The 114,709-nt window shown below is 60.2% G+C and carries 105 protein-coding genes, 4 tRNA genes and 1 riboswitch (1 of these 110 running past the window's edge); of the genes, 56 read left to right on the top strand and 53 right to left on the bottom strand.

The annotated features are described in order from the left end of the window. Positions 1-66: 66 nt before the first annotated feature. Both BLU24_RS20515 and BLU24_RS20510 read right to left on the bottom strand, forming a co-directional pair. The gene (locus tag BLU24_RS20515; protein WP_093103314.1) at positions 67-1,380 is read right to left on the bottom strand and encodes a PQQ-dependent sugar dehydrogenase; all 1,314 of its coding nucleotides are present in this window, start codon (positions 1,378-1,380) and stop codon (positions 67-69) included. Between the two features lie 66 nt (positions 1,381-1,446). Beyond that, on the bottom strand, positions 1,447-2,031 hold the full coding sequence (locus BLU24_RS20510) for a hypothetical protein (protein ID WP_093103312.1): 585 nt from the start codon (positions 2,029-2,031) through the stop codon (positions 1,447-1,449). A gap of 163 nt (positions 2,032-2,194) precedes the next feature. Next, positions 2,195-2,418: riboswitch (cobalamin riboswitch) on the top strand. 81 nt (positions 2,419-2,499) lie between these two features. Here BLU24_RS20510 and cobO point away from each other — a divergent pair. From cobO to BLU24_RS20445, 14 genes are all read left to right on the top strand, one after another. Then, positions 2,500-3,111, top strand: a complete 612-nt coding sequence (gene cobO, locus BLU24_RS20505) for a cob(I)yrinic acid a,c-diamide adenosyltransferase (protein ID WP_016773703.1) — start codon at positions 2,500-2,502, stop codon at positions 3,109-3,111. Continuing rightward, on the top strand, positions 3,108-4,508 hold the full coding sequence (locus BLU24_RS20500) for a cobyrinate a,c-diamide synthase (protein WP_093103310.1): 1,401 nt from the start codon (positions 3,108-3,110) through the stop codon (positions 4,506-4,508). The genes cobO and BLU24_RS20500 overlap by 4 nt, the downstream gene beginning before the upstream one ends. Then, a complete protein-coding gene (bluB, locus tag BLU24_RS20495) occupies positions 4,505-5,155 on the top strand; it encodes a 5,6-dimethylbenzimidazole synthase (RefSeq protein WP_093103308.1) in 651 nt (216 codons plus the stop codon). Before BLU24_RS20500 ends, bluB begins: the two co-directional genes overlap by 4 nt. Then, on the top strand, positions 5,152-6,060 hold the full coding sequence (cbiB, locus tag BLU24_RS20490; RefSeq protein WP_093103306.1) for an adenosylcobinamide-phosphate synthase CbiB: 909 nt from the start codon (positions 5,152-5,154) through the stop codon (positions 6,058-6,060). The genes bluB and cbiB overlap by 4 nt, the downstream gene beginning before the upstream one ends. Beyond that, positions 6,053-7,045: a threonine-phosphate decarboxylase CobD gene (cobD, locus tag BLU24_RS20485; RefSeq protein WP_093103304.1), complete on the top strand. Its 993-nt coding sequence runs from the start codon at positions 6,053-6,055 to the stop codon at positions 7,043-7,045. The genes cbiB and cobD overlap by 8 nt, the downstream gene beginning before the upstream one ends. Next, entirely contained in the window at positions 7,042-8,493 is a 1,452-nt protein-coding gene (locus tag BLU24_RS20480; protein WP_093103302.1) for a cobyric acid synthase, read from the top strand. Before cobD ends, BLU24_RS20480 begins: the two co-directional genes overlap by 4 nt. Positions 8,494-8,644: 151 nt before the next feature. After that, the gene (gene cobU, locus BLU24_RS20475) at positions 8,645-9,166 is read left to right on the top strand and encodes a bifunctional adenosylcobinamide kinase/adenosylcobinamide-phosphate guanylyltransferase (RefSeq protein ID WP_090282442.1); all 522 of its coding nucleotides are present in this window, start codon (positions 8,645-8,647) and stop codon (positions 9,164-9,166) included. Beyond that, positions 9,163-10,218, top strand: coding sequence for a nicotinate-nucleotide--dimethylbenzimidazole phosphoribosyltransferase (gene cobT / locus BLU24_RS20470; RefSeq protein WP_093103300.1), 1,056 nt, complete (start codon positions 9,163-9,165; stop codon positions 10,216-10,218). The genes cobU and cobT overlap by 4 nt, the downstream gene beginning before the upstream one ends. Continuing rightward, positions 10,215-10,790 (top strand): alpha-ribazole phosphatase family protein, encoded by a 576-nt coding sequence (gene cobC, locus BLU24_RS20465; protein WP_093103297.1) that lies wholly within the window; start codon positions 10,215-10,217, stop codon positions 10,788-10,790. The genes cobT and cobC overlap by 4 nt, the downstream gene beginning before the upstream one ends. Before the next feature lies 1 nt (position 10,791). After that, the gene (locus BLU24_RS20460) at positions 10,792-11,514 is read left to right on the top strand and encodes an adenosylcobinamide-GDP ribazoletransferase (RefSeq protein WP_093103295.1); all 723 of its coding nucleotides are present in this window, start codon (positions 10,792-10,794) and stop codon (positions 11,512-11,514) included. Between the two features lie 176 nt (positions 11,515-11,690). Next, positions 11,691-12,095, top strand: a complete 405-nt coding sequence (locus BLU24_RS20455; RefSeq protein WP_090282446.1) for a MarR family winged helix-turn-helix transcriptional regulator — start codon at positions 11,691-11,693, stop codon at positions 12,093-12,095. A gap of 53 nt (positions 12,096-12,148) precedes the next feature. After that, positions 12,149-13,357 carry an MFS transporter gene (locus BLU24_RS20450; RefSeq protein WP_093103293.1) on the top strand — a complete coding sequence of 403 codons (1,209 nt, stop codon included), beginning with the start codon at positions 12,149-12,151 and terminating at the stop codon, positions 13,355-13,357. Beyond that, entirely contained in the window at positions 13,354-13,476 is a 123-nt protein-coding gene (locus BLU24_RS28105; RefSeq protein WP_269458358.1) for a hypothetical protein, read from the top strand. The genes BLU24_RS20450 and BLU24_RS28105 overlap by 4 nt, the downstream gene beginning before the upstream one ends. Positions 13,477-13,530: 54 nt before the next feature. Beyond that, positions 13,531-14,091, top strand: a complete 561-nt coding sequence (locus tag BLU24_RS20445) for a glutathione peroxidase (RefSeq protein WP_093103290.1) — start codon at positions 13,531-13,533, stop codon at positions 14,089-14,091. A 100-nt stretch (positions 14,092-14,191) separates the two neighbouring features. Here BLU24_RS20445 and BLU24_RS20440 read toward each other — a convergent pair whose 3' ends face one another. The 3 genes from BLU24_RS20440 to BLU24_RS20430 all read right to left on the bottom strand — a co-directional run bounded on the left by BLU24_RS20440 (position 14,192) and on the right by BLU24_RS20430 (position 16,591). After that, a complete protein-coding gene (locus tag BLU24_RS20440; RefSeq protein ID WP_093103288.1) occupies positions 14,192-15,463 on the bottom strand; it encodes an OmpP1/FadL family transporter in 1,272 nt (423 codons plus the stop codon). A 146-nt stretch (positions 15,464-15,609) separates the two neighbouring features. Further along, entirely contained in the window at positions 15,610-16,092 is a 483-nt protein-coding gene (locus BLU24_RS20435; protein ID WP_090282450.1) for a hypothetical protein, read from the bottom strand. A gap of 274 nt (positions 16,093-16,366) precedes the next feature. Continuing rightward, positions 16,367-16,591 (bottom strand): hypothetical protein, encoded by a 225-nt coding sequence (locus BLU24_RS20430; RefSeq protein ID WP_093103287.1) that lies wholly within the window; start codon positions 16,589-16,591, stop codon positions 16,367-16,369. 963 nt (positions 16,592-17,554) lie between these two features. Between BLU24_RS20430 and BLU24_RS20420 the strand changes: the two genes are divergently transcribed. Continuing rightward, positions 17,555-17,878 carry a hypothetical protein gene (locus BLU24_RS20420; protein WP_090282452.1) on the top strand — a complete coding sequence of 108 codons (324 nt, stop codon included), beginning with the start codon at positions 17,555-17,557 and terminating at the stop codon, positions 17,876-17,878. A 175-nt stretch (positions 17,879-18,053) separates the two neighbouring features. After that, on the top strand, positions 18,054-19,418 hold the full coding sequence (gene rmuC / locus BLU24_RS20415) for a DNA recombination protein RmuC (RefSeq protein WP_172833344.1): 1,365 nt from the start codon (positions 18,054-18,056) through the stop codon (positions 19,416-19,418). A gap of 649 nt (positions 19,419-20,067) precedes the next feature. Here rmuC and BLU24_RS20410 read toward each other — a convergent pair. Together BLU24_RS20410 and BLU24_RS20405 are read right to left on the bottom strand one after the other, a co-directional pair. Further along, complete coding sequence (locus BLU24_RS20410; RefSeq protein ID WP_093103282.1) at positions 20,068-21,210, bottom strand: IS481 family transposase; 1,143 nt, start codon at positions 21,208-21,210, stop codon at positions 20,068-20,070. Positions 21,211-21,350: 140 nt separating this feature from the next. Further along, positions 21,351-24,821 (bottom strand): hybrid sensor histidine kinase/response regulator, encoded by a 3,471-nt coding sequence (locus tag BLU24_RS20405; protein ID WP_093103279.1) that lies wholly within the window; start codon positions 24,819-24,821, stop codon positions 21,351-21,353. Positions 24,822-25,029: 208 nt separating this feature from the next. Between BLU24_RS20405 and BLU24_RS20400 the strand changes: the two genes are divergently transcribed. From BLU24_RS20400 to BLU24_RS20390, 3 genes are all read left to right on the top strand, one after another. After that, a complete protein-coding gene (locus BLU24_RS20400; RefSeq protein ID WP_093103276.1) occupies positions 25,030-25,341 on the top strand; it encodes a cupin domain-containing protein in 312 nt (103 codons plus the stop codon). A 104-nt stretch (positions 25,342-25,445) separates the two neighbouring features. Continuing rightward, positions 25,446-26,597, top strand: a complete 1,152-nt coding sequence (locus BLU24_RS20395) for a TDT family transporter (protein ID WP_093103273.1) — start codon at positions 25,446-25,448, stop codon at positions 26,595-26,597. A gap of 99 nt (positions 26,598-26,696) precedes the next feature. Then, on the top strand, positions 26,697-28,568 hold the full coding sequence (locus BLU24_RS20390) for an MFS transporter (protein ID WP_093103270.1): 1,872 nt from the start codon (positions 26,697-26,699) through the stop codon (positions 28,566-28,568). Between the two features lie 103 nt (positions 28,569-28,671). On the opposite strand, the gene sugE is transcribed toward BLU24_RS20390, so the two are convergent. From sugE to rdgC, 3 genes are all read right to left on the bottom strand, one after another. After that, positions 28,672-28,986 carry a quaternary ammonium compound efflux SMR transporter SugE gene (gene sugE, locus BLU24_RS20385; protein WP_093103267.1) on the bottom strand — a complete coding sequence of 105 codons (315 nt, stop codon included), beginning with the start codon at positions 28,984-28,986 and terminating at the stop codon, positions 28,672-28,674. Between the two features lie 120 nt (positions 28,987-29,106). Continuing rightward, the gene (locus tag BLU24_RS20380; RefSeq protein WP_093103264.1) at positions 29,107-30,072 is read right to left on the bottom strand and encodes a bile acid:sodium symporter family protein; all 966 of its coding nucleotides are present in this window, start codon (positions 30,070-30,072) and stop codon (positions 29,107-29,109) included. Between the two features lie 161 nt (positions 30,073-30,233). Next, positions 30,234-31,154, bottom strand: coding sequence for a recombination-associated protein RdgC (gene rdgC / locus BLU24_RS20375; RefSeq protein ID WP_090282462.1), 921 nt, complete (start codon positions 31,152-31,154; stop codon positions 30,234-30,236). 159 nt (positions 31,155-31,313) lie between these two features. On the opposite strand from rdgC, the gene BLU24_RS20370 reads away from it, so the two are divergent. From BLU24_RS20370 to BLU24_RS20355, 4 genes are all read left to right on the top strand, one after another. After that, positions 31,314-31,389, top strand: a tRNA-Val gene (locus BLU24_RS20370). 19 nt (positions 31,390-31,408) lie between these two features. Continuing rightward, positions 31,409-31,485: transfer RNA gene (locus tag BLU24_RS20365), tRNA-Asp, on the top strand. A gap of 191 nt (positions 31,486-31,676) precedes the next feature. Beyond that, positions 31,677-31,752 (top strand) — tRNA-Val (locus BLU24_RS20360). A 19-nt stretch (positions 31,753-31,771) separates the two neighbouring features. Next, positions 31,772-31,848, top strand: a tRNA-Asp gene (locus tag BLU24_RS20355). Positions 31,849-31,950: 102 nt separating this feature from the next. Here the strand turns inward: BLU24_RS20355 and BLU24_RS20350 are convergent. Further along, positions 31,951-33,084, bottom strand: a complete 1,134-nt coding sequence (locus BLU24_RS20350) for a catalase (protein ID WP_172833343.1) — start codon at positions 33,082-33,084, stop codon at positions 31,951-31,953. A gap of 26 nt (positions 33,085-33,110) precedes the next feature. Further along, positions 33,111-34,919 (bottom strand): di-heme-cytochrome C peroxidase, encoded by a 1,809-nt coding sequence (locus BLU24_RS20345; protein WP_093103258.1) that lies wholly within the window; start codon positions 34,917-34,919, stop codon positions 33,111-33,113. A 270-nt stretch (positions 34,920-35,189) separates the two neighbouring features. Between BLU24_RS20345 and BLU24_RS20340 the strand changes: the two genes are divergently transcribed. The 7 genes from BLU24_RS20340 to BLU24_RS20310 all read left to right on the top strand — a co-directional run bounded on the left by BLU24_RS20340 (position 35,190) and on the right by BLU24_RS20310 (position 43,312). After that, entirely contained in the window at positions 35,190-35,906 is a 717-nt protein-coding gene (locus BLU24_RS20340) for an FKBP-type peptidyl-prolyl cis-trans isomerase (protein ID WP_007919751.1), read from the top strand. 294 nt (positions 35,907-36,200) lie between these two features. Further along, a complete protein-coding gene (locus BLU24_RS20335; protein ID WP_093103255.1) occupies positions 36,201-36,656 on the top strand; it encodes a YkvA family protein in 456 nt (151 codons plus the stop codon). A 114-nt stretch (positions 36,657-36,770) separates the two neighbouring features. Then, positions 36,771-37,112 (top strand): helix-turn-helix domain-containing protein, encoded by a 342-nt coding sequence (locus BLU24_RS20330; protein ID WP_090282466.1) that lies wholly within the window; start codon positions 36,771-36,773, stop codon positions 37,110-37,112. Next, positions 37,109-37,480: a hypothetical protein gene (locus tag BLU24_RS20325; protein ID WP_007898892.1), complete on the top strand. Its 372-nt coding sequence runs from the start codon at positions 37,109-37,111 to the stop codon at positions 37,478-37,480. The genes BLU24_RS20330 and BLU24_RS20325 overlap by 4 nt, the downstream gene beginning before the upstream one ends. Continuing rightward, a complete protein-coding gene (locus BLU24_RS20320) occupies positions 37,481-37,888 on the top strand; it encodes a sel1 repeat family protein (RefSeq protein WP_093103252.1) in 408 nt (135 codons plus the stop codon). A gap of 238 nt (positions 37,889-38,126) precedes the next feature. Then, a complete protein-coding gene (locus BLU24_RS20315; RefSeq protein ID WP_093103249.1) occupies positions 38,127-42,887 on the top strand; it encodes an RHS repeat-associated core domain-containing protein in 4,761 nt (1,586 codons plus the stop codon). Between the two features lie 14 nt (positions 42,888-42,901). Next, positions 42,902-43,312: a hypothetical protein gene (locus tag BLU24_RS20310; protein ID WP_331717142.1), complete on the top strand. Its 411-nt coding sequence runs from the start codon at positions 42,902-42,904 to the stop codon at positions 43,310-43,312. Between the two features lie 37 nt (positions 43,313-43,349). Here BLU24_RS20310 and BLU24_RS20305 read toward each other — a convergent pair whose 3' ends face one another. Together BLU24_RS20305 and BLU24_RS20300 are read right to left on the bottom strand one after the other, a co-directional pair. Beyond that, complete coding sequence (locus tag BLU24_RS20305; protein ID WP_093103243.1) at positions 43,350-45,137, bottom strand: bifunctional diguanylate cyclase/phosphodiesterase; 1,788 nt, start codon at positions 45,135-45,137, stop codon at positions 43,350-43,352. 130 nt (positions 45,138-45,267) lie between these two features. Further along, complete coding sequence (locus BLU24_RS20300; RefSeq protein ID WP_167359888.1) at positions 45,268-47,352, bottom strand: carboxy terminal-processing peptidase; 2,085 nt, start codon at positions 47,350-47,352, stop codon at positions 45,268-45,270. 138 nt (positions 47,353-47,490) lie between these two features. On the opposite strand from BLU24_RS20300, the gene BLU24_RS20295 reads away from it, so the two are divergent. Then, positions 47,491-48,453, top strand: a complete 963-nt coding sequence (locus BLU24_RS20295; protein WP_093103240.1) for a zinc-binding dehydrogenase — start codon at positions 47,491-47,493, stop codon at positions 48,451-48,453. 113 nt (positions 48,454-48,566) lie between these two features. Here the strand turns inward: BLU24_RS20295 and BLU24_RS20290 are convergent, their stop codons facing one another. The 6 genes from BLU24_RS20290 to BLU24_RS20265 all read right to left on the bottom strand — a co-directional run bounded on the left by BLU24_RS20290 (position 48,567) and on the right by BLU24_RS20265 (position 54,001). Then, complete coding sequence (locus BLU24_RS20290; RefSeq protein ID WP_093103237.1) at positions 48,567-49,220, bottom strand: HAD family hydrolase; 654 nt, start codon at positions 49,218-49,220, stop codon at positions 48,567-48,569. 111 nt (positions 49,221-49,331) lie between these two features. Beyond that, positions 49,332-50,321, bottom strand: a complete 990-nt coding sequence (locus BLU24_RS20285) for an ABC transporter ATP-binding protein (RefSeq protein ID WP_093103234.1) — start codon at positions 50,319-50,321, stop codon at positions 49,332-49,334. Further along, complete coding sequence (locus BLU24_RS20280; protein WP_090282475.1) at positions 50,318-51,118, bottom strand: ABC transporter permease; 801 nt, start codon at positions 51,116-51,118, stop codon at positions 50,318-50,320. The genes BLU24_RS20285 and BLU24_RS20280 overlap by 4 nt, the downstream gene beginning before the upstream one ends. Then, on the bottom strand, positions 51,105-51,941 hold the full coding sequence (locus BLU24_RS20275) for an ABC transporter permease (RefSeq protein WP_167359925.1): 837 nt from the start codon (positions 51,939-51,941) through the stop codon (positions 51,105-51,107). Before BLU24_RS20275 ends, BLU24_RS20280 begins: the two co-directional genes overlap by 14 nt. 5 nt (positions 51,942-51,946) lie before the next feature. Further along, positions 51,947-52,753, bottom strand: coding sequence for an alkaline phosphatase family protein (locus tag BLU24_RS20270; protein ID WP_093103231.1), 807 nt, complete (start codon positions 52,751-52,753; stop codon positions 51,947-51,949). Between the two features lie 180 nt (positions 52,754-52,933). Next, positions 52,934-54,001 (bottom strand): ABC transporter substrate-binding protein, encoded by a 1,068-nt coding sequence (locus tag BLU24_RS20265; protein ID WP_090282478.1) that lies wholly within the window; start codon positions 53,999-54,001, stop codon positions 52,934-52,936. A gap of 351 nt (positions 54,002-54,352) precedes the next feature. On the opposite strand from BLU24_RS20265, the gene BLU24_RS20260 reads away from it, so the two are divergent. Continuing rightward, positions 54,353-55,066 (top strand): UTRA domain-containing protein, encoded by a 714-nt coding sequence (locus BLU24_RS20260; protein WP_093103228.1) that lies wholly within the window; start codon positions 54,353-54,355, stop codon positions 55,064-55,066. A gap of 597 nt (positions 55,067-55,663) precedes the next feature. On the opposite strand, the gene BLU24_RS20255 is transcribed toward BLU24_RS20260, so the two are convergent. The 8 genes from BLU24_RS20255 to minC form a co-directional block, all read right to left on the bottom strand. After that, entirely contained in the window at positions 55,664-56,998 is a 1,335-nt protein-coding gene (locus tag BLU24_RS20255; RefSeq protein WP_093103225.1) for an amidohydrolase, read from the bottom strand. Positions 56,999-57,062: 64 nt separating this feature from the next. Further along, positions 57,063-59,216, bottom strand: coding sequence for a mechanosensitive ion channel family protein (locus tag BLU24_RS20250; protein ID WP_093103222.1), 2,154 nt, complete (start codon positions 59,214-59,216; stop codon positions 57,063-57,065). 75 nt (positions 59,217-59,291) lie between these two features. Further along, entirely contained in the window at positions 59,292-59,468 is a 177-nt protein-coding gene (locus BLU24_RS27835; protein ID WP_167359889.1) for a hypothetical protein, read from the bottom strand. Positions 59,469-59,650: 182 nt separating this feature from the next. After that, positions 59,651-60,940: a M18 family aminopeptidase gene (locus BLU24_RS20245; RefSeq protein WP_090282483.1), complete on the bottom strand. Its 1,290-nt coding sequence runs from the start codon at positions 60,938-60,940 to the stop codon at positions 59,651-59,653. Positions 60,941-61,118: 178 nt separating this feature from the next. Continuing rightward, a complete protein-coding gene (locus BLU24_RS20240; protein WP_090282484.1) occupies positions 61,119-61,754 on the bottom strand; it encodes an RluA family pseudouridine synthase in 636 nt (211 codons plus the stop codon). Between the two features lie 90 nt (positions 61,755-61,844). Next, complete coding sequence (gene minE / locus BLU24_RS20235) at positions 61,845-62,099, bottom strand: cell division topological specificity factor MinE (RefSeq protein WP_003223146.1); 255 nt, start codon at positions 62,097-62,099, stop codon at positions 61,845-61,847. Then, complete coding sequence (minD, locus tag BLU24_RS20230; protein WP_007913953.1) at positions 62,099-62,911, bottom strand: septum site-determining protein MinD; 813 nt, start codon at positions 62,909-62,911, stop codon at positions 62,099-62,101. Before minD ends, minE begins: the two co-directional genes overlap by 1 nt. Positions 62,912-63,081: 170 nt before the next feature. Next, positions 63,082-63,819 carry a septum site-determining protein MinC gene (gene minC, locus BLU24_RS20225; RefSeq protein ID WP_090282485.1) on the bottom strand — a complete coding sequence of 246 codons (738 nt, stop codon included), beginning with the start codon at positions 63,817-63,819 and terminating at the stop codon, positions 63,082-63,084. A gap of 117 nt (positions 63,820-63,936) precedes the next feature. On the opposite strand from minC, the gene BLU24_RS20220 reads away from it, so the two are divergent. Together BLU24_RS20220 and BLU24_RS20215 are read left to right on the top strand one after the other, a co-directional pair. Further along, positions 63,937-64,869 carry a lipid A biosynthesis lauroyl acyltransferase gene (locus BLU24_RS20220; RefSeq protein ID WP_093103219.1) on the top strand — a complete coding sequence of 311 codons (933 nt, stop codon included), beginning with the start codon at positions 63,937-63,939 and terminating at the stop codon, positions 64,867-64,869. 35 nt (positions 64,870-64,904) lie between these two features. Then, on the top strand, positions 64,905-66,077 hold the full coding sequence (locus tag BLU24_RS20215) for a patatin-like phospholipase family protein (protein ID WP_093103216.1): 1,173 nt from the start codon (positions 64,905-64,907) through the stop codon (positions 66,075-66,077). Positions 66,078-66,191: 114 nt separating this feature from the next. Here the strand turns inward: BLU24_RS20215 and BLU24_RS20210 are convergent, their stop codons facing one another. The 8 genes from BLU24_RS20210 to puuE form a co-directional block, all read right to left on the bottom strand. Beyond that, positions 66,192-66,977, bottom strand: a complete 786-nt coding sequence (locus BLU24_RS20210) for an outer membrane protein OmpK (protein ID WP_090282488.1) — start codon at positions 66,975-66,977, stop codon at positions 66,192-66,194. 374 nt (positions 66,978-67,351) lie between these two features. Continuing rightward, positions 67,352-68,137: an outer membrane protein OmpK gene (locus tag BLU24_RS20205; protein WP_093103213.1), complete on the bottom strand. Its 786-nt coding sequence runs from the start codon at positions 68,135-68,137 to the stop codon at positions 67,352-67,354. Between the two features lie 159 nt (positions 68,138-68,296). Further along, positions 68,297-69,649 (bottom strand): nucleobase:cation symporter-2 family protein, encoded by a 1,353-nt coding sequence (locus BLU24_RS20200; protein WP_042608508.1) that lies wholly within the window; start codon positions 69,647-69,649, stop codon positions 68,297-68,299. Positions 69,650-69,817: 168 nt separating this feature from the next. Beyond that, complete coding sequence (locus BLU24_RS20195) at positions 69,818-71,122, bottom strand: urate hydroxylase PuuD (RefSeq protein ID WP_093103210.1); 1,305 nt, start codon at positions 71,120-71,122, stop codon at positions 69,818-69,820. A gap of 51 nt (positions 71,123-71,173) precedes the next feature. Then, on the bottom strand, positions 71,174-71,677 hold the full coding sequence (locus tag BLU24_RS20190; RefSeq protein ID WP_093103207.1) for an ureidoglycolate lyase: 504 nt from the start codon (positions 71,675-71,677) through the stop codon (positions 71,174-71,176). A gap of 120 nt (positions 71,678-71,797) precedes the next feature. After that, on the bottom strand, positions 71,798-72,799 hold the full coding sequence (gene alc, locus BLU24_RS20185; RefSeq protein WP_090282491.1) for an allantoicase: 1,002 nt from the start codon (positions 72,797-72,799) through the stop codon (positions 71,798-71,800). A gap of 87 nt (positions 72,800-72,886) precedes the next feature. Further along, positions 72,887-73,402, bottom strand: coding sequence for a 2-oxo-4-hydroxy-4-carboxy-5-ureidoimidazoline decarboxylase (uraD, locus tag BLU24_RS20180; protein WP_090282492.1), 516 nt, complete (start codon positions 73,400-73,402; stop codon positions 72,887-72,889). Further along, positions 73,399-74,325, bottom strand: coding sequence for an allantoinase PuuE (puuE, locus tag BLU24_RS20175; RefSeq protein ID WP_093103204.1), 927 nt, complete (start codon positions 74,323-74,325; stop codon positions 73,399-73,401). The genes uraD and puuE overlap by 4 nt, the downstream gene beginning before the upstream one ends. A gap of 430 nt (positions 74,326-74,755) precedes the next feature. Here puuE and uraH point away from each other — a divergent pair, with 430 nt between their 5' ends. Further along, positions 74,756-75,109, top strand: a complete 354-nt coding sequence (gene uraH, locus BLU24_RS20170; protein WP_008080901.1) for a hydroxyisourate hydrolase — start codon at positions 74,756-74,758, stop codon at positions 75,107-75,109. Positions 75,110-75,209: 100 nt separating this feature from the next. Here the strand turns inward: uraH and BLU24_RS20165 are convergent, their stop codons facing one another. The 6 genes from BLU24_RS20165 to BLU24_RS20140 form a co-directional block, all read right to left on the bottom strand. Continuing rightward, on the bottom strand, positions 75,210-76,703 hold the full coding sequence (locus BLU24_RS20165) for a hypothetical protein (RefSeq protein WP_157720866.1): 1,494 nt from the start codon (positions 76,701-76,703) through the stop codon (positions 75,210-75,212). A gap of 236 nt (positions 76,704-76,939) precedes the next feature. After that, positions 76,940-78,604, bottom strand: coding sequence for a hypothetical protein (locus BLU24_RS20160; RefSeq protein WP_157720865.1), 1,665 nt, complete (start codon positions 78,602-78,604; stop codon positions 76,940-76,942). A 341-nt stretch (positions 78,605-78,945) separates the two neighbouring features. Further along, a complete protein-coding gene (locus BLU24_RS27900) occupies positions 78,946-82,536 on the bottom strand; it encodes a calcium-binding protein (protein WP_177344123.1) in 3,591 nt (1,196 codons plus the stop codon). Between the two features lie 141 nt (positions 82,537-82,677). Then, positions 82,678-83,307, bottom strand: coding sequence for a LysE family translocator (locus BLU24_RS20150; RefSeq protein ID WP_093103196.1), 630 nt, complete (start codon positions 83,305-83,307; stop codon positions 82,678-82,680). 89 nt (positions 83,308-83,396) lie between these two features. Then, positions 83,397-84,746 carry an NCS2 family permease gene (locus BLU24_RS20145; RefSeq protein WP_090282498.1) on the bottom strand — a complete coding sequence of 450 codons (1,350 nt, stop codon included), beginning with the start codon at positions 84,744-84,746 and terminating at the stop codon, positions 83,397-83,399. 311 nt (positions 84,747-85,057) lie between these two features. Beyond that, entirely contained in the window at positions 85,058-85,504 is a 447-nt protein-coding gene (locus BLU24_RS20140) for a MarR family winged helix-turn-helix transcriptional regulator (protein ID WP_093106870.1), read from the bottom strand. An 82-nt stretch (positions 85,505-85,586) separates the two neighbouring features. Here BLU24_RS20140 and BLU24_RS20135 point away from each other — a divergent pair, with 82 nt between their 5' ends. Next, positions 85,587-86,753, top strand: a complete 1,167-nt coding sequence (locus BLU24_RS20135; RefSeq protein ID WP_093103193.1) for an aminotransferase-like domain-containing protein — start codon at positions 85,587-85,589, stop codon at positions 86,751-86,753. Between the two features lie 167 nt (positions 86,754-86,920). Here the strand turns inward: BLU24_RS20135 and BLU24_RS20130 are convergent, their stop codons facing one another. The 5 genes from BLU24_RS20130 to BLU24_RS20110 form a co-directional block, all read right to left on the bottom strand. After that, entirely contained in the window at positions 86,921-87,292 is a 372-nt protein-coding gene (locus BLU24_RS20130; protein WP_093103190.1) for a glutathione S-transferase N-terminal domain-containing protein, read from the bottom strand. Between the two features lie 105 nt (positions 87,293-87,397). Beyond that, entirely contained in the window at positions 87,398-87,943 is a 546-nt protein-coding gene (folE, locus tag BLU24_RS20125) for a GTP cyclohydrolase I FolE (protein ID WP_003236739.1), read from the bottom strand. A gap of 79 nt (positions 87,944-88,022) precedes the next feature. Further along, positions 88,023-88,580 carry a Smr/MutS family protein gene (locus tag BLU24_RS20120; RefSeq protein WP_090282501.1) on the bottom strand — a complete coding sequence of 186 codons (558 nt, stop codon included), beginning with the start codon at positions 88,578-88,580 and terminating at the stop codon, positions 88,023-88,025. A 73-nt stretch (positions 88,581-88,653) separates the two neighbouring features. Beyond that, positions 88,654-88,974, bottom strand: a complete 321-nt coding sequence (locus BLU24_RS20115) for a hypothetical protein (RefSeq protein WP_007914024.1) — start codon at positions 88,972-88,974, stop codon at positions 88,654-88,656. A 130-nt stretch (positions 88,975-89,104) separates the two neighbouring features. Further along, on the bottom strand, positions 89,105-89,695 hold the full coding sequence (locus BLU24_RS20110; RefSeq protein WP_093103187.1) for a cysteine hydrolase family protein: 591 nt from the start codon (positions 89,693-89,695) through the stop codon (positions 89,105-89,107). Positions 89,696-89,933: 238 nt separating this feature from the next. Between BLU24_RS20110 and prmB the strand changes: the two genes are divergently transcribed. After that, positions 89,934-90,842 (top strand): 50S ribosomal protein L3 N(5)-glutamine methyltransferase, encoded by a 909-nt coding sequence (prmB, locus tag BLU24_RS20105; protein ID WP_090282503.1) that lies wholly within the window; start codon positions 89,934-89,936, stop codon positions 90,840-90,842. A 124-nt stretch (positions 90,843-90,966) separates the two neighbouring features. On the opposite strand, the gene BLU24_RS20100 is transcribed toward prmB, so the two are convergent. Together BLU24_RS20100 and BLU24_RS20095 are read right to left on the bottom strand one after the other, a co-directional pair. Next, a complete protein-coding gene (locus tag BLU24_RS20100; protein WP_093103184.1) occupies positions 90,967-91,758 on the bottom strand; it encodes a hypothetical protein in 792 nt (263 codons plus the stop codon). A 99-nt stretch (positions 91,759-91,857) separates the two neighbouring features. Further along, on the bottom strand, positions 91,858-92,811 hold the full coding sequence (locus BLU24_RS20095) for an alpha/beta hydrolase (RefSeq protein ID WP_093103181.1): 954 nt from the start codon (positions 92,809-92,811) through the stop codon (positions 91,858-91,860). Between the two features lie 130 nt (positions 92,812-92,941). Here BLU24_RS20095 and aroC point away from each other — a divergent pair, with 130 nt between their 5' ends. The 5 genes from aroC to mtnC all read left to right on the top strand — a co-directional run bounded on the left by aroC (position 92,942) and on the right by mtnC (position 97,159). Continuing rightward, positions 92,942-94,033, top strand: coding sequence for a chorismate synthase (gene aroC / locus BLU24_RS20090; protein WP_093103178.1), 1,092 nt, complete (start codon positions 92,942-92,944; stop codon positions 94,031-94,033). Between the two features lie 31 nt (positions 94,034-94,064). Beyond that, entirely contained in the window at positions 94,065-95,210 is a 1,146-nt protein-coding gene (locus tag BLU24_RS20085; RefSeq protein ID WP_093103175.1) for an MFS transporter, read from the top strand. After that, complete coding sequence (locus BLU24_RS20080) at positions 95,207-95,833, top strand: methylthioribulose 1-phosphate dehydratase (protein WP_093103172.1); 627 nt, start codon at positions 95,207-95,209, stop codon at positions 95,831-95,833. Before BLU24_RS20085 ends, BLU24_RS20080 begins: the two co-directional genes overlap by 4 nt. A 92-nt stretch (positions 95,834-95,925) precedes the next feature. Further along, positions 95,926-96,471: a 1,2-dihydroxy-3-keto-5-methylthiopentene dioxygenase gene (locus BLU24_RS20075; RefSeq protein WP_093106868.1), complete on the top strand. Its 546-nt coding sequence runs from the start codon at positions 95,926-95,928 to the stop codon at positions 96,469-96,471. Between the two features lie 4 nt (positions 96,472-96,475). Beyond that, positions 96,476-97,159 (top strand): acireductone synthase, encoded by a 684-nt coding sequence (gene mtnC, locus BLU24_RS20070; RefSeq protein WP_093103169.1) that lies wholly within the window; start codon positions 96,476-96,478, stop codon positions 97,157-97,159. 216 nt (positions 97,160-97,375) lie between these two features. Here mtnC and BLU24_RS20065 read toward each other — a convergent pair whose 3' ends face one another. Next, positions 97,376-97,654, bottom strand: a complete 279-nt coding sequence (locus BLU24_RS20065; RefSeq protein WP_016773780.1) for a DUF3509 domain-containing protein — start codon at positions 97,652-97,654, stop codon at positions 97,376-97,378. Between the two features lie 384 nt (positions 97,655-98,038). Here BLU24_RS20065 and BLU24_RS20060 point away from each other — a divergent pair, with 384 nt between their 5' ends. From BLU24_RS20060 to BLU24_RS20015, 10 genes are all read left to right on the top strand, one after another. Continuing rightward, complete coding sequence (locus tag BLU24_RS20060; protein WP_093103166.1) at positions 98,039-99,877, top strand: long-chain-acyl-CoA synthetase; 1,839 nt, start codon at positions 98,039-98,041, stop codon at positions 99,875-99,877. Between the two features lie 96 nt (positions 99,878-99,973). After that, positions 99,974-100,492 carry an ankyrin repeat domain-containing protein gene (locus BLU24_RS20055; protein ID WP_093103163.1) on the top strand — a complete coding sequence of 173 codons (519 nt, stop codon included), beginning with the start codon at positions 99,974-99,976 and terminating at the stop codon, positions 100,490-100,492. A gap of 86 nt (positions 100,493-100,578) precedes the next feature. Beyond that, a complete protein-coding gene (locus BLU24_RS20050; protein WP_093103160.1) occupies positions 100,579-101,109 on the top strand; it encodes a hypothetical protein in 531 nt (176 codons plus the stop codon). Positions 101,110-101,181: 72 nt separating this feature from the next. Next, positions 101,182-101,373, top strand: a complete 192-nt coding sequence (locus BLU24_RS20045) for a PLDc N-terminal domain-containing protein (protein ID WP_090282512.1) — start codon at positions 101,182-101,184, stop codon at positions 101,371-101,373. Between the two features lie 242 nt (positions 101,374-101,615). Next, positions 101,616-102,491 (top strand): polyamine aminopropyltransferase, encoded by an 876-nt coding sequence (gene speE, locus BLU24_RS20040; protein ID WP_090282513.1) that lies wholly within the window; start codon positions 101,616-101,618, stop codon positions 102,489-102,491. 205 nt (positions 102,492-102,696) lie between these two features. Then, positions 102,697-102,930: a hypothetical protein gene (locus BLU24_RS20035; RefSeq protein WP_093103157.1), complete on the top strand. Its 234-nt coding sequence runs from the start codon at positions 102,697-102,699 to the stop codon at positions 102,928-102,930. Between the two features lie 212 nt (positions 102,931-103,142). Next, positions 103,143-103,490 carry a ribonuclease E inhibitor RraB gene (locus tag BLU24_RS20030; RefSeq protein ID WP_093103154.1) on the top strand — a complete coding sequence of 116 codons (348 nt, stop codon included), beginning with the start codon at positions 103,143-103,145 and terminating at the stop codon, positions 103,488-103,490. Positions 103,491-103,975: 485 nt separating this feature from the next. Further along, entirely contained in the window at positions 103,976-105,385 is a 1,410-nt protein-coding gene (locus BLU24_RS20025) for a circularly permuted type 2 ATP-grasp protein (RefSeq protein WP_090282516.1), read from the top strand. Between the two features lie 12 nt (positions 105,386-105,397). Continuing rightward, positions 105,398-106,348, top strand: a complete 951-nt coding sequence (locus BLU24_RS20020) for an alpha-E domain-containing protein (RefSeq protein ID WP_007914063.1) — start codon at positions 105,398-105,400, stop codon at positions 106,346-106,348. Next, positions 106,345-107,148: a transglutaminase family protein gene (locus BLU24_RS20015; RefSeq protein ID WP_093103152.1), complete on the top strand. Its 804-nt coding sequence runs from the start codon at positions 106,345-106,347 to the stop codon at positions 107,146-107,148. Before BLU24_RS20020 ends, BLU24_RS20015 begins: the two co-directional genes overlap by 4 nt. Before the next feature lie 116 nt (positions 107,149-107,264). Here the strand turns inward: BLU24_RS20015 and BLU24_RS20010 are convergent, their stop codons facing one another. Continuing rightward, positions 107,265-108,071: a c-type cytochrome gene (locus BLU24_RS20010; RefSeq protein WP_093103149.1), complete on the bottom strand. Its 807-nt coding sequence runs from the start codon at positions 108,069-108,071 to the stop codon at positions 107,265-107,267. Between BLU24_RS20010 and BLU24_RS27830 the strand changes: the two genes are divergently transcribed. The 4 genes from BLU24_RS27830 (at position 108,072) to BLU24_RS19995 (ending at position 112,862) form a co-directional block, all read left to right on the top strand. Next, positions 108,072-108,254, top strand: coding sequence for a hypothetical protein (locus BLU24_RS27830; RefSeq protein ID WP_172833227.1), 183 nt, complete (start codon positions 108,072-108,074; stop codon positions 108,252-108,254). A 417-nt stretch (positions 108,255-108,671) separates the two neighbouring features. After that, positions 108,672-109,877, top strand: coding sequence for an acetyl-CoA C-acetyltransferase (locus BLU24_RS20005; protein WP_093103147.1), 1,206 nt, complete (start codon positions 108,672-108,674; stop codon positions 109,875-109,877). 26 nt (positions 109,878-109,903) lie between these two features. Then, the gene (locus BLU24_RS20000) at positions 109,904-112,048 is read left to right on the top strand and encodes a 3-hydroxyacyl-CoA dehydrogenase NAD-binding domain-containing protein (protein ID WP_093103144.1); all 2,145 of its coding nucleotides are present in this window, start codon (positions 109,904-109,906) and stop codon (positions 112,046-112,048) included. A gap of 91 nt (positions 112,049-112,139) precedes the next feature. After that, positions 112,140-112,862, top strand: coding sequence for an amidotransferase (locus tag BLU24_RS19995; RefSeq protein WP_093103142.1), 723 nt, complete (start codon positions 112,140-112,142; stop codon positions 112,860-112,862). Between the two features lie 111 nt (positions 112,863-112,973). Here BLU24_RS19995 and BLU24_RS19990 read toward each other — a convergent pair whose 3' ends face one another. Both BLU24_RS19990 and BLU24_RS19985 read right to left on the bottom strand, forming a co-directional pair. Further along, complete coding sequence (locus BLU24_RS19990; RefSeq protein WP_090282521.1) at positions 112,974-113,945, bottom strand: magnesium and cobalt transport protein CorA; 972 nt, start codon at positions 113,943-113,945, stop codon at positions 112,974-112,976. Positions 113,946-114,077: 132 nt separating this feature from the next. Next, positions 114,078-114,709: the 3' portion of a lysophospholipid acyltransferase family protein gene (locus tag BLU24_RS19985; protein ID WP_093106864.1), read on the bottom strand. 91 nt of this gene lie beyond the right edge of the window; only the last 632 of its 723 coding nucleotides appear in the window; the start codon falls outside the window, past its right edge — the gene reads right to left on this strand; it ends in the stop codon at positions 114,078-114,080.

Raw genomic sequence — 114,709 nt, 5'->3', positions numbered from 1 at the left:
GATGTCGACTGACAAGGCGCTATCGCGAGCAGGCTCACTCCTACAGTTGTTTGTGTCAGGTGAAAGTTATTTGGCAGAAGACACGCGCCACACTTTGTTGCCGACATCATCCGCCACCAGCAACCCGCCTTGCGGGTCGATCACCACGCCCACCGGGCGGCCCAGTGCGTTCTCGTCCTTGTCGAGGAAGCCGGTCAGTACATCCACCGGTTGTCCAGTCGGTTTACCGCCACTGAACGGTACGAAAATCACTTTATAGCCACTGTGCGGTTTGCGGTTCCACGAGCCGTGCTGGCCGATGAAGGCACCTTCCTTGAATTGCGCCGGTAGCGTGTTGCCCTCGGCGAAGGTCAGGCCCAGCGAGGCGGTGTGCGGGCCGACCGCGTAATCCGGGACGATGGCCTTGGCCACCAGATCGAGGTTCTGCGGCTTGACTCGCACGTCGACGTGCTGGCCGTAATAGCTGAACGGCCAGCCATAAAAGCCGCCGTCCTTGACCGAGGTGATGTAGTCCGGCACCAGATCGCTGCCGATCTCGTCACGCTCGTTGACCGCCGTCCACAGCGCGCCACTGCTGGGCTCCCACGCCAGGCCATTGGGATTACGGATGCCAGAGGCGAAGATCCGGTGATTACCGGTCGCCCGATCGACTTCCCAGATCGCCGCGCGACCCTCTTCCTGATCCAGGCCGTTTTCGCCGACGTTGCTGTTCGAACCGACGGTGACGTAGAGCTTGCTGCCGTCCTTGCTGGCAATGACGTTCTTGGTCCAGTGATGGTTCAGCGTGCCGCCCGGCAGATCGACGACCTTGATCGGCTGGGTCTTGATTTCGGTGGCGCCGGGCTCGTAGTTAAAGCGCAGCAGGCGATCGGTATCGGCCACGTACAGATCGTTGCCGACCAGGGTCATGCCGAACGGCGAGTTGAGGTTTTGCAGAAATACCGTGCGGGTCTCGGCCACACCGTCCTTGTCGGCATCGCGCAGCAAGGTGATGCGATTCGGGCTCGGTACGCCGGCGCCGGCCTTGCCCATGACCTTTTTCATCACCCAGCCACGAATGCCTTTACTGTCATCCGGTTTCGGTGGCGCATTGGTTTCGGCCACCAGCACGTCACCGTTGGGCAGCACGTACAGCCAGCGCGGATGATCGAGGCCTTCGGCGAACGCGGCGACCTGAGTACCGGCTGCCGCCGTCGGTTTTGCCCCCTCGGGCCAGCCGATCGCGGGGGCGATGTTCACCGTCGGGATCAGGGTCTTGTTCGGTTCCGGCAGTTTTGGCGACGGGCCAGTGCCGTCGGAGACTTGCAGGCTGGAGGTTTCGCCGCAGGCGCTGAGCCCGCCGGCGAGGGCGATGACGAAAACGAGGTGGGGCTTGCGCATTGCTGATCTTCCCTATGAATGCATTCCTAACCATAGAGGAGGGCGCAAGCCCGATGGTTCAACTGCTCAACCGCGGGCTTCCTTGAACAGCACGGCGATGCCCGGGTGATAGTTGCCCGCGTCGCTGTGCAATTTGCGGTAGGCGTAGGGGAAATACCAGGCCACGGCGCAGGTGTGTTCCTTTTGCAGGTCGTCGACCATGTCCTGCAATTCTTCGGGGCTGGCGCTGTGCTGGGCCTTTTGCGGGGCGACGAACAGGCAGCCGAGCTTGAGATCGCTGGCGTAACTGATGCGTTTGGCGTCAGAGGTTATATCGGCCAGGGGTTGGGTCAGGTTGAGGTTGTTCGCCCTTGGCCAGCGTTGTGTGGCCTGAATGAAGGCGCGGTCTTCGCTGCCGGCGATAAACAGATCGGCGCGGGCATTGCGCTCGCCGTCTTCGTTCTGTTTACGGGTGACGGTGTCGTTCAAGGTCACCAGTTCGGCCATCCAGGCGGCGGCCGAGAGCAGGCCGAGGTTGGCTTTCTCATCATGCCAGTACGGCGTATCGCCGTCGCCGCGCACGGTGTTGTAGCGGTCGATACAGTCAAACCAGCGTTCAAGCACCGGGCGCAGGAATTCCAGGCGCGGGTTGCTGATGATCATGCCTTGCATCGTCATCGTCCTTATTGTTGTGGTGTACTTTTTCGATAAAAGCATGGCTCTTTGATATCACTTGTCACAGTCTGGCACAAGATTGCCAGCAGATAATTGATTGATGGCAGTTTCTCGCCCGTTGGCCGCCTCTTTAATTGACGCTCCACCCCCAACCCTCTAACCTTCGCCGCTTGTTTCAGGTGCTCTGTGACCTGCGTCGACAGAGTGAAACAGGGAAGCCGGTGAGGGTGGTCTTCACGCGAAGCCACGACGATCCCGGCGCTGCCCCCGCAACGGTAAATGAGTGAACACTGCGTTCAATGCCACTGCTCAACAGCGGGAAGGCGCGCAGTCTGGCCAACGCCGCTCATGAGCCCGGAGACCGGCCTGATCCATCCAGCGGCATCACGGTGGGCGATGCCAGGCTTTTTGCCGTCTATTCTTGTGCCTGCCCGCCGTTTACCCGTCTCAACGGAGAGCTCCCCCATGACCGATTCCCCCGAGCGCGACGAACGCCATCTGGCGCGCATGCAGCGCAAAAAAGCCGTGATCGACGAACGCATCGCCAATTCGCCCGACGAGTGCGGCCTGGTGCTGGTGCTGACCGGCAACGGCAAAGGCAAAAGCAGCTCGGCCTTCGGCATGCTAGCCCGCGCCATGGGCCACGGCATGCAGTGCGGCGTGGTGCAGTTCATCAAGGGCCGCAACAGCACGGGCGAGGAGCTGTTCTTCCGCCGCTTCCCCGAGCAGGTGCGCTTCCATGTGATGGGCGAAGGTTTCACCTGGGAGACCCAGGACCGTCAGCGCGATATCGCCGCCGCCACGGCGGCGTGGGAAGTTTCTCGCGAACTGCTGCGCGATCCGTCGATAGGGCTGGTGGTGCTCGACGAATTGAACATCGCCCTCAAGCACGGTTATCTGGATCTCGATCAGGTGCTCAGCGATTTGCAGGCGCGGCCGCCGATGCAACATGTGGTGGTGACCGGGCGCGGCGCCAAGCCGGAAATGATCGAGATGGGCGATACGGTCACGGAAATGGGCATGCTCAAGCATGCGTTCCAGGCCGGGATCAAAGCGCAGAAAGGCGTCGAACTTTGAATCAGCCCCGTCACTGCCCGGCCGTCCTGATTGCCGCGCCGGCTTCCGGCCAGGGCAAGACCACGGTCACCGCCGCGCTCGCCCGTTTGCATCGCAATCAGGGGCGCAAGGTCCGCGTGTTCAAATGCGGCCCGGACTTTCTCGACCCGATGATCCTCGAGCGCGCCAGCGGTGCGCCGGTCTATCAACTGGACATGTGGATGGTCGGCGAGCAGGAAAGCCGTCGCCTGTTGTGGGAAGCCGCCGGCGACGCGGACCTGATTCTGATCGAAGGCGTGATGGGCCTGTTTGACGGCACGCCGTCGAGCGCCGACCTGGCGCGGCATTTTGGCGTGCCGGTGCTCGGAGTGATCGACGGCACCGCCATGGCGCAGACCTTCGGCGCACTGGCGCTGGGCCTGGCGAAATATCAGCCGGACCTGCCGTTCGCCGGGGTGCTGGCCAACCGCGTCGGCACTTTGCGTCATGCGCAATTGCTCGAAGGCAGCCTCACTGAAGGCCTGCGCTGGTACGGCGCGTTGTCGCGCGAGACCGGCATCGAGCTGCCGAGCCGCCATCTCGGCCTGGTGCAGGCCAGCGAACTGAATGATCTGGACCTGCGCCTCGACGCTGCCGCCGACGCACTGGCCAGCAGTTGCGAAGTCGCCTTGCCGCCCGTCGTCGAATTCGCAGCGCCGGACGTGACTGCTGCTGAGCCGTTGTTGCACGGCGTGCGGATCGCCGTGGCCCGTGATGAAGCATTCGCCTTCACCTATGGCGCAAGCCTCGATCTGTTGCGGGCGATGGGCGCCGAGTTGAGCTTCTTCTCGCCGATCCGCGACACGCAATTGCCCGAGGCGGACAGTCTGTACCTGCCGGGCGGTTACCCCGAGCTGCACCATGTTGCACTGGCACAGAACACTGCAATGATCGAGGCGATCCGCGCGCACCATGCGGCAGGCAAGCCGTTGCTGGCCGAGTGCGGTGGCATGCTGTATCTGCTCGATTCGCTGACCGATGTCGAAGGCACCCGCGCTGAACTGGTCGGGTTGTTGCAGGGCGAGGCGGTGATGCAAAAGCGTCTGGCGGCGTTGGCGTTGCAGGCGGTCGATCTGCCGGAAGGCTCGTTGCGCGGGCACACGTATCACCATTCGCTGACGACCACCGAACTGACGCCGATTGCCCGTGGGCTGAGCCCGAATGGTGGGCGAGGGGCCGAGGCGGTCTACCGTGAAGGGCGGATGACGGCTTCTTATGTGCACTTTTATTTTCCGTCGAATCCTGCGGCTGTCGCTGCGCTGTTTGCGCCCGGTCTTGAGACCGCCATCGCTGGCAAGCCAGCTCCCACAGGGGATTACGTTTCGTCAGGTATTGCACCGTCCACTGTGGGAGCTGGCTTGCCAGCGATGGGGCCATGACCGACAACGCATTCTCTGAAGCCGAGCGCCAGGCGGTTTACAAAGCCATCGCCGAACGCCGCGACATGCGTCACTTCAGCGGCGGCACTGTTGAACCGCAACTGTTGCGGCGTTTGCTCGAAGCCGCCCATCAAGCGCCAAGTGTCGGCCTGATGCAGCCCTGGCGTTTCATCCGCATCAGCGACCGCGCCCTGCGCGGGCAGATTCAGCATCTGGTGGAAGCAGAACGCGTGCGCACCGCCGAGGCCCTTGGCGAGCGCAGCGACGAGTTCATGAAACTCAAGGTCGAAGGCATCAACGACTGCGCCGAAGTACTGGTGGCGGCGCTGATGGACGATCGCGAAAAACACATTTTTGGCCGGCGCACGCTGCCGGAGATGGACATGGCTTCGCTGTCCTGCGCGATCCAGAATCTGTGGCTGGCGTCCCGTGCCGAAGGATTGGGCATGGGCTGGGTGTCGCTGTTCGAGCCGCAGGCGCTGGCCGATCTGCTGCACTTGCCGCCGGGTGCCAAGCCGCTGGCCGTGCTGTGTCTGGGCCCGGTCAAAGAGTTCTACCCGGCGCCGATGCTGGTCCTCGAAGGCTGGGCGCAGGCGCGACCGCTGAACGAATTGCTGTACGAAAATTACTGGGGAGTGAGTCAATGAGTGTGGCGTTGTTGAGTGTCGCCGCGGTGGCGCTGGATGCGCTGCTCGGTGAACCGAAACGCTGGCATCCGCTGGTGGCGTTCGGCAATTTTGCCGGGCGCATCGAGCAACGTTTCAACGCCGGTGGCCGCGGCTGGCGCAGCCATGGTGTGACCGCGTGGGTGATCGCGGTGCTGCCGCTGACGCTGCTCGCCACGGCGTTTTCCTGGGCGCCGTACGTGGGCTGGGTCGTTGAGATTCTTGCGCTGTACTGCGCCCTCGGCATGCGCAGCCTCGGCGAACATGTCGCGCCGGTGGCTGCGGCATTGCGCGCGGATGATCTGGCCGAAGCGCGTACTCGCGTCGGCTATCTGGTCAGCCGCCAGACCGACGAGCTCGACAGCAACGCCGTGGCCCGCGCCGCCACCGAATCGGTGCTGGAAAATGGCAGCGATGCGGTCTTTGCTGCGCTGTTCTGGTTTGTCGTCGCCGGTGCGCCGGGCGTGGTGCTCTATCGCTTGAGCAACACGCTGGACGCGATGTGGGGCTATCGCAACGAACGCTTCGAACGATTCGGCTGGGCGGCGGCGAAAATTGACGACGTGTTGAACTACATTCCTGCACGGCTGGTGGCGCTGACCTACGCGCTGCTCGGCAAAACCCGCCTCGCGCTCAAGTGCTGGCGCACCCAGGCGCCACAATGGGACAGCCCCAACGCCGGCCCGGTGATGGCGGCTGGCGCTGGCGCACTCGGCGTCGAGCTGGGTGGGCCGGCGATTTACCACGGTGAATTGCACGAGCGCCCGCAGCTTGGTGAAGGCGCCCCCGCCGATGCCGATTCCATCGAGCGCGGCTGGCAATTGGTCCAGCGCGGGGTATGGTTATGGCTGCTGATTCTTTGCGTGGGGGCTGAATTCTATGCTTGAGCACGGTGGCCGACTGCGCAAGGCTGCACACGATTACGGCATTGCCGAAGCCGACTGGCTGGATCTGTCCAGCGGCCTGGCGCCGTGGCCTTTTCCGATCCCGGAAATCCCCTTGCGCGCCTGGGCTCGCCTGCCGGAAACCGACGATGGCCTGGAGCAGGCGGCGTGCGATTGCTACGGCGCCGCGCAAGTGCTGCCGGTGGCCGGTTCGCAGATGGCCATCCAGTTGCTGCCACGCTTGCGCCGTGCCGGCAAGGTCGGCGTGTTGTCACCGTGCTATGCCGAACATGCCGAGGCGTGGCGGCGCAGTGGCTACATCGTTCGCGAAGTGCTGGAGCAGGAAGTCGAGTTCTTTCTCGACAGCCTCGACGTACTGGTGGTGGTCAACCCGAATAATCCGACCGGCCTCAGCCTGACCCCGGCGCGCCTGCTCGACTGGCACGCGCGGCTGGCCCAGCGCGGCGGCTGGCTGGTGGTCGACGAAGCGTTCATGGACAACACGCCGCATTTGAGCCTGGCCGCCCATAGCCACCAGATCGGCCTGATCGTGTTGCGCTCGTTCGGCAAGTTTTTCGGTCTGGCCGGGGTGCGTCTGGGCTTCGTGCTGGCTGAGCGCAAGTTGCTCAAACTGCTCGCCGAACAGGTCGGACCGTGGGCGGTCAGCGGGCCGACGCGGGTGCTCGGCCAGGCGTGTCTGCAAGACACCGAAAATCACACGCGCCAGCGGATTCGCAGCGATGAAGCCAGCGAACGGCTGGCGGCGTTGCTCGAGCGCTACGGCTTCAAACCGCAGGGTGGCTGCGCGCTGTTTCAGTGGCTGGTTACCGAGCACGCCGAAACGCTGCACGACTTCATGGCCCGGCGCGGCATTCTTCTGCGCCTGTTCACCCACAACAGCAGCCTGCGTTTCGGCCTGCCCGGCAATGCCGCCGATGAGCTGCGACTCGCACACGCCCTCGACGCCTACCGTAAGGAACACCCATGACCACGCTGATGGTGCAGGGCACCACGTCGGATGCCGGTAAAAGTACGCTGGTGACGGCGCTCTGTCGTTGGGCGACCCGTCAGGGCGTCGCGGTGGTGCCGTTCAAACCGCAGAACATGGCGCTCAACAGCGCGGTGACGGCGGACGGCGGCGAGATCGGCCGGGCGCAAGCGGTGCAGGCGCAGGCTGCTCATCTCGAACCGCACACCGACATGAACCCGGTGCTGCTCAAGCCCAACAGCGACACCGGCGCGCAAGTGATCATTCACGGCCGCGCGGTGACGACGATGAACGCCGTCGCCTATCACGACTACAAAGCCATCGCCATGCAAGCGGTGCTGGCCTCGCACGAACGCCTCAGCGCCGCCTATCCACTGGTGATGGTCGAGGGCGCCGGCTCACCGGCCGAGATCAATCTGCGTGCCGGCGACATCGCCAACATGGGCTTTGCCGAAGCGGTGGATTGCCCGGTGCTGCTGATCGCCGACATCAATCGTGGCGGGGTCTTCGCTCATCTGGTCGGTACTTTGGAGTTGCTGTCGCCGAGCGAACAGGCGCGGGTCAAAGGCTTCATCATCAACCGCTTTCGCGGTGACATCGCCTTGCTGCAACCGGGCCTCGACTGGCTGGAACAGCGCACCGGCAAACCGGTGGTTGGCGTATTGCCGTATGTGCTGGATCTGCACCTTGAGGCTGAAGACGGCATCGACCAGCGCCAGACCGACAAGGCTGAGCAAGTACTGAAAGTCGTGGTGCCGGTGCTGCCGCGCATCAGCAACCACACCGATTTCGATCCGCTGCGTTTGCATCCGCAGGTCGATCTGCAATTTATCGGGCCGGGACAGGTGATTCCGCCTGCGGACCTGATCATCCTGCCCGGCTCGAAAAGCGTTCGCAGTGACCTCGCGTATTTGCGCGCCAACGACTGGGACGTGGCGATCCACCGGCATTTGCGCTACGGCGGCAAAGTGCTGGGCATTTGCGGTGGTCTGCAGATGCTTGGCGAGCAGGTCCACGACCCGCTGGGTCTGGAAGGCGCAGCAGGTTCCAGCGCCGGGCTGGGGTTGCTCGCGTTTGAAACGACGCTCGAAGCCGAGAAGCAATTGCGCAACGTGCGCGGGCGGCTGGCGCTGGAAAACGCGGCGGTCAGTGGTTATGAAATCCATGCTGGCGTCACCCGCGGGCCGGCGCTGGAGAACGCAGCAGTGTTTCTCGATGACGGTCGTTGCGACGGCGCGCAGAGTGATGACGGCCAGGTGTTCGGCACCTATCTGCATGGCTTGTTCGAATCGCCAGAGGCGAGTGTGGCGATGCTGCGCTGGGCCGGGTTGAGCGATGTGCAGACGGTGGATTACCACGGCCTGCGCGAGCGCGATATCGAACGCCTGGCGGATCTGGTGGAGCAGCATCTGGATACCGGGTTGTTGCGTGAGCTCTGTGGGATCTGAGGTGGGTTCAATGGCCTCATCGCGAGCAGGCTCACTCCTGCAGGGTTATGTGTTTTACACAAAATTCATGGCTACTCAAGATCCCTTGTAGGAGTGAGCCTGCTCGCGATAGCGCCAGTCGCCTCAACCCACAATTTTCAGGATGTTCCCCATGCTCCAACTGATCCTCGGCGGCGCCCGCTCCGGCAAAAGCCGGCTGGCAGAAAAACTCGCCAGCGATAGCCATCTGGCGGTGACCTACATCGCCACCAGCCAACCGCTCGATGGCGAAATGAACGCGCGCGTCGCTCACCATCGTGCCCGCCGTCCGGCTGAATGGGCGCTCATCGAAGAACCCCTCGAACTGGCCCGGGTTCTGCGCGAGTCCGCCAGCGCCGAGCGGTGCCTGCTGGTCGATTGCCTGACGTTGTGGCTGACCAATCTGCTGATGCTCGACGACGCCGAACGCCTCGTCGCCGAGCGTGAGGCGCTGCTCGATGGCCTGGCCTCGTTGCCGGGTGAAATCATTTTTGTCAGCAACGAGACCGGTATGGGTGTCGTGCCGCTGGGCGAATTGACTCGCCGCTATGTCGATGAAGCCGGTTGGCTGCATCAAGCTCTGGCCGAGCGTTGTCAGCGTGTTGTCCTGACCGTTGCCGGCCTGCCCCTGACTCTGAAAGGACCTGCGTTATGACTCAAGCCTGGTGGCTCAACCCGTGCCAATCGGTCGACAACAACGCCGTTGAACAAGCGGCGGCGCGGCAACAGCAACTGACCAAACCGGCCGGTTCGCTCGGTCGGCTGGAAACGGTCGCGGTGCAACTGGCCGGCCTGCAAGGGCAGGTCAAACCGACGCTGGAGCAGATCTGGATCGCGATTTTTGCCGGCGATCACGGCGTGGTAGCGGAGGGCGTTTCGGCGTTCCCGCAGGAAGTCACCGGGCAGATGCTGCTCAACTTCGTCAGCGGCGGCGCGGCGATCAGCGTGTTGGCGCGACAGCTCGGCGCTCAGCTGGAAGTGGTCGATCTGGGCACCGTGAATCCGGCGCTGAATCTGCCGGGCGTGCGGCATGTAAACATCGGCGCGGGCACGGCGAACTTCGCCCACGGCGCAGCAATGTCCCAGGCCCAGGGCGAGTCAGCCTTGCAGGCCGGTCGTGACAGCCTGTTGCGGGCAAAAGCGGCAGGCACGCAGTTGTTTATCGGCGGCGAAATGGGCATCGGCAACACCACGGCGGCCAGCGCCCTGGCCTGCGCCTTGCTCGATTGCCCGGTCGCGCACCTGACCGGCCCCGGCACCGGGCTGAATGCCGCAGGCGTCAGCCATAAGGCGCAGGTGATCGAGCGCGCCCTGGCCTTGCACGCGGCACAGCGCGGCGATGCGTTGCAGACGCTGTTCAACCTCGGTGGTTTTGAAATCGCCGCGCTGGTCGGCGCTTATCTGGCTGCGGCGCAGGAGGGTGTTGCGGTGCTGGTCGACGGCTTTATCTGCACAGTCGCTGCGCTGGTCGCGGTGCGCCTGAACCCGTCCTGCCGCGAGTGGCTGCTGTTCGGCCATCGCGGTGCCGAGCCGGGCCATCGGCATGTTCTCGAAACGCTGCAGGCCGAGCCGTTGCTGGAACTCGGTCTGCGCCTGGGTGAGGGCAGCGGCGCGGCGCTGGCGGTGCCGCTGTTGCGCCTGGCCTGCGACCTGCACGGACAAATGGCAACGTTCGCTGAAGCGGCGGTGGCGGATCGTCCGGCATGACCTTGCATCTTCATCTGCTGCGTCATGGCGAAACCGAACTGGGCGGCGGCCTGCGCGGCAGCCTCGATGATGCGCTGACCGAGTTGGGCTGGGCGCAAATGCGCGCAGCGGTGATCGCGGGTGGGCCGTGGGAGCGAATCGTCAGCTCGCCGTTGCAGCGTTGCGCGCGGTTCGCCGCCGAACTCGGCGAACAACTGAACCTCAGCGTGCATCTGGACAAGGATTTGCAGGAACTGCATTTCGGCGCCTGGGAAGGACAAAGTGCGGCGGCGCTGATGGAGACTGACGCCGAGGCGTTGGGGCTGTTCTGGGCCGATCCGTATGCCTTTACGCCACCGGATGGAGAAGCGGTCAGCGACTTTTCCGCGCGAGTATTGGCGGCCATTGAACGGCTGTACGCAACGTACGCAGGCGAGCGGGTTCTGCTGGTCAGCCATGGCGGCGTGATGCGTCTGCTGCTGGCGCGGGCGCGCGGTTTGCCTCGCGAGCAACTGCTGAATGTCGAGGTGGGTCATGGCGCACTATTTGCGCTGACGGTCGCGGCCGACGGCTCGCTCAAGGAAGGTCACTGAGATGTTGCCGCTGTGGATCGCCTTGCAGTTTCTCAGCAGTCTGCCGATTCGGCTGCCGGGCATGCCCGAGCCAGAACAGCTCGGTCGCTCATTGCTGTTCTATCCGCTGGTGGGTTTGCTGTTTGGCCTGATCCTTTGGGCTATGAATATGCTGTTGGCCGGTGCGCCTTTGCTGCTGCACGCGGTACTGTTGCTGACGGTCTGGGTGCTGCTCAGCGGGGCGCTACATCTCGATGGTCTGGCCGACAGCGCCGATGCCTGGCTCGGCGGTTTCGGTGATCGCGAGCGCACGCTGACGATCATGAAAGACCCGCGCAGCGGGCCGATTGCCGTGGTGACGCTGGTGCTGGTGATGCTGCTCAAGTTCGCCGCGTTGCTGGCGCTGATCGAGCAAGGGCAGGGGCTGGTGTTGCTCATCGTGCCGGTGCTGGGCCGGGCGGCGTTGCTGGGGTTGTTTCTGACCACGCCGTATGTACGTGCCGGTGGATTGGGGCAGGCGTTGGCTGATCACCTGCCGCGCAGGGCGGGCTGGTGGGTGCTGGGTGTGAGTGCGCTTGCTTGCGCGTTGATGGCCGGGATCGTTGCGGTGGTGATTTGCGTCGTCATGTTTGTCTGGCTGCGTCAGGTGATGATTCGGCGGTTGGGCGGGACGACCGGGGATACGGCGGGGGCGTTGCTGGAATTGCTCGAGATGGGGGTGTTGGTTGGGCTGGCGTTGGTCTGAGCTTTACGCGTCGGTTATGCCGGCATGTTCGCGAGTAGGCTCACTCCTGCAATTTGAATGCGTTCCCCGGTAGGAGTGAGCCTGCTCGCGATAGCGATATTCCAGCCACCACAAATGTTCCGGTCAAAATCCATCTGTAACTTGATTTAACACAGTCGCGGGTATATACACGCACCATGCTTCCTTCTCAGTGTTTGTGCATCAACCTGCGTCGCGCCGCGCGTGGCGTCAGCAGGCATTACGACGGCGCCCTCGACGGCTTCGGGATCAACGTTGCCCAGTATTCTCTGCTGTGCAACCTGCAGCGTCTGGATCAGCCGAGCATTTCCGAACTGGCCGAAGCCATGGGCCTGGACCGCAGCACCCTCGGGCGCAATTTGCGGGTGCTGGAAGGCGAGGGGTTGGTGGCGCTGGCTGAAGGCGAGGACATGCGCAACCGCATCGTTCGTCTGACCGAAACCGGTGCGCAGCGCCTGGAAGCGGCGCTGCCGGCCTGGGAAGCGGCGCAGGAGCGGTTGATCGACCGGCTCGGCGCAGAAAAACGCGAGACCTTGCTCAAATTGCTGGATGAACTGGCCTGAGGCCGGTTTTTTCCGAACTCAAGCGGGTATATACCCGCGACCGGAGAATAATAATGACATCGATGTGGCGTACGTGCGGTTGGGTGTTGCTGGGGAGTGCGCTGATCCTGGCGTTGTCATTGGGCGTGCGCCACGGTTTCGGTCTGTTTCTGTCGCCGATGAGCGCGCAGTTCGGCTGGGGGCGCGAGGTGTTCGCCTTCGCCATCGCCTTGCAGAACCTGATCTGGGGCCTGGCGCAGCCGTTCACCGGTGCATTGGCCGACCGCTTTGGCGCGGCGAAAGTGGTGCTGATCGGCGGTGTGCTGTATGCGCTCGGGCTGGTCTGCATGGGCTTGTCCGATTCGCCGATGACGCTGTCGCTCAGTGCCGGGCTGCTGATCGGTATCGGCTTGTCCGGTACCTCATTCTCGGTGATTCTCGGTGTGGTCGGGCGCGCCGTGCCGGCGGATAAACGCAGCATGGGCATGGGCATTGCCAGCGCTGCCGGGTCGTTCGGCCAGTTCGCGATGTTGCCGGGCACCCTCGGTTTGATCGGCTGGCTTGGCTGGTCGGCGGCGCTGCTGGTGCTGGGCCTGCTGGTGGCGATGATCGTGCCGCTGGTGAGCATGCTCAAGGACAAACCACTGCCGGTGCTCGGCCATGAGCAAACCCTGTCCGAAGCCCTGCGCGAAGCCTGCTCGCATTCCGGCTTCTGGCTGTTGGCGTTCGGCTTTTTCGTCTGCGGTTTCCAAGTGGTGTTCATCGGTGTGCACCTGCCGGCCTATCTGGTCGACCAGCACCTGCCGGCCACAGTCGGCACCACGGTGCTGGCGCTGATCGGCTTGTTCAATATCTTCGGCACCTACACCGCCGGCTGGCTCGGCGGGCGCATGTCCAAGCCGCGCTTGTTGACCGGACTGTATCTATTGCGGGCGGTGGTGATCGTGTTGTTTCTGTGGCTGCCGGTCACCACCACATCGGCGTACCTGTTCGGCATGGCGATGGGCTTTTTGTGGCTGTCGACGGTGCCGCTGACCAACGGTACGGTGGCGACCTTGTTCGGCGTGCGCAACCTGTCCATGCTCGGTGGCATCGTGTTCCTGTTCCATCAGCTTGGCTCGTTCCTCGGCGGCTGGCTGGGCGGGGTGGTGTACGACCGCACCGGGAGTTATGACTTGATCTGGCAAGTGGCGATTCTTCTCAGCCTGTTGGCCGCGGCGTTGAACTGGCCGGTACGCGAGCGCCCGGTCGCACGCCTGCAAGCCAGTGCGAGCGCCGCGTGAATCGCCTCTGGCCGCGACTGGCCATCAGCGCACTCGGCGCCGCGCTGCTGGCGCTGGCGTGGTGGGGCTGGCAGCAGGGCGGTCTGGCCCTGATGCAGTTGGGCATGAGCATTTGCTAGAACCGGGCATGGCGAGTAACGTCGAGGCCTGACAACTGCTCAAGGATGTTCAACATGTTGATGCGTTGGTGTGCTGCTCCCGCATTGCTGCTGGCGATCACTGGCCTCGTCCAGGCCGCGGATTGCCCGGAGCTGCTTCAAGGTTCGCTGCCCAAGTTGCGGGCCAAGGAATCCATCGATCTGTGCAAACAGTACGCGGACAAACCGCTGGTGGTGGTCAACACGGCCAGCTTCTGCGGTTTCGCGCCGCAGTTCGAAGGCCTTGAAGCGGTCAATCAGCGCTTCAAGCCGCAGGGCCTGGAAATGCTCGGCGTGCCGTCCAACGACTTCAAGCAGGAATCCAAGGACAGCGCGGAAACCGCCAAGGTCTGTTACGCCAATTACGGCGTTACCTTCAACATGACCGAACCGCAAAAGGTCCGTGGCGACGATGCCACGCACCTGTTTCAAGTGCTGGCCGCGCAGAGCAATGCGCCGAAATGGAATTTCTATAAATACGTCGTCGATCGTCAGGGCAAGGTCGTCGCCAGTTTCTCCAGCCTGACCAAGCCGGATGATCCGGAGTTCATTGCGGCGATCGAGAAGGCGATTGCCTCGAAGCCGTTGGCCAACTGACTCATCCTGTTCCCACATTTGGATCTGCATGAAAAAGCCCCGCCTCTGACAAGAGAGTGGGGCTTTTTCGTGGGCGAGGGGTCAACCTCGCCAGCGTGCATCAGAAGCGGTACGTCGCGCCGACACCGAAACCGTTCGCCGAGTTTTCATACTTGGAGTCGTAGCTCTGGCCACGTGCGTTTTCGTTGCGGATGTTGACCGACTCTTCCTTCAGGTACGAGTAGGCAACGTCGATGGTCAGGTCATCGGTCGGGCTCCAGCCGGCACCGATGCTGAAGATGGTCCGGTCGCCGGTCGGGATACGTGGCGAGCGGTCTTCGTTGTTGGTCGGCGACTGGTCGAAGGTCAGGCCGGTACGCAACACCCATTCCTTGTTCAACTGATACGACGTGCCCACAGCGTAAGCCCAGGTGTCGTGCCAGTTCTGGTCTTCGTTGATCGAACCGAACTGGCCGGCCAGCAGTGGCTGCACCCCGGAGTTCTTCACGGTGATCTTGTCCAGTTGGCTCCAGCGGGTCCAGGTGGTGCCGGCGTAGACGTTCCAGCGATCGTTGATCGCTTGGGTGACCGACAGGTCCACGGATTCCGGGGTGGTGATCTTCAACGAAGCGTCGTATTTCTGGTTGGCGCCCAGACCTGCCAGCGCCAGTGCGCCGTACTTGACCTTGGTGTCGCCTTCGAGCTTGTAATCGACCTTGGAGTGGTAGGTCAGGCCCACGCGGGTGGTGTCGGTGGCTTGTACCAGCACGCCGATGTTGTAGCCCAGTGCGGTGTCGTCACCCTTGATCTTGACCTTGCCGTCCGGCAGCGCCTGGGTGATCGACAGGTTCGATTCCAGCGAGCCGTCGATGCGGTTGATGGTCGGACCGAAACCGATCGACACCTTGTCGTTGAAGGCGTAGCTGACGGTTGGCTGGAAGGTGATGACCTGCACTTCGGACTTGCTGCCGAAGTAACGGCCGGCAAAGCCGTTTTCGTAATCGGTGATCAGGCCGAACGGCACGTACACGCCCAGACCGAATGCCCAGTGATCGTCGATCGGCTTGACATAAAAGCCCATCGGCACGGCGGTGAGAGGCACCATGTCACCGTCGTTGCTGCCGCGGTTGGGGCTGGAGCTGGCGTCGCTGATATCGGTATGTGCGTCAACCAGGGCTACACCGCCGGTGACTTGTTCGCGCTTGATGCGCGACATGCCGGCCGGGTTGCCATAAACAGTGCTTGCGTCGTCGGCAGAAGAAGATCGCCCGGCAAAACCCGTCCCCATCCCGCTGATGCTTTGTTCGTTAAGGGCAAAACCTGCCGCGAAAATCTGGGTGGAGGCAAGGGTAACGGCGAGGCTAAGGGTGGTTTTGAGCATGACTTTTTTCATTATTAGAACTCCTGGTGATCACCGGGGCGAAAATTACCAACATTTTCGCCGCAGCGCTATAGCCCGTATGCCTTGATTTAGAGCGGTTTTGTAGGACAATCCGACCAGAATGACGGCCTGTTGCGAGAACTTGCAAAACCGCTCGGTCAGCAGGCGACCTGCTTCAGCGGTGAAACGCAGGTTTGCCAGGCAAATGTGAAGTCGCGCAGGCGACCCTGGGGCTGGAAGGTCTGACGCCAGATGCGCGCCATGGCCAACAGATCGTTCGGGGCGGGGAGGGTGGGGTTTTGTTCTTCAACCAGCAGCCAGGCGATGGCAGTGGCGTAACGCAGATTGACGGTCAATTCGACATGTGGACCGCTGAGGAATGCATGCTGACTGGCGAGGCCGCGTACCAGGCTGGCACGCTCCGGGTCGAGCGCCAGGTAGTCATCCCAGAGCGCTTGATGGCGCTGCTCGGCGATGCGGTAGAGGCCGTGGCCACGTCGGTCGTGCAGGGCGGATCCGAGGGCTGACTGGCTGGCGGCGATGCCCAGCAGCAGTGATTCGGCAGTGGCGCAGTGACGGCCCAGATAGATCAGCGTGGGGCGAATCACATATCGACACAGTTCACTGGCAGCGATACCCATAAATCCCTCGGTTCTTATAATGGGTGGCGAGTCCTGAAGGAGGCTTGGCAGCAGTGGATCGGTTCAGGCTCGCCGTGAGCGAATCATGTCGCCCGAGTTGAAGTGTAGTGTCATATTCGCGACGTAAAGGCCTGTTTTTAAATTCTTTTCGGCTCCGAGTTATAACCGTTATATCAGTTGGTACTTAGGATTGAGGCGTAAAAAGAGAAACGTCGGGCAATAAAAAGCCCCGCATTTTCATGCAGGGCTTGTGCTTTTGCAGCCTTTTCGGCTCTCAGGCGATCAACGCCTGACGTGTACGATCGATCACGGCCTGCAGCGGTTCGGCGCTGGAGTACTGATCGGGGTACAGACGCTCGCTGTGGCGAGCGATCCCGTGTTCATTGACCACGGTGAAGCTGAAGCAGCCTTTGCGAGCGGCCATGATCATGCAGTTCATGGGGGCAAAAGCGTTGGTTAGGGTGCGAATGGCATCCTGAGTATGGATTTGAGTAGACATAGTTATTAGGTGTTCCTACAAATGACACGGTTAAGAACCGTGCAGCGTTAAAACGTTCCAGTAACGTCGATCACCATTGATCGAACGAAGAACCCGACTGGAACAAAGCAGCCAGTTTGCAGCGCTATTAAGTTGGCGCGCTTTGGGCTGGCAGGTAGGTACTTAGGAGGACAGGCATCACAACGAGGGCAGAGGTTCTGGGCCCAGGGTGAAGATCCTGATCAATTTGCAGGTTGGTTCGGTCAGAGTAAGTGTTCTTCGCAACACCCTTCGCATCAGTGGAAGGCTGTGTTGGCGCAAGATTTACCTGGAAACCATCGAGGGGTCGTTCCCGCTTTTTTCGGTTGAGCTTCTTTACAAGAGACTGACCGTGGGGATGTGTTCGACCGGAATTGACTTTCAGCTTGGTACTAACGCCGCGGATAGTAACGGATCGAAATCGCTAAAGCAAATGGCCGGCGAAAAAAACATTGCAGTCCAGCGCAGGGTTTGCTTGGCCTGAAAACGTGGTCGCCCGTAAACGGGCATTTTTCGACCGTCGGTCGGCGAGGATACGTTGATCAACCGCGCTGGCAAGCGGCTTATCTGCGGATCAGCAGCCGAAACGACCCGAAAAAGCGCACCGATATAACCGGGTAACAGGTACTTGTGCACATTAGTTGCGCGGCCTGTCACAGCACTGTCATATCAATCCTGACACCGGTGGCTGCCTGCATCGAAAGTTTAAGTCAATGAAAAACATCGCTTTTTTTTGTTGGTGAAAAAATCGTCAGTTTGACTGCGAGCCCCGTTCCATAAGGCTTTGCGCGAGTTGCAGGACGGTTGTCCACTGAGTTATCCACAGCTTCTGTGGATTGTCCCGAGCGCTTGCTCTAGCACGGGCGTGCCGGGTTGTTTTTAGACTTTACCTGTAAGAAAAAAAGAGTAGAGTGGCGCGCCTTCCGATTCGTCCCACAGTGCTTTATGAAGTTTCGCTCAGTATCAGACTCTGTTACCTCAGACCTTCCTGCTGTTACCCCGCCCAAGCGATTTTCCGTACGTGTTGCGGAATGGCTGCTCGACAGCCCGCGCCTGAGCGCCAGCCATAACGCCAAGCACCTCGCCGGCCGCCTGCTCAAGCAACCGGCGCGCGAAGGCGTGGTCACGGCGCAAAGCCGCCTCGGTCAGTTGATGTGCCGCGAGTGCGGTAACGCACGGGATCGACGCATTGGCCAGGAGCTGCTGCGCCAGGCCGCCCGCGCCGGCGACCGTCGTGCACAAAGGGAACTCGGCCAGCTCGAAGACTGAGCTGTCCAAGACCTGACACCTTGGTTAACCTTCAGGCTTTATCGGACCGGCAGGAGTCGCTATGGCTATGGACTTGACCAGCATATTGCTCGGTCTCGCAGCGGCAGGGCTGCCCTTGTTGGCGCTTGCCTGGCAGCTGCAACGCCGGGCGAGCAGCGGGCAAGCCGCGCAGGCCTTGCTGGAAGAACGGCTGACCATGGCGCAACTGGCCCAGGACGGCCTCAATGCGCAGCTCGAGGCCAGTCGCGATGAAGTCGCCGATCTCGGCCAGGCCAACGCTGCAAAACAGGCTGAGCTGGCGGCCCTGCGTCGCGAAGTCGAACTGCTGCAGATCGAGCGCGACGATGCTCGCGACGCCGCCCACGCCTGGAACCTTGAACGCGCCAACAAGGAAGCCGAACTGCGCCGCCTCGACGCCCAAGCCGCGTCGCTGAATGCCGAGCTGCGTGAGCAACAGGAAAGCCATCAACAACGTCTCAACGACCTGCAAGGCTCGCGCGATGAACTGCGCGCGCAGTTTGCCGAGCTGGCCGGGAAGATTTTCGATGAGCGCGAACAGCGCTTCGCCGAAACCAGTCAGCAACGGCTCGGCCAGTTGCTCGATCCGCTGAAGGAACGCATTCAGTCCTTCGAAAAACGCGTCGAGGAGAGTTATCAGGCCGAGGCCCGTGAGCGTTTTTCGTTGGCCAAGGAGCTCGAGCGTTTGCAGGCGCTGAACCTGCGTCTGAGCGACGAAGCGACCAATCTCACCCGTGCCCTGAAAGGGCAGAAGACCCAAGGCAACTGGGGCGAACTGATTCTGGAGCGGGTGCTTGAACACGCGGGTCTGGAGAAGGGCCGCGAGTACCAGACCCAGGTCAATCTCAAAGGCCCGGACGGCGAGCGCTTCCAGCCGGACGTGATCATTTACCTGCCCGGCGACAAGCAGGTGGTGGTCGACTCCAAGGTCAGCCTTACCGCCTACCAGCAATACGTGGCCGCCGACGATGACACCCTCGGGCAGATCGCGATCAAGCAGCACGTGCTGTCGCTGCGCAATCACGTCAAGGGCCTGGCCGGCAAGGATTACAAGCGTCTGGAGGGGCTGCACAGCCTCGATTTCGTTTTGCTGTTCGTGCCGATCGAGGCGGCGTTCTCGGCAGCGTTGCAGGCCGAGCCGACGCTGTTTCAGGAGGCGTTTGACCGCAATATCGTGATTGTCAGTCCGACCACCTTGCTTGCCACGTTACGGGTGATTGACAGCCTCTGGAAGCAGGAGCGCCAGAGTCAGAATGCGCGGGAAATCGCTGAGCGTGCGGGGTGGCTGTATGACAAGTTCGTGTTGTTCATTCAGGATCTGGACGAGGTGGGCAATCGCTTGCAGCAGTTGGACAAGGCTTACAGTTCGGCGCGTAACAAGCTCACGGAAGGGCGGGGCAATCTGGTCAGTCGCAGTGAGCAGTTGAAGTTGCTGGGGGCGCGGGCGAGCAAGAGTCTGCCGGCTGATTTGCTGGAGCGGGCGATGACGGATGTTGATGGGCTCGTTGAGTTGCCTGACTGACTTTTGAAGCTTCGGGTACAGGCTCGCTATGGAATGCGTAGCCTGTGGGAGCCAGCCTGCTGGCGATGGCTTTCTTTCAGGCGCTGTTTTTTTGGAGTACATATCCGTTGCTGCGGTAACGGCGGCTTAGGGTTTCGCCCTTACGGCGACTCACTTTTTTTCAAACGCCGAAAAAAGTAAGCAAAAAACGCTTGCTCCTACGTACGGCCCTCGCAGGCTCGGGTCCCTTCGCTGCGGGATCGATCCGGGCGCAGCGGCTACGGTTTGCTTCGCTGCACCTACTTCCGCTGTGTCTGGCTGCGCCAGACGGTCGCTGCGCTCCCACGCCCGGATCAATCCCTCCACTCAGCCTTCCGACGTCGCCGGTGGATCAAGATCAAAAGCACTCGAGCTAACGCTCATTGTTGAGTGGTTAGAAGCGGGTGGTTGGCTTGGGATTGGTGGTGTGGCTGCCCCTCATCGGAACGCCGCCCGCCCAGCCCTCTCCCCGAGGAGAGGGAGCCGATCGGTGTGCTTTTCAAGTGCTGGATTCGACTCGGTATCGCAGGTCGGTGTAGCTCTCGCATTCACTGCGGTCAGTTCCCTCTCCCCTTGGGAGTGTATGTACCGGAGACATGGTAGACACATGTTCGGAGACATGGTGGACGGTTTAGATCTTCTTACCTGCCGTCACGATCTGCAAGTTCAAGTCGATTCGGGCGATACGATGTCTACTCCAGTAGACATCGTGGATGCCGTCTTCCATCGTTTCCCGGATAGCAACTGATCTCCCGTGAAACGCCTTTCCGACCGCGTATTCACGATTCCCCCAGTAAATCTCGCCCTTCGCCTGAACCTTCCTGACCACATCACCCTCGTCGTACTCCGGGGCCGCAGGTTGCTCCTGATATTCCCGTGAGCTGCTGCTGTAACGAGTAGCGGGAACCTGCATGTCCAGCGCTTGATGCGGGCGCTTCTGGTTGTATATATCACGCCAGATATCAAACGCCCGTTGCGCGTCGTTGAGATCGATAAAGTGCCGGTCTCGCAGGACTTCATTTTTCAGGCTGCGGTGGAAGCGTTCCAGCTTTCCTTGGGTTTGCGGATGATAAGGACGAGAGTGGCCGACCTTGATGCCTTGGCTCATCAGCCAGACCTCCAGCGCGGTATAAACGCCCGTCTGGTCACCCCAGGGCGAACCGTTGTCCATCGTCATGCGCAAAGGCAGGCCATGACGCTGAAAGACCCGGATTAGATGCTCCTGGACGGTTTCACGCTGCTCATTGATGCATGCCGCGATGCACAGCGAAAACCGTGAATGATCGTCCAATATCGTCAACGGATGGCAACGCCCCCGAGCCAGGCTGATATGCCCCTTGAAGTCCATCTGCCAAAGATCATTGGGCGCTTCATGCTCGAACCGGATAAACGGTTTGATCTCAGCGGCCTTTGGATCAATGCGCGAATGACGCTGCAAAACCGCATGCACAGTACTGACAGAAGGCATCACTGCGCCGCTGTTTTCCAGCACGCGCTTGAGCTTGCGAGCGCCCCAAGCCGCGTACTCCTGACTCGCGGTCAGAATCTGCTGCTCAACCTCATCAGCGCAGCGTTTGGGTGATGTTTTGGGTCGTCGAGACTGATTGATCAATCCCTCTGCACCTGAGGTTTCAAACCTCTTGAGCCATTTGTAGGCAGTGTTTGGGCTGATATTGAATCGGCGGCAAAGCTGCCGAACATTGGCTCCTTCTTTCCGAGCCAAAAGTACAAATTCTGTACGAAGCTGCACGGTGGACACCTCTTCCCAAGACACAGGCCATCTCCTTCGCGATGAGCAATGTGTCTATTTAAAAGTGTCCACCATGTCTCCGAACATGTGTCTACCATGTGTCCGGTACATACAGGGAGAGGGCTAGGGTGAGGGGCTTTTGATTTTCTCTTTGAGGTCACCCCCTACAACGGCAAATACCGGCTCAACAATGCCCGCAACGCTGCCGGTTTCACCGGTTTGGCCAGGTAATCCAGGCCCGCGGCATGCACTTGGGCAACCATTTCCGGGCGTCCGTCAGCGCTGATCACGACCCCCGGCACCGGTTCGCCCAGGCGCGTGCGCAGCCATGCCATCAGTTCGGTGCCGGTGTCGCCGTGGTCGAGGTGATAGTCGACCAGCGCCAGTTGCGGGCGGATGCCTTCGCTGAGCAGCGCCGCACATTCCTCGCGATTGCGCGCGGTCCAGACCTGGCAGCCCCAGCGGCTCAACAGGCTGTTCATGCCGATCAGGATGCTGTCTTCATTGTCGATGCACAGCACCTGCGCACCGCTGAGCAATTTGCCATTGATTTCGGCGGTGGCGCTTGCCGGTACGGTTTGTGAGTGCGCGAGCGGTACGCTGACGCTGAATACGCTGCCGCGCCCCGGCCATGAACGCACGCGCAGGGTATGGCCGAGCACGCGGCATAGACCGTCTGCGATTGCCAGGCCGAGGCCGAGGCCTTTTTCGGCGCGGGTCTGGTGGCTGTCGAGGCGTTTGAATTCCTCGAATATCACCTGCTGTTTATCCTCGGGAATGCCTGGCCCGCGATCCCAGACTTCCAGACACAGTTCACCGCCGCGTCGGCGCGCGCCGAGCAATACCGGGCCTTTGGCGTAGCGGAACGCGTTGGTGAGAAAATTCTGCAGAATCCGCCGCAGCAACTTGATGTCGCTGTCGATGCGCAAATGACTGCCGCGCACGCGGAAGGTCAGCCCCTGTTCCTGCGCCAGGGCCTTGAACTCGGCGCCAAGAATGTCGAACAGTTCGTTGAGCGCAAAGGGCTTGCGATCGGGGTTGATCTTGCCGTTTTCCAGTCGGGAAATATCCAGCAGATCGCTGATCAGGTCTTCGGCCGAACGCAACGAGGTGTCGAGGTGCTGCACCAGTTTTTGCGCGTCGCTGCTCAAGCCTTCGCTTTGGTGGGAGAGGGCGGCGGAGAACAGGCGGGCGGCGTTGAGCGGCTGCATCAGGTCATGACTGACCGCCGCCAGAAAGCGGGTTTTCGACTGACTGGCCGCTTCGGCGGTGCCTTTGGCCGCGGTCAGCGCAAGGTTGAGCTGCGACAGTTCCTGGGTACGTTCGCTGACCCGTTGCTCCAGCCCTTCGTTGGCTTCGGTCAGCGCCTGTTCGGCTTCGCGGAACGCGGTAATGTCGGTGAAACTCATGACGAAGCCGCCGCCGGGCATCGGATTGCCGATCAACTCGATCACCCGGCCGTTGGGGAACAGCCGCTCGGAAGTGTGCGCGCGGCCCTGACGCATCCAGTGCAGGCGCCGCGCAACGTGGACTTCCGCTTCGCCGGGGCCACACAAACCGCGCTCGGCGTTGTAGCGAATGATGTCGGCAATCGGCCGGCCAACGCTGATCAAGCCGTCGGGGTAATTGAACAGCTCCAGATAGCGGCGATTCCACGCCACCAGTTTCAGCGACTGGTCGACCACGCTGATGCCCTGGGTGATGTTTTCAATCGCGCCTTGCAGCAGGGCACGGTTGAATTGAAGCACTTCGGAGGCTTCGTCAGCGATGCGCACGACGTCCTCCAACTGCATCTCCCGACCTTCGATGGCAGCTTTTACCACCGCACGCGTTGAAGAAGCGCCGAGTACACCGGCGAGCAAACGCTCGGTGTGGGCGATCCATTCGCTGTCGGCATTCTGATTCGGGTTAAAACCTTTGCCTTGGCGGTAGGCGAAACGAATAAAGCTCTGCCGCGCACGTTCTTCACCGACGAAGCGCGCGGCCAGTTGCAGCAGATCGTCGATCTGCACCGCCAGCATCGAGCGCGCACTTGGCCGTGCGCTGATCTCCTGACCGATGAAACGTCCGGCCTGCCAGTGTTCCGACACTCGCGTGCGCGACAGCACCGAGACCCAGGCAAACAGGGTGAAGTTGCCGGCCAGCGACAGCACCACGCCCTGGGTCAGTGGGCTGATCGGCAGGTTCAGCGGGTTGCTGTGCAGCCATGCCAGCCCCGGAAAACTGTTCAGCGACCAACCGAGACTGTGCGCGGCAATCGGCAGGACCAGCGTGTAGAACCAGAGGAATGTGCCCGCGGCGAGGCCGGCAAACACGCCGCGGCGGTTGGCCTGCTTCCAGTACAGCGCGCCGAGCATGGCCGGGGCCAGTTGCGTCACTGCGGCGAAAGCGATCTGGCCGATGGTTGCCAGGCTTGCGGTGGAACCGAGCAAGCGATAGCTGACGTAAGCCAGCAACAGAATGACCACGATGCTCACGCGGCGCACCGACAGCATCCACTGACGGAACACTTCGAACGGCCGCTCGGCATTGTTGCGTCGCAGCAGCCACGGCAGGAGCATGTCGTTGGAGACCATGGTCGACAGCGCTACGCTGGCGACGATCACCATACCGGTGGCCGCCGACGCGCCGCCGATAAACGCCAGCATCGCCAGCGCCGGATGCGCCTGGGCCAGTGGCAGGCTGATCACGAAGGAGTCGGGCAGCACGTCACTGGGCAGCATCATCTGACCGGCCAAAGCGATCGGGACTACAAACAGCGCAGCGAGGGCGAGGTAGGCCGGAAACACCCATTTGGCCAGGCGCAGATCCTGCGGATCGATGTTTTCCACCACGGTGACGTGAAACTGCCGCGGCAGGCAGATGATCGCCATCATCGCCACACCGGTCTGCACCACCATCGACGGCCAGTTGATCGTCTCTTTCCAGTATTGCTCGAGGCGCGGCGCGAGCATCGCTTGATTGAAAAGGTCATCGAAACCGTCGTACAGGCCATACGTGACGAAGGCGCCGACCGCGAGAAACGCGAACAGCTTCACCAGCGATTCGAAGGCAATCGCCAGCACCATGCCGCGGTGGTGCTCGGTGGCATCGAGGTTGCGCGTACCGAAGACAATGGTGAACAGCGCCAGCACCAGCGACACGATCAGCGCGGTGTCCTGAGCGCGTGTGCCCATTGCGTCGGCGCCGGCGCCGATCAACAGGTTCACGCCGAGAACAATGCCTTTGAGTTGCAGGGCAATATAAGGCAGCACGCCGACCAGACAGATCAACGCGACGACCACCGCCAGCGATTGCGATTTGCCGTAGCGGGCGGCGATGAAGTCAGCGATGGAGGTGATGTTCTCCTGTTTGCTGATCATCACCATTTTTTGCAGGACCCACGGCGCGCCGACCAGCAACAGGATCGGCCCGAGGTAGATCGGCAGGAATGACCACAACTGTTCCGCCGCCTGACCGACCGCGCCGAAAAACGTCCAGCTGGTGCAGTAAACCGCCAGCGACAGGCTATACACCCAGGCACGCACACGCGGCGGCAACGGCGTGCTGCGACGGTCGCCGTAAAAGGCGATGGCGAACATGATGGCCATATAGGCCAGGGCGACGGCGGCGATCAGCCCGGTGGACAGCGACATGCAACACTCCCGACAAAAGACTCCCCGGCACTCCTGCCCGGGCGGACAGTCTGGCATGCGCGCGGCGGTTAGTCAGTGTCGACCATGGTCGTGGCGTGGCGGGGTGTCGCAGCCGTTAGCCTGCGCCGGCAGTTGCCATAAGTGCAACGCTCCCTAATCGCCCGGCTTTCGGTTAGCCTGCCTTGACCATTCTTCTCACGGACCGATCATGAAGATTATTCGCAGCAAAGCCTTCACCGCCGAACGCGCCTGGGGCGCGCTGGACATTGCCAGCATGAACGGCATCACCACGCGCCTGCACTGGACTGATCAACCATACAAGTGGCACGTTAACGATGGCGAGGAAGTGTTCGTAGTGCTCGATGGTCAAGTGACGATGCATTACCGCGAACAGGGCGAAGAAAAACAGGTGCAGCTCGCCGTCGGTGACATCTTTTACGCCTCGGTGGGCACCGAGCATGTCGCCCATCCGCAAGGCGAGGCGCGGATTCTGGTGATCGAAAACGAAGGCAGCGTTTGACCCATATCGGCAAAACAGATAACAGTTAGAGATATTACCCGTTATATAGATATTCGATTCGGTTCTACCATGAACTCAACCTCACCAGAGGACAGGAGTTCATGATGATTTGCCCACAAACCGCCAAACCCGGCCTCAAGCCGTTCAGCCAGCTTCAGCACCCGCGTGAAGTGATTCGTCAGTTCACTCCCAACTGGTTCGCCGCAACCATGGGCACCGGTGTGCTGGCGTTGGCGCTGGCGCAACTACCGTTTGCCGTCCCCGGCCTGCGCGCCGTGGCTGAAGCACTGTGGTTGTTCAACATTCTGTTGTTCACGCTGTTTACCGTTGCCTACGCCGCACGCTGGATCCTGTTTTTCGACGAAGCCCGGCGGATTTTCGGCCACTCCACCGTGTCGATGTTCTTCGGCACGATCCCGATGGGGCTGGCGACGATCATCAATGGCTTTCTCGTCTTTGGTCTGCCGCGCTGGGGCGAGGGCGTGATTGATCTGGCCGAAGTGCTGTGGTGGATTGACGTGGCAATGTCGCTCGCTTGCGGCGTATTGATTCCCTACATGATGTTCACCCGCCAGGAGCATAGCATCGACCAGATGACTGCAGTCTGGCTCTTGCCAGTGGTTGCTGCGGAAGTGGCCGCGGCCAGTGGTGGCCTGCTTGCGCCGCACCTCACCGATGCCCATGCGCAACTGGTGGTGCTGACCACAAGCTACGTGCTCTGGGCCTTTTCCCTACCCGTGGCGTTCAGCATTCTGACAATCCTGCTGCTGCGCATGGCCCTGCATAAACTGCCCCACGAAAACATGGCCGCGTCGAGCTGGCTGGCGCTCGGGCCGATCGGCACCGGCGCGCTGGGCATGTTGCTGCTCGGAGGCGATGCGCCGCTGATTTTCGCCGCCAACGGTTTGCCGGGCATCGGTGAGATCGCTGCCGGGCTCGGGCTGGTCGCCGGTATCACGCTGTGGGGCTTCGGACTTTGGTGGATGCTGATGGCGCTGTTGATCACCGTGCGCTACCTGCGCGATGGCATCCCGTTCAACCTCGGCTGGTGGGGATTTACCTTCCCGCTGGGCGTGTATTCGCTGGCTACCCTGAAACTGGCGAGCACCTTGAACCTGGCATTTTTCAGCGTCGTCGGCACGGCGCTGGTGATGTTGCTGGCGCTGATGTGGCTGATCGTCGGCAAGCGCACCGTGCAGGGTGCCTGGCGTGGCGAGCTGTTTGTCTCGCCTTGCATCGCAGGTTTGAAGCAATAACCTGAAAAGTTTAGGTAAGGTGTGGCCTGGAACGCGGTTCGAGATTCCAATAAGCAGTATCCAGGCCTCGCTACCTTAAACATCAGGGAAACACGGAAGATGAGTCACCCCTCACAGTTCAACCTGCTGCGCACCCGGCGCTTCCTGCCGTTTTTCATTACGCAGTCACTCGGTGCGTTCAACGACAACGTGTTCAAACAGTCGTTGATTCTCGCGATCCTCTACCGACTGACCATCGAGGGTGACCGATCGATCTGGGTCAACCTGTGTGCGCTGTTGTTTATCCTGCCGTTTTTCCTGTTCTCGGCACTGGCCGGGCAGTTTGGCGAAAAGTTCGCCAAGGACGCACTGATCCGCCTGATCAAGCTCGCGGAAATCGCGATCATGGCCGTAGGATCAATCGGTTTTCTCTTCGATCATTTGTCGCTGATGCTGGTGGCGCTGTTCGCCATGGGCACCCATTCGGCGCTGTTCGGGCCGGTGAAGTATTCGATTCTGCCGCAGGCGCTACGTGACGATGAGCTGGTCGGCGGCAATGGTCTGGTGGAAATGGGTACGTTTCTGGCGATTCTCGCCGGGACGATTGGTGCCGGAATCATGATGTCGTCAGAGCACTATGCGCCGGTGGTCTCTGCCGCCATCGTCGGCATTGCCGTGCTGGGTTATCTGGCCAGCCGCAGTATTCCCCGCGCTGCTGCGTCCACCCCTGAAATGCGTTTGAACTGGAACATTTTCAGCCAATCCTGGGCGACGTTGAAACTCGGTCTGGGCCAGACGCCCGCCGTGTCGCGCTCGATTGTCGGTAACTCGTGGTTCTGGTTTGTCGGGGCGATTTACCTGACGCAGATTCCGGCCTACGCCAAGGAGTGGATGCACGGCGATGAGACCGTGGTCACCCTGATCCTCACTGTGTTTTCGGTGGGCATTGCACTGGGTTCAATGCTTTGCGAGAAGCTGTCCGGGCGCAAGGTCGAAATCGGTCTGGTGCCGTTCGGCTCGTTCGGCCTGACGGTGTTCGGCCTGCTGTTGTGGTGGCATTCCGGCGGGATTCCCGACAGCGTCAACGGCCATAGCTGGATTGAAGTGCTGGGCTTCGTTCACACCTGGGCGGTGCTGATCGACATTCTTGGCCTCGGTATATTCGGCGGCTTCTATATCGTGCCGCTCTACGCGCTGATTCAGTCGCGCACCGCCGAGAACGAGCGGGCGCGGGTGATTGCCGCGAACAACATACTCAACGCGCTGTTCATGGTGGTTTCGGCGATTGTTTCGATCGTTTTGTTGAGCGTGGCCAAGCTGTCGATTCCGCAGCTGTTCCTGGTCGTGTCGCTGCTGAACATCGGCGTCAACGCCTACATCTTCAAGATCGTGCCCGAATTCAGCATGCGTTTCATGATCTGGCTGCTCAGCCATTCCATGTACCGCGTCGAGCACCGCAACCTTGAAGCGATTCCCGATGAAGGCGCGGCATTGCTGGTGTGCAACCACGTATCGTTTGTCGATGCCTTGCTGATCGGCGGCGCGGTGCGCAGGCCGATTCGTTTTGTCATGTACTACAAGATCTACAACCTGCCGGTGCTGAACTTTATCTTCCGCACCGCGGGCGCGATTCCTATTGCGGGGCGCCAGGAAGACATTCAAATCTACGAAAAGGCCTTCAGCCGTATTGCGCAATATCTGAAGGATGGCGAGTTGGTGTGCATCTTCCCGGAAGGCAAGTTGACCGCCGATGGCGAAATCAACGAGTTTCGCGGCGGGCTGACGCGGATTCTCGAAGAGACACCAGTGCCGGTGATTCCGTTGGCGTTGCAGGGGTTGTGGGGGAGTTTTTTCAGTCGCGATCCGAGCAAGGGCTTTTTTCGCCGGTTGTGGTCGCGGGTGACGCTGGTGGCGGGTTCGGCGATTACCGAAGGGGCGGAGCCGGCGAAGTTGCAGGTGTTGGTCGGGGAGTTGCGCGGATCCGTTAGATAGGCGTTGACTGGACGGCCCTCATCGCTGGCAAGCCAGCTCCCACAGGTTCGATGGTGTACACCAATCTTGTGGGAGCTGGCTTGCCAGCGATGGGGCCGGTGGCTTAAGCGCTGACCTTAAGGCCAATCAACCCGGTAATGATCAACGCCACACTCGCCAGCCGAATCAACGCCATCGATTCGCCAAACAGTATGATCCCGGCGATCACCGTGCCGACCGCACCGACACCGGTCCAGATCGCATAGGCCGTACCCAACGGCAAATCCTTTACCGCCAACCCCAGCAGGCCAAGGCTCACGGCCATGGCTGCAATGGTCAGTACGGTGGGTAGCGGGCGGGTGAAGCCGTCGGTGTATTTCAGGCCGACGGCCCAGCCAACCTCGAACAGGCCGGCGAAAAACAGAATGATCCAGGACATGCGAGACCTCCATCGATTGACGGGGTCGTCCCCAGATTAATGACTCGAGCGAGCCGCAGGGTCGTCCCCGCGTTGCGCAACAGTCTGCCGAGCATTAACCCGGGGATCAAGTTTGGCTCTTCAGTCGGCCGCTTGTTGCGCCGCCGTCTGGCGATCTTCCTTTTCACTCATCCGGCGGAAGTATGTCGACAGCAGTGCGCCGGAAATATTGTGCCAGACGCTGAACAATGCACTCGGCACTGCCGCCAATGGCGAAAAATGCGCGCTGGCCAGCGCGGCGCCGAGACCCGAATTCTGCATGCCGACTTCCAGCGCCAGCGACTTGCGCTGCGCCAATGGCAATTTGAACAGGCGCCCGGTGAAGTAGCCGAGCAGGTAACCGAAGCTGTTGTGCAGCATCACCACCGCCATGATCAGCAGGCCCGACTCGGCGATTTTTGCCTGACTGGCCGCGACCACCGCCGTGACGATGATCACGATGCTGACCACCGAGACCAGTGGCAGCACGTCGACCGCATGGCGAACCTTGTCCCCCAATACGCGCTGGGCCACCACGCCAAGCACGATCGGCAGCAGCACCACTTGCAGGATCGACCAGAACAACTCCATGAACGACACCGGCAGCCACGCCGAAGCCAGCAGCCAGATCAGCGCCGGGGTCAATAGCGGGGCGAGGAGGGTGGTGACGGCGGCGATGGCCACCGACAACGCCAGATCACCGCGCGCCAGCCAGGTCATCACATTGGACGACGTGCCGCTTGGGCAGCAACCGACCAGGATCACGCCGACGGCGATTTCCGGTGGCAGATGAAACACCTGACAGAGCAACCACGCCACACCGGGCATGATCACGAAATGCGCAACCACGCCCAACGCCACGCGCCATGGATGGCGAGCAACCGCAGCGAAGTCGTCAAGTTTGAGGGTCAGGCCCATGCCGAACATTACCAGCCCCAGCAGCGGCACGATGGCGCTTTTCAGGCCGAGGAACCACGCCGGCTGCAGAAACGCGATCACGGCGAAAATCAGTACCCAGTAAGCGAAGGTATTGCCGACAAAACGGCTGAGTGCAGCCAGTGCGCGCATGGCCTGTTCCTTATTTTAGGTTACACCACATAACATTGTGGGAGCTGGCTTGCCAGCGATGGCGGCGTGTCAGACTCCCTGTAAGCCATCTGTAACACCGCTATCGCTGGCAAGCCAGCTCCCACATTTGAACCGGTTCCTTCAATGGGAACAGGTTGTTTTTAGATCCCCTGCGGAGTCTCTTCCCCGCCCAGCGCTTCCACCAGTGCCGGCAGGAAGTCGCCGAAGGTCAGCATCATCAGGGTGAAGCTCGCGTCCAGTTGGCCGAGGGCTTCGTCGCCGCCGTCCTGTTCCGCCTGATCCTGCAGCAAGTCCTCGAACTTCAGGCGCTTGACGGTCATCTTGTCGTCGAGCATGAACGACAACTTGTCCTGCCAGGCCAGCGACAACTGGGTGACCACTTTGCCGGTGCTCAGGTGCAGCTGGATCTCTTCGCTGGTCAGGTCCTGACGCTTGCAGCGCACGATGCCACCGTCTTCGTGGGTGTCGCGCAGTTCGCACTCGTCCAGTACATAGAAGTCGTCGGCGGCTTTTTGCGTGGTGACCCAATCGGTCATCACGGCGGTCGGTGCCATTTTCACGGTCAACGGACGCACGGGCAGGGTGCCGATCACTTCACGCAGGGTCGACAACAAGTCTTCGGCGCGTTTCGGGCTAGCCGAGTTGACCAGGATCAGCCCCTGTTTCGGCGCGACGGCAGCAAAGGTCGACGAGCGACGAATGAAGGCGCGCGGCAGGAAGGCCTGGATGATTTCATCCTTGATCTGGTCGCGTTCCTTTTTATAGACCTTGCGCATCTGCTCGGCTTCGATCTCTTCGACCTTTTCCTTGACCGCGTCACGCACGACGCTGCCCGGCAGAATGCGTTCTTCCTTACGCGCGGCAATCAGCAGGAAGTCACCGCTGACATGCACCAGTGGCGCGTCTTCGCCTTTGCCGAACGGCGCGACGAAACCGTAGGTGGTCAACTCCTGGCTTGCACATGGACGCGCCAGTTTGGTGGCCAGTGCAGTTTCCAGCGCCTCGGCATCGACAGGCAGGTCTTGGGTCAGGCGATAGATAAGCAGGTTCTTGAACCACATGGGGTGAGTCTCTCCTTTATACAAAGGGGGGCATTATTGTCTTCGCCGTCGCATAGGCCAACCCTTCTCTAAGCCTTTGGAAGGCCTCGGAAAATTATTTAAAAAAGTGCTTGCCAGAGGTGGGGTCGCTCCGTAGAATGCGCGCCACACCGAAGCGAAGGGTGATTAGCTCAGCTGGGAGAGCGTCTGCCTTACAAGCAGAATGTCGGCGGTTCGATCCCGTCATCACCCACCATTCGTTTCAAGTGTTTAGCGCAGCGGTAGTTCAGTCGGTTAGAATACCGGCCTGTCACGCCGGGGGTCGCGGGTTCGAGTCCCGTCCGCTGCGCCATATTCGGTAACCTGGACCACTGAACGCCAGGTCACCACGGAAAAGCCCGCTGAAGCGGGCTTTTTTCTGCCCCAAGGTTGTACCCGCGGGATGCATGGTTTCACCGGTTTTCGGATTTATTTGAAAAAAACTTCAATTAAATCAACACATTACGGAAACTTGTGGCATAATGCGCCCCGTAACGAAGCGAAGGGTGATTAGCTCAGCTGGGAGAGCGTCTGCCTTACAAGCAGAATGTCGGCGGTTCGATCCCGTCATCACCCACCATTCGTTTCAAGCGTTTCGCGCAGCGGTAGTTCAGTCGGTTAGAATACCGGCCTGTCACGCCGGGGGTCGCGGGTTCGAGTCCCGTCCGCTGCGCCATATTCGGCATCTGGAACACTGAACGCCAGATGCCACGAAAAGCCCGCCTTGTGCGGGCTTTTTGCTGTCTGGCGTTTGCGAATTCAGCGCTGCGCGCGCTGCTCACTCGCCGTTGCGTTGATGACGGTAGTCGCTGACGGCCTCGTACACCGCTTTGCGCAGGCGGTTGATGCCACCGATCGGGCGATGCGCTTCAATGCCGAACCACGGGTTGAACGACAGGTTGTCGCATTGCAGATTCAGCGCCGGGGTGTCGAAATCCTGCGGCGGCAAAGTGATCCGGGCGACGGTTTCGAAGGGTGAATCCTGTTCGCGCCATTCGATGCTGGTGTCCTCGATCGGCATGAACTTGTTGGCATCCTGGCGCTGGATCTGCAGAACGAAGCAGGCCGGCACGCGATCAGTCGTCAATTGTTGAGTCAAGGCGCTGCGCAGGAAATTCGGCAGATCATGGTTTTGCTTCGGCAATGTATAGGCCGGGCAATTGTCCGGGTCCGGCGCGACGCGAAACTTTGCGTTGGCCTCGCCAAATTTATACGGCGATACCGAAAAATACGTCGTCTCGGTCGGGCTGTCCGGTGGCGGTGCCAAGGTTGCCAGCGCGATAAACAAATGGCGAACCTGCCAGGTGCGCGGATCCCAGGCAGGGAAGAACGCCATGACTTTTTTGCCATCGGCCTGCGCCGCGACATTCTGCCGGTACTCGGCGACATCGCTGACAAAGAAATTCGGGTGGCTGAACATGACGAAATCCTGTTCCGGCGAAGCCTGGCGGTTGCCGAGCAACTGTTTACCCGGAACATCGAGCAGTTTTATCGCCATGCCGCGGGCGTCGCGGATGCTGTCGAACTGCGGATAGGCATTGCCATTCGACAGCCGGATCAGCGCCTGCCAGGTTTTGCCCGGCTCTCTGAACACGCCTTGACGCAGGGATTGCTCGAGATCCGGCAAAACCTGCACCTGCGCTTTTACACAACCGTGAGCCTTGGCGTGCGCATCACGCAGATAGCGCGTCGGTTCGCGATGCTGATCGACGATACGCACGGCGGTCTGGATCACGCTTTGCGTCAGCGCCGCTTCGCCGAGCGGAATCTGCTCGAGCGCCGACACCGGGCCGCGGTGCTGCCACGCGAACCAGGTGCTGGCAATGGCCCAGCCGAGCAGGCCGACGGCGAGCACGATCAGCAACAGTTTGCCGAGCCATCGGCCGATGCGCAGCCAGATCCGCGCCAACAATGGCAGTTCTTTCTTGAAGGTCGAGATCATGGCAGTTGCGCCTCCAGTGGGCCGCCGAGCACTTTCAGGTATTCCAGCAAGGCCCAACGTTCTTCCGGCTGCAACAACCGACCAATCACACCGTTGCCGCGTTCGCCAGCACGAAATTCATGACCGCTGTTGTGGTTGCCGCTGATGCGCGTATCGAACAGGAAGCCATTGGTAAAGGCCTCGGTGCGATAACCCAGATGGCGCGGATCGTATTCAAAGCTGCCCTTATAAAAGGTGGTGGCGCGCTCATCCTGCGGCGACAGCAACTGATAAAGGCTCGGCACCGAACCGTTGTGCAGAAACGGCGCGGTGGCCCAGACCCCGGCCAATGGCCGCGCCTTGTAGGCGACTTTTTCTCGTACGCCGATCGGCAGGCCGAAACCGTCCAGTTGCGGTTTCTCTTGCGGCGTGACGTTGGCTTCCCGATAGGCGCGGTTCTCGACAAAAGCGGTGACGTACGCCAATCCTTTGGCCACTGACAACTGGCTGAGGTCTAGCGGTTCCTTGGGCGTCGGGTGCAGTTTGACGTCCATCGTTTGCAGCTCTTTCAGGTCCCATTGCAACGCGCTCAGGTCGAAACGGTGACTGGCAATGTTGTTGGCGGCGTTGGGATCGGTACCGATCACCGCGACCGGCAACATATGCAGACTTTGCACCCAGCGCTCGCCTTCCTTGGTCTGCGGCGGCACATGGCATCCGGCGCAATTTTCGGTAAACAGTGCGCGGCCCTTCGCGGCCAGCGGCTTGTCGATGGCACCGAACAGTGCCTCTGGCCAGGCGGGCGGGCGGAGTCTTTGCAAGGTTTCTTCAATGGTGTGCAGATCACGCACGCGCACGCTGGAGGCGTAGCGCGCATCGCCTTGCAGCGGTTGGCCGTTGCTGTCGAAAAAATTCAGCGTGGCGCCGACGCCCAGCGCCTCGCCGATATTGCGCGCCATCGGCTGTTGCGCCGAGCCGTTCCATTGCACCCAATCGAACGTCCACATGTCCCACAGTTGCGGATAATCCACCGGCGCATCGGCCACGCGATAGTTGCTCGCGGAGATCGCATCGCCAAACGTGGCGTTGGCGATCCGCCCGAACGCGTCGGTGCGTCCAGGGCCTTCTTCGGTTGGATAGAGGCCGCGATGAGTATCGTTCCAGGCCACCTTGAGGAAGGTGTCCAGCGAAGTTTTGAAGTCTTTGCGCAACTGTTGCTGGCCCGCATCATAGGCATCGCCCAATACGTTTCTGGCGAAACGTTCGAATTTCCACGGGTTGTAGTAAGTCGAGGTCAGACTGGCTACCAATGCCTGTCCGAAACTGCCACCGCGCAGCGTAGGAACGCTGGAGGGCAGCACGTGCTGTGCCGCGCCGCCGTCGATCCGCACCGCCTGACCTTTGAAGCGCAGTTCACCGGTGTGGCAGGCGGCGCAGGTAATGTCCAGATAATGCTCGCCACTGCCAGGATTCTGGTGCCGAGCAAAACCGACGGGCAGGTTGCCGGGATTGTTCGGCGTGGCTTTCTGCTGCGGATCGAGCAGGAAGCCGAAGCGTGCGAGGTACTCGGGCGAGGCGAAGCGCTGCTGCGAGAAGGGCAGCTCGAGTGCCTGGAACCATTCGTAGCGCAGGCCTTTGACCTGCGTGCCCTGTGGCGTGAAGTAATAGGTTTGCCGGTCCTGCTCGCTCCACTGATCAAGGTAATGCACTTGCTCGGCGGGCGTGTAGAAAGGCAATTTCGGATTGGCGACGTAATACAGCACCACGGCCAGAACGAGGCCCAGCAGTACGACGATCAGGGTCAGCACACGGAATAAGAGGCGCAAGATAAACTTCCTTGTCAATTTATTGCGCTGTTATGCCTGAGCTGAACCCCATGCGGCAAGTGGCCATTACGCCAGATGCTGCGATCCGGTTTAACAGTTGCTCTGGGAAGCAGATGACAGAAGCTTCATCCTCGCGTGCGCCCAATGCGTTTCAGTCCCTGAACTTATCGCAAGTTTGCTGCTCTCATGCCGGTAGCCATTGGTCGTGGCGGCCTGATAAGCTCGCGGCTTTACTCGATTGCCCATTCGGCGCATGAACAAGGAAATAGCATGAAACAGCATCGGTTGGCGGCGGCGGTAGCCCTGGTTAGCCTGGTACTCGCGGGTTGTGACTCGCAGACCAGCGTAGAGCTGAAAACCCCGGCGCAGAAAGCTTCCTACGGCATCGGCCTGAACATGGGCAAAAGCCTGGCTCAGGAAGGCATGGATGACCTGGACTCCAAAGCGGTAGCCCAGGGCATCGAAGATGCCGTCGGCAAGAAAGAACAGAAGCTGAAAGATGAAGAGCTGGTCGAAGCCTTCGCTGCGCTGCAAAAGCGTGCCGAAGAGCGCATGGCCAAGATGAGCGAAGAGTCGGCAGCCGCCGGCAAGAAATTCCTCGAAGAAAACGGCAAGAAGGCCGGCGTGACGACTACCGCCTCGGGTCTGCAGTATGAAGTGGTGAAGAAGGCCGATGGCCCGCAGCCCAAGCCAACTGACGTAGTGACCGTTCACTACACCGGCAAGCTGACCAACGGCACCGTGTTCGACAGCTCCGTCGAGCGCGGCAGCCCGATCGATCTGCCGGTGAGCGGCGTGATCCCGGGTTGGGTCGAAGGTCTGCAACTGATGCACGTTGGCGAGAAGTACAAACTGTACATCCCTAGCGATCTGGCTTACGGCGCACAATCGCCAAGCCCGGCAATCCCGGCGAACTCGGTTCTGGTCTTCGACCTCGAACTGCTGGCCATCAAGGATCCTGCCAAAGAAGCTGCCGCTGCCAAGTAATTGGTAAAAGCTTCAACAACAACGCCTCGCTTATGCGGGGCGTTGTTGCATCTGGGCCCCGGCAAGGGTAAACAGAACGAACCGATGCCGCTTGGCACAGTCATAGCCATTGAGGCTGCCCGTGCTAGCCGCCCTGAGCAGCCAAGTCAATGAAATATTGGGGTTTTTTGTGTGAGTAAAAAACGCCCGATCTGAGCGCAGCCCTTATGAAACGGGGCTTTCAGCGCTTAAATGCAGCTCTGTTCACAAGGTTATCCACAATTTGTGTGGATAACATTTCAGTGGGAGGAATAGATGAAAGCGCCGTGGAATTTCGTTCGATTCCTGCCCTTGGCCGGCCGTCTGCTGGCCCGTGGTCGTTTGCCGACCTTGTTGTTCGCGGTGGCCAGCAAGGGGGCCGCGCAAGGCAATCGTCTGGGCAAGCTCAAAGATGATCTGCGCCTGCTTCAGTCACTGTGTCTGGCCTACTGGCGCGGCGAGTACCGGGCCATCAGCAGCAAAGCATTGATTTCGGTGGTGGCGGGTTTGATGTACTTTCTCAGCCCGGTGGATGCTGTGCCGGATTTCATTCCCATGTTCGGCATGCTCGACGACGTCGCCGTCCTTGCCTGGCTGATGAAAACCCTCAGCGATGAACTCGATGCCTTTCGCCAATGGCGTAACCGTCAGCATCCGGAAAAACTGGCGGTGGTCGAACGCCTGCCGGATACCCCCGAACAACTGCAACTGCAACGGCCGAAAAAGCCCTGAATTGTGCAGCCCCGCCTTCAGATAAATACCCCCCCGCGACCTTGGCCGCTGTTAGGATTACACTTCCAGGGAAAAGTGCCGACTCGCTAAGTGTTGTTGTCCTACGGGGTAGTCATGGATATTCAGATCATTGCACGCGATGGCGAACCCGAATACGCGGTTTTGCCGTGGGCTCAGTATCAGGCTCTACTAAAAGCAGCAGGCATCAACGAGACACCGACGCGTCCGGCAGCCACGCCGCTCGCGGCCACGGCAGATCCGATTCTTCCGGGTCTGGATCAGCTACGCAGTTTGCGCGAAGGGAAGGGCATCGCCATCGAGGCGCTGGCCCGCACGGTAGGCATCAGCCCGTCTTATCTGGCCATGATCGAAAGTGGCGAGCGTCAGCCCGACGCCGCGATTCGCCGCAGCCTGGCTTGGGAACTGACGGTGCCAGGGTGGAGAGAAGAATCGTGAGCGTACGCATCAGTCGTCAACATTGGGATGGATTGCTGGGGGAGCTGGACCAGGCGCGACGTCAGCGCCATCTGCTGACTTATCGGGCCTTGCTGGAGCGGTTGCAACTGCCGACACCGGCCATGCAAACCCTGACCGCCGCGCTTGAGCATCTGGCGGCGCTGGACGCCAGGGCCGAACAGCCGCTGCGCAGTTCGCTGGTGATCAGCCAGGGCGCCAGCCGTTTGCCACGCACCGGTTTTTTTGAATGCGTCGAACGACTCGGGCGTTTTTCCGGGCCGTCCGATGGCGTTGCCGCGGCCTCCTGGCATGCCTCGGAAGTGGTGCGTGTCTTTGAGTACGAGTACCCGGAATCGGCGGAGGCCTGAGTGTTCTTGCGCCTCAAGGCGCGGGCCGGTTACTGGCTGGCTCGCCGGCTGTTTCATTGGTCGTGGCTGGTGCGTCAGCCGCGTGGCTGGCACTGGCTTGAAGGCCAGTTTGCGCGCATGGCCAACCTTGGCGATGTCTCTGCGCAAAGTTTCTACGGGCACATCCTGACCTTTCGTGGCGTCGGCCTCGGTGCGCGCGAAGAGGGCATTCGCTTGTTGCGTCTGGCAGCGCTCGGTGGTGATGGCAAAGCGGCTTATCAGCTCGGCGTGATCAGCCTCGCCGGCACACCGAGCAAGGCGCCTGACGCTGCCGAAGCTGCGCGCTGGTGGGGTATGGCGGCCAAGGCCGGGCACCCTTTGGCCGGGCTCAAACTGCAAGAACTGAGCCGCGGCGACTCAACGCAATAAATCCATTTCTGCCAGTTCGATAAACGTGGCGTGAGGTTTTCGTCACGCCACGTTTGCGTTTACTCGAACGTGTTTATCTGTAAGCGATTTATTGCAGACAAGTCCTACAGGCATCGCCTACTTGCCTGACTTCTTTCCCGATTGATCCCCCGCACAGTTCCCGCGCCTAACTTTTGCGCGAGGGAACGCTCATGTTTGACCCGCTGAACCCATCCACTTCGCACCTGCGCGTGCGCTGATGGACGCCATCAACCGCATCGAGCAAGCACTCGACAGTTTTCCCGGCACCCTCAGTCTCTACCGCCAGCAACTTGAGCATTGGGCCAGTCGCACCGCCGACTCGGTCAGCCATGCGGCGGATCTGCCATCGCTGATGGGCATGGAGCGGGTCATTCGCTTCGGCGAACACAGCACCACCGTCAGCAGCACAGATAGCGAGTTTTTCTCGGGCGTCGTGCAGTGTCCGCAGGGCGGGGTGATGCAGATCGAGAGCAAGTTCGAGTCGGTCTACGACATTGCGCTCGGCAACATTGAAGTCGACGTGATCGCCATGGACGTTGGCGAAGCGACGCCGGTGACCCTTGATGCACAAGGCAAGGGGTCGTTCGAAGGCACGCCGGGCAAGTTCTACCGGGTGCAGGTGCACAGCGAAGTCACGCCGGGTCAGCTCGACGATCTTTTCAAAGCCTACGGCGGCCTGACCCGCGAACTGGACGGCTGGCTGCGCAGCGAATGGCAAGGCTTAAGGCCGCAGTGGTCGCACTCCGTGGCGACGGCAACCGGCAATGGCCTGCTGGCCGGCAGTTGGGCGGCGATCGAGGGCGTCTGGGACAGCATCGGCCTGCTCTCTGACATCTTGCGGGACCCCGGCGCGTTTGTTGAGCGACTGGGCAGCGGCGCGACCGAGTTGATGGAACTGGCCACGACGGCGCCTGAGCTGATGGAAAAGCTGCAGTTGCTGGTCAGTGACGAAGCGGCGCTGTGTTTGCTGCTGCGCACGGCCAGCCTTTGGCTGGAGATGTTGCCGCCCGGTGAGATCGCCGGCAAAACCGCCGAAGCCGCATCAATGATGATGGTGCAATTGCTCATCGATGTGCTGATCGGCGTGGTCCTGACCTTCGCCAGTGGTGGCGCGGGCATTGCCTATCTGACCCTGCGTCTGGCCGACCGCGCCGTGCAATTGCTCGCGGCGGTGAAGCGTCTGGTCCAGGCCATTTTCGGCATCGTCAGCACCTTCATTGGTTATGTCGACGACTACAAGCGTGTCGCCGCTCGCGGTATCGCTGCCGGGGTGAAAAAAGGCCGGATGCAATTGCGCTGGGATGCCAGGCGCAACACCACGCTGAAGAAAGACGAACCTCACGACGACTCCCCCGACCAGGCGAAAAACCCCAACGGCGACAGCGCCGATTGCGTATCGCGCACCTGCACCAATGGTTGCCCGGTGTCGATGGTTACCGGCGAAGAGCTGCTGACGCTGACGGATGCGGTGCTGGTTGGTGTGCTGCCGTTTGAATTCAGCCGTTTGTATCGCTCGAGCGCCGTCGAAATCGATATCGGCTTGGGGTTTGGCTGGAGCCATTCGCTGGCGCATCGGCTGGAGTTTGAGGGCGACTTTGTTGTTTGGGTCGACCATGAAAACCGTCGTATGCGGTTTCCTTTACCGAGCGCGACCCGGCCGGCGATTCACAACAGTCTGTCGCGGGCGGCGATTTTTCTGGGCGACGAACCGGAAGAGCTGATTCTGGCGCTGGCCGGGGAAGCGGCGCGGTTTTATCACTTTCGCGCCGGGCGGCTGACGGCGATCAGTGATGTGTATGGCAATCGGCTCTCGGTGCATCACGATCGGGCTGATCGGGTGCAGCGGCTGGATAACGGCGCCGGTCGTTCGCTGCTGTTGCGTTATGACCGGGCGCAACTGGTTAGCGTGGATTATCAGGTGTTTCGTGAAAGCGCCTGGCACACCGAACAAACGCTGGTCAGCTACCGCTTCGACGCTTATCACAATCTGATCGAAGCCACCAACGCGGTCGGCGACAGCGAGCGTTACGACTACGACGACGCTCACGTCATCCTGCAGCGGCAACTGGCCGGTGGCGCGAGTTTTTTCTGGGAGTGGGAGCGCTCCGGCAAGGCTGCACGCTGCGTCCGCCACTGGGCCTCGTTCTCGCAGATGGACACCCGATACGTCTGGGCCGACGACGGCAGCGTCGCGGTGCAGTACGTCGACGGCACCGAAGAAACCTACGTCCACGACGACCGCGCACGGCTGGTACGCAAGGTCGAGGCGGATGGCGGCGAACACCTCAAGGCCTATGACGCTGCGGGGCGGTTGGTTGCCGAGCAGGATCCTTTAGGCGCGGTCACCGAATACCGCTACGACGAAGTCGGACGGCTGATCGCGCTGATTCCGCCGGACGACGCGCCAACGTCCTACGAGTACCGCAACGGTTTTCTTTATCGGCGCACTCGCGGCGATGCCGTGTGGATCTATCGGCGCAACGCCGAGGGTGATGTCACCGAAGCGGTCGACCCTGACGGTCAGGTCACCCATTACTACTACAACGTGCGCGGGCAACTGCTGTCGATCCGCTACCCGGACAGCAGTCGCCATCGGCTTGTGTGGAATCCGCTCGGTCAGTTGACCGAAGAAACCCTGCCCGACGGCGGTGTGCGACGCTTTTCCTACGACGCATTGGGGCGAAGGACGACGACCGCCGACGAACACGGCGCCGTCACCCGCCAGCAATGGGACGCCGTTGGCCGACTGATCCTGACGACGTTTCCTACCGGCAACACTCGCGCCTACAGCTACGGCGCCTACGGCCAGGTGACCGCCGAACGCGACGAGCTCGGACGCATTACCCGTTACGAGTACGACGATGACCTGCATCTGGTCTCGCGGCGGATCAACCCCGACGGCACGCAGGTGCAGTACCGCTACGACCATGCGCAACTGCTGCTCACCGAGATCGAAAACGAGTCGGGAGAAAAATACCGGCTGGACTACACGCCGAGCGGATTGATCCGACAGGAAACCGGGTTTGATGGACGCCGGACCGCGTATGCCTACGACCTGAATGGGCATCTGCTGGAGAAGACCGAGTTTGGTGATGACGGCTCATGTTTGCTGACTGCTTATGAGCGCGATGCGGCCGGTCGCCTGCTGGTCAAGACCCTTCCCGATGGTGTGAAGGTCAAATATTCCTACGACCGCCTCGGCCGTCTGACAGCCGTCGATGACGGCCAAAACCACCCGCTGGCCTTTGAATACGACCGCCAGGATCGGCTGATCACCGAACACCAGGGCTGGGGCACCCTGCGTTATGCCTATGACGCCTGCGGCCAGCTCAAACGTCTGCGCCTGCCGGACAACAGCAAACTCGACTACCACTACGCCAAGGGCGGCGCGCTGACGGCGATCGACCTCAATGGCACGCCGCTGACCCGCCACGTCTACCAGTTCGGCCGCGAAGTGCAGCGCCAGCAAGGCCTGCTGCTCAGCGAATATGCCTACGACGAACAGGGAAGATTGCTTGCCCACGCCGTAGGCCATCAGCGCGATTCGCTCTACCGTCGCGATTATGCCTACAGCGCCAACGGCAACCTCGCCCACATCGCCGACAGCCGCCACGGCCAACGCACCTACGGCTACGACGCCCTCGACCGGCTGATCCGCGTCCGCCACTCACGCGACGAATTGCCGGAATCCTTCGCCCACGACCCGGCCGGCAACCTGCTGATGCAGGACCGCCCCGGCCCGAGCCAAGTCAAAGGCAATCGCCTGCTGATGCAGGGCGACCGTCATTACGACTACGACGCCTTCGGCAACCTGGTCCGCGAACGCCGTGGCAAAGCACAGACACTCGTCACCGAATACCGCTACGACAGCCAGCACCGCCTGGTCGGCCTGACCCGCCCCGACGGCCAGACCGCCACTTATCAATACGACGCTTTCGGTCGGCGCATCCGCAAAACCGTCGACGGCCAGACCACCGAATTTTTCTGGCAAGGCGACCAGATCGTCGCCGAAAGCAGCGAGAACGAATACCGCAGCTACGTGTACGAACCCGGCACCTTCCGCCCACTGGCGCTGCTCGACGGCAAAGGCCCGAAAAAAGCCTGCCCGTTCTACTACCAGCTCGACCACCTCGGCACCCCGCAAGAACTCACCGACTACGGCGGCGACATCGTCTGGTCCGCCCAATACGACGCCTACGGCAAAACCGCCGCGCTGACCCTCGCCGGGGAGGACTACCTGAACCAGCCACTGCGTTTTCAGGGGCAGTATTTCGATGTTGAAAGCGGGCTGCACTATAACCGGCACCGGTATTACGACCCGCGGCTGGGGCGGTATCTGACACCGGATCCGATCAAGTTGGCCGGTGGGTTGAACCAGTACCAGTACGTGCCGAATCCGACGGGGTGGGTGGATCCGTTGGGGTTGACGTCAAATTGCCCGCCGCCAAAAACCAATAAGACCGATAAGTGCCAAGTACCAACTCAAGCTAACAGGCCTAATGTAAATCAAGGGTTACCGACTGTTCCGGCTGTTGGCAAAGATGGCCCGCAAAACGAAGCTGAAGCTAAGCGCCAGGTATTAGCTTGGAACAGACAATATAGAATGCACTCAGTAGAAAAACATGGGCCAGAGATTGATGATGCAGCTTTAAAGCAAAGATCAATAGACGGCTCGCACCCAACAAAAAAAGGAGTTAGAGGGCCAGTAGGTCCGAGCTCTCAATTCAGTAGTTGGATGATGCAATTTAGGGCGTTGCATTTTGCTTTGTCCAGAATGCATAAAAAAATACCTGAGCCGACAGGATATGATGCTGACGAAAACCCTATTGTCAGGATGAAGCTGCCGGGAGCGGGTCGTGGGTACAAGCCCAATGAAAGAGATCCAAGCAGTCCTCGGTACATAGATAGCTTGGATGGAGCGGAAGTGAAATTTGATAAGCGAGATGTTAAACGACCATTCACTGGCTTTCCAAGATAGGTGGAATTATGTTAATGCAGCCATTCACAAACTTTCCATATGAACCTCGACTTTCACATGTTTTGGGTGGAATATCGATTTATGATCAAGAGGAAACGCTTGGCGAGGCATTGTGGGTTTACAACCCTAATAAGTACGAAGATCAGAAAAAAATAATTAATAACTTCATTGTGTCCTGGTTTGATCATTTAACCTATCGTCATAGGTTTGTGATTTATAAACTTCTTGAAAGCCATTTACAGGATGCTAATTTTGATTTTTCTAAAGAGTTTGAGAGCGACTATGATGATCCGAGAATACTTGCATGGGATGAGACGGAAATAATGGATCCTCGTGGTTTCTTTGAACATATATTCGAGATCGCTAGTGAATCGTGGAAGGATGATCTGATTCGGGCGAGCCTTGAGGATCAGAGCGAATGGTGACATTGAGTTGTCTCGTCATTTCGTAAATTTGAAAAAATTAACGTCGCTCCACTAACTGCGGTTGTTGATCACCCAAGGCGAAACTATCAATCAAATGCACACTAAACCCCACAACATTCTTCGCATGATGCTTCGCCTGCGAAGCCATCTCCGCCAGCTGACTCGCATCCAGTTCCGCGCAGGCTTCCGGGCGAAGGTGCACCACCCCGATCGATAACGACAACAACGCAAACTCCTGCCGCATACCCTGGCGATTCGGCGCCACAAAACATCCCGCCTCAACATGCTCGGGCCGGTAAAAACGTCGGCACTGGCTCTGAAAATCATCAAGCAGTTGATTGAGGCGTTTGCGCCAATCCTCTGGGCCGAGGACGAGGAGGAAGTCGTCGCCGCCGATGTGGCCGACGAAGTCGCGGGTGGGGTCGACGCGTTCGTTGAGGCACTGCGCGAGGCACAGCAGGACTTCGTCACCACGGCCGTAGCCGTAGATGTCGTTGAAGGGTTTGAAGCTGTCGATGTCGACGTAGCAGATGATCGACTCGCGGCCCTGCTGCAGCAGGCGGGTCAGGCACTGTTGGATCGGTACGTTGCCGGGCAGCAAGGTCAGCGGGTTGGCGTAGCGGGCCTGCTGGATTTTCAGTTCGGTGATCAGTTTGAGCACGTCGATGACCCGGCCGAGGCCGAGGTAGCTGCCGTTGAGGGTGATGATGAAATCTTCTTCGATGCGCTGGCGGGCGCGGCTGGTGATCAGGCGGCTGACTTGTTGCAGCGACTGGCTCATTTCCACCGCGAGGAAGTCGTCGCTCATCAGGCGGCTGATGGGTTTGCGTGCGAACAGATCGGTGGCGAAGGGTTTGAGCAAGGCGTCGGACAGCGAATGACGGTGGACGATGCCGGCGGGTTGGCCCTGTTCGTCGAGCACCGCCAGCGAGTTGAGGTTGGCCTGGCGGCGGAACGCTTCGAGTACGGTGGCGGTCGGGGTGTCGCGGTGAACCGCCGGTTGCTCGTTGAGCAGGGCGCTGAGGTCGCTGCCTTCGTCGTTCAGCGCTACGGCGCTGCTGTCGTGTTTCGGCATCAAGGCGCGGGAGTCGCGTGATGGGTGCTCCTGGGGGCGACCGAGCAAATAGCCTTGCACCAGATCGACGCCCATTTCAGTCAGCACGGCGAGTTCTTCCGGCAGTTCGATGCCTTCGGCGATCACTTGTGCCCGCGAGGCTTTGGCGATCTGCAGGATCGATCCGACGAACTCGCGCTTCAACGCATCCTGATGAATGCCATCGATGAAATGCCGGTCGATCTTCACGTAATCCGGGCGCAGCTCTGACCATAGACGCAGGCTCGAATACCCGGCGCCAAGGTCATCCAGCGCAATGGAAAAACCCATCGCCCGGTAGTGATGCAGGGCGGTTTGCAGCAACTGGAAGTCATCGATGGGCGTCTGCTCGGTCAATTCGATAACCACCTGACTGGGCGGAATGCCGAAGTCCTGCAGCAGCTGCAAGGTTCGTCCCGGCTGATGCGCCGCCTCGAGAAGAGATTCCGGCGAGACGTTGAGAAACAGCTTGCCCGGGAGCTTTTGTTCGTTGAAACGCCGGCAGGCAGATTCTCGACAGGCGATCTCCAGCTCACTCAGGCGGCCGGCCTGACGCGCCACGGCAAACAGGGCAATCGGTGAATGCAGAGGGCTGTTGGACGGGCCGCGAGTCAGGGCCTCGTAACCGAGGATGCGTCGCTCGGAGAGACTGATGATCGGCTGGAACAGGCTGTGCAAACCGCTTTGAGTCAGGATCGAGCTCAACGCGCTCAGCTGTTCGGTCGTGGTCATGGCAGTCTCTGGCGATAAAAAAAGGACCGGGAGCACTCTTGGTTCAGAGTGACTCCCGGTCCTTTATTGCACGACAGAATGATGACTGTTTGATGACGATCAGGGGATCGCCAGCATTAATTTGCCATCATTACTTCTTGGCTACCTGATTGCTCAGCTTCAGGTAATCGAGCAGTACGCGCCCGGTTTCGCTCAGGTAGGCATCGTCTTCCGGTTTGACTTTGTCCGGATCGGCTGCCGCCAGTGCGTCCTCGTCTTCTTTCTTCAGCTCTTTGAGCGGTTCTTCGCCTTTGGCCTTGCGACGCAGGTTCTCCATCGTCAGCTGTTTGGCGTCGATGTCGGCGTGCTGGGCGCGACGCTCGGCTTCGTTGAGGCTGACGGTTTTTTCTTCCATCAGCTTTTGCGCCAGTGCCAGCTTGTCGCGGATGAACACGAACTCGGCATCCTTGGCGGTGCGCGTGTCATGTTCGGACTTGAGCTGAGCCAGGTACGGCTTGAACGGATCGGCCGCCGGTTTGATCGCGGCGCGGATGGTGTCCCACGGCATGGCTTCCGGCAGCGCGCTCTCGCCGATTTCCTTGGTGTCGATCAGCGACGGGTAGTCGATGTCCGGCAGCACGCCCTGATGCTGGGTGCTCTGCCCGGAAACCCGGTAGAACTTGGCCAGGGTTAGTTTCAGTTCGCCGTGGTTCAGCGGCTGAATGGTCTGCACGGTGCCTTTACCGAAAGTCTGGCCGCCGATGATCAGCGCACGATGGTAATCCTGCATGGCGCCGGCGAAGATCTCCGAAGCCGAGGCGGACAGGCGGTTGACCAGCAACGCCATCGGCCCTTTGTAGAACGCGCCCGGGTTTTCATCTTCCAGCACGTCGACGCGGCCATCGGCGTTACGCACGAGAACGGTCGGGCCCTTGTCGATGAACAGGCTGGTCAGCTCGGTGGCTTCCTGCAGGGAACCGCCGCCGTTGTTGCGCAGGTCGATGACCACGCCGTCGACTTTGTCTTTCTGCAGTTCGGTCAGCAGTTTCTTCACGTCGCGCGTGGTGCTCTTGTAATCCGGATCACCGGCACGGAACGCCTTGAAGTCGAGGTAAAATGCCGGGATCTCGATCACACCGAGCTTGTAGTCCTTGCCGTCCTGTTTGAGGTTCAGCACCGACTTCTTCACGGCCTGGTCTTCGAGCTTCACCGCTTCACGGGTGATCGGCACGATCTTGGTGGTCTGGTCGTTTGGCGCATTGCTCGCCGGTATTACTTCCAGACGCACCACGGTGCCTTTCGGCCCGCGGATCAGCTTGACCACTTCGTCCAGACGCCAGCCGACCACGTCGACCATCTCTTTGTTGCCCTGGGCAACGCCAATGATCTTGTCGGCCGGGGCCACTTGCTTGGTCTTGTCAGCCGGGCCTGCCGGCACCAGACGCACGACTTTCACCTGATCGTTGTCGCTCTGCAACACGGCGCCGATGCCTTCGAGGGACAGGCTCATGTTGATGTCGAAGTTCTCCGCGTTATCCGGCGACAGATAGTTGGTGTGCGGGTCGTACGACATGGCGAAGGTGTTGATGTACGCCTGGAAGATGTCTTCCGGACGGGTCTGGTCCAGGCGCGCCAACTGGTTCTTGTAGCGCTTGGTCAGGGTTTCCTGGATCTGCTTGGGCTCTTTGCCGGCGATCTTCATCCGCAGCACTTCGTCCTTGACGCGTTTGCGCCAGAGGTCGTCGAGTTCAGCGGTGGATTTGAGCCAAGGGGCGTCCTTGCGATCGATCAGCAAGGTCTCCCTGGTGGTGAAGTCCATCTTGTCGACGCCTTTGTTCAGCTCGGCAAGGGCGAAGTCCAGACGCGCCTTGACGCGGTCCAGATAGCGCTTGTAGATGGTGAACCCGGCGTTGAGGTCGCCGCTCTTGAGGAAGTCGTCGAACTGGGTTTTCCACTTGTCGAATTCAGCGATGTCGCTGGACATGAAATAGCTGCGCGACGGGTCCAGCAGCTTGAGGTAGCTGTCGTAGATGATCACCGAGCGCGCATCGTCCAGCGGCGGCTTGCTGTAGTGGTGACGCTTGAGCAACTCGACGACGTTCAGGCTGGCGATGACTTCATCGCGATCAGGCTGCAACTTGTCCCAGCTGTTGGCTGCGAATGTAGTGCCCGACACCGGCAACAGACCGATACCGATGAAAAGAGCGAGGGCGGTGCTGGGGAGCAGATGCTTCATGCTGATTCGACGCGGGGACAATTGATAACGCATATTAGGCCGTCTTTGAAGTCGCCGGTTCTACGAGAGCCGGTCGCATAATGCAAAAAGCCCGGCGCTACAGCTTCGGGCTCAGTCCAGACTCACTATGGAGGCACTGTGAAGGCATTGCAAGGCGTTGACGGTCAAGTGGCATGGGTTGAAGAGCCGAGTCCTGCGTGCGATGTAGGACAAGTCCGCATCCGCGTGGCGGCAGCCGGCCTCAATCGCGCCGATTTATTACAGAAAGCGGGGCTGTATCCGCCTCCGCCGGGTGCCAGCCAAGTGCTCGGTCTAGAGTGTTCCGGGGTCATCAGCGAGGTCGGCGCGGGCAGTGCGTGGCAGGTCGGCGATCGGGTGTGCGCCTTGCTGGCCGGGGGCGGCATGGCTGAAGAGGTGGTTGTCGATGGGCGGCACGTGCTGCCGGTTCCCGAAGGCGTTTCGCTGATCGAAGCCGCCGCATTGCCCGAGGTTTATGCAACAGTCTGGCTGAATGTGTTTCAGCTTGCGGCGCTCAAGCCGGGTGAGAAAGTTCTCCTGCATGCCGGCGCCAGTGGAATCGGTTCAGCCGCCATTCAGCTGTGCAAGGCGTTTGGTAACCCGTGCTGGGTCAGCGTCGGTTCGGCCGAGCGTCTGGCTTACTGCGAGTCGTTGGGCGCGCAGGGCGGCGTGCTGCGTACCGACGATCTTGAGAGCCTGCGCGATTTCGGTCCGTTCGATGTGATCCTCGATCCGGTCGGCGGCAACTATTCGGCGCTGAACCTGAAGCTGGTGGCGCTGGATGGGCGTTGGGTGCTGATCGGTCTGATGGGGGGCCGTGAGGCGAAACTGGATCTGGCGCAGGTGCTGGCCAAGCGCGTGCAACTGCTCGGTTCGACATTGCGCAGTCGCAGTGATCAGTTCAAGGCAGATTTGCTCAGCGATCTCGGCCAGCAGGTGTGGCCTTTGTTTGCCGAAGGGCGGTTGCGTCCGCAATTGGCCAAGGCGTTTGCGGTGAAGGATGCCGAGGCGGCGTTTGCCGAGTTGGCGAGTAATACGGTGGCGGGCAAGCTGGTGTTGGTGATTGACGAGGGATTGAGCTGACAATACAGCCCTCCTGCAGGAGTGAGCCTGCTCGCGATAGCACCGTGTCAGTCACCATCAGAGTTGGCAGATAGACCGCAATCGCGAGCAGGCTCAGTCCTGCAGGGGTCGGTTTATTTCCAGAGATGGATTGGCCAGCCGGATTTTTCTGCGTGTTCGAGCAGCACCGGGTCCGGATTGACCACATGCGGGAAGTCCACTTTCAGCAACAACGGCAGATCATTACGCGAGTCGGAGTAAAAACTCGCGCCTTCGAGGTTCTCTTCTTCCGCATCCAGCCACTCCAGCAAGCGGGTGATCTTGCCTTCGCGATAGGTCAGGGTGCCGACGGTCTTGCCGCTGTAAACGCCGTGGGCGACGTCCAGTTCGATGGCCAGCACCTCGTCGATGCCCAGGCGTTCGGCAATCGGCTTGACCAGGTGCGTACCCGACGCCGAGATCACCAGAATGCGGTCGCCGGCCTGGCGGTGTGCGGCGATGGTTTTGGTCGCGTCGCTGAAGATGATCGGTTCGATGAAATCTTCTACCCACGGGCCCACCAAATGTTCGATTTCTGCAGGCGTGCGACCGATCAGCGGTTCAAGGCTGAAGGCCATGTAGTCTTCCATCGCCAGGTGGCCGCGCCCGTAAGCGTCCATCAACTCCTTGTCACGCTGCATGAACGATTCGCCATCGACCCAGCCGAGGCGAACCATTTGCTCGCTCCAGAGCGAGGAGCAGTCGCCGTGGATCAACGTTTCGTCCAGATCAAAAATTGCCAGGGCCATCGGTTTTCTCCGAGAACAGCTGCAAGCTACGAGCGTTGAGCTGCAAGAATTAAAATCAGATACACCGCAGTCTACAGCTTGAAGCTTGTAGCTCGAAGCTTGCAGCTGCTCCTAAGCTACTTCACACAGCGCCGTCGGATCGATGGAAAGTGCCAGGCGCTGACCATCGGGAAGCAGATCGGCCGCCGAGCGGTTGAGCACATCCACCACCAATTCCACGCCGCGCGCTTCGACTCGGTAACGGATCACATTGCCCAGCAGGCTATGGCTGCGGATCTGTGCGTCGGGTTCGCCGTTGAGGCTCAGTTCGATGGCTTCCGGGCGGATCGCGATGCGGTGATGGATCGGCCGTTGCAGCAGCTTCGAGGCGTCCTCGGCATCGAGCAGGTTGTAATTGCCGATGAAGCCGGCGGCGAACACGTCGACCGGCGCGGTGTAGAGGGTTTCGGCGTCGCCGCTCTGGACGATCCTGCCCTGATTCATCAGGAAGATTCGATCCGACATGGTCAGCGCTTCTTCCTGATCGTGGGTGACGAAAATCGTGGTCAGGCCAAGTTCGCGCTGGATCTGTCGGATCTGCTCGCGCAGGTGTTTGCGAATCCGTGCATCAAGGGCCGACAGCGGTTCATCGAGCAGCAGCAAACGCGGACGTGTAACCAACGAGCGGGCGAGGGCGACGCGCTGGCATTGGCCGCCTGAGAGCTGATGCGGGTAGCGACTGGCAAAGTCGTGCAGTTCAACCAGTTTCAACACCTCGGAAACGCGTTTATGGCTGTCGTCGCTATTGACCTTCTGCATGCGCAAACCGAAGGCAACGTTCTGCTCGACGGTCATGTTGGGAAACAGCGCATAGCTCTGGAACACCATGCCGATGCCGCGTTTCTGCGGGCTCAACGGGACGATGTCGACGCCGTCGAGCAGGATCTGCCCGGCATCCACCGGCGTCAGCCCGGCGATGCAGCGCAACAGGGTCGACTTGCCGCACCCGGACGGGCCGAGCAAGGTAACGAACTCACCCTTGTTGATCTCGCAGTTGATGTCGCTGAACACGGTGGTGCCCGCGTAGTTTTTCTGCAGGTGTTGGACGCTGACATAGCTCATTCGCTTTTGTCCTTGTTCAAGGTGTTGGCGATCCAGGTCAGGACCAGCACGAAAAGGAAATACGAGATCACCAGCGCACTGGTGAAGTGGCCGCTGCTGTTGCGCATGTTGTTCAGGTACACCTGCAGGGTTTCGTAGCGGGTGCCGACGAGGATGTTGGCGAAGACGAACTCACCGAACAGGAACGAGAACGACAGCAGCAACGCGACCATCAGGCCTTTGCGCAGGTTCGGCAGCACCACCAGGATTGCCGCTTGAAAGGTACTGGCGCCGAGCAATTGTGCGGCGTCCATCAGGTCGCGCAGGTTGATCGCTTGCAGGTTGTTGGTGATCGCCCGGTACATGAAGGGTAGCGCCACGGTGAAGTAGCAGCCGATCAGAATCCACGGCGTGCCGACCATCGCCATCGGCCCGGAGCCGTAAAGCTGCAACAGGCCCACCGAGGACACCACCGGCGGCACCGCAAAGGGCAGCAGGATCAGGATGTTCATCAGCGCATCGAGTTTCGGGAAGTGGTAATGCACCACGAACAGCAGCGGCAGGATCAGCACCACCGACAGCACCAGCGCGCCGACGCACACCAGCAACGACTGGCCAAAGGCGTGAAGGAAACGCGGATCGCTCCACAGCTGGATGTACCACTTGAAGGTAAAGCCGCTGGGCAGAATGGTCGCCGACCAACTGCTGGCGATCGAATACACCAGTGTGCCGGCCAGCGGCAGCAAGAGAATCGCGAACAACAGGTACACCACGACGCGGTGGTAGAGACCGGCGGGGCCGGATTCAGCGCGAGACATGGTAGCTCCTCTTCAACAGCAGTTGATGCACGACGGTGACGATGGTCATCAGCGCCACCAGCACCACGGCCAGCGCGCTGGCCAGGTTCGGGTCGAGAGAGATGTCTCCGGAAACCATTGCCGCGATTCGGATCGGCAGCACGTTGAAGTTACCGGTGGTCAACGCATACACCGTGGCATAGGCGCCGAGGGCATTGGCCAGCAGAATCACGAACGTGCCGAGCAACGCTGGCGTCAACACCGGCAAACCGATGTGCCGCCAGAATTGCCAGCCATTGGCACCCAGCAGGGCGGCGGATTCGCGCCAGTCTTCGCGCAGCGCGTCAAAGGCCGGGTAGAGCAACAGCACGCCGAGGGGAATCTGAAAGTAGGTGTAGAGAATGATCAGGCCGGTTTTCGAGTACAGGTTGAAGTCTTGAATGATCCCCGACTGTTTCAACATGATCGTGATGCTGCCGTTGAAACCGAGCAGGATGATGAACGCGAACGCCAGCGGCACGCCGGCGAAGTTGCTGGTCATGTTGGCGAAGGCGTTGACGAAGTTGCGCAGTTTCGAGTCGACCCGACGTAGCGAATACGCACCGAGGACGGCGATCAGGATGCCGAACACGCTCGACCAGAAGCTGATCTCAAGGCTGTACTGGATCGCCTGTCGATAGAATTTCGATCCGAAAATTTTGCTGAAATTGGCCAGGCCCCAACCGGAATCCTCCGATTGCAGGCTGTTGATCATCACCCAGACAAGCGGGGCGATTTCGAAGACGATGAAGAACAGCGCGAACGGCACCAGACACAGCGCCGCCAGCCATTTGCCGCGAGTCATGGCGTTCACTTGAGCAGCTCCCGGCACACAGGTTTATCGTGGGGCACGCCGAGCAGTTCGCAGACAGTGCCGCAGATTTCGGTCTGTCTGGGTGCGGCTTCCGCGTTAAGGCTGAAGGCATCGCCGAGGACGAACAGCGGCACCTGGCGCTCTTCCGGCAGCAGGCCGTTGTGCGAGCGGTCGTTGTTCATGCCGTGGTCGGCGGTCACCAGCACTTGATAGCCGGCGTCGAGCCAGCCTTGCAGGTAATCGGCGAGAACGATGTCGGCCGAGCGCGCGCTGTTGCGATATTGCGAGCTGTCGAGGCCGTGCTTGTGCCCGGCATCGTCAATGTTCATCGGATGGACGAGCAGGAAATTCGGCGCGTGGCGCAGGCGCAGGTTTTCTGCGTCGGCGAACAGGTGCGAATCCGGGTAGTGGTCGTTCCAGTAGAAATGCCCGTGCTGGATCGGCAGGGACGGATCGTCGGTGTGTCGATCACGCGCCGCGACGAAAGGTGAGCGGTTGTACAGCTCACTGACCCAGTGATAGGCCGCCGCAGCGGTTTTCAGCCCGGCATCGCGTGCGTAGTGATAAATGCTGCGCTGACTGGACAGGCGCGAGACGTTGTTGTGAACGATGCCGCTGTCGATCGGCGGCACGCCGGTGAGAATGCATTCGTAAAGCGGTCGGGACAGGGCCGGCAGTTCGCACTCCAGTCGATAGAGCGCGGCGCGTCCTGCGCCAGCATAAGCCTGCAGATGCCCCATGGCGTGACGCGCAACCTCGTAGTTGAGGCCGTCGAGCACGACAAGGATGACGTTGTGCTTCATAGGGGCAAGAACTCCGCGAAACAGTGAATTCAAATTCAACAGAGATCCCCTGTAGGAGTGAGCCTGCTCGCGATAGCGGTGGTTCAGCCAACATCGTTGGTGAATGTTCGACCGCTATCGCGAGCAGGCTCACTCCTGCAGGGGGATTTGTTTCAGGTCACAGAGTGGTGATCTGAAGCCTTACTTCATCTCTACGATGACTTCCTCGTTCCACACCTGCGGCAAGGACTTGGAAGTCTTTTCCCAGGCATCGGCGTCCTTGATCGGGGTGACCTTCTTGTACTGCTCGTTCGGCAGCAGTTTGGCTTTGACGTCTTCCGGCAGTTGCAGGTGTTCGGCACGGATCGGACGGGCGTTGCCGCGGGCGAGGTTGGTCTGGCCGGCGTCGCTGAAGATGTATTCGCGGGTCAGCTTGGCGGCGTTGGGGTTTTTCGCGTACTTGTTGATGATCGTGGTGTAGCCGGAAATCACCGAACCGTCGGACGGGATCAGCACCACGTAATCATCCGGGTTGGCCATCTTGGCTTTGTAGCTCAGGCCGTTGAAGTCCCAGACCACACCGACTTCGATCTCGCCTTTTTCCATGGTGGCGATGGTCGGATTGGCCATCGACAGGCGACCCTGTTTGGCGATGTCAGCGAACAGCAGCAGGGCCGGCTTGATGTTCTTCTCGTCGCCACCGTTGGCCAGTGCCGCGGCGAGTACACCGTTGGCCGCTTGCGCGGCGGTGCTCACGTCACCGATGGACACCTTGTATTTGCCGCTTTTCAGGTCAGCCCATTTGGTCGGCACTTCGGAGCCGTGCAGCAGCTTCTTGTTGACGATGAAGGCGATGGTGCCGGTGTAGGCCAGCGCCCAGTTGCCGTCCTTGTCCTTGGCCCAGTCCGGCACCTGATCCCAGGTGCTTGGCTTGTACGGTTGCACCACGCCTTGCTTGACCGCGATCGGGCCGAAGGCCGCGCCGACGTCGCCGATGTCGGCGGTGGCATTGTCTTTCTCGGCGGCGAACTTGGCGATTTCCTGCGCCGAGCTCATGTCGGTGTCGATGTGTTTCAGGCCATAGGTCTTGGCCAGGTCTTCCCAGGTACCTTTCCAGTTGGCCCAGTCATCCGGCATGCCGACGCTGTTGACGGCGCCTTCCGCTTTGGCAGCGGCTTCGAGGGTTTTCAGATCGGTGCCGGCCGCCATGGCGGAGGTGCACAGTGCAATGGTCGAGCCTAACAGTGTTGCCAGGAAAAGCTGTTTCATTCCGAAGCTCCTTGGTCGTGTTCAACGCTGCGATTGCGGTATGTGTTGGTCTAGGTCAGCAATACCTGAGCCAATTTAAGCGGGCTGGATGACAGTTTAATGTCGGCGGCGGTTTGTCCGGCCTTTTCTGTGCCCGGTGTGGGCAGGTGCTCGCTAAGCGTAGACCAAGCCCCGAGGCCCGGTAGGCAAGGGACTTGGCCGATGTATTGCAAGTCGTGAGGACGACCGTTGAGCAGTTTTGTCATCTGCCGGTCATCTGCAGTGCCTAGGCTTGCGACATCAGCAAACGGCTTTTTGGCCTTGCGCTTCTGCCCCGAAACAGTGCTGGTCTAGTCCAGATAGGTAACGTTGATGCGTGATGAGGCAACAAAAGCGGTGACAGCGATTGGCCAGGTGTTGCAGGAGCAACTCGATCACGGCTTGCTGGCGGCGGGCAGCAAGTTGCCGGCCGAGCGCAAGCTCAGTGAGTTGTTCGGCACGACGCGTATTACCGTGCGCGAGGCGTTGTTGCAGCTGGAAGCGCAGGGGCAGATTTATCGCGAGGAGCGCCGTGGCTGGTTCGTGTCGCCGCCGCGTCTGGCGTACAACCTGATGCAGCGCAGTCACTTTCACGCGATGGTCAGTGCGCAGGGGCGGGTGGCGTCGACCGAGGTTATTTCGGCACGTTTGCAGCCGGCGTCGGCGGCGGTGTGTGCGTGGTTGCAGTTGCCGGCGCTGTCGAGCGTGATTCAGATTTGCCGGTCGCGGCGCATTGACGGGCGATTGGTGTTGTATGTGGAGCATTATCTGAATCCGCAGTTTTTTCCGGGGATTCTCGAGTTTGATTTGAATCAGTCGATGACCGAGTTGTATGCGCGGCATTTTGATTTGCACTATGGGCGGGTGCGCTTTGAGATTGTGCCGACTTCATTGTCGGTGGATGCGGCGGCCGCTTTAAGGGTTTCGGTGGGGAGTCCGGGGTTGCGGATTGCTCGGGTCAATTATGATCAGCATGAGCGGTTGATTGATTGTGATCTGGAGTTTTGGCGGCATGATGCGATTCACGTAGGGGTTGATGTGGTGTGAGGTTCCTTGACCTTGGCGGCCTCTGGGCCGACCAGGCTCTGGTTGTTTTGGGGGCATATCCGTTGCTTCGGGTGGTGCTGATGGCGGTTTCGCCCTTACGGCGAGTCCCTTTTTCAAACGCCAAAAAGGAACCAAAAGGCTTTGCTCCTGCGTTCGGCCCTCGCAGGCTCGGGTCCCTTCGCTCCGGGATCGATCCGGGCGCAGCGGCTACGGTTTGCTGCGCTGCACCTACGTCCGCTGTGTCTGGCTGCGCCAGACGGTCGCTGCGCTCCCACGCCCGGATCGATCCCTCCACTCAGCCTTCCGATGTCGCTGGTCAGGCAAGATCAAGAGCACTCGAGCTGGCGCTCATTGTTGAGTGGTTAGAAGCGCCGTATGGCTTGAGATCTTCAGTGGATTCGCCCCTCACCCCAGCCCTCTCCCGAGGGAGAGGGGGCCGATTTGTGGGCTTTTCGGAAACTACGTACGACTCGGTATTTCAGGTCAGCGTACCTTTCGCATCCACCTCGGTCAGTCCCCTCTCCCTACGGGCGGTCCGACGTTTCGGGAGGGCTAGGGTGAGGGGCTTTTGACGTTGACGGTTTCAGCCACTCGGTCTTATTTGCCCACCTCGGCATTCGCATACAGATAATCCGTCGCCAGCGAGGCCAGTGTCCTGACTCCAACCACCAGCGCTGACTCGTCGACAAAGAACCCCGGATTATGATTCGGCGCGGCTTTGCTCATGTCCTGGTCTCGTGGCGTCACGCCCAGAAACACAAACAAGCCCGGCGCTTCCTTGGCGAAGAAGGAGAAGTCTTCCGCGCCGCCCACCAGTGGCCCCTGGACGACGTCGTCCTTGGCGGCCCATTTCAGGGTTGGCAGCATTTTTTCGGTGAGCGCCGGGTTGTTGATGGTCGGGTCGTATTTTTCGATGATCGTTACGTCGGCTTTGGCGCCGCCGCTTTCGGCGATTTTTTCGATGGTCTGGCGGACGTCTTTGTGCAGTTTCTGGCGGATGCCGTAGTCGTAGGAGCGGATGGTGCCGGTCATGTCGACGGATTCGGGGATGATGTTGTAGCGGGTGCCGCCGTTGATGGTGCCGATGCTGACGACTGACGGATAGGACGTGATGTCGGTGCGGCGGCTGACCACGGTTTGCAGGCCGACGAGGGTTTGGGCGCTGACGGTGATCGGGTCGATGCCGTCCCAGGGGCGGCCGGCGTGGGTTTGTTTGCCGAGGATCTTGATGCGCAGGTCGTCGGAGCTGGCCAGGGTCGGGCCGGGGCGGTAGGCGATCTGGCCGGCGGGGACACCGGCCCAGACGTGCAGGCCGAACACCGCGTCGGGCTTGGGTGATTTCATCACGCCTTCCTGCACCATCATTTTCGCGCCCCAGGTGTTCTTGCCGTCGGGGATGAAGTCGCTGGGGCCTTCTTCGGCGGGCTGGAAATAAAACACCACGGTGCCGGGCAGGGTGTCGCGCATGCCGGTAAGAATTTTCGCCGTGCTCAGCAGGATTGCGGTGTGGGCGTCGTGGCCGCAGGCGTGCATGACGTCGACTTCCTTGTCGAGGTAGGTGCCTTTGGCTTTCGAGGCGAACGGCAGGTCGGAGGCTTCCTTGACCGGCAGCGCGTCCATGTCGGCGCGCAGGGCCACGGTCGGGCCGGGCAGGGCGCCTTTGAGAATGGCGACCACGCCGGTGCGGGCAACGCCGGTTTTCACTTCCAGGCCCATGGCTGTGAGCTGCCCCGCGACCAGCTCGGCGGTGCGTTTTTCGGTGTTGCCGAGTTCCGGGTGGGCGTGCAGGTCGCGGCGGGTTTCCAGCAGTTCGGGCTCAAGCTTTTGCGCTTGTTCGGCGATCTGCTGGCGGCTGCTGTCGAGGGTGGCGGCGCCGGCATGGCTGGCGATCAGGCTGAGCAAAACAGTCTGGGCAATGCGCGTCAGTTGCATGAGTTTCTCCTTGATTATTGTTGTCGGGCTTCCCTGCCTGTGACTGCAACCGCGCGCCTGAGTGCTATTCCTTCGGCTGGCCGCCACCGGCGGTGATCACCTGCACGCTCATGCGCGGCGTTGCCAGGTCCAGCCCGGCCTCATCGAGATGGCGTTTGAGCGACAGGTTGAACGCGCGGGACACTTCCCATTGCTTGATCGGCGCGGTCTTGAAGCGTGCACGCAAAATCGCACTGCCCGACTCGAAACTTTCCACGCCCTGGATTTCCAGCGGCGACCAGATATTGCGTCGTTGCAGCGGATCGGTACGCATCTTCTGCCCGACGTCGCGCATCAGTTTGATCGCGTCGTCGATTTCCATGTTGTACGGCACCGCCACGCGGAAGATCGCGTAGCCGAACTCACGCGAGTAGTTCTTGATGCTTTTGATTTCGCTGAACGGAATGGTGTGGACGATGCCGTCGATATCGCGCAGGCGCACGGTGCGAATAGTCAGGCCTTCGACGGTGCCGAGGTGGCCGCCGACGTCGACGTAATCGTCGATGGCCAGCGAGTCTTCAATGATGATGAACAGGCCGGTGATCAGGTCCGCCACCAGTGACTGCGCACCGAAACCGATGGCCAGACCGATGACACCGGCACCGGCCAGCAGCGGCGTGACGTTCATGCCCATGTTCGCCAGGGCGACGATCAGCGCGATGATGAAAATCGTCACGAACAGCACGTTGCGGATCAGCGGCATCATCGTCTGCGCTCGGGCGTTGGCCAGGCCTTTGCGTGAACGGGTGAGGGCGTGGTGCACGGCGGTGTCGGCGAGAATCCAGATCAGCCAGGAAATGATCAGCGTGCCGATCAGGCTGAACAGTTTGACGCTGACGTCATGACCGTCGCCCTCGGCGAAACCGATCAGCGAATGGCCCCAGACCCGCAGGCCCAGTTCGATGAACAGCAGCCACACCAGCAAATGCGCGAGGGTGTAGAAAAAGTTTTTCAGGCGTTCCGAATAGAGCGCATGGCGTTTCGGCCCGCGTTGTGGTTTCAGTGAATGGCGGCGGACGAGGCCGTTGATGACCATACACAACACCAGCAACACGGTGCAGATCAGCGACTGGCGCAATGCCGTGCTGGTGTCGCCAGCGGAGACGAAGGTGGCGAACAGCGAAATACCCACCAGCACCATTGCCGGCACGTACCAGAAGGTGCCAAGGATTTCGATGGTGTCGCTGAGGGCGCGGCGGGTCAGGCGCCGCGACAGTGGCTGGTTGCGGATCAGGTGCGCGATCGGTCGGCGGAAACGCAGGATGAACAGACCGGTCGACAGCGCCGCCAGCACATTGGCCACGGTCGCGGCAGTGTGCGCCAGATGCACGCCGAGGCTGGCGACCAGACGCGGGTCGCTCAAGGCCTCACCGAACGCGGCGAAGCTGCCGATCAGCCACAGCGGCCGGAAGGCCTGATGGCGCAAAATGTACAGCGCGCGATGGCGATGCGGGCCGTCTAGCAGGGAGAACGCGATCACACAGATCGCCGAAAAACAGGTGCCGACCACCAGCGCGTACGCCAGCACCATCGCCAGACTCTTGCCCAGAGACGAGGGCAACGCGTAGCTCATGTACACGGTCATCACCAACGCGATCAGCCACGGCCCGAGCTTGCGCAGGGCAAAGCGCAGCATGTCGAGGGCGCGCGGGTGTTGCGGCAGTTCTTCGGTGAGGCCGAAGCGCAGACGCACGCGGTGGCCGAGCCAGATCAGCGCGGCGGCGAGCAGGCTCCAGACCATCAGGATCATCGCGAAGCCGAAAATGATCGGCAGCCATTGATTGGCCGGCAGCATCAGGCCGCGTAATTCGTCCTTGGCCAGATCGAATTCGTTGCCCCAGCGATTGAGCGGGCTGTCGGCGCCGGTGAATTGTTTTTCGAAATTGGCGAGGGTGCCGCCGATCAGGCCGAGCACGCCTTCTTCGGGGCTGGCCTGGGCCTTGTTGGTGGCGTCGCGGAGTTTCTTCAGGTCGCTCAAGAGTTGCGCGCGCTGCTGGTCGTTTTCCAGAGACTTGATGACTTCGTCGAGGGACTGGCCGAGCGGTTCCTCTGCGACAGGCTGCGCTTTGCCGGTGTTGAGCATGCCGGGCAAACCGACCGCATGGGCGGGTGCCAGCGGCAGCAGGGTCATCAGAAAAACGAGAAACAGGCTGGGTAAGGCAAGGAAACGAGCGAACACGAGGCGGTCAACCGGGCAAAGGGTGGATGCGCTGGAGTGTACGAGCCCCATGGGCGCAATGCGAGCCGGCACGGGTTATTCGTTGAGTTTGGCGAGGATCTTGTAGATCACTGTGGCGAGGATCATCAACATGCCGATCCACATGGCGAAGACGCCGGCGTTCTTGTCACGGAAGTTGAAACCGATCGCCAGCAGGAGCATTCCGCTCAGGATCGGAATGAGCATGGCGTGGAACGACGACATCGAGATCATGGAGACTGCCTTGTCTTTGAGATGACTGGAGTCTAGGCGGATTTTCGATCCGGGGGAGTGATGTGGTGCAGGAATTTTGCGGTTTCTTGTGTCTGGGCTGGCGCTTTCGCGAGCAGGCTCGCTCCCACAGTTGGAATGCTTTCCAGGGTAGGAGCGAGCCTGCTCGCGAAGCTTCTCAGCCTTTAAGGCAAGTCACGACTGGCATAGAACGCACTGAGCACTTTGACCAGGTGCGCCAGATCATGGCTGCCGCACAGCTCGCGGATCGAGTGCATGGCGAACGTCGGCAGGCCGATGTCGACGGTGCGCACGCCCAGGTGGCTGGCGGTGATCGGGCCGATGGTCGAGCCGCAGCCCATGTCGCTGCGCACCACGAAGCTTTGCACCGGGACTTCTTCAGCCATGCACAGATGCCGGAAGAAACCGGCGGTTTCACTGTTGGTGGCGTAGCGCTGGTTGCTGTTGACCTTGATCACCGGGCCGGCGTTGAGCTTCGGACCGTGATTGGCGTCGTGCTTCTCCGCATAGTTCGGGTGCACGCCGTGGGCGTTGTCGGCCGAGACCAGCAGGGATTTCTGGATGGTGCGAACGAACTCGTCACCTTCCGGCAGCACGCGGCGCAGGGTCTGTTCGAGCATCGGACCATCGGCACCGCAGGCCGAGCAGGAGCCGACTTCTTCGTGATCGTTGCACACCAGCACGCAGGTTTCGTCGGTTTCGGCGTTGAGCAAGGCTTGCAGGCCGGCGTAGCACGACAGCAGGTTGTCGAGGCGCGCGCCGGCAATGAAATCGCCGTTGAGGCCAATCACCGCCGCGCTTTGCGTGTCGTAAAAGCTCAGCTCGTAATCGAGCACCACGTCGGCGTTCAAGCCGTGTTCGCGGGCCAGTTGATCGGTGAGCACGGCGCGGAAATCCACGCGCTCGTCACCGGCGAACTGCGCGAGGATCGGTGGCAGCTCGGTCTGCGCGTTGATTGCCCAGCCCTGATTGGCTTCACGGTTGAGGTGAATGGCCAGGTTGGGAATGATCGCGATCGGCGCCTTGAAGTCGATCAACTGGCTTTCGACCTTGCCGTCGCGGCGGAAGGTCACGCGGCCGGCCAGCGACAGGTCGCGGTCGAACCACGGCGCCAGCAATGCCCCGCCGTAGACTTCGACGCCCAGCTGCCAGAAGCCCTGACGCTGCAGTTCCGGTTGCGGCTTGACCCGCAGGCACGGGCTGTCGGTGTGCGCGCCGACCAGACGGATACCGCCATGCAGCGGCGAGGTGCGGCCCATTTTGATGGCGACGATGGAAGAGTCGTTACGGGTGACGTAATAGCGGCCGTTCGGCTCGGTGGTCCATGGCTCGCGCTCGTCGAGACGCACGTAACCGGCAGCCTCCAGACGCTGAACCAGACTGGCGGTGGCGTGGAACGGGGTAGGGGAGGCCTTGAGAAAGTCGATCAGGCCTTGGTTCAACTCTTCGCGCATAAGAAACTCCAGACAGCAATGGGCGCGAGTTTAACGTATTGGCCGAACAATTGAATCCGAACCCGATCCCCTGTAGGAGTGAGCCTGCTCGCGATTGCGGTGTGTCAGATCATTGTTGATTGACTGACAGAGCGCAATCGCGAGCAGGCTCACTCCTACAAGGGGGACGGTGTGGCGGTCAGAACGGCGCCGGGCATTCGAAGCGCAGGCGTTCGCCGGTTTGCGGGTGGGTGAAGCTGAGCATGCTCGCGTGCAGGCACAGCCGCGGCCACGCCGCCAACGCCTGTTCATGGGCGTAGAGCCCGTCGCCGAGCAACGGATGACCGATCGACAACATGTGCACGCGCAATTGGTGCGAGCGCCCGGTGATCGGCGTCAGTTCGACGCGGCACCAGTCGCCGCAACGCTCCAGCACCTTCCAGAACGTCAGCGCATGCTTGCCAAATTCGTGATCGACCACGTGCCGTGGCTTGGTCGGCGGATCGTAACGCAGGGGCAGATCGATACTGCCGCTGTCGAGCGCCGGCTGACCCCAGGCCAGTGCGGTGTAGGCTTTTTCGGTTTCGCGGTCGTGAAATTGCCGCGACAGCTCGCGGTGCGTGTCGGCGTCGCGGGCCAGCAAGATGATGCCCGAGGTTTCCCAGTCCAGACGATGGACGATGCGCGCTTCCGGGTAGCCGTTTTCCTGCAGGCGGGTGATCAGGCAGTCCTTGTTGTCGTCAGCGCGGCCGGGCACCGAGAGCAGCAGGGTCGGTTTGTCGACCACCAGTACGGCGGCGTCCTGATGGATGATGCGGATGTTGGACAGCGGCATTAAACAGCCTCGTAACAAATGCCAACGGCGGTTCAGGGCCACTCCACTGAAGGAATGGCCCTGAACCGCCGTCGTACCTGCCGGGTCGACTCAGCGATCGGGCAGGGTGATGTTGAGTTCCAGAATCGAGCAACTGCCCTGGCTTTCCAGTGCAACATGTACGTCGTCGTTGCCGATGTTGACGTACTTGCGGATCACGTCGACCAGTTCCTTCTGCAAGGCTGGCAGGTAATCCGGCGTGCTGCGCTGGCCGCGCTCATGCGCCACGATGATCTGTAGACGCTCTTTCGCTACCGAGGCGGTACTTGGCTTTTTGTTGGCACGAAAGAAGTCAAAAAGGTTCATTACCTACCTCCAAACAGGCGCTCGAAGAATCCCTTCTTCTCGACATCGAGGAATCGGTGGGCTTTTTCTTTGCCCAGCAGGCGGTCGACGGTATCGCTGTAGGCCTGACCGGCATCGCTCTGGTCGTCGAGAATCACTGGCACGCCCTGGTTGGAAGCCTTGAGTACAGCCTGGGATTCCGGAATCACGCCGAGCAGGGTTACCGAGAGGATTTCCTTGACGTCTTCAACGCCGAGCATTTCGCCCTTTTCAACACGCTCCGGGTGGTAGCGGGTGATCAGCAGGTGTTCCTTGATCGGGTCTTCGCCACGTTCGGCGCGGCGCGACTTGCTCGCCAGCAGGCCGAGCATGCGGTCCGAGTCACGTACCGAGGAGACTTCCGGGTTGGTCACGACGATCGCTTCGTCAGCGAAGTACATGGCCAGGTGCGCGCCTTTTTCGATGCCCGCCGGAGAGTCACAGACGACGAACTCGAATTGCTCCTTGAGCTCCATCAGGACTTTTTCCACGCCTTCGACGGTCAGCGCGTCTTTGTCGCGGGTCTGGCTGGCGGCCAGCACGTAGAGGTTTTCCAGACGCTTGTCTTTGATCAGCGCCTGTTGCAGGTTAGCTTCGCCGTTCACGACGTTGACGAAGTCGTATACCACGCGGCGCTCGCAACCCATGATCAGGTCGAGGTTACGCAAGCCGACGTCGAAGTCGACGATCACTGTTTTGTGGCCGCGCAGCGCGAGACCGGTACCGATAGCGGCGCTGGTGGTGGTCTTACCCACACCACCCTTGCCGGATGTAACCACGAGAATCTTGGCCAAGGTGTTTCACCCCTAAGGAAGAAGGACTGTTCAGCCCCTGAAAAACATCTCTTGAAAACTACTGCAGTCGGACAGCCTTGGCTGGAATTTGGCTATAAGGCCTTTTTCCTACTTCGTTTGAGCCGTTTTCGCTACGTTTTAGAGATGCTTGGAAAATGCGGCAGTATCCGTTAAAGCCGAATGATGTTCAACACGTCGCCCGACAGGCTGACCTGCACGCCCGAACCCCACATCGGGTCGCGACGCAAATCTTCGGAGACCTTGTAATGACCGGCGATGGAGATCAGTTCAGCGCTCAATTGCTGACAGAAAATCCGTGCCTTGGTATCACCTTTCACGCCGGCCAGCGCGCGGCCACGCATCGGGCCGTATACATGGATGTTGCCATCGGCGAGAAGTTCCGCCCCCGGACTGACCGAGGACACCACCACCAGATCGCCACCCTGGGCATATATCTGTTGGCCACCACGCACTGGTGTGGTGATGACACGGGTCGGTTTGACCGTCGGTTCAGGCGGCTTTTCCGGCTTCTTTTTGACTTCCGCTTCGGGCATTTCCAGCGGCCGTTCACGGGCGCCGGATGGCGGTAGCACGGGGATGTCGATGGCGATGGCGGCGGCGATGTCTTCGATGCGGCTGGCGCGAATGGCGAGCGTGCGCAGGCCATGTTGACGGCACACGCGCATCAGCCCCGGCAGGTCGATGGCGCCCTGGCTCGGCGGCAGTTTGTCCAGCGCCAGGACCAGCGGCGCGTTGCTGAAGAAATTCGGCGCCTGGGCGACTTTCGCGGCCAATTGCCGATCGAGGCTCTCGAGGTCGTTACGGGCCAGTTCCAGCACAGTAATGGCCAGCATGCTGCCCTTGAGCTGGAATACGGGATCTTGGTCTAACGGGTCGGTTTGGCTCATGTCGGCATACAACGGCTTGTCACTAAAAGTGCCGAGACTTATAACGAGAACGCCCGCGAGCCGCAAGCCGGGTCGAACGATGTAGAATGCGCGGCCACTGTATTTACGGAAGCTTTAATGGATCGCCCGCGTTTTCGAAAAGCATTTCTTGCTCCGCGCTTCTGGCCGCTCTGGTGCGGTCTGGGGCTTTTATGGCTGATCGTGCAGTTGCCGTATCCGGCGCTGCTGACCATCGGTCGAGTTTTGGGCGCGTTGATGTATCGCGTGGCCGGCGACCGGCGGGCCATCGCCCGGCGCAACCTGGAATTGTGCTTCCCGGAAAAATCCGCCGCCGAACGCAAACGCCTGCTCAAGGAAAACTTCGCCTCCACCGGTATCGCTTTCTTCGAGATGGCGATGAGCTGGTGGTGGTCGCGTGAACGCCTGGCGAAACTGGCCCACGTCGAAGGCCTTGAGCATCTGCAGAAGGCCCAGCGCGAGGGCAAAGGCGTGATCCTCATGGCCGCGCATTTCACCACCCTGGAAATCGGCGCGGCGCTGCTCGGCCAGCAGCACACCATCGACGGCATGTACCGCGAACACAAGAATCCGTTGTTCGACTACGTCCAGCGTCGCGGCCGTGAGCGGCACAACCTCGATTCGCTGGCCGTGGAGCGCGACGACGTGCGCGGCATGCTCAAGCTGCTGCGTGCCGGCCGGGCGATCTGGTATGCACCGGATCAGGACTACGGTGCCAAGCAGAGCATCTTCGTGCCGCTGTTCGGCATTCAGGCGGCGACAGTGACTGCGACAACCAAATTTGCCCGTCTCGGTAAGGCGCTGGTGGTGCCGTTCACTCAGGAGCGTCTGGCGGACGGCAGCGGCTATCGGCTGGTGATCCATCCGCCGCTCGAAGATTTCCCCGGCGAAACCGAAGAGGCCGACTGCATCCGCATCAATCAGTGGGTCGAAAGCGCGTTGCGGGCATGCCCCGAGCAATACCTCTGGGCGCATCGGCGCTTCAAGAGCCGCCCGCCGGGCGAGCCGAAGCTGTACGCCAAACGCGCTTGATCGAACCTTTTCCATAAGCACCCTGGAGGGTTGCGATGCGCCCAGTTGAACCGGTCACAGGTTTGATTCTTTCCGGCGGCGGGGCGCGAGCGGCGTATCAGGTGGGCGTGCTGGCGGCGATTGCCGAACTGTTGCCGCTGGGCGCAGACAATCCGTTTCCGGTGATCGTCGGCACCTCGGCCGGGGCGATCAACGCAGTCAGCCTGGCCAGCGGCGCCACGGATTTTCGCGCCGCCATCGAACGCCTGACCTTGTTCTGGCAAGGCTTGCGCAGCCATCGTGTGCTGCGCAGTGACTGGCCCGGGGTGATCCGCCAGGCCAGCCGCTTTGTCAGCCACAGCCTGCTCGGCCTCGGCCGGCAAATGCCGGTGGCGCTACTCAACAGTTCGCCGCTGCGCGAATTGCTCAATGAAAAACTGCACCTGCCCGGCATCGCCGAATCCATCGCGCGCAAGCAACTGCATGCGGTGGCGGTGACGGCGTTTGGCTACGAATCGGGGCAGGCGGTGACCTTTTATGAGGGTGGCGGCACCATCGATGCCTGGCTGCGGCATCGGCGCATCGGTGTGCCGACGTCGTTGTCGGTCGAGCATCTGCTGGCCAGCTCGGCGATCCCGTTGCTGTTCGCACCGGTGAAACTCGACGATGAATTTTTCGGCGATGGTGCTGTGCGCCAGTCGGCACCGATCAGCCCGGCCCTGCACCTGGGTGCCAGCCGCGTGCTGGTGGTCGGTGTCAGCGGTAATCCGCGCGGGGTCGATCCGCAGCAACCGCTGGTGCGCGGCTACAGCGGGCAACAGCCGACGCTGGCGCAGATCGGCGGGCATATGCTTAACAGCACGTTCATTGACAGTCTTGAGAGCGATATCGAGTTGCTGCAGCGCCTCAACCGATTCAGTCACTTGCTGCCGGAAGGTACGCCGGCCCGTGAGTTGGGCGTGGCGCCGGTGGAGGTGCTGGTGATTGCGCCGAGCCAGCCGATCGATGAAATCGCCGCACGCCATCGCCAGGAACTGCCGGCGGCGTTGCGGTTGTTTTTGCGCGGGCCGGGGGCGACCAGGACGAGCGGGGCGGGGGTGCTCAGTTATCTGTTGTTCGAGGCGGGGTATTGCAGCGAGTTGATTGAGCTGGGGCGGCGGGATGCGTTGGCAAAAAGAGAAGAACTGTGCAAGTTTTTGGGGATTGCTGAGGTGGTGGCACCCGCTTGATATTGGCGGTGCGGCCATCGCCAGCAGGCTGGCTCCCACATTGGTTTTGTGTACAGCACAGAACCCTGTGGGAGCCAGCCTGCTGGCGAAGGCGTCCTTGCGAACGCCGCTGGATCAGAAGTGGAACTTCACCAGGAAGCTTGTGGTGCTCTGATCGGTCTTGAAGTACTGGCTGTCTTCGATGCCGTACTTGTCCGACCAGTAATCGTATTCAACACCGACATACAACTGCTTCTCGCCAAAATTCAGCGCCTTGCCCAAGTCATATTTGACCTGTGGGTTGAAGTGCAGGTTGGCGTGATAGTCGCCCTTGGAGTTGGAGTCGTTGTCGACTACCCAGTCCATGAAACCGTCGATGAGGATATTCGAGTTGCCCACCGGAATCGTGTAGGACCACACCGGCGTGATCTGCCAGACATTGTCACCGGCGCGCGCGCCCTGGGTGTGACGCTGGTAGAAGTTCAGCTGGAAGTAGTCGAAGCCCGGAATCGCCAGATCGAAACCCGGACCGATCAGGTACGACTCGGTATCGCCTTCACCGAACTCGTAGGTCATCGCCAGCAGCACGTCGGTCACCGGGCCGAACGCCAGTTTCTGATCGAAGATCTTGCCGAACGACAGACGCGGACTCAGTTCGCCGTAGTAGGTGTTGGAGCCGACGCCGCCATCTTCCTTGCCGTTGTAGAAGATCTTGTCGATGAACAGGAAGTTATCCCCATATTTCCAGGCATCGGCATGTTCGAAAGTGACGGTCTGCTGAATGCGCGGATTGACCTGGAAGTCCTTGCCATAGAGGTAGGTCAGGCTGTTGTTCTGCCATTGCAAAAGGCCGTCGGCCATGGCCTGCCCCCCGGCCAGCAGCGATCCCGCAAGCATCAGGCTGGTGCACATACGTTTCATTCGGTTGCTCCCAAAGTAGGTGTTCCACGTTTGTTTTTTTAAGATCGGCGCTCTGGTGTGGCGCCTTTTTTCGTTGCTGCAAAATTCATCCGATCGGTCAGCTTCAATGCTGTTAGCAAGAGCTGAGCCAAGGCGTTCGAAAAGCCAAAAAACGCCCGCTCGGCTGTTGAAAAAACAGTCGATTGCGCGTGTTTTCGGGTTGCCTCGGTACTGACCGGGGCCGGGATAAGTTGGCTTTTCGGTCAGGAATTAAATTCGGGCTTTTTTTTAGACCGAATTCGGAAGGCCGCGGAGAATACTGACTCAACGGCCAGGTCTCAAGTGCCCCGCAACAGAGCACCGACGACAGGCAGGGCGCACGGTTGCGGATCATCCTAGAAGTGCACCTTGAGCAGCAGGCTCGCGGTGTTTTGATTGGTGTCGAAGTTGGGGGTGTTTTCGACGCCGTACTTGTTCTTCCAGTAGCTGTATTCAGTGCCGACATACAGCTGCTTCTGGCTCCAGCCCAAGGCTTTGCCGAGGTCGTATTTGATCTGCGGATTGATGTGCAGGTTGGCGTGGTAGGTGCCGCGGGAGTTTTCGTCGTTGTCGACAACCCAATCGAGGTAGCCGTCGATCAGCACGTCGGAGTTGCCCAGCGCAAAGCTGTAAGACCACGCGGGGGTGATCTGCCAGACGCCGTCGCCGGGGCGCGGGCCTTCGGTCTGGCGGCGGTAGAAGTTCAGCGTGACGTAGTTGAAACCGGGGACTTTCAGATCGAAGCCGGGGCCGATCAGGTACGCCTCGCTCTCGCCTTCGCCGTACTCGTAGGTCATCGCCAGCAGCACGTCCTTGATCGGGCCGAACTCGATCTTGCGGTCGAAGATCTTGCCGAACGACAGGCGCGGGCTGAATTCGCCATAGAAGGCGTGCGGGCCTTTGTTGGCATCTTCCTTGCCGTTGTAGAAGATCTTGTCGACGAACAGGAAGTTGTCGCCGTACTTCCAGCGGTCGGCGTGCTCGAAGGTCACGGTCTGCTGGATCGACGGGTTGATGGCGAAGTTCTTGCCGTACAGATAGCTGAGGCTGTTGGTCTGCCACAGCAGCAGATCGCCGGCCATGGCCTGACTCGCGGCCAGCAGGCCGCCACTCAACATGACGCTGGTTTGCGTGCGGATCATCGGTTGCTCACTCTTGTTTTTATTGTTTGAGGCGCAGAGCTGTTGCTTCTGTAGGAGTGAGCCTGCTCGCGATGGCGTTCTTTCAGTCAACTCAATTGTTGAATGTCATACCGCTATCGCGAGCAGGCTCACTCCTGCATAAAGATCACTGTGTGGCTGTCAGTGCGCATGGCAATCATTGATCGCCGCACGCTCCTTGCCGCCGAGAATGTTGAACAACAGGTTCAGCGTCAGCGCGCTGAGGGTGGCCATGGCGATGCCGCTGTGGGTGATCGGGCTCATCCACATTGGCAGGTGCGCGAAGAACTCTGGACGGACCACCGGAATCAGGCCCATGCCGATGCTGACCGCGACCAGCAACTGGTTGCGACGGTCACCGATGTCGGCTTCCTGAAGAATCTTGATCCCGGTCGCAGCGACCATGCCGAACATCGCAATCGCTGCACCACCGAGCACCGCCGGCGGAATCGACGCCACCAGAAATGCTGCTTTCGGCAGCAGGCTGAGGACGATCAGCAGACCGCCGGCGACGATGGTCACCGAGCGGCAACGCACGCCGGTCATCTGCACCAGGCCGATGTTCTGCGCGAACGAGGAGTGGGTGAAGGTGTTGAAGAACCCAGCGAAGAACGACGCGCCGGCATCACAGAGCAAGCCGCGCCGCAGCATGCGCGGGCAGACTTCCTGGCCGGTGATCTTGCCCAGCGCGAGGAACATCCCGGTCGACTCGACGAAGATGATCACCACCACCAGACACATCGACAGAATCGGCGCCAATTCGAATTTCGGCATGCCGAAATGCAGCGGGGTGACGAACTGAATCCATGGCGCGCTGGCCATGCCGCTGAGGTCGACCATGCCGATCACGCCGCACAGCACGTAGCCCAGGCACATGCCGATCAGCACGGAAATGTTCACCCAGAAACCGCGCATGAAGCGGTGCACCAAGAGAATGGTCGCCAGCACCAGGGCGGCGATAGCCAGATAAATCGGTGAGCCGAATTGCGCAGCGTCGACGCCACCACCGGCCCAATTCACGGCCACCGGGAACAACGACAAGCCGATCGAGGTGATGACCGTGCCGGTCACCAGCGGCGGGAAGAAGCGCACGACCTTGGACATGAACGGCGCAATCAGCATGCCGAAGAAACCGGCGGCGATGGTTGCGCCGAAGATCCCTTGCAGACCAATGCCAGGCATGCCCGCCATGGCGACCATGCTGCCGACCGCCGCAAAACTGGCGCCCATCATCACCGGCATGCGAATGCCCATCGGGCCGATGCCCAGCGATTGCACGATGGTGGCGATGCCGGCGACCAGCAGGTCGGCGTTGATCAGGAAGGCGATTTCTTCACGACTCAGGCCAGCGGCCTGTCCGATGATCAGCGGCACCGCGATGGCGCCACCGTACATCAGCAGAACATGTTGCAGACCGACCAGGATCAGTTGCAAAAGGGGCAAACGCTGAATGGCGGGTGCGTCGGGGATGCGCGCTTTGGACAGCTCGGACATGCAACACCTCGGATCTTTTTTATTCTTGTGATTAACAGCTGCCGGGTTGCTTGCAGCTGTTTCTTTGCATCAGGTTGACCGCGTTGCGGCCAATCGCTGGCAAGCCAGCTCCCACACAGGCAGTGCAAAACCTTGTGGGAGCTGGCTTGCCAGCGATGCTTTTACGGCTTAGTTGGTCTGCGCTCCCTGAGCGATCCATGCACCGATCAGGTCACGTTCCTGCTGGGTCATCTGGGTGATGTTGCCCAGTGGCATGATCTGCGTGGTGATGGCTTGCGCCTGGATGCGCGCCGCGTTCTGGCGGATCTGCTCGGGGGTGTCGAGTATCACACCCGCTGGCGCTGCGCTGAACAACGGGCTGGTCGGCTTCGACGAGTGACAAACCGTGCAACGTTCCTGAATCACGTGATGCACTTTGTCGAAACCTGGACCGGCATTGGAGGCTTGCGCCGGTGCTGCGGCAGGCTCGGCAGGTTGCGCCGCATCAGCCGGTTTCGCGCCACCACCCAGCGCCGTTTCCGGCAATGGCTGGTACTCGATTTTCGCCGGTGCCTTGGCCACGTCCGGGGCGTTCGACATCGGCATCGGGCCGGTGACGTAAGCCAGGCAGATCATGCCCACCGCGCCGACCGGCAGGGTCCAGGCGAACTTGTGGCTGTCGTGACGGGTGTTGAAGTAGTGACGCACCAACACCGCCAGCACCGCGATCCCGGCCAGGATCAACCAGTTGTACTGGCTGCCATAAGTGCTCGGGAAGTGGTTGCTGATCATGATGAACAGCACCGGCAGGGTGAAGTAGTTGTTGTGTCGCGAACGCAGCAGACCCTTGGCCGGCAGCGCTGGGTCCGGTGTGCGGTTCTCAGCGATGGCTGCAACCAGTGCGCGTTGCGCCGGCATGATGATGCGGAACACGTTGCCGACCATGATGGTGCCGATGATCGCGCCGACGTGCAGGTACGCACCGCGACCGCTGAACACTTTGCTGAAGCCATACGCCGCGCCGATGATCAGCACGAACAGGATGAAGCCCAGCAGGGCAGGGCGTTTGCCCAGCGCCGAATCGCAGAGGAAGGAGTAGATGAACCAGCCGACGAACAGCGAGCCGAGACCGATGGCCACGCCTTCCGGACCACTCAGGGTGCTGCCCGGTGCGAGCAGATAGAGCGTCGGGTTGGAGTAGAACACCACGCACAGCAGCGCGATCCCCGACATCCAGGTGAAGTAGGCTTCCCACTTGAACCAGTGCAGGTTGTCCGGCATGGACGGCGGGGCCAGTTTGTATTTTTCCAGGTGGTAGATGCCGCCGCCGTGGATCGCCCACAAATCACCGGCCAGACCAGTTTTCGGGTTGACGCGGTTGAGGTTGTTCTCCAGCCAGACGAAGTAGAACGACGCGCCGATCCAGGCCACGCCAGTGATCATGTGAACCCAGCGCACGCTCAGGTTCAGCCATTCCAACAGATGTGCTTCCACAGTCTTTACCTCTCGCCTGTCACTCTTGTTGTCGAGTGATCAGACCTTCTCTTATTGGTGGGGGGCGAGGATCAAACGCTCATCCTCTTTGAAAAAATGCTCATCGCAGTTATTGCCTGTGCCACTGCGATCAACCACCAGGAAGTCATCCCGCTTTTCGATCGTCAGCACCGGGTGGTGCCAGACGCCGCGATGGTAATTGATGCCCTGCCTGCCGTTGGTGACGAAGGCGCGGACCAAGCCTGATACAGGTGCATCGCCAACTGGCGCGACCACGATCAGAAAGGGGTTGCCGAGCAGCGGAATGAAAGCCTGGCTGCCCAGCGGATGGCGTTCCAGCATGCAAACGGTCAGCGGCATGTCCTGCGCGTCGGCGCGGAAAATGCTGATGATCGCGTTGTCCTCAGGCTGTGCGGTTTCGACCGTCGCCAGTTTGTGGAAGCGCATGGTCGAACCGTTGTTGATCATGAAGTGATCGCTGCCGTCGGTTTCGATCACGTCACCGAAAGGGGCGAAGGCTTCTTTGGTCAGCGGTTCAATCGTCAGTGTGCGCATGCTGTTCTTCTTATCCGAATTCTGTGTTGTTAGATCTATCGCCATCGCGGGCAAGCCCGCTCCCACAGTGGACTGGGGCGTTCACAAAACCTGTGGGAGCTGGCTTGCCAGCGATTGGGTTCAACCTTGTTTAGCGACCTTGCCGAGAACACGCAGGCGACTCACGCCACCATCCGGGAACACGTTCAGGCGGATGTGGGTGATCGGGCCCAGTGCCTTGATCTGTTCGACGAAGGTGTGTTCGGCGTGCATTTCCAGCTTCTGGCTTGGCAGCAGCTCGCGCCAGAACAGCGACTGGGTTTCGATCTGGCTGTCGGTGCCGCCCTTGACGAACGCGCCCTGGATCGAGCAGGTGTCCGGGTAGTTGCCCTTGAAGTGCAGGGTGTCGACAACGATTTTCTCGATCTCGCCCGGATGGCCCAGCGCGACGATCACCCAGTCATTGCCCGGGGTGCGACGACGTGCGGTTTCCCAGCCGTCGCCCATGTTGATGCCACGGCCCGGGTTGAGGATGTTGCTCATGCGGCCGAAGTGTTCGTCGGAGCAGGCGAGGGCGCGGCCACCGTTGAGGGCTGCAGCCAGGTCGACTTGCTCGTTGTCACCAACCGCCGACCAGTCGCGGAACGGAACGCCGTACACGCGCAGACGGGCGACACCGCCGTCCGGATAGATGTTGAAGCGCAGGTGGCTGAAGGCCTGGTCGTTGCTGATTTCGTGGTAGTGGTGGCTGTTGCCCTGCAGCTCGACGGCCGACAGCACTTCAGTCCACTGGGTGTTTTCATCCGGCTCGCCCGAGGCCAGGAAGCAGGCTTCCAGCGAGGCCGACGGTGGGTAATTGCCGGTGAAGAATGAAGTGTCGATGTCGACGCCTTTGATCGAGCCCGGTACGCCGAGACGGATCACCGCGCTGTCGTAACCTTCGAAGCGCTTGCGACGCGACTCCCAGCCATCCATCCACTTGCCGTTGTCATCGAACACGCCCTCCTTCCATACGGCCGGGGTCGGCTGAAACAGACGATTGGCGTCTGCGAACCAGTCATCGGTGACCGAAATGATCTTGGTGCCCAGACGGGCATCGGCCAGGTTGACGTATTTTTCGAAAGGTACGGCGTAAGCTTTCATTCTTCTTGTCTGCCTTTGAATAAGTGGCTGGGGATGCTTGCAGGGCCCTGGGCGTTTACGCGTTCATTCACGCTCGGGCCAGGCTTGCTAAAGAGTCAGTAAACGGAACAGGGCAATCTTGTTGATCTCCGCCAGCGCGCATTTGAACTCGGCTTCCACCGAATTGTTGATGCGCGTTTCGAACGCCGCGAGGATCTGATGCCGGTTGCTGCCTTTTACCGCCATGATGAAGGGAAACTTGAACTTGGCTTTGTAGGCGTCGTTCAGCTCGGTGAAGCGCTGGAACTCTTCGGCCGTGCATTGGTGAATACCGGCGCCAGCCTGTTCGTTTGTGCTGGCTTCGGTCAGTTGGCCCTGGACGGCGGCTTTGCCGGCCAGGTCCGGGTGAGCGTTGATCAGTGCCAGCTGACTGGCGTGATCGGCGCTCAACAGGATGTCGCTCATGCGCTGGTGCAGGGTTTCGATCTCATCGATCGAGACGTCCGCACCCAGGTCGTAGGCCTTTTCGGCTACCCATGGCGAGTGTTCGTAGATGTCTGCGAAGGCGTTGACGAAAGCGTCGCGGCTCAGGGTCGACGGTTGCAGGGTTTGAAAGCGGCTCATTGGGCGGCCTCTTGGTACGGGTGGGTTGCGTGCCAGTGGCGCGCGATGTCGACGCGACGGCTGAACCACACCTGTTCATGACTTTTGGCGTATTCGATGAAGCGTTTGAGCGAAGCGAGACGACCAGGACGGCCGATCAGCCGACAGTGCAGACCGATCGAGAGCATTTTCGGCGCTTCGGCACCTTCGCCGTAAAGCACGTCGAACGCGTCTTTGAGGTATTCGAAGAAATCGTCGCCCTTGTTGAAACCCTGCACCTGGGTGAAGCGCATGTCGTTGGTGTCGAGGGTGTACGGAATCACCAGATGCGGCTTGCCGGTCGGGTTGTTCGGCTCCCAGTAGGGCAGGTCATCGTCGTAGGTGTCGCAGTCATAGAGGAAACCGCCTTCTTCCATCACCAGGCGACGGGTGTTCGGCCCGGTGCGGCCGGTGTACCAGCCAAGTGGGCGCTCGCCGGTCAGTTCGGTGAGGATGCGGATCGCTTCGAGCATGTGCTCGCGTTCCTGCGCTTCGTCCATGTACTGATAGTCGATCCAGCGGTAGCCGTGGCTGCAGATTTCGTGGCCAGCCTCGACCATCGCGCGGATCACATCCGGGTGGCGTTGGGCGGCCATGGCCACGGCGAAGATCGTCAGCGGAATGTCGAATTCCTTGAACAGTTTCAGAATGCGCCAGACACCGGCACGGCTGCCATACTCGTAAAGCGATTCCATGCTCATGTTGCGCGCGCCCTGCAGCGGCTGCGCGGCGACCATTTCAGACAGGAACGCTTCGGATTCCTTGTCGCCGTGGAGAATATTGCGCTCGCCACCTTCTTCGTAATTGAGCACGAACGACAAGGCGATGCGGGCATTGCCCGGCCAGTGTGGGTGAGGAGGGTTACTGCCGTAACCGATCAGGTCGCGTGGGTAGTCAGCGCTCACTGCAGTCTTCCTTCTTATACGTTGACAGAGGGTGTGGCGGCCTGGCGGTGAGGGAGCAGGCTGGCGTCACAGCGATGGGCTGATTGTATACAACTTTATTTACATTTTGTAAGCCTGAATTTTCGCATTTTTCGCCGACTGTCATCTTTTCCTGATAATGGCGTGAGCCTGCAAGAAACCTGCCTGACCCGTCAGCTATTGAACGGAAGGCACAATGAATAGGCGTATCGCCGGTTAATCTGGAGGAAAGCCCCGAATGGCGGGGGTGGCAAGAAAAATGTCGTTTTTATTGTGTACAATTTTTTTGAAAAGTGTCTTAATCAGTCGCTCGCCGCAGCGTTTCGTGCCCCGAATCGGTGCGGTCTCCTTTTCAACTGACTTCGGGAGGCGCGAAGTCTGACTGCTCCACGCAGGCAGGCGCGCAGAATCAATGGGACGTTTGACTACTCACGTTTTGGACGCTGCACACGGTTGCCCGGGCAGTTCGATCAAGGTCGAGCTGTACCGCGTTGAAGGTTCGCAACTGGAACTGGTCGCCAGTGCGGTCACCAACAGCGACGGCCGGGTCGATGCACCGCTGCTGCAAGGCGATGACTATCGCACCGGGGTTTATCAGGTTCAGTTCCATGCGGGCGATTACTACCGCGCCCGCGGTGTCCAGTTGCCGGAGCCGGCTTTTCTGGATGTGGTAGTGCTGCGTTTCGGTATTTCTGCCGAGCAGGACCACTACCACGTGCCGTTGCTGATTTCACCTTACAGCTATTCCACCTATCGGGGCAGTTGATCCCCCAAGCGGCTGCCCCTGCCGGGAAGCGACTGCGCATATAGCTTCTTTGGTCTTTCGCCCGCTCACACTGCGGGCTTTTTTTCGTCTGGCGGCCCCTTCAACGTTCCCTGACAACAAACAACGTCGTCTGCCCCAGCGCGTCCGTTTGCAAACCACCACGCAAACAGACAACGTCACTGGTCTCGCTACGTGTGCGCTCCGACTCGCCTTTTGTCGGCACACGCCCGGCATCTTCGCGTGCGCTCAGCGGATAAACAATCAAGGCAAATAGCTGATCGATGCCGTCGCGATGAAAGCGCACTTCATGGCTTGACCCTTGCGGTGCGGCGCGTTCGATAACGTAGCCTTCGTCGGCCAGTATCTCGCTGAAAAGTCTTTGCAAGCGGGACGTCGAAGGCTGGCTGGCGAAGCGGTTCCAGTGTGCGGCGAATCTTCCGGGATCAAAGTCCAGACGCGGCAGACCCTGATCCTGCTTGTTTGAAAAGGACAGGTCAGTGGTGGCGGGCTGAGTGCGCAACATCAATAGCGGGTCGGCCAGTTCACTTGGCGGCGCTTGGTCCATCTGCCTTCGGGCCCAACAGCGCAGGACTCGGTTCAGCACAGCCAACCCTGCGCCCGTAATGACTTCGGAGTGACTGGCTTGATTGAACATGGCCCGGGCCAATGCGCTGACGGAGCGGTCCGCAAGAGATCTGAATGTTGTGGCGATGTATTGGGTGATCGGCATGGCAAAGGGAACGGGATCGTCCAGCACCGTCCACTGGTTGTTGCGGTTAACGACGAACTTGGGCTGCAGTGACGGGTGATCGCGCAGCATGGATTCGAAGGCGTCGTACAGGGCGGGGGAAAACAGCGGGTGTTGCAGGTACGCCAGTGATGGCTGGGCATTCAGGTCCTGCTGGACGATCGGGTAGTACTGGCCGTCTATTTCAATGTGCTGCCCCAGCAGTGGGCGGCTGTTGCGTCCCCAGTTTCGCCAGACTCCAAAACGCAGATTCGTCGCCTCGGGATTGGCCGACAGCAGGCTGGCCGTCAGCGCTGAGCCGGAGTCGGTGGGTGGCGGGGCAGGCTCATGGCGCGTGACTTTGCGCTGCCACAGTCTTGACCCTGGAATCGGTTCGAACAGCAGAGCGAAATCAGTGCGGCGCGTCGCCGAGCTTTGCTGATAGTCGCCGGCGCTGTTCCTGCGCACCATGACCGTTCCTTGCGCCGTATCGACATACGTCTTGCGGTGCTTGTCATAGCGGATGCCGTCGGTGTTATCCAGAGGTGATGAGAGGCTGGCGGCGTCAGCGGCTGCCAGATAAGTCGGTTGATCGGCCGCTGCGTACTGCTCTTCGTGCTGTGAATCTTGCTTCAACCAGTCCGGTATTTCGACGTTCCACGACGGTTGCCGTTCTGCCTTGATCAGAACGGACGCAGGCAGCATGGATGCGTCTGGTCGGCCAGCAAAATCAGCCTGTTCGTTTGTGTGGAGGCTGTTTTGCACATCGATTCGCGGCTGCTCAGGTGCGTCTTTTATCGGGTGCAGGGTTATCGGTGAAGTATCGGCAGGAGTGACGCCTGCGCCGCGCTTGGGTGGTTTGACCATGGTTCTCAACCCTCACGCACAATGAAAAGTGTCTGGGTGTCGGGGGTTTTCTTGGGGGGCTTGGTCATAAAACTGCTCCGATGAATTGCCGATCAGGATGGGCCGGACAAGCGGGAGCGGGTTCGCGCCTGCCCGATGCCCTGGCTTGAAAGCGTTATGGTCGGCAAAGGGCAGGCGAGGCGTGCGGTACATGGTTATCGCGCTGAGCAAGCGTGTTGCCGTGTGTTGCTGGGAACTCAGCGCTCCCTGATGATGAACACCGAGTCCGGATTCGATTCGACCTTCAATACGCCGCCGATCAGCCAGATCACTTTGTCTTGCGTGGCTGCGGTGGTCAGCTCACGAAACGCCGCGCTGCCGATTCTGCTCGGCAGGCTCGGGTCTGCCAGTTCATTGCCGGGCCTATGGGACAAGCCAACCTGGGCAACCGAGCCCAGCTTCAAGAAGTACAACGGGTCATGGCCTTCGCGCTTGAACACCAATGTCGGCTGGCGGTGTTCGTACGTCAGAGGAAAGACGTCATAACCGCAGCGAATCAACAGCGCACCGAGCAGGCGCCTGAGGTTCAGATCGGTGGGCCAGGTTTTGTAGTGGTTCCATTCGGTGGGGAATTGCTGTGGGTCGAAGGTTAGCCGTTGCAGTTCGCTGTCCGATTGCGAAGGCATGGGGATGAGTTTCTTGCCGCCGACATCGATCGAGGGCGCGATCGCCAGCATATTGAGCGGGTCGGCATAAGCCGGTGCGGTGGGAAACGGCTTCTGCTTCCATTGGTGCAGGACAGCCTGGATATTGACCAGACCGGTGCCGGTAATGACGGCGGAATTGTCGGCGAGTTCGAACAGCCTTTTGCCGACCGCCCACGCCGTGGCTGCGGAAAAAACGGGGAAGGTGTTGGCCACCGAGTGCGATATGGGTTCTTCGAAAAAGCGTTTGCCGGGGTGGATTTCACCGGGATCGTTACCGATGCGAAACGTGGCGACCGGTTGCAGTGACGGCGCGGTGCGCAACATCTGTTCGAACCCCTCGAAGCGAGCCGGCGCAAAGTCCGGATGCTGCACGAAATAGACTTTCGGAGTGCGATTGGAGCCAACTGGCACGATCGGGTAATGAAACCACCCCAGCTGGATCGACTCCACAACGGGAGGCTTGTTCAAGTGCCCCCAGGGTAACCAGAAAAACGGCGTCTGATCATTCGGTGCGCTGGCGGCGAGCAGTGGAGTTGTGACTGTCTGCTCGCTAGCATCGAGGCGCACGCGTTTGTTGCTCTCCACAGTCGGCTCGGCGATACGACGAGGCACGCCAGTTGAGATTCCGGCCTGTGTTTGTGAGGTTTTTCGGCGCCAGAGCAGGCTGTCGGGAATCTGTTCAAACACGATGTCTGGGGCGCTTCGCGTGGTCGCCGAGACATACTGGTACTCGCCTTGCGGATTCTTGCGAACCATCACCGTGCCTTCTGCCGTATCGACGAAGGCTTGCTTGAGCTTGTTGTAACGGATGCCGGCGCTCGACATGTCCGCTCGGGTCAGGGTGTTCGCATCTTCAGGCGAAAGGTAGGCGGGGAGCGGGGTATCGGTGGCTGTGGTCCGCGTCTGTGTTGATGACCAGCCGGGGCGCTGAATATGCCAACTGGCATGCCCTTCAATCTTCGTCAGGGACGGCCCGACGATGCCGGGCGCAAAGGTCATCGGTATGTAATAGCTGCCTTGCGCATCCTGTTCGACGAGAAAGCGTCCTTCGCTGCCGAGTTGCGCGTAAGTGCGTTGGTCCGGTCCGGTGAACAGTCCGCTGTTTTCTCCGATCGGGGTCAGCTCGTTCAGGCGATTGTCGGGCCAGGCGACGGCATGGCGCGGGGCGCTGACCGAATGGGTGACTGGTCCCGGCATCGTGCTGACGGTGATCACGACAGGGGCGATGTTTGCCGTACTCGACGAGCCGCTGGTCGAGTCGACGCCGGATAACGGGGTGTCAGGCAGGCTGACGTTGCTGCGAGTACCTGAACCTGACTGAACAGGTCGGGTGGTAACGGTGCTGTCGGCTGCTGTGGTCACAGCAATCTTTTTTGGTGGTTTGACCATGTGCAATTTACTCATTCGGTTTTGATATCGAGCGCTGTCGGAGCGCTCGCCGTATTGTTCAGGCGCACGCGCAGGCGTCCGGCAAAAGTCGGGTCCGGAACCGGATGTGGAGGTTCAGTCGTTGCTGTTGCGTGGACGTTGTCAGTGCTGACTAGCGGTCGCCCGCGTCATGCCGGTGGGACATCGAGCGCAGGCGGATTGAAAATATGCGCATCCTGATGGCTGCATCGATTGATGACCTTCAATTGCGAATACTCGACGCGGGATTTGTCGCTGCGCAGGATCCAGCCGTGGGCGGCAAAGCTGTAGCTGAACGCACCGGGCCAGTTGTCGGCAAAGAGGATGTTGCGCACTTTGACTTCTTGATTCGTCATTGACGCGAAGGCGTCAGGGAGGTCTTTTGCCGGGTCGGGTTCTTCAAAGAACCGCGCATCGAGTCCATCCGGGTAGACCCGGTCGAAAGAAAGATCCACCACGTGGACGATGCCTTTTTCAGTGATAACGCGGATCTGGTCGATCAGGTCTTCACTTTCATAAACGGGCAAGTGAACCGTGCAGGTACCAATCTGTAATTGGTTGTTTTCCAGTTTGACCTCAACCTTCCCCAGCGCTGTCGCGTCGAGCTCCCAGGTGGATGAGTAAGGCAGCCTGACCGCCGCGTTGGCCAGTGCGCCCGGGGTTGTCAGTCTGATGGTCCGGTCGGCGACAAGGTGAATCAGGTAGGTACCACCTTCACCCTCCAGTGTTTCGAGTGCTGTCTGGTTGGCTCCTGACGCAATAACGGCGCAGACATTTTTGGCGCTGAGCTTCCACGCTTCGTTCGTTGGTAATTGGTAAGTAAACTGCCGCGCACGAAACTCAAGGGGCAGCTTCAGCGCCGTCGTCCAGCACTTGAAGGCATTGATCTGGTAGTTGTCGTCGGCCGGGGCGGCGTCGGTTTCCTGCGTAAGCTGCGCATTCAGTGCAACGCCGTCGTTGAATATCAGCAGATACTGGTGACTGGGGCGGGCGGCCATGGTGCGCAGGATTTTGACCATGTTCCTGGGATCAGAACCGCCTCGCGCCCAGGCAAAATGTTGCAGCGTCAGGGTTTTATCGCCTAAGTGGTAGGTCAGGTCGCAGCCGGCCAGCAGGTCGCTGTTTTTCGCCGATTCGCGGGCGCGGAAGTGAGCTTCGACTTTGCTCAATTCGGTGCTGGCGTAATCCAGATGAATACAGGTGATGACGTCGGGTCGCTCGGCCGAATAGAACGTCGTGCCTTGCCCGGTGCGCGGCAGAAAATAACGCGCTTCATGCTGATGCAGGGTCCAGCATTCAGGGTTGTAATGGATGACGGGTTTTGGAGGCTTGCCGTGTTTCAGGATGACCACTTCGATATCGACCGTCTCGGCGCTCTCGATGGATTCAGGCAGGTCCGGTCGCAACACGTAGCCATCCTTGGTCAGGAAAGTTATTTTGTTGTTTTTCAAGCGGCGTTGCTTGTTGATCGTTTCATAGACCTCATGAATGAAGACCACGCATTTGGGCCTGTCGAAAAACTCGAATCCGGACGTAATGACCAGCGAGTTCTTTTCAATGGCCCAGCTTTCGATCAGGCCGATTCGCCATGCAAATTCGATGGTACTTTCCTGCTTGCCGTCTTCGATGATGCAAAAACGACCGTCCTGATGAGCGATGAAATACTCATCGATACCTTCTTCACCCGAGGCTAACGCGCCTTTGTGCAGCAACTGTATCTGGTCGTTACCGGCTCCCGCTTTTATCGTATCGCGGCCGCGGGATTTGATGATGTTACGTTGCTCGGTGCCCGTGACGACGCTTGCGGCACTGTTCACCGTTTCCACATTCTCGATGCTTTCCAGCAGGCTGTGGAATGTAAAATCGGTCCCGTCGTCAGCATCGGAATTGGGCTTTCTCACCTGCAGCGTGCCGGCCTGCAAGTCGATGTCATGGCCCTGTTGCGTGAACTTGAAGCCATCCAGAGCCAGGGTGTCGTTACCTGCGCCGCCTTTCAACTTCGAATACGTCGATCCCTCGACTTTTTTCGAGATGGAATCGGCGGCCGACTGGAATACGAAACGATCGTCCTTTTCGCCACCGGTCAGGTCTTTTATTCCTGAGCCGTACTGGAAGATATTCGATTTCTTTTCCACGCCTTTGATCGAATCACGGCCATCGCCGAGCAGCCACAAAATAATCTTCTCGTCGCCGGCAACCCCCAGCACCGCCCCGGGGGTGTCTTTGGTGACGCCTTCGCGAGCATCGATGGTGTCATCACCACCGCGTATCACCGGGACGTTTTCGGTTTCCCATGCATCGATTTTCGTCCACCAATTGCGTTTCCACACCTGTCTGCTGACCAGATCGACTTCGAATGCGCCATTGACCACCGCTTCGGTGGAATCCTTCAAATCGACGTCCAGCAATCGGCGGGCATTGCGCTTGAGTTGTTCTGTGTGCTGGATCAGGGTTCTGGCCCGGCTGTAGCGATCCTTGACGCCTTGCTCGACGTCCATCATGCAGAACGAGAAAAAGCCCGAGCGCCAGCGTTCGCCGACGGTGAGTTCGATGTAATCATCGATGTCGTCGACGATGCGTACCGCGCCGTAGATCTGCGATCCGATGGCCAGCATCGCGCCGGCCAGCAGGCCTACCGGTCCCACGAACGACAACCCAGCCAGCGCAGCGCTACCGAGAATGATGGTCATGGCCGCGCTGGTGATGCTCAAGCCGGCGCTGACGTAATGGTCGATGGCCTCTTTGCCGGTTGCGTGGCTCGCGGCATTCAGCGAGCGAACGGCGGTGTACACATCGAACGGCAGCGTCAGCGCTCCGCCAATCAGTCCACCGGATCGACCGAGCCGCACCGCAAACCTGGTTTTGGCGAAATCCTTGAAAGCGCTTTGCCCGGCCGTCAGCATCTCGGCGGCGATCTTGCTGACCCCGATGTCGATGGCGATAGAGCCGAGTTCCGAGGCAATCCCTACGCTGTTGACGACGACTTCAGCGTTATCACCCGCCCTGACGGCCTGAGCCACGCCACGCAAACCCATGAATATGCCGAACGCCTGAAGTCCTACGCTCGAGCCGACGGTCAGGTGCGTCTTGGCCGTGGCAACCCAGCGCCGAGTGTTTTGCGGTAACTGGCTGTGCTGCAGATCGAGTTTCTGTGCCGAGCCGAGGAGTTTCTTCATCTTGCTGTGATAACCAGCCGAATCGACATTGTCTTGCGGGTTATCGCGGATCAACGTCGGGGCGGTCAGCGGGCGGCGACTGGCCATGTCGAAGAGCAAGGTCGGCAGCAGGTAAGCGTTGCTGCCGCTCGAAGACTTCATGTGCCGCTCGATCGCGCTGACGTTGAACTGTAACGAGTTGATGAACGAGCGCTGAGGAGTGCGGAAGAAGGTGTTTTTGCTGGTTATAGGTTGGCCGTCGATTGTTGCTCCCAAGGCATCGAGAGAGGCTCGGGTAATCGAGACTTCACCGATCTGCAAAGGGCCGAACACTGAATCGTTGAATTTCAGCTGATCGACCTGACTTTTATTCGAAGTGGCCGCTGGGGGTTCAGCACTGCCGTCGAAATCGATGGTCGAGGCGGTAGGTTCATTGAACTCGATCTTCATATCCGTGATGACGACCGGGTCCGTTTGTATCAAGGCTTCGCTTATCAGGGTGGCCATGTGAACGTCCTTGTTCTGGCGGGTGGTTGTAAAGACACGCCGAGATAGTACGAGGAGCGTTCCAGGGATGTATATCAACGGGTTGTTGCGGTGTATTGCGCGGCCTGCAGGGGAGCAGGGCGTTGGGAATAGCGAGAGGCGAGGAGAACGCCAGCCTGACCTGGAACAGTTCAAGTCAGACTGGCGGGGAGTCGATAGACCGCGATGCGGTCAAGGATCTCAGTGGCTGCTGAGCAAAGAAACGGCGCCGGCACCGCCGAACAGACCGGCACTGATGCGGTTGAACCAGCTTTGCCCCTTGCCGCTGCGCAGGTAACGCGCCGCGCCGTGGGCACCGAGGCCGTAGGCCAGTTTGCACAGCAGATCCAGCACGGTCCAGGTGGCGATCATCACCAGCAGTTGCGGCAGGAAAGGTTGCTCGGCGCTGAGGAACTGCGGCAGGAACGCGGCGAAAAACAGGATGTCTTTCGGATTGCTCGCGCCCAGTACGAAAGCGCGAGTGAACAACGCGCGAAAGCGCGGCACGGGCGCCGCTAGCGGTACGTCGGCACCGACCGACGGCTGGCGCGACTGTTGCCAGCTCTGCCAGGCGAGATAGAACAGGTACAGCGCGCCGACAATTTTAAGCGCGCTGAACAGTTGCTCGGAAGCGAGCAACAATGCGCCCAGCCCCAATGCCGAAGCGCTGAGCAGACAGATCGATGCCGTTACGCCGCCAAGGAACGCCGGGTATGAACGGCGCAACCCGTAGTTCAGGCTGTTGCTGATCATCAGCAACGACAGCGGCCCCGGAATGAGGATCACCACCAGCGCAGCGCCACTGAACAGCAGCCAGGTTTCCAGACTCATCTTGTTGCTCCTTTTTTTGTTGTGTTCATGAATGTGCAAAAGCCCCACCGGCGAGGGTGGGGCTGTCTGGAAACGGGACCGCGTAGCGCTTAGAGGAAAATGAACTTGGCGATGAAGATCGCGCAGAGCACCCACAGGCTGACGGAGATTTCCTTGTACTTGCCGGTACCGGCCTTCAACGCCACGTAGGTGATGAAGCCCAGTGCAATGCCGTCGGCGACCGAAAAGGTCAGCGGCATCATGATCGCGGTGACGATGGCCGGAATCGCGTCAGTGGCTTCGTCCCATTCGATATGGGCCATGCCGCCCATCATCAGCATCGCGACGTAGATCAGCGCACCGGCAGTGGCATACGCGGGAATCATGCCGGCCAGCGGTGCGAAAAACATCGCCGCTATAAATAGCACACCTACGGTGACGGCGGTAAGACCAGTCCGACCGCCAGCGGCCACGCCGGCAGCACTTTCCACGTAGCTGGTGACCGGCGGAACACCGACCACAGCGCCGAATACGCTGGAGGCACTGTCGGCCTTCATCGCCCGCGAAAGGTTTTCGATGCGACCGTCAGGGTTGACCAGATTGGCGCGCTGAGCGACGCCCATCAGCGTGCCCGCGGTGTCGAACATGTGCACGAACAGGAAGGCGAGGACCACGCTGATCATGCTGACGTTGAACACGCCGGCGACGTTCATGGCCATCCAGGTCGGCGCCAGGCTTGGCGGGGCGGACATGATGCCCTGGTAGTGAACGATGCCCAGACCCCAACCGGCGAGGGTAACGGTGATGATGCTGATGAGAATGGCGCCGAAGACTTTGTGGTAGCTGAGGATCGCGATCATCAGAAAGCAGATCGCAGCGAGCAGCGGGCCGGGTTCGCGCAGCGAGCCAAGCTTGATCAGGGTGGCCGGGCTATCGACGACGATGCCAGCGGTTTTCAAACCGATCAGGCCGAGAAACAGGCCGACGCCGGCGCCCATCGCGAAGCGCAGGCTGACCGGGATGCTGTTGAGCAGCCATTCGCGGATGCGCGAGAACGTCAGGATCATGAACAGCACACCGGACACGAACACCGCGCCCAGTGCGGTTTCCCAGTTGTAGCCCATGGTTCCGACGACGGTGTAGGTGAAGAATGCGTTGAGGCCCATGCCTGGCGCCAGACCCACCGGCCAGTTCGCGTAGAGGCCCATCAACAGGCAGCCCAGCGCGGCGGCGATACACGTGGCGACGAAGGCTGCACCATGATCGATCCCGGCGTCGGCCATGATGTTCGGGTTGACGAAGATGATGTAAGCCATGGTGATGAAGGTCGTCAGACCGGCAATCAGCTCGGTCTTCACCGTGGTGCCATGCAAGCTGAGTTTAAACAGACGCTCCAGCAGGCCAGTGCGTAAGGGCGGCGAGAGATCCAGCGGCGATGCTTCGGATTTGCGGCTTTCCACAGCGAGTACTCCTCAAGAGTTTTATTGTTATTTCCAGGGCCGGACCCATGAGGGGTGGCAGCGGCCCTTTGAGGCATACGCGAATTTGTTGACCATGCGGTCAGGAACTCGCACGCTGTGGATTATGCTTTTGTGTACAAATAAAGCAAATATTGTTTTTGGTTTTGTCTTCAGTTTGTCCATTGATAGGGATATATGGCCCTTCAGGCCCTATCGGCAAGCCAGCTTCACAGGAATCGTGGGTGTCTTCATATCTGTGTACTCCCCTGATCACTGTGGGAGCTGGCTTGCCAGCGATGAGGCCCGAACAGTCAATCGAGAGCTGCCTGGCTTTTACCCAGTGCCACATTCACCGCCAGCCAGCCATTCACCGCCGCCTCGCCAGCCTCGGCAAACACCCGCTCGAGTAATTTCACCTGCTCGCGGCGCAGCGCCTGCTCGAACTTTGCGCCTTCCGCTGTCAACTCCAGCAGGCGCTTACGCTTGTCGGTCTGCGACGCCACGCTGTCGACCAGATGCATTTCCTGCAACTGGCGCAGCGGCATGTTCAGCGCCTGTTTGCTCACGCCGAGCAGCGCGAGCAACTCCTTCACGCTCAGATTCGGATAACGCGCGATGAAAAACACGATGCGCTGATGCACCCGCGACAGACCGCGGCGCTCGAGCATTTCGTCTGCCTTGGCAGTGAACGCCTGATAGCCGAAGAAAAACGCTTCCATGGCCTGCTGCTGGCTGATCGGGTTTTTAAGGTCAAGCATGTTGACGTACTCGCTCACGTTGGCGTAATTTCAGTCAACCAGTTTGACTCATTTTCCTCACGCCTCGCTACCGGTGACTTCCATGGCTTTTTCCGAACGTGTCACGCGCCTTAAAAGTTCTTTGATCCGCGAAATCCTTGCTGCCGCCCAGCGTCCGGAGGTGATGTCGTTTGCCGGTGGCTTGCCCGCCGAGAGCATGTTGCCGAAAGTCGAGTGGGCCCACATGCCGCTTTCGCTCGGCCAGTACGGCATGAGCGAGGGTGAACCGGCGTTGCGTGAAGCCTTGGCGGCGCAGGCGAGGGCGCTCGGGCTTGATTGCCTGGCGAGTCAGGTGCTGGTGGTCAGCGGTTCGCAGCAAACTCTCGATCTGGCGGCGAAGCTGTACATCGACAAGGGCACAGAAATTCTGCTGGAGGCGCCGACTTATCTGGCTGCACTGCAGATATTCCAGCTGTTCGGCGCCGATTGCCTGACCGTCGCGCAAGAGGCCGACGGCCCGAATCTGGTGCAATTGCGCCAGCGCCTGGAACAGCATCGTCCCGCATTCATCTACCTGATCCCGACCTTTCAGAACCCGTCCGCCGTGCGCTACAGCGAAGCCAAGCGTGCTGCCGTCGCCGCGCTGCTCGATGAATTCGGCGTGACGTTGATCGAAGACGAGCCCTATCGCGAACTGACGTTCGACGGCGCCAGCGCCAGACCGATCGCCGGCCGCTTGCAGAACGCCAGCTGGATCTACACCGGCACCGTGTCGAAAACCCTGCTGCCGGGATTGCGCGTCGGTTATCTGATTGCCAGCCCCGACCTGTTCCCGCATTTGCTCAAACTCAAGCAGTCGGCCGATCTGCACACCAATCGCATCGGCCAATGGCAGGCGCTGCAGTGGATCGGCAGCGACAAGTATCAGCAACATTTGAGCGAGCTGCGCGGGTTCTACCGGCAACGGCGCGATGCGTTTCAAGCGGCGCTGGAGAAGCACTTTGCCGATCTGGCCGATTGGCAGATGCCGCAGGGCGGGCTGTTTTTCTGGCTGACACTGAAGCAGCCGCTGGACACGCGAACATTGCTCAACGATGCCTTGGCCAACGATGTGGCGTTCATGCCGGGTGAGCCGTTTTTTCCGGATCCGGATAACCATCCTGGGCATCTGCGCCTGAACTTCAGCCACATCGACCCGGCGCGGCTGGATGAAGGGCTGAAGCGATTGGCGGCGGTGGTGCGCAAGGCGCAGTTGGATGAAGCGGCCTGACAAAACAAATAAACCGGCTCGTGGCCGGTTTATTTTTGTCTGGAATTTTTGGTGTCTGGGAAGGCCTCATCGCTGGCAAGCCAGCTCCCACAGGTTTTTTGAATGCCACAGATCAATGTGGGAGCTGGCTTGCCAGCGATGGGGCCATCAGCAACTCCGCCCAACCATCAGACCGCAGCAAACCGCTTGTCCAGATAATCAATGATCACCTTGGATTCATACATCCAGGTCGTCTGGCCATTCTCTTCAATGCGCAGGCAAGGCACCTTGATGCGGCCGCCCTGTTCCAGCAGGTTCTGGCGGTCCTGTTCGTTGTTCTTCGCGTCTTTCAGTGCCACCGGCACATTCAGGCGACGCAGCGTGCGACGGGTCTTCACGCAGAACGGGCAGGCATGGAACTGATACAGGGTCAGGTCCTTGGCAGCGGCGTCGACTTGCGCCTGAGCAGCGGCGGAGCGTTGTTGCTTGCCCGGGCGGGTGATGAAATCGACGAAAATAACCAGTTGGCCGAGGCCGACACGAAGCGCTTTGACGAACACGTTGAAAGCCTCACGGTGCGAATTGAGAAAGGCGCGCAGCTTACCCGATTTTTCACGGACGAAAAAAAACCGGCGATGAAAGCCGGTTTTTTCTGCGGCGGCGAATTACTTGATGAGGCTGAGGAATTCGCTGCGGGTCGCGGCGTTTTCGCGGAATTCACCGAGCATCACCGAGGTGATCATCGACGAGTTCTGCTTCTCCACACCACGCATCATCATGCACATGTGCTTGGCCTCGATCACCACGGCCACACCCAGCGCACCGGTCACCTGCAACACGGCATCGGCGATCTGGCGGCTGAGGTTTTCCTGAATTTGCAGGCGGCGAGCGTACATGTCGACGATCCGTGCAACCTTGGACAGGCCCAGTACCTTGCCGCTCGGGATGTAGGCCACGTGCGCCTTGCCGATGAACGGCAGCAGATGGTGTTCGCACAACGAATACAGCTCGATGTCCTTGACCAGCACCATTTCGCTGTTGTCGGAGCTGAACAGGGCACCGTTGGTGACCTCTTCGAGCGTCTGTTCATAACCGCGGCAGAGGTACTGCATGGCTTTGGCGGCACGCTTTGGCGTGTCGAGCAGGCCCTCGCGGGAGACGTCCTCGCCCAGTTGGCCGAGAATCGCGGTGTAATTCTGTTCCAGGGACATGAAACTACCTGTGGGGGGATTTTCGCAAGCGGCAAGGGTACGGCGGCGGACACAACCCTGCAAGTTCGGTGTAACGCGATTATTCGTCGCGGCCTTCCATCATTGTGCGTTTGAGCATCACGTAAACCGCGCCGGCGCCGCCGTGTTTCGCCTGGCAGGAACAAAAACCGAGTACCTGGGCGTGCTGGCGCAGCCAAGTGTTGACGTGGCTTTTGATCATCGGCCGCTTGCCATCGAGACGCACAGCCTTGCCGTGGGTCACGCGCACGCAGCGGATTTCAAATTTCGTCGCTTCGGCCAGAAAGGCCCAGAGGGTTTCCCGGGCCTTCTCGACGCTCATGCCATGCAGGTCGAGGCTGCCTTCGAACGGGATCTGGCCGATCTTGAGCTTGCGCATCTGACTTTCCTGCACCCCGTCGCGGGCCCACATCAGCTCGTCTTCCGGGCCGACGTCGATCACGAACTGGTCGGACAGGCCGTCGATGATGGTGGTGTTGCTGCGCACGGTGGCGGACTGGCGCAATTTGGCGATCTGCGCGCGGTCAGCCTTGGGTTTGCCGGTGTCGGCGCGGTCGTGCTTGATCGGCTTGACGCCTTGGATGGCACTTTTGAACAGGGAAAAATCGTCGTCTTGCATGTCAGCCTCCGCGAAGGGCGGCCAGTTTACCCAAGTCGAAACAAAACGGCCCGGCAAAAAGCCAGGCCGTCGGTCAGTCGTGTTTTTTCATCAGATGCGGGGACATGTTCAGTTCCCGCGATTGCCGTGCGCGACGGCGGCAGCGGCGCCACAGGGCGACACCGAAATACAGAAACAGCAGACCGACCGCCAGAATGATTGCCGAGCCCATCGGCGTGGCGTTCAAGTCACCCAGCGCCGGTGGGCGCCCGAGCAGGCTGGCCGCCCCGGCCATCGCCAGCAGCACGCCGAACGTCGCCAGAATGGCAGCGATCGCAGCGCCAAATCGAAAACGCCAGTTGCTTTGGCCTTTGGGCCGCAAGCGGCGTGCGTCAAATCCATCGGATAACTTCATTCCGACCTTCCTCAATGGGTATCGGCCCTTCGACCGGGAGTTGACCGGGTTGTTCCTGAGGCTATGGCATTTGCGGCAAATCAACGGGCTTAATGGATGAGCGGCGCCGCAAGCCGCTCATCCGCGCAGATCAGATCAGGTATTGCGTCAGGGCGAGGGTGGCGAAGTTGTCCGCCATGATCGCCATTTCCGCTTCCTGGACTTGCTCGGCCTTGAGCACGCCGCCCTTGAACGGCAAGTCGCGGGTCGCGCAGGCGTCTTCGACCAGGGTGCAGCGAAAACCCAGATTCTTCGCTGCACGCACCGTGGTGCTGACGCTGGAGTGGCTCATGAAACCGCAGACGATCAGATCCAGCGAGCCCAGATTCTGCAGGCGGTCGAGCAATTCGGTACCGTGGAACGCGCTCGGCAGCAGTTTGCCGATGATGGTTTCATCACCTTGCGGCTCCAGGCCCGGGATGAATTCGCCGCGCTCGCCCTGCGGGTCGAACAGTCCACCGACGGTGCCGAGGTGACGCACGTGCACGATCGGCCGACCGGCGGCACGGGCTGCGGCAACCAGTTGTTTGATGTTCGCGACGGCCGCGTCCATGCCGCTCAGGGCCAGCGGGCCACTGAGATATTCTTTCTGGGCATCGATGATGACCACGGTGGCATGACTCAGTGTGGCCGCTGCGTAACCGCGACCGCTGAGTTGAAACATCGTTTTTGGAACGGACATTCTGGGGCTCCTTGGGGTGGGGCTTTTGCGACATTGTCCTCTGGCTGAGCGCTTCTGTGAATCGCTACCATCGTAGGCACCGTCGTTATTGGCCTGCAGCCTTGTCAAGTTACACCTTCTGTTCAATAGCTGATGCAAAAAACAGAAAACTCCTACTGTCGCCGCACGGGTTTTCCTGCGTCGTCGTCACGCGTTTTGGCTGTTAGAATCGCCAGTCGTTTTTTCAGGAGTTCTGCCCGTGATCACTTCCCGACTTCGTACCCTGCGCGACCATATCCGTTGGGCCGTCAGCCGCTTCCATGGGGAGGATCTGTTTTTCGGCCATGGCACCGACAATGCCTGGGACGAAGCCCGGCAACTGGTGCTGGGTGCGCTGCACCTGCCGTGGGAGATCGCCGACAGCTACCTCGATTGCGCGCTGGAAGACGACGAACTGGTCAACCTGCAGCGCCTGCTCAAGCGCCGCATCGAAGAACGCATTCCTACGGCGTACCTGCTGGGCGAAGCGTGGTTCTGCGGCATGTCGTTTATCGTCGATGATCGCGTGTTGATCCCGCGTTCACCGATTGGCGAGTTGATCGAGAACCGCTTTGCGCCGTGGCTCGGTAGCGAACCGGCGCGGATTCTTGACCTGTGCACCGGTTCTGGTTGCATCGGTATTGCCTGCGCCTACGAATTTCAGAATGCTGAAGTAGTGTTGGCGGATCTGTCGTTCGAAGCGCTGGAAGTGGCCAATCAGAACATCGAGCGCCATGGCGTCGACGAGCGCGTCTATACCGTGCAGGGCGATGGTTTCGATGGTTTGCCGGGGCAGCGTTTCGACCTGATCGTGTCGAACCCGCCTTACGTGGACGCGGAAGATTTCGCCGACATGCCGGACGAATATCAACATGAGCCTGAGCTGGGCCTGGCCTGTGGCGATGATGGCTTGAACCTGGTGCGGCGCATGCTCGCCGAAGCGGCAGATCACCTGACCGAGAAGGGCTTGCTGATTGTTGAAGTGGGCAACAGCCAGGTGCACGTCGAGGCGTTGTACCCGGAAGTGGATTTTGCCTGGCTCGAATTCGCCCGTGGCGGGCATGGTGTGTTCATGCTGACGGCGGAGCAGTGCCGCAACCATCAGGCCCTGTTCGCGTCCCGCGTCTGACCCTTAAAAGCATCGCGGGCAAGCCCGCTCCCACAGGTTCTTGTGTGTACCGCAACATTCGGGTAGGCGCAAAACCTGTGGGAGCGTGGCTTGCCCGCGATGGGACCGCCTCGGTCTTGAATCTTTACCGGTGCGTAGCAATCCAGATCAACAGCCCCGCCTGAAACACCGCAAACGCCACCAGACAGGTAATGGTGAAACGCAACCCGGCGTCTTCACGTTTGAACTTGCTGACTTTCTCTTCCTGCTTTTTCAGCTTCACTTCCTGCTCGGCCAGATTCTGCTCGGCCTGCTGGAGCATCTGCGCCGCTTCAAGAATCTCGACGATCTGCAGCTTTTCGCTGTTCCAGTCGCCGAGCAGGTCACCGACCTGCACGGTCTTGATGCTGCCTTTGAGATGCTGGGCATCGGCATACGCCACATCGAAACCGTGTACCCGCAGAAAATGATCGCGACGCAGACGGGTGTCTTCGTTCAGTGCGTCCTTGTTGTTCAGGTCGATGCCGTCGACGGTGTAGCCGGGCCAGCGTTTTTTCGCCCAGTTGATGCCTTGCGCGGCGATGAAACGGCCGATGCCACGGTTCAGCGGTTCGATCTGCAAGCCGCTGTCGGGGCCGAAACGCACACGCTTGGTGCTGTGATCGGCCCACACGTCGAGGACGTTCTGTTCCTTGCGCACGCGCTGGCCGGGCAGTTTGATCGCCATGCGCATCAGGCTGTGTTCTTTGCTGTGACGCTCGGCGTAACCGAATTCGACAAAGCGCAGCGGCCGGCCGCCGGTATGGCGATCGGTCTGCAACGGCGCCAGGCGGAGCATCTTGTGGTGCTCGGCGTGAACATCCGCCCACGGCAGCTCGACCGCTGGCGGTGCGTCTTTTTCAGCGGTGGTGTCGGGTGAAGTCTGGGTATCAGTCATAACGGCGCGATCCTGTCCATGCCCTGCTTGTCACCAGCCGTTGCGCTGGCGACAAAGGCTTATCGGCCGGTTTTTCAAGGACTGGAGGGTAAACAGCGGTTAACGGGTGCGAAGTCCGTCAATAAAACCGAGGATCGCCGAACCAAGCTCGGCGGCCAGCGGCAAATTCGGGTCCTTGTACGAGGCCAATTGCCGCTTCATGTCGTTGTGCACGATGCGCAGCACATGGTTCATGCCTTCGATCACCACCAGCTGCGCGTCCGGTTTCGCCGCTTTGAGCAGCTTCGCGTCTTCGGTGCCGACCTGAATGTCATTGCTGCCCTGAACGATCAGCGCCGGCATGTGCAACTGCGCAAAGGCTTTGGCGGGGTCCTGACGGAACAGCGAAATCAGGTATGGCTGCACACTCGGGCGGAAAATCACCTGCAACGGCTGCGGGACATTGTCGTCGGTGCGACCGGCCTTGAGGCTGTCGAGCAGTTCATTGCTGCGCAGCATCAGCGGCGGCGGCAAGCTGCGCGCCAGTTGTTCGCGGATCACCTGATCGACCGGTCGAGCGCTGCCCGAGAGGGAAATCACCGCCGCCGCATCGAGTGTCGACGCGGCGAGGCTGGCGATCAGCGCACCTTCGCTGTGACCAAGGACGATCAGCGGGCCGAAACGCGGGTCGGCCTTGAGCTTCTGCCCCCAAGCCACGGCATCCGCCGCATAAGCCTCCACCGACAGATTGCGCTCGTCCGGCGTTGCGGCGAGGCTCGCGGCCACCCCGCGTTTGTCGTAACGCACGCTGGCGATGTTGTGTTTGGCCAGCACCCAGGCCAAACGCTTGAGGCTGTCATTGCGCCCGCCGTCGGGGTTGTTACCGTCGCGATCGGTAGGACCGGAGCCGGAAATGATCAGGACAACCGGCACCGGGCTGTCAGACTTTGGCAGCAACAGTGAACCGAAAAGTTCGCCGTTGCCCGTAGTCAAAGTCATTGGCCGTTGCAGGACCGTCGCTTGGGCAAAGCCCGTGAACAGGGTAAGACTCAAAATCAAAACTCGCAGCATCATCACGCCATCATTCGCCAAGGTGCCGGTTGGACTCGCCAACACCGCCAAGGTTCGAGGATGAACTACTCGGTTAGCCTGCGTATACTGGCGCGCATCAAGAATTCGGGTTTGATTTCACGGAGCGTCCTGCATGTCCGGCAATACCTACGGCAAGTTGTTCACTGTCACCACCGCTGGCGAAAGCCATGGTCCGGCGTTGGTCGCCATTGTCGACGGCTGCCCGCCGGGCCTGGAGATTTCCCTGGAAGATCTGCAGCGCGACCTCGATCGCCGCAAGCCGGGCACCAGCCGCCACACCACTCAACGCCAGGAAGCCGATGAAGTCGAAATCCTCTCCGGCGTGTTCGAAGGGCGCACCACCGGCTGCTCGATCGGCCTGTTGATCCGCAATACCGACCAGAAGTCCAAGGACTACTCGGCGATCAAGGATCTGTTCCGCCCGGCCCACGCCGACTACACCTACCACCACAAGTACGGCGAGCGCGATTATCGCGGCGGCGGTCGCAGCTCGGCGCGCGAAACCGCAATGCGCGTGGCGGCGGGGGCGATTGCGAAGAAGTACCTGGCCAGCCAAGGCATCGTCATTCGTGGCTACATGAGCCAGCTCGGCCCGATCGAAATCCCGTTCAAGACCTGGGATTCGGTGGAAGAAAACGCCTTTTTCAGCCCCGACCCGGACAAAGTGCCGGAGCTGGAAGCCTACATGGACCAGTTGCGTCGCGATCAGGACTCGGTCGGCGCGAAGATCACCGTGGTTGCCGAAGGCGTCATGCCTGGCTTGGGCGAGCCGATCTTCGACCGTCTCGACGCCGAACTGGCCCACGCGCTGATGAGCATCAACGCGGTCAAGGGCGTGGAAATCGGTGCCGGTTTCGCCTCGGTGGCCCAGCGCGGCACCGAGCACCGCGATGAAATGACTCCGGAAGGTTTCCTCAGCAACAACGCCGGCGGCATTCTCGGTGGCATTTCTTCGGGCCAGCCGATCGTCGCGCATCTGGCGTTGAAGCCGACATCGAGTATCACCACCCCGGGCCGTTCGATCGATATTCACGGCAACCCGGTCGAGGTGATCACCAAGGGCCGTCACGACCCGTGCGTCGGCATCCGTGCCACGCCGATTGCCGAGGCGATGATGGCCATCGTGCTGATGGATCACCTGTTGCGCCACCGTGGGCAGAACGCCGACGTGCGCGTGAGTACTCCGGTGCTGGGTCAGCTTTGATGGCTGACTCGTCGAACGCCGCGGCCTGAGCGTGGCGGCGCTTCCTTACTGGCGGCTGTCCAGTTTCTATCTGTTCTATTTCGCCTTGCTCGGTTCGACGGCGCCGTTTCTGGCGCTGTACTTCGATCATCTTGGCTTCAGCGCGGCGCGCATCGGTGAGCTGGTGGCGATCCCGATGTTGATGCGCTGCGTGGCGCCGAACATCTGGGGCTGGCTCGGCGACTACACCGGCAGGCGTCTGGCCATCGTGCGCTTTGGCGCGGTGTGCACGCTGCTGACCTTTTCGCTGATCTTCGTCAGCAAGAGCTACGCCTGGCTGGCGATGGTCATGGCCCTGCATGCGTTTTTCTGGCACGCGGTACTGCCACAGTTCGAAGTCATCACCCTGGCGCACTTGCAGGGCCAGACTTCGCGCTACAGCCAGATCCGCCTGTGGGGCTCGATCGGTTTCATCATCACCGTGGTTGCGCTGGGCCGGTTGTTCGAATGGCTGAGCCTGGACATTTACCCGGCGGCGCTGGTATTGATCATGGCCGGCATCGTCCTCAGCAGCCTGTGGGTGCCCAATGCGCAGCCGCCGCAAGGCAATCGACCGAGCGGCGAGGGCTTTCTCAAGCAGTTGCGCAACCCCGGCGTGCTGGCGTTTTATGCCTGCGTGGCGCTGATGCAGATGAGCCACGGCCCGTATTACACCTTTCTGACCTTGCACCTTGAGCGACTCGGTTACAGTCGCGGCGTGATCGGCATGCTGTGGGCGGTGGGGGTGGTGGCCGAGGTTTTGATGTTCATGGCCATGAGCCGGATTCTCGCGCGGTTTTCCCTGCGGCGGGTGCTGATGGCTAGCTTTCTGCTGGCGGCGCTGCGTTGGGTGTTGCTGGGCACATTTGCCGAATTTCTCTGGGTGCTGCTGTTCGCCCAGGTGCTGCATGCGGCGACTTTCGGCAGCTTTCACGCCGCTGCCATCGCGTTCGTGCAAAGTAGCTTCGGCGCACGTCAACAAGGCCAGGGCCAGGCGCTGTACGCGGCGCTGGCCGGCACCGGCGGTGCGCTTGGCGCGCTGTATTCCGGCTACAGCTGGAATGCCCTGGGCGCGACATTGACGTTCAGTATTGCCAGTCTCGCGGCGCTCGCCGCGGCCGTTATCATTGCCACACGTATGCAAGAGGACAGGCCATGAGCCTTACCCGTGAACAACTCGCTCAGCAAATCGTCGACGCCGGGCGCTTTCTCTACGGTCGCGGCTGGTCGCCGGCCACCAGCAGCAACTATTCGACGCGCCTGTCGCCGAGCGAAGCGCTGCTGACCGTGTCGGGCAAGCACAAGGGCCAGTTGGGCCTGGACGATGTGCTCGCCACTGATCTCTCCGGCAACAGTCTGGAGCCGGGCAAAAAGCCCTCCGCCGAAACCCTGCTGCACACCCAGCTTTATAGCTGGCGCGCGGAGATCGGCGCGGTGCTGCACACCCATTCGGTGAACGCCACGGTGCTGTCGCGCCTGACGCCGGACGACTTTATTGAGTTCGAAGACTACGAACTGCAAAAAGCCTTCAGCGGCATCTCGACCCACGAATCGCGCGTGCGTGTGCCGATTTTCGACAACGATCAGGACATTGCGCGCCTCGCTGCCAAGGTGCAGCCTTGGCTTGACGCCCATCCCGATTGCGTCGGCTACCTGATCCGCGGCCACGGCCTGTACACCTGGGGCGCGCAGATGAGCGACGCACTGCGGCAGATCGAGGCCTTTGAATTTCTGTTTGAATGCGAGTTGAAAACCCGCAGCGTCATGAACCGCCAAGGCTGACTTCACCACAAGCCGCCCGTTTGCCTGATCAAATGCACTGCCCGACCGGTCTGCAAGAGCCGGACGGCAAGGCCGATACCGAGGAATTGCCCATGAGCAGCCTGTCCGTTTACCACGTTTCCAGCCCTGAGATTCCCAACAAGGTGCTGACCCATTTCGAAGACATCGCCTCGACGCTGGCCGAGCAGGGCGTGCGCTTCGACCGCTGGCAAGCCGCGGCGAAGATTCAGCCCGGCGCCACCCAGGAAGAAGTGATCAGCGCTTATAAAGAGCAGATCGATAAGTTGATGACCGAGCGTGGCTACATCACCGTCGATGTGATCAGCCTCAACAGCGATCATCCGCAAAAAGCCGAATTGCGCGCCAAGTTCCTCGAAGAGCATCGGCACGGTGAAGACGAAGTCAGATTTTTCGTCGCCGGCCGTGGCTTGTTTACCCTGCACATCGACGATTACGTCTATGCGGTGCTTTGCGAGAAGAACGATCTGATCTCGGTTCCGGCAGGCACCAGGCACTGGTTCGACATGGGCGAACATCCGCATTTTGTCGCGATCCGTCTGTTCAACAACCCGGAAGGCTGGGTTGCCAATTTCACCGGCGAAGACATCGCCGGCCGCTTCCCGCGTCTGGAGGATTGAGCCCGTGTCGATCAAAGCCATCCTCACCGATATCGAAGGCACCACCAGCGCGGTCAGTTTCGTGTTCGACGTGCTGTTTCCGTACGCGGCCAAACATCTGCCGGACTTCGTGCGCCAGAACGCCGAGCGTGCCGATGTCGCCGAACAGCTTGATGCCGTGCGCCGTGACAGCAACGAGCCGAACGCGGACATTGAACGGGTTGTTGAAATCCTCCTTGGCTGGATCGCCGAAGATCGCAAAGCCACGCCGCTCAAGGCCCTGCAAGGCATGGTCTGGGCTGAGGGTTATCACGCCGGGCAATTGAAGGGGCATGTTTACCCGGATGCCGTTGAAGCCCTGCAACGTTGGCATCAGGCCGGTTATCAACTGTTTGTTTACTCGTCCGGCTCGATTCAGGCGCAAAAGCTGATTTTCGGCTGCTCGGAGGCGGGGGATCTGACGCCGCTGTTCAGCGGTTACTTCGACACCACGTCGGGGGGCAAGCGCGAGGCGCAGTCTTACACCAATATCCAGCAAGCGCTGGGCGTGGCGCCCGAGGAAATCCTGTTCCTTTCGGATATCGTCGAAGAACTGGACGCGGCGCAAGCCGCTGGTCTGCAGACCTGCGGCCTGGCGCGTGAAGGCGGGGAGCTGGGAAGCCACATCACCGTCGACAGTTTCACCGGCATCGAACCCGAAGCCTTCTAAGTACACATAAGCCCAATGTGGGAGCCAGCCTGCTGGCGATAGCGGCAGATCAGCAAAACAGATGTCGCCTGACCCACCGCAATCGCCAGCAGGCTGGCTCCCACAGGGTTTTGTGGCCAACAAAACCAGCAAACTGGTCCCACAGGGTTTTGTCGCGGACAAAAACAAACAGGCCGTGAAGCGCATGCTCCACGGCCTGTTTTTGTTTAAAGCGAGTTACAGCGAGTGATACGTCGGCAGGGCAAAACGCTGCTGGCTTTGCAGCATTGCAATTTGCGGCAGCTCACTGGCTTGTTCGGCCAGGTCACGACGGATTGCACTGATCGCCCACGACAGTTGGTCGCCAGCGTGCAGTTGCTGATACGAGAGTGCGCGTTTGAAGACTTTGCCGTCGCTGCTACGCAGAGTGAGCAGGATGCCACCGTCAGGACGTGGGGCAGTGCTGACTTCGTAGTTGGAGAACAGCGATGTAAATTTTTCTTGAATCAGGCTCATGTCATCAGCTCCGTATGTACTTGAATGGCAAGCATGCACAGGAGGTTGCAGCGTTTGTGCCAGCATTTATGTTTTAAAAAAATGCTTTAAAAACAACTAGTTACGACAACCTGTCTTTTACCTGGTCGTGCAAACTGCATGAATGGCCATCGTGCATCCTGCATTTTGCGGGATTATTCCTGGCACCATGGAACCAAATGCCGGAGTGAAGATCGTCGCTGGGGCCGCGCGACCGGCGGATACAAAACATTGCAAAAACCGCGTGTACAGCCCGCAAAGCGCTGACGTATTTTCAAGCTCGACCCGCGCTCGAAGGCGCCGGTTGCTTCAAGCCAGGCCCGACAATAAAAACATCGGCCAGCCAAGGTCGAACGGGGAGCTTTCATGCGTCACGCGCCAAGCGACACGATTACCTGGGGCATGATGCTCCGCAAGCTGCCGATGATTGCCAAAGCCATCCCGCGGGTGGTCAAGGGCATGAAAGCGGCCAACGTCACGGACCCGACGCAGAGCTGCGGTCTTGGCTGGACGTTCGAACAAGCGACGCTGCGCAACCCCGACGGCCCGGCATTGATGCAGGACGATGTGCGGCTGACTTACGCGCAGGTCAATCAATGGGCCAATCGCATCGCTCACTACCTGAGCGGGGAGGGCATCGGTAAGGGCGACGTAGTGGCGGTGTTTATCGAGAACCGCCCGGAATTGCTGGTCACCATTCTGGCGCTGGCCAAGGTCGGCGCGGTCAGTGCCTTGCTCAATACCGCACAGACCCGCGATACGCTGATTCACAGTGTCAATCTGGTCGCTCCGGTGGCGATCGTGGTCGGCGAAGAGTTGCTGCCTGCGTTTGCCGCCGTCCGCGAGCAAGTGTCGATTGCCGCGCAACGCATCTGGTTCGTGGCCGATCAGGACACCTTCAGCCATCCGGGCATCGCGCCCGACGGCTTCATCAACCTGATCAGCGCCAGCGCCGATGCCAGCAGCGACAACCCGCCGAGCAGCCAGCAGATCTTCTGCAACGATCCGTGTTTCTACATCTACACCTCTGGCACCACCGGCCTGCCCAAGGCCGGGGTGTTCAAGCATGGGCGCTGGATGCGCAGCTCCGCCAGTTTCGGCACGATCGCCCTCGACATGAGCTCTGACGACGTCGTCTATTGCACCTTGCCGCTATACCACGCTACCGGTTTGTGCGTGTGTTGGGGTTCGGCGGTCAACGGCGCCGCGGGTTTTGCGATCCGGCGCAAATTCAGCGCCAGTCAGTTCTGGAACGACGTACGCCGCTATCGCGCGACCACCATCGGCTACGTCGGCGAGTTGTGCCGCTATCTGGTCGATCAGCCCCTGAGTGCCGACGACAGTCGTCACGATGTACGCAAGATGATCGGCAACGGTCTGCGCCCCGGCGCATGGGCCGAGTTCAAGAGCCGTTTTGCTGTGGAGCACATCTGCGAGCTGTACGCGGCGAGCGACGGCAATATCGGTTTCACCAACGTGCTCAACTTTGACAACACCATCGGTTTCTCGCTGATGGCCTGGGAGCTGGTGGCCTACGATCACGACAGTGGCGAGCCGCTGCGCAGCGCCGATGGTTTCATGCGCAAGGTCGGCAAGGGCGAGGAGGGGCTGTTGTTGGCGCGGATCGACGAAAAAGCCCCGCTGGACGGCTACACCGACCCGCAGAAAACCGCCAGGGTCGTGCTGCAAGACGTTTTCACCCAGGGTGACCGTTATTTCAACACCGGCGATCTACTGCGCAACATCGGCTTCGGTCATGCGCAATTTGTCGACCGCCTCGGTGACACTTATCGCTGGAAGGGCGAGAACGTCTCGACCACAGAAGTCGAAAATCTCCTGCTGCAACACTCGCACATCTCCGAGGCGGTGGCGTACGGCGTGGAAATCCCCGACACCAACGGCCGCGCCGGGATGGCGGCAATCACTCCAGCGGAATCCCTGGCGACGCTGGATTTCGCCGAGCTGCTGGCCTTCGCCCGCGAGCGCCTGCCGTCCTATGCGGTGCCGTTGTTCCTGCGGGTCAAGGTGAAAATGGAAACCACCGGCACCTTCAAATACCAGAAAACCCGTCTCAAGAATGAAGGCTTCGACCCCGGCCAGACGGGGGGCGACCCGATTTATGCGTGGCTGCCCGGCACGCAGACGTATAGCCGAGTCACCGAGCCGGTGCTGGCGGAAATTCTCGAGGGCAAGCATCGTTATTGATTTCGGCTATCGCTGCGCTGTGGAAAAAGAGGGTGACAGTTTTCCTCTGCCTCGGGAAACTGTCGGCTTTCCGATTGACCGAAGTGGAGTTGCCCCATGTCCGACCAAAGCCGCCAGATGACCCCGGAAGAAGCTGCCGAATTCACCGAGCAGGTCTTCAACAAGGCGCGTGACGGTGATGCCGAAATGCTTGATCGTTTGGTGACGGCCGGTTTGCCGGTGAACCTGAAAAACAGCAAGGGCGACACCTTGCTGATGCTCGCCAGCTACTACGGTCACGTCGATGCCGTGAATGTGTTGCTCAAGCACAAGGCTGATCCGGAAATGCGCAATGGCAATGGCCAGAGCCCGATTGCCGGCGCCGCGTTCAAAGGTGATCTGGCGGTGGTCAAAGCGCTGGTCGAAGCAGGCGCCGAGATCGAAGGTTCGTCCTTTGATGGCCGTACCGCATTGATGATGGCGGCGATGTTCAATCGTGTTGCAATCGTCGATTACCTGATCAGCAAGGGCGCCGATCCCAAGGCCAAGGATGCCAATGGCATTACCGCGCTCGACGCAGCGCGGACCATGGGTGCCGTCGATACCACCGCGCAACTCGAGAAGCTGTTGGGCTGAAATCCGCCCCGCCGGACTGTGGCGAAGCAGAGAATGCGCTATCCTTCGCGCCCTTGAAATCTCCCTTCGCCACAGGATCCGCCCTCATGAAAGCCGCACTCGTCGAACTCATCAGCAAAATCAGCTCCGGCTGCATGGGCGAGGACGAGATCCTGAAAGTGGCAGACGAAGCGGCGCAAGCCTACGCCGATGCCGACGCCTTTCTGACCGCCAACCCGGACATCAATTACGACGACACTTTCCCGATTCCGTTGGGAGAGTGGGTGGTGGTGGGCAGCCTGCCTGAAACCGTGCTGTTCCAGGCCGATACCTACGCTGATCTGTTCGCACAAATCGTCGCCTCGTTCGGGCCCGGCGTGGACTTCAACCTCAAGCCCAAGCAACTGGCCAGGACCGAAGCCCTGACCGCGCTCAATCGCATTCAGGTGCAGATGAGCAGTCTGAACAAGGAAAACGGCGGTTACACGCTGATGAACTTCAGCCAGTTGCTCGACGACGAACTGCAGATGGTGCTGGTCTACGGCAACGACGTGCCGCGCGTACTGGAGCTGTGCGCCGAACTCGGTATCAGCGCTGCACCGGCACTCGAAGCCTTGAAGGTCGCCGTTCACGTCTGATTCGCAATAAAACGGAACCCTGCGCAAGGCCGTCTATCCTAGAAGTGCATGCCACTATTCTGGAGCGACATTATGGGTTCCACGTTCAACGGTCTGATCGGCCTGATCATCCTCGCCCTCGACATCTGGGCCATCATCAATGTGCTGAAAAGCGGCGCGTCCACCGGAATGAAAATTGTCTGGGTGCTGCTGATCATCCTCCTGCCGGTGCTGGGCCTGATCATCTGGGCGATTGCCGGACCGCGGGGCAATGTGCGGGTCTGACCTGATATCAGGATCACCGCAGTACCCCTGTAGGAGTGAGCCTGCTCGCGATAGCTAGTTCTCAATCAATGGTTTTTTGGCTGACAAACCGCAATCGCGAGCAGGCTCACTCCTACAAAGGATTGTGCTGCGACGGTGAAGTGAGGTTCGACCTGTCATCTTCGGCAACGTAGAATGCGCGCCTTTCCCGGGCAATCGTTCCCCACGATTGGCGCCCGCGCATTTCATCGGAGCACTTGACCATGACCGTCACCAAAACCAGCGAGTACCTGGAAACCCTCTACGAAGGCTACGGCCAGCGTTTTCGCATGGAAAAACTGCTGCACGAAGTGCGCACCGAACACCAGCATCTGGTGATTTTCCAGAACCCGCGCATGGGCCGGGTGATGGCGCTGGACGGCGTGATCCAGACCACCGAAGCCGACGAATTCATCTACCACGAAATGCTCACCCATGTGCCGATCCTCGCCCACGGCAGCGCCAAGCGTGTGCTGATCATCGGTGGCGGTGACGGCGGCATGCTGCGCGAAGTGACCAAGCACGCTGGCGTCGAGCACATCACCATGGTCGAAATCGACGGCACCGTGGTCGACATGTGCAAAGAGTTCCTGCCGAACCACTCCGCCGGCGCCTATGACGATCCACGCCTGAACCTGGTGATTGACGACGGCATGCGTTTCGTCGCCACGACCACGGAAAAATTCGACGTGATCATCTCCGACTCCACCGACCCGATCGGCCCGGGCGAAGTGCTGTTTTCGGAGAACTTCTACCAGGCCTGCCACCGCTGCCTAAACGAGGGCGGCATCCTGGTCACGCAGAACGGCACACCGTTCATGCAGATCGACGAAGTGAAGACCACCGCCGGTCGCCTCAACAGCCTGTTCCCGGACTGGCATTTCTATCAGGCGGCGGTGCCGACCTACATCGGCGGTTCGATGACCTTCGCCTGGGGCTCGACCAACCCGGCCTACCGCAAACTCAGCCGTGAAACCCTGCAACAGCGCTTCATCGGCAGCGGCATCGTCACCCGTTATTACAACCCGGAAATTCACATCGGCGCATTCGCCTTGCCGCAATACGTGCTGCAGGCGATCAACAAGCCGGGCAATAACTGATTTTCAACACAGTACCGCTGTAGGAGTGAGCCTGCTCGCGAGAGCTGTTTATCAGTCGATATCTGTGTGACTGGCAAACCACAATCGCGAGCAGACTCACTCCTGCAATTTGATCATCGCCCTGTGTAATCCTTTTGAACCAACTATCGCGGCAAAACGTCCAGATAGAGGTAAGCCCATCTACGGGTTGATCGAGGAGGCACTGATGCAAAAGTGGAAAGTCACTTTCGTGGATGATCATGGTGAAATCGTTGATGAAATCTTCGAACGTGAGGAATGCCCGACCGACGATGAAGCCGCCCGGCTGATCAAGGAAAGGCTCCTTCCGGTGGCTGCCCAACTGGATCTGAACGATCTGGAAGGACGCACCGCCGATGCTGGCGTTAAAAACCTCAAGACCCAGAACGGCATCGAGATCCGCAGCATCACGCCAATCTGAACACTTCCTGTCATCTCGTAAACCAGGCCTTGGCAGCGCCGCTCTCTTGCGGCTACTCTGCAAGGGAGATCAGCGAATGGATCGCTAAGGTCTGGTCTTGTCAGCTACATGCTTGTTTCCCGCATGCAACCGCAGTGTTGTCGAAGTACTTAGGCCACAGGCCCGGGGCGGGAATACGGAAAGTCTATCCATCTATGCGAGGGGGACGATTCATGAGCACAGCCTATCAAGAAGACATCAGCAGCAATGTTCTGCGCCGCATGAAAGAAGGCGGTTTCGATTTTTCAAGATTTCATCCCATCGAGTTCTACGCCATTTTCCCGGACGAGGAGCGGGCGCGCAGGGCGGCAGGCAACTATCGCGGTGAATCCATCAATGCCCAGGTCAGCGCACGGGACGACGGCGCCTGGTCGCTGGAACTCAGCAAGGTCATGTACGCGACTTATGACGATATCGGTGATTTCGAGCAGGGCTTTTCCGCCGTGGTCGAACCGCTGGGCGGCATCATCGAGGGCTGGGGCGTCAAGCAGGAGGTGCGCAACCGCCACCGTTTGAACTGATCGCTTGCAAGACTTGTTGAGCAACGGCTGACCTGTGGGTCGGCCGTTGTCGTTTGTGCCCTGCGCAAACGCTGTGGCAAAACCCTGAAACAAGAATCCGAGGCAAAAAAAAGCCACCGGAGAGGGTGGCTAAAAGGGAAGAGCGATACGCGACTGAATCCCTTGAGGGCTACAGCGGGCGGGCTGCCGGAGCAGTCCAGGTCAGTTGAGCGGGCGACTTCGCGAGGCTGTTGCCGGCGAAGTTTTGCAGCGAATGCGCGGATTATCCGTACGCCGCGCCGGGCAGTGAAATCAGTTCTGACTATGCTGGTGATAGGCGTTGCAATGCGTCGCAATGAAGCGGGGGCAATCCTGTTGGAGCATTCGTCGCACAGGAATGGTGCGGTGTCTGCGATGTGAATATCCAACCGATTGAAATCAAAGCGTTTATGCCGATGGCACGGGCCTTGCGAAGGCCTGTATGTCCGGGTGACAAGGAGTACGGCATGATCCGCACCTATTTTGATGAGATGTACGATGCCGGCGGCCAGGTTCGCCCGCATTATCGCGAGTTCGCCCGATGGCTGGCCGATACGCCGGATGAACTGCTGGCGCAACGACGGCGAGAAGCCGATCTGCTGTTCCATCGCGCCGGGATTACCTTCACGCTCTATGGTGACGAGCAGGGCACCGAGCGCTTGATTCCTTTCGACACCATCCCGCGCAGCATTCCTGCCAGCGAATGGCGGATCGTCGAGCGCGGCTGCATTCAGCGGGTCAAGGCGCTGAACATGTTTCTCGCCGACCTGTACCACGAGCAGCGCATCATCAAGGCCGGGATCATTCCCGCCGAACAGGTACTGGCCAACGAGCAATACCAGTTGGCGATGCAAGGCCTGGATCTGCACCGCGATATCTATTCGCACATTTCCGGCGTCGATCTGGTGCGCGACGGCGACGGCACCTATTACGTGCTCGAGGACAATCTGCGTACGCCGAGCGGCGTGAGCTACATGCTCGAAGACCGCAAGATGATGATGCGCCTGTTTCCCGAGCTGTTTTCGGCCCAGCGCATCGCGCCGATCGATCATTACCCGAACCTTTTGCTCGACACCCTGAAAAGCTCAAGCCCGATCGACGACCCGAGCGTGGTGGTGCTGACGCCAGGGCGCTTCAACAGCGCGTTTTTCGAGCATGCGTTTCTGGCGCGGGAAATGGGCGTGGAACTGGTCGAGGGCGCGGATCTGTTCGTGCGTGACGACAAGGTGTTCATGCGTACCACCGATGGCCCGAAAGCGGTCGACGTGATCTATCGACGCCTTGATGACGCCTTTCTCGATCCGCTGGCTTTCAATCCGGATTCGATGCTTGGCGTGCCGGGGCTGCTGTCGTCCTACCGCTCCGGCAATGTCGTGCTCGCCAACGCGATCGGCACTGGCGTCGCGGATGACAAGTCGGTGTATCCGTTTGTCACCGACATGATCCGTTTCTACCTCGATGAAGAACCGATCCTGAAAAACGTACCGACCTGGCAATGCCGCAACCCGTCTGAACTGTCCCACGTGCTGGCCAATCTTCCAGATCTGGTGGTCAAGGAAACCCAGGGCTCTGGCGGTTACGGAATGCTGGTAGGGCCGGCCGCGACGACGGCGGAAATCGATGCCTTTCGCGAGCGCATCAAAGCCAAGCCGCATGCGTACATCGCCCAACCGACGCTGTCGCTCTCGACCTGTCCGACCTTTGTCGAAAACGGCATCGCGCCGCGCCATATCGATTTGCGCCCGTTTGTCTTGTCCGGGCGCGAAACCCGGGTGGTGCCCGGCGGTTTGACCCGTGTCGCCCTGCGCGAGGGCTCCCTGGTGGTAAATTCCTCTCAGGGTGGCGGAACCAAGGACACCTGGGTGGTCGAGGATTGAAGGAAGCTTGCCATGTTAAGTAGAACTGCCTCGGATCTGTACTGGATGTCGCGTTATCTGGAGCGCGCGGAAAACCTCGCGCGCATGCTCGACATCAGTTATTCACTGTCGTTGATGCCGCAGGACGGCCGCGGCGACGGTTTGCACGAACTGGCGATGCCGCTACTGATCACCGGCACCCTCGATGATTATCTGGAGCGTCACGGCGCGCTGCATGCCGAACGCCTGCTGCACTTTTTCGCCCTCGACGCGGCCAACCCGGCCAGCATCTACAGTTGCCTCGGCGCCGCACGGGCCAGCGCTCATGCGGTGCGCGGACGGATCACGGCGGACATGTGGGAGAACATCAACGCGACCTGGCTGGAAATTCGCGGGATCGCCGAACAAGGCCTGAGCCGCTATGGCATGAGCCGTTTCTGCGAATGGATCAAGGAGCGTTCGCACCTGTTTCGCGGCGCGTCCTACGGCACGATCATGCGCAATGACGCGTTTCGCTTCATTCGTCTGGGCACGTTCATCGAGCGCGCGGACAACACGCTGCGCTTGCTCGATGCGCGTTACGAAATGGCCGGCGATCAGGCCGAAGCCGTCAGCGACGGCACCGCGCACGCGTATTACCAGTGGAGTGCTTTGCTGCGTGCGCTGTCGTCCTTCGAGGCCTACACCGAAATCTATCGTGATGCGCCCGGCGCCCGTCACGTTGCCGAATTGCTGCTGTTGCGCGCCGATGTGCCGCGATCGCTGCGAGCCTGCACCGAAGAGATCGACCAGATCCTCGCGCAGCTGCCCGGTGCCAACGGGCGACCGGCGCAACGTCTGGCTGCGGAGATGGATGCGCGCCTGCGTTACACCGGCATCAACGAAATCCTCGAGGAAGGCCTGCACGCCTGGCTGACCGAATTCATCCCGCTGGTGCGCCAGTTGGGCAACGCCATTCACAGTTCCTACCTGGAGGCTGCATGAGACTCTCCATTAGCCACGAGACCACCTATCACTACGAAGATCAGGTGCGCGCGAGCATCCAGTACCTGCGTCTGACGCCCCATGACAGCGAACGTCAGCATGTGCTGAGCTGGCAGCTCGATCTGCCGCGTCCGGTGCGTGCGCAACTCGATCCGTTCGGCAATATCCTCCACGTGCTGACCATGGATGAACCGCACGAAGCGATCATCATCGGGGCGCGCGGGCAGGTCGATATCGACGAACTGCGCGAGGCCGAGCACGAGAGCCAGTCGGCGCTGCCATTCCTGCGCTTCACCCGCCTGACCGAGGCGGACGAGGCGCTGCGCGCATTCGCGGAAAAATCCTGCAAGCAGCGCCGTGATCGCACCGCGCTGATCGACTTGATGCAGGGCTTGAATCAGTACATGACCTATACGCCGGGTTCGACCGAAGTCGACACCAGCGCCGCCGAAGCATTTGCCGGGCGCGCCGGTGTTTGCCAGGACCATACCCACGCGTTTCTGGCCTGTGCCCGTAGTTTGGGGATTCCGTCACGCTATGTGTCGGGCTATCTGTACAGCGAGGATTGCGAGCATCTGGCCAGCCACGCCTGGGCGGAAGCCTGGCTGGATGACGCTTGGTACAGCTTCGACGTGACCAATCAACTGGCGCGGCCCGAGCGGCACCTGAAACTGGCGGTGGGTCTGGATTATCTGGATGCCTGCCCGGTACGCGGCATGCGCCGTGGCGGCGGGTGTGAGCAAATGCATGCGAAGGTGCTGGTGTCGCCGACGCCGGTCATTTCCGTACAGCAACAATAAGGCTTACAGATAACCCCTGTAGGAGTGAGCCTGCTCGCGATAGCGATATGTCAGACACATCAATGCTGACTGACATTCCGCTATCGCGAGCAGGCTCACTCCTACAAGGAATGGCGTCAGGGCTTAACCTTGCGTCCGGCCATGTGCTTTAGATACCCCACCAGCATCTCCAGCTCCCCATCCGGCAACACCGTTGCAGAGAACCCCGGCATCTTCGCCTGCGGCCACTGGCGCAAGCTCTGCGGATCGCGGATGTAACGCTTGAGGAAGTCCGCGCCGAAGTATTCGGTCGGGTTGTACGGAATATTCAGATCCGGCCCGAATTGCGCATCCCCCGCGCCGTTCAAGCGGTGACAGGCCAGACAGTTTTTCTGAAACAGCGCGAAACCCTGATTCACCGGATCATCCGCCTTCAGTGCCGGGTCAGGCAGCAGGGCAGGGAAGCGCTCGGCCACGGGAGCCATGCGCTTGATGCTCGCCACTTCGAATGGCCATTGTTCGGGGCTGATATGGCCTTTCTGCGGATCGCTCCAGACCAGATAGAACGGCCCGGCACTGTGTTTGCCTTCTCCTAGCGGTGGCCATGGCTGTGCCGGGTCTTCGATGGCCAGCCACGCTCGCGCGCCGTCACGGTTGAGCAGCGGTGCTGCCGCCAACTCAGCGGCAAAGCCGTCCAGCGCCACCGCTTGCAGATGGTCCTGCGGCTTGATGCCGGTCAGCAACGCAGCCATGGGCACGACGCGATAGGTCATGTCCCTTTTGTAGGACACATCATCTTTGATCGTCAGGGTTTGCACTTGAGGATGCTTGAGCAATTCCTCGGTCTGCCAGGTGCGCGCGGTGGCGCCCAACTGCAGATCAAGCTGAGCGGCTGACAAGGGCGTGCTGAGCAGCAGCGCCCCGAACACAATGAGCGCTTTCAAATGAACGCCATCCCTGTCGTGGAAAGGCGCAAAGATTGGCACAGCCGCACGGGCCCGGATAGCGGGCCAGTCATCTATTCGCTGGCGATTGATCGCACCTGCCGCTTGATTCAGCCAATGACCTTGGTCAGATTCGGCAAAATCAACAACAGCGTCGTGGCAAAAAGAATGAGCCCTGCTTGACGTACTTTCGGTTGTTTGAACATGGCTTGACCGCCTTTATTGTTATTTCCTGATGCCTGCCTGCATATCCATGACGGCACGCGCTGCACTTCCTGTTGAAGAACGCTGGCCTCGGCAAAACCCGACGACCATGACGTACATCTTCTACATTAGGGCTCACACGGACCGTGGCTTAGATCCATTTCATATGTCTTTGCTGCGATCTGCGATTAAAATGCTATGAGGCGTATTGCCAGCTTCTTGTTTGGCCGCTGGCTAGACAACTCGGCGACCTGAACCGGTTCACCTGATGGCCGATGACCGTCCGTCTGAGCATGTGCGTCAAGCGCTTTGAGCGCTGTGGTCATTGAATCCTTGGGCGTTGCGGCCGAGAGTGAGGCAACAACTATTCACTCACCGCCCAGGTTCGAGGACGCCATGACCGAAGCTTTGATATTCGATGCGTTACGCACGCCCCGCGGCAGGGGCAAGGCCGACGGTGCCTTGCACAGTGTCAAACCAGTGAATCTGGTCGCCGGACTGTTGACCGCATTGCAGCAACGCACCGCGCTCGACACCAGCCAGGTCGATGATGTGGTGCTGGGCTGCGTCACGCCGGTCGGTGATCAAGGCGCGGACATCGCCAAAACCGCCGTGCAGGTCGCCGATTGGGACGTCAGCGTGGCGGGGCTGCAAATCAACCGTTTCTGCGCTTCGGGTCTGGAAGCGGTCAATCTTGGCGCGATGAAAGTGCGTTCGGGTTTCGAAGAGTTGGTGGTCGTCGGTGGCGTCGAGTCCATGTCTCGAGTGCCGATGGGCAGCGATGGCGGCGCCTGGGCGCTGGACCCGCAAACCAACCTGCACAGCCATTTCACCCCGCAAGGCGTCGGCGCGGATCTGATCGCCACGCTTGAGGGCTTCAGCCGTCACGACGTCGATGCCTACGCGCTGCATTCGCAGCAAAAAGCCGCGCGGGCACGGGCCGATGGCTCGTTCAACAAATCACTGGTGCCGGTGCAGGATCAGAACGGCATCGTTCTGCTTGACCATGATGAGTTCATTCGCGCCGAATCGACGCTGGAAGGTCTTGGCAAGCTCAAGCCGAGTTTCGAAATGATTGGCCAGATGGGTTTCGACGCCACCGCGCTGCGGGTGTACAGCCATGTCGAGCGGATCGATCATGTGCACACGCCGGGCAACAGCTCCGGAATCGTTGACGGAGCCGCGCTGATGCTGATCGGCTCCGAAGCCAAGGGCAAAGCGCTGGGCCTGCAACCTCGCGCGCGGATCGTCGCCACTGCAGTGACCAGTACCGATCCGACCATCATGCTCACCGGCCCGGCGCCGGCCACCCGCAAGGCATTGGCCAAGGCCGGGCTGCGCGTGGAAGACATTGACCTGTTCGAGGTCAACGAGGCGTTTGCCTCGGTGGTGCTCAAATTCATCAAGGACATGGCCGTCGATCCGGACAAGGTCAACGTCAACGGCGGCTCCATTGCCATGGGCCATCCGCTCGGTGCCACCGGCTGCGCGATCCTCGGCACCTTGCTCGATGAGCTGGAGGCGCGGCGCTTGCGCTATGGCCTGGCGACGCTGTGTGTCGGCGGCGGCATGGGCATTGCCACCATCATCGAACGCCTCTGAGCCCCCCGCATTCAAGGAACCGTGTCATGAACCAAGCCATTCGTTACGAAGCAGGCCCGGACGGCATCGTCGTGCTGACCATTGACCTGCCGGGCCAGAGCGCCAACACCATGAACGCTGTGTATCGCGAGGCCATGGCCGCTTGCGTCACCCGGCTGGTCGCGGAAAAGGATCAGATTGCCGGGGTGATCATTACCTCAGCGAAGAAAACCTTCTTCGCCGGCGGCGACCTCAACGAGCTGATCAAGGTCGGCAAGCCCGAAGCCAAAGCCTTTTACGACATGGTGCTAACGCTGAAAGGACAGTTGCGCACCCTGGAAACCCTAGGCAAACCGGTGGTCGCAGCGATCAACGGCGCGGCGCTGGGTGGTGGTTGGGAAATCTGTCTGGCCTGCCACTACCGGGTCGCGCTCGACGATGCGTCGGTGCAGCTTGGTCTGCCGGAAGTGACCCTTGGCCTGCTGCCGGGTGGCGGCGGCGTGGTGCGCATGGTGCGCATGCTCGGCATCGAAAAAGCCCTGCCGTATCTGCTCGAAGGCAACAAAGTCCGTGCGCAACAAGCCTTGCAGGCCGGGTTGATCGATGAACTGGCGGCGGACCGAGACGAGCTGCTGGCCAAGTCTCGCGCCTGGATCGTCGCCAATCCAACGGCGGTGCAGCGCTGGGATGTGAAGGGTTACCAGATTCCCGGTGGTACGCCGTCGAACCCGAAAGTTGCGCAGATGCTGGCGATTGCGCCGTCGATCCTGCGCACGAAAACCCAGGGCACGCTGCCGGCGCCGGAGAAAATTCTCTGCGCGGCGGTGGAGGGCGCGCAGGTCGATTTCGATACCGCGCATTTGATCGAAACCCGTTATTTCACCGAACTGACCACCGGACAGATCTCGAAAAACCTGATCGGTACGTTCTGGTTTCAACTCAATGAGATCAATGCCGGCGGTTCACGGCCGCAAGGCTTTGTTCCTTACAAGACGCAGAGAGTCGGTGTGCTCGGCGCAGGGATGATGGGCGCCGGCATCGCTTTCGTCAGTGCGTCGGCGGGCATCGACGTAGTGCTCAAGGACATCAATCTCGCCGCCGCCGAGAAGGGCAAGGCGCATTCGGCGGCGTTGCTCGACAAGAAAGTCGCCCGTGGCCAGATGGACGCGGCAAAGCGTGACGCAGTACTGGCGCGGATTCAGACCACTGACAATGATGCCGATCTGGCTGGTTGCGACCTGATTATCGAAGCGGTATTTGAAGATCGCGAACTCAAGGCGCGGGTGTCTTCAGCGGCGCAGCGTGTCGTGGGGCAGGATGCGGTGATCGCTTCCAATACCTCAACCCTGCCCATTACCGGGCTGGCCGCTGCTGTGCCTGATCCGGGCAAATTCATCGGTCTGCATTTCTTCAGCCCGGTGGAAAAAATGCCGCTGGTGGAAATCATCAAAGGCGCACACACCAGCGCTGAAACCCTGGCGCGTGGTTTCGATTTCGTCCTGCAGATCAATAAAACCCCGATCGTGGTCAACGACAGCCGCGGCTTCTTTACCTCGCGAGTATTCGGCACCTTTACCAATGAAGGCATCGCCATGCTCGGCGAGGGCGTGAGCGCGCCGATGATCGAGACCGAAGCGCGCAAGGCCGGCATGCCGGTCGGGCCTCTGGCGATCTCTGACGAAGTTTCCCTCAGCCTGATGAGCCATATCCGTCAGCAAACCGCCAAGGACCTACAGGCCGAAGGGAAACCGCTGACCGAGCACCCGGCCTTCGCCGTGATCGACTTGCTGCTCAACGAATACAAGCGCGCGGGCAAAGCGGCCGGCGGCGGTTTCTATGAATACCCGGCCGGTGCGCAGAAGCATCTGTGGCCAGAGTTGAAGGCGCGTTTTGAAAAGGCCGACGGGCAGATTCCAGCCAAGGATGTGCGTGATCGGCTGTTATTCGTGCAAGCTCTGGAAACCGTGCGCTGTGTGGAGGAGGGGGTGTTGACCTCGACGGCGGACGCCAACGTCGGCTCGATTTTCGGCATCGGGTTCGCCGCGTGGACCGGCGGCGCGCTGCAGTTCATCAACCAATATGGCGTGAAGGATTTCGTCGCCCGTGCGCAGTACCTGGCCGAGCAGTACGGCGAGCGCTTTGCGCCGCCGGCACTGTTGCTGGACAAAGCGGCGAAAGGTGAACTGTTCTAAGACACGGGAGCACTGCGGGGCTTGCCTTGGCCGGGTGTTTCAGGGCAGGCTCTGGGTGTGCAATATTCCCATCACGTGTCAGGTATTTTTTATGTCGCTACGCATCTGCATTCTGGAAACCGACATCCTGCGTCCGGAACTGGTCGACCAATATCAGGGTTACGGGCAGATGTTTCAGCGCCTGTTCTCGCAGCAACCGATTGCCGCCGAGTTCACCGTCTACAACGTGATGCAGGGCGACTACCCGAGCGATAAGCTGAGTTTCGATGCCTATCTGGTTACCGGTAGCAAGGCCGATTCGTTCGGCACCGATCCCTGGATCCAGACCCTCAAGCAATACCTGCTCAACCGCTACCAGCGTGGCGACAAGCTGCTGGGCGTGTGCTTCGGCCATCAACTGCTGGCACTGTTGCTGGGCGGCAAAAGCGAGCGCGCCACCCAAGGCTGGGGCGTCGGCACGCATCAATACAAACTGGCGGCCAAGGCACCGTGGATGAGCCCGGTGCGCGAAGAACTGACGCTGCTGATCAGCCACCAGGATCAGGTCACCGCGCTACCGGAAAACGCCACGGTGATCGCGTCCAGCGAATTCTGCCCGTTCGCCGCGTATCACATCAACGATCAGGTGCTGTGCTTCCAGGGGCACCCGGAATTCATTCACGATTATTCGCGGGCACTGCTCGATTTGCGTCAGGAAGCGCTGGGTTCGCAGATCTACAACAAAGGCGTGGCGAGCCTGGAGCAAGAGCACCACGGCGCGACGGTCGCGGAATGGATGATGCGTTTCGTCGCGCACAAGCCGGAAACCGTCTGACATCAAGCAACATCGCCAGCAGGCTGGCTCCCATACGGGGTCTGCGTCGCTTCGCAAATCCCATGTGGGAGCTAGCCCTGCTAGCGATTCGCCCGGCCAACCCGGTCTGTCTCACAACCACCCAGACCGCTTGAAACTCGTCCACAACCCCACACACCCCACCGTAATAAACCCCAGTACCGCAAAATAGCCGTAGTGCCAGGTCAACTCCGGCATGTTCTCGAAGTTCATCCCGTAAATCCCCGCCACTGCCGTCGGGAACGCCAGAATCGCAGCCCACGCGGCGAACTTGCGCTGCACCACACTCTGCCGTGACGCCTCGAGCAACACGCCAATCTCGATGGTCTGGCTGGCGATGTCGGCCAGCGTGCTGAGATCCTCCATCTGCCGCGTGACATGAATCTGCACGTCACGAAAGTACGGGCGCATGTTCTTGTCGATAAACGGGAAGCTCAGCTTTTGCAGCTCCTCGCCAATTTCCACCATCGGCGCTGCATATCGGCGCAGGCGCACGACATCACGGCGCAAGCCATGCAGCTTTTGAATGTCACGCTCGTTCAACGCGCTACACAAGACGTTGCGCTCCAGCTCATCGATCTCGGCGTGAATCGCTTCGCCCACCGGCTGGTAATTCTCGATGACAAAATCGAGCAAGGCATACAGGACGAAATCTTCGCCGTGTTCCAGCAGCAGCGGCCGTGCCTCACAGCGCTGACGAACATGCGCATAGGAGGCCGAATGGCCGTTGCGCGCGGTGATGATGTAGCCCTTGCCGGCGAAGATATGCGTCTCGATGAACTGCAGAACGCCATGTTCACGCACCGGTGAGTAGGTGACGATAAACAAAGCATCGCCAAAGGTTTCCAGTTTCGGCCGGCTGTGTTTTTCCAGGGCGTCTTCGATAGCCAGTTCGTGCAGGTTGAACTGACGTTGCAGATTGAACAGTTCCTGAGCGTCCGGTTCTTCGAGACCGATCCAGACAAAGTGGCCGGGTTTTGCCGCCCAGGCCGCGCCTTCGTCGATGGAAATATCGCTAACTTTCTTGCCTTCGCTGTACACCGCAGCAGCAACAACTCGACCCATGGTGGTGATTCACTTCTTCTTGGCAGGTGGCAGGGATTCACGGCATCAGCTTAGCCGTGTCGCTGCTTGAGAGTCAGTGAAATCTGCACAGTTCAGCCGGCAAAAGAAAACCCGCACAGGGCGGGTTTGGTTTCACGCGGCTTGCAGTTGCCGATCCATCGATTCGATGCACTCGCGCATTTGTTCGCGGCACTGATCGATCAGCCTGGGCATGTCGTCCATGGTCAGGCCGGCGGTAGGAATCGCCGGCAACGAGCGGATGAGAATGTCGCCGCTGCGCCAGCGATCGAGGCGCATCTGTTTAACGTAACTGCTGACACACACCGGCACGATCGGCACGCCGGCGGCGATGGCCATCTGGAACGCGCCCTTCTTGAATGGCAGCAATTCTTCACCCAGATTGCGCGTGCCTTCGGGAAACACCCAGATCGAGGTGTCCTCGTTCTGCAAGGTATGAGTGGTGGTGAGCATCGACTGGCGCGCCTTGTGCGCGTTGCCACGGTCGATCAGCACATTGCCGGCCAGCCAGAACAACTGCCCGAACAGCGGCACCCACTTCAGGCTCTTCTTGCCGATGCACACGGTACGCCGCGGCACGACATTGCCGAACACGAACAGATCATAGTTGGATTGATGGTTGGCGATGATCACGCAGCTGTCGGGCTTGTTCATCAGGCCGTTGACCTCGGTCTTAACCCGCAGGCGCAAAATGCACATTGCCGGCAGTGCGTAGAGGCGGGCACAGAGGCGACTGTTGTCGGGAT

It is taken from the genome of Pseudomonas sp. Z003-0.4C(8344-21) (assembly GCF_900104975.1).
Taxonomy (GTDB): domain Bacteria; phylum Pseudomonadota; class Gammaproteobacteria; order Pseudomonadales; family Pseudomonadaceae; genus Aquipseudomonas; species Aquipseudomonas granadensis.
Note: the sequence above shows the minus strand (reverse complement) of the source record. Positions and strands in the feature narration are given on the sequence as shown.

Coding starts and splice junctions, on each gene's coding strand:
- BLU24_RS20245 (WP_090282483.1), bottom strand. CDS start 60,940: ATGCGCGAAGAGTTGAACCAAGGCCTGATCGACTTTCTCAAGGCCTCC.
- BLU24_RS20240 (WP_090282484.1), bottom strand. CDS start 61,754: ATGCCGCTGTCCAACATCCGCATCATCCATCAGGACGCCGCCGTACTG.
- BLU24_RS20045 (WP_090282512.1), top strand. CDS start 101,182: ATGGGTTCCACGTTCAACGGTCTGATCGGCCTGATCATCCTCGCCCTC.
- BLU24_RS20210 (WP_090282488.1), bottom strand. CDS start 66,977: ATGAAACGTATGTGCACCAGCCTGATGCTTGCGGGATCGCTGCTGGCC.
- BLU24_RS20110 (WP_093103187.1), bottom strand. CDS start 89,695: ATGTCCGTTCCAAAAACGATGTTTCAACTCAGCGGTCGCGGTTACGCA.
- BLU24_RS20095 (WP_093103181.1), bottom strand. CDS start 92,811: ATGATGCTGCGAGTTTTGATTTTGAGTCTTACCCTGTTCACGGGCTTT.
- BLU24_RS20140 (WP_093106870.1), bottom strand. CDS start 85,504: ATGCTTGACCTTAAAAACCCGATCAGCCAGCAGCAGGCCATGGAAGCG.
- BLU24_RS20435 (WP_090282450.1), bottom strand. CDS start 16,092: ATGGGTATCGCTGCCAGTGAACTGTGTCGATATGTGATTCGCCCCACG.
- BLU24_RS20395 (WP_093103273.1), top strand. CDS start 25,446: ATGATTTGCCCACAAACCGCCAAACCCGGCCTCAAGCCGTTCAGCCAG.
- cbiB (WP_093103306.1), top strand. CDS start 5,152: ATGAGTGTGGCGTTGTTGAGTGTCGCCGCGGTGGCGCTGGATGCGCTG.
- BLU24_RS20000 (WP_093103144.1), top strand. CDS start 109,904: ATGAACCAAGCCATTCGTTACGAAGCAGGCCCGGACGGCATCGTCGTG.
- BLU24_RS20075 (WP_093106868.1), top strand. CDS start 95,926: ATGAGCAGCCTGTCCGTTTACCACGTTTCCAGCCCTGAGATTCCCAAC.
- BLU24_RS20315 (WP_093103249.1), top strand. CDS start 38,127: ATGGACGCCATCAACCGCATCGAGCAAGCACTCGACAGTTTTCCCGGC.
- BLU24_RS20115 (WP_007914024.1), bottom strand. CDS start 88,974: ATGAAGTTATCCGATGGATTTGACGCACGCCGCTTGCGGCCCAAAGGC.
- BLU24_RS20150 (WP_093103196.1), bottom strand. CDS start 83,307: ATGAGTCTGGAAACCTGGCTGCTGTTCAGTGGCGCTGCGCTGGTGGTG.
- BLU24_RS20205 (WP_093103213.1), bottom strand. CDS start 68,137: ATGATCCGCACGCAAACCAGCGTCATGTTGAGTGGCGGCCTGCTGGCC.
- cobD (WP_093103304.1), top strand. CDS start 6,053: ATGCTTGAGCACGGTGGCCGACTGCGCAAGGCTGCACACGATTACGGC.
- BLU24_RS20300 (WP_167359888.1), bottom strand. CDS start 47,352: ATGAAGCATCTGCTCCCCAGCACCGCCCTCGCTCTTTTCATCGGTATC.
- BLU24_RS27835 (WP_167359889.1), bottom strand. CDS start 59,468: ATGATCTCGATGTCGTCGTTCCACGCCATGCTCATTCCGATCCTGAGC.
- BLU24_RS20020 (WP_007914063.1), top strand. CDS start 105,398: ATGTTAAGTAGAACTGCCTCGGATCTGTACTGGATGTCGCGTTATCTG.
- BLU24_RS20380 (WP_093103264.1), bottom strand. CDS start 30,072: ATGCGCGCACTGGCTGCACTCAGCCGTTTTGTCGGCAATACCTTCGCT.
- speE (WP_090282513.1), top strand. CDS start 101,616: ATGACCGTCACCAAAACCAGCGAGTACCTGGAAACCCTCTACGAAGGC.
- BLU24_RS19995 (WP_093103142.1), top strand. CDS start 112,140: ATGTCGCTACGCATCTGCATTCTGGAAACCGACATCCTGCGTCCGGAA.
- cobU (WP_090282442.1), top strand. CDS start 8,645: ATGCTCCAACTGATCCTCGGCGGCGCCCGCTCCGGCAAAAGCCGGCTG.
- sugE (WP_093103267.1), bottom strand. CDS start 28,986: ATGTCCTGGATCATTCTGTTTTTCGCCGGCCTGTTCGAGGTTGGCTGG.
- BLU24_RS20025 (WP_090282516.1), top strand. CDS start 103,976: ATGATCCGCACCTATTTTGATGAGATGTACGATGCCGGCGGCCAGGTT.
- BLU24_RS20480 (WP_093103302.1), top strand. CDS start 7,042: ATGACCACGCTGATGGTGCAGGGCACCACGTCGGATGCCGGTAAAAGT.
- BLU24_RS20260 (WP_093103228.1), top strand. CDS start 54,353: ATGCGTGATGAGGCAACAAAAGCGGTGACAGCGATTGGCCAGGTGTTG.
- BLU24_RS20420 (WP_090282452.1), top strand. CDS start 17,555: ATGAAGTTTCGCTCAGTATCAGACTCTGTTACCTCAGACCTTCCTGCT.
- folE (WP_003236739.1), bottom strand. CDS start 87,943: ATGTCCCTGGAACAGAATTACACCGCGATTCTCGGCCAACTGGGCGAG.
- BLU24_RS20290 (WP_093103237.1), bottom strand. CDS start 49,220: ATGGCCCTGGCAATTTTTGATCTGGACGAAACGTTGATCCACGGCGAC.
- minC (WP_090282485.1), bottom strand. CDS start 63,819: ATGAGCCAAACCGACCCGTTAGACCAAGATCCCGTATTCCAGCTCAAG.
- BLU24_RS20285 (WP_093103234.1), bottom strand. CDS start 50,321: ATGAGCTATGTCAGCGTCCAACACCTGCAGAAAAACTACGCGGGCACC.
- BLU24_RS19990 (WP_090282521.1), bottom strand. CDS start 113,945: ATGGGTCGAGTTGTTGCTGCTGCGGTGTACAGCGAAGGCAAGAAAGTT.
- BLU24_RS20005 (WP_093103147.1), top strand. CDS start 108,672: ATGACCGAAGCTTTGATATTCGATGCGTTACGCACGCCCCGCGGCAGG.
- BLU24_RS20510 (WP_093103312.1), bottom strand. CDS start 2,031: ATGCAAGGCATGATCATCAGCAACCCGCGCCTGGAATTCCTGCGCCCG.
- BLU24_RS20255 (WP_093103225.1), bottom strand. CDS start 56,998: ATGCAACTGACGCGCATTGCCCAGACTGTTTTGCTCAGCCTGATCGCC.
- BLU24_RS20030 (WP_093103154.1), top strand. CDS start 103,143: ATGAGCACAGCCTATCAAGAAGACATCAGCAGCAATGTTCTGCGCCGC.
- minE (WP_003223146.1), bottom strand. CDS start 62,099: ATGAACCTTTTTGACTTCTTTCGTGCCAACAAAAAGCCAAGTACCGCC.
- BLU24_RS20080 (WP_093103172.1), top strand. CDS start 95,207: ATGAGCCTTACCCGTGAACAACTCGCTCAGCAAATCGTCGACGCCGGG.
- BLU24_RS20335 (WP_093103255.1), top strand. CDS start 36,201: ATGAAAGCGCCGTGGAATTTCGTTCGATTCCTGCCCTTGGCCGGCCGT.
- BLU24_RS20065 (WP_016773780.1), bottom strand. CDS start 97,654: ATGAGCCTGATTCAAGAAAAATTTACATCGCTGTTCTCCAACTACGAA.
- aroC (WP_093103178.1), top strand. CDS start 92,942: ATGTCCGGCAATACCTACGGCAAGTTGTTCACTGTCACCACCGCTGGC.
- BLU24_RS20270 (WP_093103231.1), bottom strand. CDS start 52,753: ATGAAGCACAACGTCATCCTTGTCGTGCTCGACGGCCTCAACTACGAG.
- BLU24_RS20445 (WP_093103290.1), top strand. CDS start 13,531: ATGTTGATGCGTTGGTGTGCTGCTCCCGCATTGCTGCTGGCGATCACT.
- cobC (WP_093103297.1), top strand. CDS start 10,215: ATGACCTTGCATCTTCATCTGCTGCGTCATGGCGAAACCGAACTGGGC.
- BLU24_RS20215 (WP_093103216.1), top strand. CDS start 64,905: ATGCGCCCAGTTGAACCGGTCACAGGTTTGATTCTTTCCGGCGGCGGG.
- BLU24_RS20265 (WP_090282478.1), bottom strand. CDS start 54,001: ATGAAACAGCTTTTCCTGGCAACACTGTTAGGCTCGACCATTGCACTG.
- BLU24_RS20450 (WP_093103293.1), top strand. CDS start 12,149: ATGACATCGATGTGGCGTACGTGCGGTTGGGTGTTGCTGGGGAGTGCG.
- BLU24_RS20390 (WP_093103270.1), top strand. CDS start 26,697: ATGAGTCACCCCTCACAGTTCAACCTGCTGCGCACCCGGCGCTTCCTG.
- alc (WP_090282491.1), bottom strand. CDS start 72,799: ATGAAAGCTTACGCCGTACCTTTCGAAAAATACGTCAACCTGGCCGAT.
- rdgC (WP_090282462.1), bottom strand. CDS start 31,154: ATGTGGTTCAAGAACCTGCTTATCTATCGCCTGACCCAAGACCTGCCT.
- BLU24_RS20330 (WP_090282466.1), top strand. CDS start 36,771: ATGGATATTCAGATCATTGCACGCGATGGCGAACCCGAATACGCGGTT.
- BLU24_RS20440 (WP_093103288.1), bottom strand. CDS start 15,463: ATGAAAAAAGTCATGCTCAAAACCACCCTTAGCCTCGCCGTTACCCTT.
- BLU24_RS20200 (WP_042608508.1), bottom strand. CDS start 69,649: ATGTCCGAGCTGTCCAAAGCGCGCATCCCCGACGCACCCGCCATTCAG.
- bluB (WP_093103308.1), top strand. CDS start 4,505: ATGACCGACAACGCATTCTCTGAAGCCGAGCGCCAGGCGGTTTACAAA.
- BLU24_RS20405 (WP_093103279.1), bottom strand. CDS start 24,821: ATGTCGCTGTCCACCGGGCTGATCGCCGCCGTCGCCCTGGCCTATATG.
- BLU24_RS20310 (WP_331717142.1), top strand. CDS start 42,902: ATGCAGCCATTCACAAACTTTCCATATGAACCTCGACTTTCACATGTT.
- BLU24_RS27830 (WP_172833227.1), top strand. CDS start 108,072: ATGAACGCCATCCCTGTCGTGGAAAGGCGCAAAGATTGGCACAGCCGC.
- BLU24_RS20305 (WP_093103243.1), bottom strand. CDS start 45,137: ATGACCACGACCGAACAGCTGAGCGCGTTGAGCTCGATCCTGACTCAA.
- BLU24_RS20055 (WP_093103163.1), top strand. CDS start 99,974: ATGTCCGACCAAAGCCGCCAGATGACCCCGGAAGAAGCTGCCGAATTC.
- BLU24_RS20515 (WP_093103314.1), bottom strand. CDS start 1,380: ATGCGCAAGCCCCACCTCGTTTTCGTCATCGCCCTCGCCGGCGGGCTC.
- BLU24_RS20060 (WP_093103166.1), top strand. CDS start 98,039: ATGCGTCACGCGCCAAGCGACACGATTACCTGGGGCATGATGCTCCGC.
- BLU24_RS20050 (WP_093103160.1), top strand. CDS start 100,579: ATGAAAGCCGCACTCGTCGAACTCATCAGCAAAATCAGCTCCGGCTGC.
- BLU24_RS20455 (WP_090282446.1), top strand. CDS start 11,691: ATGCTTCCTTCTCAGTGTTTGTGCATCAACCTGCGTCGCGCCGCGCGT.
- BLU24_RS20340 (WP_007919751.1), top strand. CDS start 35,190: ATGAAACAGCATCGGTTGGCGGCGGCGGTAGCCCTGGTTAGCCTGGTA.
- uraH (WP_008080901.1), top strand. CDS start 74,756: ATGGGACGTTTGACTACTCACGTTTTGGACGCTGCACACGGTTGCCCG.
- BLU24_RS20400 (WP_093103276.1), top strand. CDS start 25,030: ATGAAGATTATTCGCAGCAAAGCCTTCACCGCCGAACGCGCCTGGGGC.
- BLU24_RS20120 (WP_090282501.1), bottom strand. CDS start 88,580: ATGCAAGACGACGATTTTTCCCTGTTCAAAAGTGCCATCCAAGGCGTC.
- cobO (WP_016773703.1), top strand. CDS start 2,500: ATGACCGATTCCCCCGAGCGCGACGAACGCCATCTGGCGCGCATGCAG.
- cobT (WP_093103300.1), top strand. CDS start 9,163: ATGACTCAAGCCTGGTGGCTCAACCCGTGCCAATCGGTCGACAACAAC.
- BLU24_RS20015 (WP_093103152.1), top strand. CDS start 106,345: ATGAGACTCTCCATTAGCCACGAGACCACCTATCACTACGAAGATCAG.
- BLU24_RS20190 (WP_093103207.1), bottom strand. CDS start 71,677: ATGCGCACACTGACGATTGAACCGCTGACCAAAGAAGCCTTCGCCCCT.
- BLU24_RS20460 (WP_093103295.1), top strand. CDS start 10,792: ATGTTGCCGCTGTGGATCGCCTTGCAGTTTCTCAGCAGTCTGCCGATT.
- uraD (WP_090282492.1), bottom strand. CDS start 73,402: ATGAGCCGCTTTCAAACCCTGCAACCGTCGACCCTGAGCCGCGACGCT.
- BLU24_RS20275 (WP_167359925.1), bottom strand. CDS start 51,941: ATGACTCGCGGCAAATGGCTGGCGGCGCTGTGTCTGGTGCCGTTCGCG.
- BLU24_RS20100 (WP_093103184.1), bottom strand. CDS start 91,758: ATGACTGATACCCAGACTTCACCCGACACCACCGCTGAAAAAGACGCA.
- BLU24_RS20280 (WP_090282475.1), bottom strand. CDS start 51,118: ATGTCTCGCGCTGAATCCGGCCCCGCCGGTCTCTACCACCGCGTCGTG.
- BLU24_RS20165 (WP_157720866.1), bottom strand. CDS start 76,703: ATGGTCAAACCACCCAAGCGCGGCGCAGGCGTCACTCCTGCCGATACT.
- BLU24_RS20135 (WP_093103193.1), top strand. CDS start 85,587: ATGGCTTTTTCCGAACGTGTCACGCGCCTTAAAAGTTCTTTGATCCGC.
- BLU24_RS20430 (WP_093103287.1), bottom strand. CDS start 16,591: ATGTCTACTCAAATCCATACTCAGGATGCCATTCGCACCCTAACCAAC.
- BLU24_RS20035 (WP_093103157.1), top strand. CDS start 102,697: ATGCAAAAGTGGAAAGTCACTTTCGTGGATGATCATGGTGAAATCGTT.
- BLU24_RS20220 (WP_093103219.1), top strand. CDS start 63,937: ATGGATCGCCCGCGTTTTCGAAAAGCATTTCTTGCTCCGCGCTTCTGG.